Annotated in this window: 88 protein-coding genes (1 of these 88 cut by a window edge); 42 read left to right on the top strand and 46 right to left on the bottom strand. The window is 64.0% G+C overall.

What is annotated here, in order from left to right; genetic code table 11:
• The 3 genes from metH to V6M61_RS16190 form a co-directional block, all read left to right on the top strand.
• Positions 1-271, top strand: partial view of a methionine synthase gene (gene metH, locus V6M61_RS16180; RefSeq protein WP_332777610.1) — the 3' end only. 2,600 nt of this gene lie to the left of the window's left edge; 271 of the gene's 2,871 nt are visible here — the last part of the coding sequence; its start codon lies beyond the left edge, outside the window; the stop codon is at positions 269-271.
• Between the two features lie 207 nt (positions 272-478).
• A complete protein-coding gene (locus V6M61_RS16185; protein ID WP_332777611.1) occupies positions 479-1,264 on the top strand; it encodes a glycine zipper 2TM domain-containing protein in 786 nt (261 codons plus the stop codon).
• Between the two features lie 197 nt (positions 1,265-1,461).
• The gene (locus tag V6M61_RS16190; RefSeq protein ID WP_332777612.1) at positions 1,462-2,670 is read left to right on the top strand and encodes a M23 family metallopeptidase; all 1,209 of its coding nucleotides are present in this window, start codon (positions 1,462-1,464) and stop codon (positions 2,668-2,670) included.
• A 17-nt stretch (positions 2,671-2,687) separates the two neighbouring features.
• On the opposite strand, the gene V6M61_RS16195 is transcribed toward V6M61_RS16190, so the two are convergent.
• A complete protein-coding gene (locus V6M61_RS16195; protein WP_332777613.1) occupies positions 2,688-4,223 on the bottom strand; it encodes a YifB family Mg chelatase-like AAA ATPase in 1,536 nt (511 codons plus the stop codon).
• Positions 4,224-4,423: 200 nt separating this feature from the next.
• Between V6M61_RS16195 and V6M61_RS16200 the strand changes: the two genes are divergently transcribed.
• The 6 genes from V6M61_RS16200 to glcF all read left to right on the top strand — a co-directional run bounded on the left by V6M61_RS16200 (position 4,424) and on the right by glcF (position 10,761).
• A complete protein-coding gene (locus V6M61_RS16200; RefSeq protein WP_332777614.1) occupies positions 4,424-5,224 on the top strand; it encodes a TorF family putative porin in 801 nt (266 codons plus the stop codon).
• A 67-nt stretch (positions 5,225-5,291) separates the two neighbouring features.
• A complete protein-coding gene (glnK, locus tag V6M61_RS16205) occupies positions 5,292-5,630 on the top strand; it encodes a P-II family nitrogen regulator (RefSeq protein ID WP_007873831.1) in 339 nt (112 codons plus the stop codon).
• 27 nt (positions 5,631-5,657) lie between these two features.
• Positions 5,658-7,214: an ammonium transporter gene (gene amt, locus V6M61_RS16210; protein ID WP_332777615.1), complete on the top strand. Its 1,557-nt coding sequence runs from the start codon at positions 5,658-5,660 to the stop codon at positions 7,212-7,214.
• Between the two features lie 170 nt (positions 7,215-7,384).
• A complete protein-coding gene (locus V6M61_RS16215) occupies positions 7,385-8,308 on the top strand; it encodes an SMP-30/gluconolactonase/LRE family protein (protein WP_332777616.1) in 924 nt (307 codons plus the stop codon).
• Between the two features lie 105 nt (positions 8,309-8,413).
• Positions 8,414-9,532, top strand: a complete 1,119-nt coding sequence (glcE, locus tag V6M61_RS16220; RefSeq protein ID WP_332777617.1) for a glycolate oxidase subunit GlcE — start codon at positions 8,414-8,416, stop codon at positions 9,530-9,532.
• 2 nt (positions 9,533-9,534) lie between these two features.
• On the top strand, positions 9,535-10,761 hold the full coding sequence (gene glcF, locus V6M61_RS16225) for a glycolate oxidase subunit GlcF (RefSeq protein WP_332777618.1): 1,227 nt from the start codon (positions 9,535-9,537) through the stop codon (positions 10,759-10,761).
• Here the strand turns inward: glcF and V6M61_RS16230 are convergent.
• From V6M61_RS16230 to V6M61_RS16265, 8 genes are all read right to left on the bottom strand, one after another.
• Positions 10,747-11,877, bottom strand: a complete 1,131-nt coding sequence (locus V6M61_RS16230) for an ABC transporter ATP-binding protein (protein ID WP_332777619.1) — start codon at positions 11,875-11,877, stop codon at positions 10,747-10,749. The two genes, glcF and V6M61_RS16230, sit on opposite strands and share 15 nt — an antisense overlap.
• Positions 11,878-11,907: 30 nt before the next feature.
• On the bottom strand, positions 11,908-12,933 hold the full coding sequence (locus V6M61_RS16235; RefSeq protein ID WP_332777620.1) for a Gfo/Idh/MocA family protein: 1,026 nt from the start codon (positions 12,931-12,933) through the stop codon (positions 11,908-11,910).
• Complete coding sequence (locus V6M61_RS16240) at positions 12,930-13,814, bottom strand: sugar phosphate isomerase/epimerase family protein (RefSeq protein WP_332777622.1); 885 nt, start codon at positions 13,812-13,814, stop codon at positions 12,930-12,932. Before V6M61_RS16240 ends, V6M61_RS16235 begins: the two co-directional genes overlap by 4 nt.
• Before the next feature lie 83 nt (positions 13,815-13,897).
• A complete protein-coding gene (locus V6M61_RS16245; RefSeq protein ID WP_332777623.1) occupies positions 13,898-14,737 on the bottom strand; it encodes a carbohydrate ABC transporter permease in 840 nt (279 codons plus the stop codon).
• The gene (locus tag V6M61_RS16250; RefSeq protein WP_332777624.1) at positions 14,737-15,618 is read right to left on the bottom strand and encodes a carbohydrate ABC transporter permease; all 882 of its coding nucleotides are present in this window, start codon (positions 15,616-15,618) and stop codon (positions 14,737-14,739) included. The genes V6M61_RS16245 and V6M61_RS16250 overlap by 1 nt, the downstream gene beginning before the upstream one ends.
• Before the next feature lie 127 nt (positions 15,619-15,745).
• Positions 15,746-16,981: an ABC transporter substrate-binding protein gene (locus V6M61_RS16255; protein WP_332777625.1), complete on the bottom strand. Its 1,236-nt coding sequence runs from the start codon at positions 16,979-16,981 to the stop codon at positions 15,746-15,748.
• A gap of 33 nt (positions 16,982-17,014) precedes the next feature.
• Entirely contained in the window at positions 17,015-18,655 is a 1,641-nt protein-coding gene (locus V6M61_RS16260) for an alpha/beta hydrolase fold domain-containing protein (protein WP_332777626.1), read from the bottom strand.
• Complete coding sequence (locus V6M61_RS16265; protein ID WP_332777627.1) at positions 18,594-19,040, bottom strand: hypothetical protein; 447 nt, start codon at positions 19,038-19,040, stop codon at positions 18,594-18,596. The genes V6M61_RS16260 and V6M61_RS16265 overlap by 62 nt, the downstream gene beginning before the upstream one ends.
• On the opposite strand from V6M61_RS16265, the gene V6M61_RS16270 reads away from it, so the two are divergent.
• From V6M61_RS16270 to V6M61_RS16290, 5 genes are all read left to right on the top strand, one after another.
• On the top strand, positions 18,990-20,126 hold the full coding sequence (locus tag V6M61_RS16270) for a mannitol dehydrogenase family protein (protein WP_442957794.1): 1,137 nt from the start codon (positions 18,990-18,992) through the stop codon (positions 20,124-20,126). The genes V6M61_RS16265 and V6M61_RS16270 overlap by 51 nt on opposite strands.
• Before the next feature lie 57 nt (positions 20,127-20,183).
• Positions 20,184-21,716 carry a UxaA family hydrolase gene (locus V6M61_RS16275; RefSeq protein WP_332777629.1) on the top strand — a complete coding sequence of 511 codons (1,533 nt, stop codon included), beginning with the start codon at positions 20,184-20,186 and terminating at the stop codon, positions 21,714-21,716.
• Positions 21,717-21,812: 96 nt separating this feature from the next.
• Positions 21,813-22,193, top strand: coding sequence for a VOC family protein (locus tag V6M61_RS16280; RefSeq protein ID WP_332777630.1), 381 nt, complete (start codon positions 21,813-21,815; stop codon positions 22,191-22,193).
• 8 nt (positions 22,194-22,201) lie between these two features.
• A complete protein-coding gene (locus tag V6M61_RS16285) occupies positions 22,202-22,651 on the top strand; it encodes an EVE domain-containing protein (RefSeq protein ID WP_332777631.1) in 450 nt (149 codons plus the stop codon).
• Positions 22,652-22,810: 159 nt separating this feature from the next.
• Positions 22,811-23,497, top strand: coding sequence for a helix-turn-helix transcriptional regulator (locus V6M61_RS16290; protein ID WP_332777632.1), 687 nt, complete (start codon positions 22,811-22,813; stop codon positions 23,495-23,497).
• Between the two features lie 90 nt (positions 23,498-23,587).
• Here V6M61_RS16290 and V6M61_RS16295 read toward each other — a convergent pair whose 3' ends face one another.
• Positions 23,588-24,451 carry a LytTR family DNA-binding domain-containing protein gene (locus V6M61_RS16295; protein WP_332777633.1) on the bottom strand — a complete coding sequence of 288 codons (864 nt, stop codon included), beginning with the start codon at positions 24,449-24,451 and terminating at the stop codon, positions 23,588-23,590.
• 148 nt (positions 24,452-24,599) lie between these two features.
• On the opposite strand from V6M61_RS16295, the gene V6M61_RS16300 reads away from it, so the two are divergent.
• Positions 24,600-25,823 (top strand): acyltransferase family protein, encoded by a 1,224-nt coding sequence (locus V6M61_RS16300; protein ID WP_332777634.1) that lies wholly within the window; start codon positions 24,600-24,602, stop codon positions 25,821-25,823.
• Here V6M61_RS16300 and V6M61_RS16305 read toward each other — a convergent pair.
• The 3 genes from V6M61_RS16305 to lplT form a co-directional block, all read right to left on the bottom strand.
• A complete protein-coding gene (locus V6M61_RS16305; protein ID WP_332777635.1) occupies positions 25,820-26,305 on the bottom strand; it encodes a glutathione peroxidase in 486 nt (161 codons plus the stop codon). The two genes, V6M61_RS16300 and V6M61_RS16305, sit on opposite strands and share 4 nt — an antisense overlap.
• 73 nt (positions 26,306-26,378) lie before the next feature.
• Entirely contained in the window at positions 26,379-27,263 is an 885-nt protein-coding gene (locus V6M61_RS16310) for a DMT family transporter (protein WP_332777698.1), read from the bottom strand.
• 214 nt (positions 27,264-27,477) lie between these two features.
• Positions 27,478-28,758 (bottom strand): lysophospholipid transporter LplT, encoded by a 1,281-nt coding sequence (lplT, locus tag V6M61_RS16315; RefSeq protein ID WP_332777636.1) that lies wholly within the window; start codon positions 28,756-28,758, stop codon positions 27,478-27,480.
• Positions 28,759-28,912: 154 nt separating this feature from the next.
• Here lplT and alr point away from each other — a divergent pair, with 154 nt between their 5' ends.
• Positions 28,913-30,010: an alanine racemase gene (alr, locus tag V6M61_RS16320; protein ID WP_332777637.1), complete on the top strand. Its 1,098-nt coding sequence runs from the start codon at positions 28,913-28,915 to the stop codon at positions 30,008-30,010.
• A 171-nt stretch (positions 30,011-30,181) separates the two neighbouring features.
• Here alr and V6M61_RS16325 read toward each other — a convergent pair whose 3' ends face one another.
• The 11 genes from V6M61_RS16325 to hpaR form a co-directional block, all read right to left on the bottom strand.
• Entirely contained in the window at positions 30,182-30,967 is a 786-nt protein-coding gene (locus V6M61_RS16325) for an aldo/keto reductase (RefSeq protein ID WP_332777638.1), read from the bottom strand.
• A 123-nt stretch (positions 30,968-31,090) separates the two neighbouring features.
• A complete protein-coding gene (locus V6M61_RS16330) occupies positions 31,091-32,116 on the bottom strand; it encodes a 2-dehydropantoate 2-reductase (RefSeq protein WP_332777639.1) in 1,026 nt (341 codons plus the stop codon).
• A 44-nt stretch (positions 32,117-32,160) separates the two neighbouring features.
• Positions 32,161-32,934: a class II aldolase/adducin family protein gene (locus V6M61_RS16335; protein ID WP_332777640.1), complete on the bottom strand. Its 774-nt coding sequence runs from the start codon at positions 32,932-32,934 to the stop codon at positions 32,161-32,163.
• A 24-nt stretch (positions 32,935-32,958) separates the two neighbouring features.
• Positions 32,959-33,780 (bottom strand): 4-hydroxy-2-oxoheptanedioate aldolase, encoded by an 822-nt coding sequence (gene hpaI / locus V6M61_RS16340; protein ID WP_332777641.1) that lies wholly within the window; start codon positions 33,778-33,780, stop codon positions 32,959-32,961.
• A 9-nt stretch (positions 33,781-33,789) separates the two neighbouring features.
• Positions 33,790-34,590, bottom strand: coding sequence for a 2-oxo-hept-4-ene-1,7-dioate hydratase (gene hpaH / locus V6M61_RS16345; protein ID WP_332777642.1), 801 nt, complete (start codon positions 34,588-34,590; stop codon positions 33,790-33,792).
• 70 nt (positions 34,591-34,660) lie between these two features.
• The gene (locus V6M61_RS16350; RefSeq protein ID WP_332777643.1) at positions 34,661-35,062 is read right to left on the bottom strand and encodes a 5-carboxymethyl-2-hydroxymuconate Delta-isomerase; all 402 of its coding nucleotides are present in this window, start codon (positions 35,060-35,062) and stop codon (positions 34,661-34,663) included.
• Position 35,063: 1 nt separating this feature from the next.
• Positions 35,064-35,936 carry a 3,4-dihydroxyphenylacetate 2,3-dioxygenase gene (gene hpaD, locus V6M61_RS16355; RefSeq protein WP_332777644.1) on the bottom strand — a complete coding sequence of 291 codons (873 nt, stop codon included), beginning with the start codon at positions 35,934-35,936 and terminating at the stop codon, positions 35,064-35,066.
• 1 nt (position 35,937) lies between these two features.
• Positions 35,938-37,395 carry a 5-carboxymethyl-2-hydroxymuconate semialdehyde dehydrogenase gene (gene hpaE, locus V6M61_RS16360; RefSeq protein ID WP_332777645.1) on the bottom strand — a complete coding sequence of 486 codons (1,458 nt, stop codon included), beginning with the start codon at positions 37,393-37,395 and terminating at the stop codon, positions 35,938-35,940.
• On the bottom strand, positions 37,392-38,147 hold the full coding sequence (locus V6M61_RS16365) for a fumarylacetoacetate hydrolase family protein (protein ID WP_332777646.1): 756 nt from the start codon (positions 38,145-38,147) through the stop codon (positions 37,392-37,394). The genes hpaE and V6M61_RS16365 overlap by 4 nt, the downstream gene beginning before the upstream one ends.
• Complete coding sequence (locus V6M61_RS16370; protein WP_332777647.1) at positions 38,144-38,809, bottom strand: fumarylacetoacetate hydrolase family protein; 666 nt, start codon at positions 38,807-38,809, stop codon at positions 38,144-38,146. The genes V6M61_RS16365 and V6M61_RS16370 overlap by 4 nt, the downstream gene beginning before the upstream one ends.
• On the bottom strand, positions 38,806-39,237 hold the full coding sequence (gene hpaR, locus V6M61_RS16375) for a homoprotocatechuate degradation operon regulator HpaR (protein WP_332777648.1): 432 nt from the start codon (positions 39,235-39,237) through the stop codon (positions 38,806-38,808). The genes V6M61_RS16370 and hpaR overlap by 4 nt, the downstream gene beginning before the upstream one ends.
• A gap of 154 nt (positions 39,238-39,391) precedes the next feature.
• Between hpaR and V6M61_RS16380 the strand changes: the two genes are divergently transcribed.
• The 6 genes from V6M61_RS16380 to waaF all read left to right on the top strand — a co-directional run bounded on the left by V6M61_RS16380 (position 39,392) and on the right by waaF (position 44,292).
• On the top strand, positions 39,392-39,853 hold the full coding sequence (locus V6M61_RS16380; protein ID WP_332777649.1) for a GNAT family N-acetyltransferase: 462 nt from the start codon (positions 39,392-39,394) through the stop codon (positions 39,851-39,853).
• Positions 39,854-40,017: 164 nt separating this feature from the next.
• The gene (gene radA, locus V6M61_RS16385; RefSeq protein ID WP_332777650.1) at positions 40,018-41,424 is read left to right on the top strand and encodes a DNA repair protein RadA; all 1,407 of its coding nucleotides are present in this window, start codon (positions 40,018-40,020) and stop codon (positions 41,422-41,424) included.
• A gap of 173 nt (positions 41,425-41,597) precedes the next feature.
• Positions 41,598-41,999 carry a glycerate kinase gene (locus tag V6M61_RS16390; RefSeq protein WP_332777651.1) on the top strand — a complete coding sequence of 134 codons (402 nt, stop codon included), beginning with the start codon at positions 41,598-41,600 and terminating at the stop codon, positions 41,997-41,999.
• Between the two features lie 38 nt (positions 42,000-42,037).
• Entirely contained in the window at positions 42,038-42,976 is a 939-nt protein-coding gene (locus V6M61_RS16395) for a branched-chain amino acid transaminase (protein WP_332777652.1), read from the top strand.
• A gap of 11 nt (positions 42,977-42,987) precedes the next feature.
• Positions 42,988-43,197, top strand: coding sequence for a zinc-finger domain-containing protein (locus tag V6M61_RS16400; RefSeq protein WP_332777653.1), 210 nt, complete (start codon positions 42,988-42,990; stop codon positions 43,195-43,197).
• A gap of 93 nt (positions 43,198-43,290) precedes the next feature.
• The gene (waaF, locus tag V6M61_RS16405) at positions 43,291-44,292 is read left to right on the top strand and encodes a lipopolysaccharide heptosyltransferase II (RefSeq protein WP_332777654.1); all 1,002 of its coding nucleotides are present in this window, start codon (positions 43,291-43,293) and stop codon (positions 44,290-44,292) included.
• A gap of 110 nt (positions 44,293-44,402) precedes the next feature.
• On the opposite strand, the gene V6M61_RS16410 is transcribed toward waaF, so the two are convergent.
• From V6M61_RS16410 to V6M61_RS16425, 4 genes are all read right to left on the bottom strand, one after another.
• Positions 44,403-45,443, bottom strand: a complete 1,041-nt coding sequence (locus V6M61_RS16410) for an NAD(P)H-dependent flavin oxidoreductase (protein WP_332777655.1) — start codon at positions 45,441-45,443, stop codon at positions 44,403-44,405.
• 276 nt (positions 45,444-45,719) lie between these two features.
• Complete coding sequence (locus V6M61_RS16415; RefSeq protein ID WP_332777656.1) at positions 45,720-47,024, bottom strand: sensor histidine kinase; 1,305 nt, start codon at positions 47,022-47,024, stop codon at positions 45,720-45,722.
• Between the two features lie 31 nt (positions 47,025-47,055).
• On the bottom strand, positions 47,056-47,784 hold the full coding sequence (locus V6M61_RS16420; protein ID WP_332777657.1) for a response regulator transcription factor: 729 nt from the start codon (positions 47,782-47,784) through the stop codon (positions 47,056-47,058).
• Between the two features lie 207 nt (positions 47,785-47,991).
• Complete coding sequence (locus V6M61_RS16425; protein WP_332777658.1) at positions 47,992-49,356, bottom strand: AmpG family muropeptide MFS transporter; 1,365 nt, start codon at positions 49,354-49,356, stop codon at positions 47,992-47,994.
• Positions 49,357-49,405: 49 nt separating this feature from the next.
• Here V6M61_RS16425 and V6M61_RS16430 point away from each other — a divergent pair, with 49 nt between their 5' ends.
• Positions 49,406-50,236: a M48 family metallopeptidase gene (locus V6M61_RS16430; RefSeq protein ID WP_332777659.1), complete on the top strand. Its 831-nt coding sequence runs from the start codon at positions 49,406-49,408 to the stop codon at positions 50,234-50,236.
• Between the two features lie 403 nt (positions 50,237-50,639).
• Here V6M61_RS16430 and V6M61_RS16435 read toward each other — a convergent pair whose 3' ends face one another.
• Genes V6M61_RS16435 through hutI form a run of 5 tightly spaced genes read right to left on the bottom strand, consistent with a single transcriptional unit; the run spans position 50,640 to position 56,609 of the window.
• Positions 50,640-51,254: a HutD/Ves family protein gene (locus V6M61_RS16435; protein ID WP_332777660.1), complete on the bottom strand. Its 615-nt coding sequence runs from the start codon at positions 51,252-51,254 to the stop codon at positions 50,640-50,642.
• Between the two features lie 3 nt (positions 51,255-51,257).
• Positions 51,258-52,949: a urocanate hydratase gene (hutU, locus tag V6M61_RS16440; RefSeq protein ID WP_332777661.1), complete on the bottom strand. Its 1,692-nt coding sequence runs from the start codon at positions 52,947-52,949 to the stop codon at positions 51,258-51,260.
• Between the two features lie 41 nt (positions 52,950-52,990).
• Positions 52,991-53,815 (bottom strand): N-formylglutamate deformylase, encoded by an 825-nt coding sequence (gene hutG / locus V6M61_RS16445; protein WP_332777662.1) that lies wholly within the window; start codon positions 53,813-53,815, stop codon positions 52,991-52,993.
• Positions 53,812-55,359 (bottom strand): histidine ammonia-lyase, encoded by a 1,548-nt coding sequence (gene hutH, locus V6M61_RS16450; protein WP_332777663.1) that lies wholly within the window; start codon positions 55,357-55,359, stop codon positions 53,812-53,814. Before hutH ends, hutG begins: the two co-directional genes overlap by 4 nt.
• Complete coding sequence (hutI, locus tag V6M61_RS16455; protein WP_332777664.1) at positions 55,356-56,609, bottom strand: imidazolonepropionase; 1,254 nt, start codon at positions 56,607-56,609, stop codon at positions 55,356-55,358. The genes hutH and hutI overlap by 4 nt, the downstream gene beginning before the upstream one ends.
• Positions 56,610-56,713: 104 nt before the next feature.
• Here hutI and V6M61_RS16460 point away from each other — a divergent pair, with 104 nt between their 5' ends.
• Both V6M61_RS16460 and hutC read left to right on the top strand, forming a co-directional pair.
• Positions 56,714-58,084, top strand: coding sequence for a formimidoylglutamate deiminase (locus V6M61_RS16460; protein ID WP_442957795.1), 1,371 nt, complete (start codon positions 56,714-56,716; stop codon positions 58,082-58,084).
• 44 nt (positions 58,085-58,128) lie between these two features.
• The gene (gene hutC, locus V6M61_RS16465; RefSeq protein ID WP_332777666.1) at positions 58,129-58,851 is read left to right on the top strand and encodes a histidine utilization repressor; all 723 of its coding nucleotides are present in this window, start codon (positions 58,129-58,131) and stop codon (positions 58,849-58,851) included.
• A 41-nt stretch (positions 58,852-58,892) separates the two neighbouring features.
• Here hutC and V6M61_RS16470 read toward each other — a convergent pair whose 3' ends face one another.
• From V6M61_RS16470 to V6M61_RS16485, 4 genes are all read right to left on the bottom strand, one after another.
• Positions 58,893-59,201 carry a c-type cytochrome gene (locus tag V6M61_RS16470; RefSeq protein ID WP_332777699.1) on the bottom strand — a complete coding sequence of 103 codons (309 nt, stop codon included), beginning with the start codon at positions 59,199-59,201 and terminating at the stop codon, positions 58,893-58,895.
• 97 nt (positions 59,202-59,298) lie between these two features.
• Positions 59,299-59,880, bottom strand: coding sequence for a ferritin-like domain-containing protein (locus V6M61_RS16475; RefSeq protein WP_332777667.1), 582 nt, complete (start codon positions 59,878-59,880; stop codon positions 59,299-59,301).
• A 112-nt stretch (positions 59,881-59,992) separates the two neighbouring features.
• The gene (locus V6M61_RS16480) at positions 59,993-60,691 is read right to left on the bottom strand and encodes an RNA polymerase sigma factor (protein WP_332777668.1); all 699 of its coding nucleotides are present in this window, start codon (positions 60,689-60,691) and stop codon (positions 59,993-59,995) included.
• Positions 60,692-60,778: 87 nt separating this feature from the next.
• Positions 60,779-61,198 (bottom strand): MarR family winged helix-turn-helix transcriptional regulator, encoded by a 420-nt coding sequence (locus V6M61_RS16485; RefSeq protein ID WP_332777669.1) that lies wholly within the window; start codon positions 61,196-61,198, stop codon positions 60,779-60,781.
• A gap of 97 nt (positions 61,199-61,295) precedes the next feature.
• On the opposite strand from V6M61_RS16485, the gene V6M61_RS16490 reads away from it, so the two are divergent.
• Positions 61,296-62,063 (top strand): metallophosphoesterase, encoded by a 768-nt coding sequence (locus tag V6M61_RS16490; protein WP_332777670.1) that lies wholly within the window; start codon positions 61,296-61,298, stop codon positions 62,061-62,063.
• 28 nt (positions 62,064-62,091) lie between these two features.
• The gene (locus V6M61_RS16495; protein WP_332777671.1) at positions 62,092-62,397 is read left to right on the top strand and encodes a hypothetical protein; all 306 of its coding nucleotides are present in this window, start codon (positions 62,092-62,094) and stop codon (positions 62,395-62,397) included.
• Between the two features lie 320 nt (positions 62,398-62,717).
• On the opposite strand, the gene V6M61_RS16500 is transcribed toward V6M61_RS16495, so the two are convergent.
• A complete protein-coding gene (locus V6M61_RS16500) occupies positions 62,718-65,891 on the bottom strand; it encodes an ATP-binding protein (RefSeq protein WP_332777672.1) in 3,174 nt (1,057 codons plus the stop codon).
• Between the two features lie 133 nt (positions 65,892-66,024).
• Here V6M61_RS16500 and V6M61_RS16505 point away from each other — a divergent pair, with 133 nt between their 5' ends.
• Complete coding sequence (locus V6M61_RS16505; protein WP_332777673.1) at positions 66,025-66,264, top strand: hypothetical protein; 240 nt, start codon at positions 66,025-66,027, stop codon at positions 66,262-66,264.
• Positions 66,265-66,277: 13 nt separating this feature from the next.
• Positions 66,278-66,643, top strand: a complete 366-nt coding sequence (locus V6M61_RS16510; protein WP_332777674.1) for a group I truncated hemoglobin — start codon at positions 66,278-66,280, stop codon at positions 66,641-66,643.
• A 192-nt stretch (positions 66,644-66,835) separates the two neighbouring features.
• Here V6M61_RS16510 and V6M61_RS16515 read toward each other — a convergent pair whose 3' ends face one another.
• On the bottom strand, positions 66,836-67,672 hold the full coding sequence (locus tag V6M61_RS16515) for an exodeoxyribonuclease III (protein ID WP_332777675.1): 837 nt from the start codon (positions 67,670-67,672) through the stop codon (positions 66,836-66,838).
• Positions 67,673-67,683: 11 nt separating this feature from the next.
• On the opposite strand from V6M61_RS16515, the gene pyrE reads away from it, so the two are divergent.
• Both pyrE and V6M61_RS16525 read left to right on the top strand, forming a co-directional pair.
• Entirely contained in the window at positions 67,684-68,424 is a 741-nt protein-coding gene (pyrE, locus tag V6M61_RS16520; protein WP_332777676.1) for an orotate phosphoribosyltransferase, read from the top strand.
• 9 nt (positions 68,425-68,433) lie between these two features.
• Positions 68,434-69,105: a DUF4124 domain-containing protein gene (locus V6M61_RS16525; RefSeq protein WP_332777677.1), complete on the top strand. Its 672-nt coding sequence runs from the start codon at positions 68,434-68,436 to the stop codon at positions 69,103-69,105.
• Positions 69,106-69,377: 272 nt separating this feature from the next.
• Here V6M61_RS16525 and gatB read toward each other — a convergent pair whose 3' ends face one another.
• Genes gatB through gatC form a run of 3 tightly spaced genes read right to left on the bottom strand, consistent with a single transcriptional unit; the run spans position 69,378 to position 72,666 of the window.
• Entirely contained in the window at positions 69,378-70,856 is a 1,479-nt protein-coding gene (gatB, locus tag V6M61_RS16530) for an Asp-tRNA(Asn)/Glu-tRNA(Gln) amidotransferase subunit GatB (protein ID WP_332777678.1), read from the bottom strand.
• A complete protein-coding gene (gene gatA / locus V6M61_RS16535) occupies positions 70,853-72,367 on the bottom strand; it encodes an Asp-tRNA(Asn)/Glu-tRNA(Gln) amidotransferase subunit GatA (RefSeq protein ID WP_332777679.1) in 1,515 nt (504 codons plus the stop codon). Before gatA ends, gatB begins: the two co-directional genes overlap by 4 nt.
• Positions 72,367-72,666: an Asp-tRNA(Asn)/Glu-tRNA(Gln) amidotransferase subunit GatC gene (gene gatC / locus V6M61_RS16540; protein ID WP_332777680.1), complete on the bottom strand. Its 300-nt coding sequence runs from the start codon at positions 72,664-72,666 to the stop codon at positions 72,367-72,369. Before gatC ends, gatA begins: the two co-directional genes overlap by 1 nt.
• A 250-nt stretch (positions 72,667-72,916) precedes the next feature.
• Between gatC and V6M61_RS16545 the strand changes: the two genes are divergently transcribed.
• The 4 genes from V6M61_RS16545 (at position 72,917) to mrdA (ending at position 77,658) form a co-directional block, all read left to right on the top strand.
• Entirely contained in the window at positions 72,917-73,960 is a 1,044-nt protein-coding gene (locus V6M61_RS16545) for a rod shape-determining protein (RefSeq protein ID WP_332777681.1), read from the top strand.
• A 50-nt stretch (positions 73,961-74,010) separates the two neighbouring features.
• Complete coding sequence (gene mreC / locus V6M61_RS16550) at positions 74,011-74,943, top strand: rod shape-determining protein MreC (RefSeq protein WP_332777682.1); 933 nt, start codon at positions 74,011-74,013, stop codon at positions 74,941-74,943.
• The gene (gene mreD / locus V6M61_RS16555; RefSeq protein WP_332777683.1) at positions 74,940-75,458 is read left to right on the top strand and encodes a rod shape-determining protein MreD; all 519 of its coding nucleotides are present in this window, start codon (positions 74,940-74,942) and stop codon (positions 75,456-75,458) included. The genes mreC and mreD overlap by 4 nt, the downstream gene beginning before the upstream one ends.
• A gap of 157 nt (positions 75,459-75,615) precedes the next feature.
• On the top strand, positions 75,616-77,658 hold the full coding sequence (gene mrdA, locus V6M61_RS16560) for a penicillin-binding protein 2 (RefSeq protein WP_332777684.1): 2,043 nt from the start codon (positions 75,616-75,618) through the stop codon (positions 77,656-77,658).
• Between the two features lie 437 nt (positions 77,659-78,095).
• Here the strand turns inward: mrdA and V6M61_RS16565 are convergent, their stop codons facing one another.
• Positions 78,096-79,091: a LacI family DNA-binding transcriptional regulator gene (locus V6M61_RS16565; RefSeq protein ID WP_332777685.1), complete on the bottom strand. Its 996-nt coding sequence runs from the start codon at positions 79,089-79,091 to the stop codon at positions 78,096-78,098.
• Between the two features lie 226 nt (positions 79,092-79,317).
• Here V6M61_RS16565 and gudD point away from each other — a divergent pair, with 226 nt between their 5' ends.
• From gudD to V6M61_RS16595, 6 genes are read left to right on the top strand one after another with little or no spacing between them, the layout of a single operon-like run.
• The gene (gene gudD, locus V6M61_RS16570) at positions 79,318-80,661 is read left to right on the top strand and encodes a glucarate dehydratase (RefSeq protein WP_332777686.1); all 1,344 of its coding nucleotides are present in this window, start codon (positions 79,318-79,320) and stop codon (positions 80,659-80,661) included.
• 54 nt (positions 80,662-80,715) lie between these two features.
• Entirely contained in the window at positions 80,716-82,017 is a 1,302-nt protein-coding gene (locus V6M61_RS16575; protein WP_332777687.1) for an ABC transporter substrate-binding protein, read from the top strand.
• A gap of 52 nt (positions 82,018-82,069) precedes the next feature.
• Entirely contained in the window at positions 82,070-83,059 is a 990-nt protein-coding gene (locus V6M61_RS16580) for a carbohydrate ABC transporter permease (protein WP_332777688.1), read from the top strand.
• A 10-nt stretch (positions 83,060-83,069) separates the two neighbouring features.
• Complete coding sequence (locus tag V6M61_RS16585) at positions 83,070-84,113, top strand: carbohydrate ABC transporter permease (RefSeq protein ID WP_332777689.1); 1,044 nt, start codon at positions 83,070-83,072, stop codon at positions 84,111-84,113.
• A gap of 28 nt (positions 84,114-84,141) precedes the next feature.
• A complete protein-coding gene (locus tag V6M61_RS16590; protein WP_332777690.1) occupies positions 84,142-85,143 on the top strand; it encodes an ABC transporter ATP-binding protein in 1,002 nt (333 codons plus the stop codon).
• A 55-nt stretch (positions 85,144-85,198) separates the two neighbouring features.
• Positions 85,199-87,322, top strand: coding sequence for a glycoside hydrolase family 31 protein (locus V6M61_RS16595; RefSeq protein ID WP_332777691.1), 2,124 nt, complete (start codon positions 85,199-85,201; stop codon positions 87,320-87,322).
• Between the two features lie 124 nt (positions 87,323-87,446).
• On the opposite strand, the gene V6M61_RS16600 is transcribed toward V6M61_RS16595, so the two are convergent.
• The 3 genes from V6M61_RS16600 to V6M61_RS16610 form a co-directional block, all read right to left on the bottom strand.
• A complete protein-coding gene (locus V6M61_RS16600; protein WP_332777692.1) occupies positions 87,447-88,205 on the bottom strand; it encodes a sulfite exporter TauE/SafE family protein in 759 nt (252 codons plus the stop codon).
• Positions 88,206-88,501: 296 nt separating this feature from the next.
• Positions 88,502-90,241: a GMC family oxidoreductase gene (locus V6M61_RS16605; protein ID WP_332777693.1), complete on the bottom strand. Its 1,740-nt coding sequence runs from the start codon at positions 90,239-90,241 to the stop codon at positions 88,502-88,504.
• 155 nt (positions 90,242-90,396) lie between these two features.
• Complete coding sequence (locus tag V6M61_RS16610) at positions 90,397-91,947, bottom strand: CoA-acylating methylmalonate-semialdehyde dehydrogenase (RefSeq protein ID WP_332777694.1); 1,551 nt, start codon at positions 91,945-91,947, stop codon at positions 90,397-90,399.
• A 117-nt stretch (positions 91,948-92,064) separates the two neighbouring features.
• Between V6M61_RS16610 and V6M61_RS16615 the strand changes: the two genes are divergently transcribed.
• A complete protein-coding gene (locus V6M61_RS16615) occupies positions 92,065-93,006 on the top strand; it encodes a LysR family transcriptional regulator (protein WP_332777695.1) in 942 nt (313 codons plus the stop codon).
• The last annotated feature ends 465 nt before the right edge of the window (positions 93,007-93,471 follow it).

Here is a 93,471-nt window from a genome sequence, read left to right on the forward strand (position 1 = left end):
CATACGCCCCGCCCCCGGCTACCCGGCCTGCCCCGACCACAGTGTGAAAAAAGACATGTTTGAGTTGCTTAAAGCCGACGAAGTGGGCATGGCGCTGACGGAGAGCCTGGCCATGACGCCGGCAGCCAGCGTCAGCGGTTTTTACCTGAGCCACCCGCAAAGCACTTATTTCAACGTGGGCAAGATTGGCGACGACCAGCTGCAGGACCTGGCCCAGCGGCGCGGGACCACGGCGGCGGAGTTGCAGCGCTTGCTGGCCCCCAACCTGTGAGGCCGGCTCCACGCGGCTTGATGCAGCTTTACGCCGCGTTTACCGTGAAGGGGTCGTATTTACAAAATGACACGCAGCCGGGATGCCCGCTGTGTACCTTTGACGCGACTCGGGCGTTTGATAACAATAAGCAGGTGCGATCCATGAGTTTGCCACCTGCGTGTTGCATCGTCTGCATCGCCATTTAAATCAGGAAGGGAACATGCCATGAATACAGCTACCGACAATCTCCAGCCCGGCCAGCAGAGCGCTCCGTCAGGCAACAAACCGTTGTGGGCCGCCGTCGGTATCCTCGGCGTGGCCGTGCTGGGCATGGGCGGCACCATGCTTTACAACCAGCAGCAAGCCCAGACGCCGGCTGCCAGTACCAGCACCGTGGCCGTGGCTGCACCGCAGACCGCCAAGCCCGCCGCAGCGCCCAGCGCGGCCGACGACCTGGTCGAAAAACCGGTGGCGGCGCCCGCCAAGCCGGCGCCTGAAGCGAGCAAGAAAGTGGTCAAGCCCGTGCCCAAGCCAGTGCCGACGCCAGCACCCGCCAATGCAGGCGCGGCACCCGCCCCTTCACCCCGTCCGGCGGTACAGGTCTGCCAGGTGTGCGGCTCGGTCGAGTCCGTGACCCCGATTGAACGCAGCGCACCCGCCAGTGGCGTTGGCGCCGTGGCCGGTGGCGTGCTGGGTGCGGTGGTGGGCAACCAGATTGGCAGCGGCAGTGGGCGCACGGCGGCCACCATTCTGGGCGCGGTGGGCGGCGGTTTTGCCGGCAACGCCGTCGAGAAACATGTGAAGAAAGAAACCGTCTACCAGGTCGGTGTGCGCATGGACGATGGCTCGCGCCGCGTGATCGAGGTGTCGCAAGCGCCCAGCGTTGGCAGCCAGGTCACCCTCGAGGGGGCCGGTTTTCGCACGAGCAGCGGTGTGAGCTACGGCCCCAAACCTGTCGCGGCGCCTGCCCCCACGCAGACGGCGGCGCCGGATGCGCACAGAAAGAACTGATGCCGCACACGCCGGGGCGCCAGGCAAAGCTGTAATCAGCCTTGCCTGGCGCCCTTTTCCTTTTCCATAGGCTGGGTGTTTTGGCCAGGGAAAACCGATTGCCGCACTGACAGTCGGTGCATCGGCCTGCGGCCCCTGAACTTGCCCTGCGACAAAGCCTGGGGCATGATGCCGCTACCCCAAAAGGAGGGAGTGGCATGCGACTCTTTCATATTGCGTTGATGATTCTTCTTGGCAGCCAGCAGGCCCTTGCCGCAGACCGCAAGGCCGACCTGGCCGGGCTGGCTTATGCCGGCGCCAATGACCAGGCCACGCCGGTGCTGCTGTCGGCGGCTTCGCGTCCTGTCCCGTTTCGCGGCGCCGATGGCTTGATTCACCTGGACTACGAGCTGCAGGTCACCAATGCGCGCCCCAATGCGGTCAGGCTGGCTTCGCTCGAGGTGCTCGATGGCGCGTCCGGCCGGGTGCTCGCGACGGTTTCGGGCGCCAACGTGAAGCCTGCGTTTTCACTGATCGGCGGGGCGGCGGCAGACAGCCTGGAGCCGGCGCAAGCCGGATTTTTCTGGATCGATGTGGTGATCAAACCGGGGCAAAAAATACCCAAAACCCTGTCCCACCGCGTGGTGACCGTCGCGCCTGAGGCCCGGCTCAACGCGCCCGGGGTCAGCAGTTCGGCCGCGCCGGTCGAGACCACGCAAACCGGCGGTGGCGCGACGGTGAGTGCCAAGCCGTCGGTGCTGATCGGCCCGCCCCTGGAGGGCCGGGGCTGGATCGCTTTCAATGGCTGCTGCACCGAAGCGCCACACCGGCGTGCCGGCATACCTGTGAACGGAACCCTGTTCGTGAGCCAGCGCTTTGCGATTGACTGGATCAGGATGGACGATCACCAGCAAATCAACAATGGTGACCCGACCAAGAACCAGAACTGGCCCACCTACGGGCTCAACGCCATTGCCGTCGCGGACGCCAAGGTGGCTTCCGTGCTCGACGGTTTGCCCGAGCGGGTGGCCAATGCCTTGCCGACCGACACCACCATGCAGAACGTGACCGGCAACCACGTCATTCTCCAGCTGGCGAATGGGCAATACGCGTTCTACGCGCACCTGCAGCCAGGCTCGCTGAAGGTGCGTGTGGGTGACCGCGTCAAGCGCGGCCAGGTGCTGGCGCTGCTGGGCAATTCCGGCAACACCACCGGTCCGCACCTGCATTTTCATGTGTCGGATGGCATGGGGCCTTTGTCTTCGCAGGGTCTGCCTTACGCCATTGATGCCTTCAAGGCCATCGGCGTGGCGCAGGATGTGACGGATCAGGGCAAGGTCGTTTTCACGCCGCTGCCCGCACCCGGTGAACGCCGCGCAGCCCTGCCGATGAACGGCTACATCGTCGATTTCCCGGCCCGCAAGTAAATGGCCGCTCATTCAGCTCAGTGCGTCGCCTTGAGCGCGCGGCGGTACTGCACGGCCTCAGCCACATGCGTGAGCTGCACCGTGGCGGCGCCGGCCAGGTCGGAAATGGTTCGCGCCACCTTCAGGCAGCGGTGAATGCTGCGGCCCGACCAGCCCAGGCGTGCGGCGGCGGTGTTCAGGAATTTGGCAGCGGCCTCATCGAGCTCGCACTGCGTGTCGATGTGCGGCCCTTCCAGGGCCTGGTTGGTGCTGCCCTGGCGGGCCATTGCGCGTTCGCGCGCCGTGACGACGCGGGCCCGGATGCTCGCGGTGCTCTCGCTTGGGGGCGTGCGCAGCAGCTCATCGGCGGCCAGGGCGCCGACCTCGACATGCAGGTCAATCCGGTCCAGCAGCGGGCCGCTGAGCTTGCCCTGGTAGCGCGACACCTGGTCGGGTGAGCAGCGGCAGGCCCGCAGGCTGGAGCCCAGGTAGCCGCAAGGGCAGGGGTTCATGGCGGCGACCAGCTGAAAGCGCGCCGGAAACTCCGCCCGGTGCGCCGCGCGCGAGATGGTGATGGTGCCTGACTCCAGCGGCTCCCGCAGGGCTTCCAGCGCGGCTCTCGGGAACTCGGGCAACTCATCCAGAAACAGGACCCCCCGGTGCGCGAGCGAGATTTCGCCGGGCCGCGGGGGTGAGCCGCCGCCGACCAGTGCGACGGCGCTGGCGGTATGGTGCGGGGCCCCGGTCGGCCGGATCGCCCAGTTGGCCAGCGAAAAACGTCCGCCCAGCGAAGCCACGGCCGCGCTTTCCAGCGCCTCCTGCGTGGTCATGGCGGGCAGCAGGCCCGCAAAACGCTGCGCCAGCATGGACTTGCCGGAGCCCGGCGGGCCCATCATCAGCACGCTGTGGCCTCCGGCGGCGGCAATCTCCAGGGCCCGCTTGGCGGCGGCCTGACCCTTCACGTCGGCCAGATCGGGGTAGTCAGGGTATTGAGGCCGCGCCGTGGGCGTGACCTGCGCCCAGCCGGCCATCGCTTCGGGCGCCGCGTCACCGGGCAGGAACTGCCGGACCACATCGAGCAGGTGGTGGGCGCGGTAAATCCGGGCATCGGGCACCAGTGCGGCTTCCTGGGCACTGCCTTCGGGCAATACCAGCCGGGGTTGGTGGCCTGCGGCGGCGTCCGCCAGCGCCAGGCTCATGGCCAGTGCGCCGCGAACCGGCCTCAGGTCGCCGCCCAGTGACAGCTCGCCGGCAAACTCATAGCCCTCCAGCTTGCGGGCGTCAATTTGCCCGCTGGCGGCCAGGATGCCCAGCGCAATCGGCAAATCAAAGCGGCCCGAGTCCTTGGGCAGGTCGGCCGGTGCGAGGTTGACCGTGATGCGCTTGTTCGCCGGAAACTCCAGCCCGGTGTTCTGAATGGCCGAGCGCACCCGCTCGCGGGCTTCCTTCACCTCGGTCTCGGCCAGCCCGACCAGCGTGAAGCTGGGCAGCCCGTTGGCCAGATGCACCTCGACACAGACCGGGTGGGCCTTGAGGCCCAGCAAGGCACGGCTATGCACCAAAGACAAGCTCATTGTGATCGCTCCCTGTTCAGGTGCATGCCTGTTCGGTGCATGGAAACGCACTGTTTTGGCGCATCTGGTTGTTTTTGCAGTGCTTATTTATACAGGGTAACGCGGCAGGCCGGGCTTGGGTGCACCTGAAGCCAATGGGGTGGCAAATTTGGCACGCTCCGTGCTTGAAGGCTTTGTCCATTCAACCACCCGGAGCTCATATGAAACGTATCCCCGTACAGGTTGCCATCGTTGGAGCACTCATCCTGTCTGGCAGCGCTTTTGCTCAGACGGCTGCACCGGCAGCGCCTGCCGCCGCAGAGGCTGCATCCCCGCTGTCCTTCAACATCTCCCTGACCAGCAACTACAAGTTCCGCGGCCAGGATCAGTACACCGCCAGCACATCGATGATCAAGCCCGCCCTGCAAGGCGGCGTGGACTATGCGCACGCCAGCGGGTTTTATGTGGGCAACTGGAACTCCACGGTGCGCTTTCTGGACCCCGCCGGCAAGAAAGCCCACCTGGAAGTCGATCTCTACGGCGGCTACAAGTTTTCCGCAGGGGATGTCGGCTTTGACCTGGGGGCCATTACCTACCTCTACCCGGGTGCGACCAAGGCCAACACCGCTGAGCTTTATGCGGGTGCAGGCTACGGCCCCTTTAGCGCGAAGTATTTCCACACGGTCTCCAAAGGCTACTTCGGTACGGGCTACACCACCTCTGACGGCCGTGGTACGGGCTACCTGAACCTGGCCTACGCCCAGGAAGTCATGCCCAAGCTCACGCTCAAGGCCTCGGTGGGCAAGACCATGTTCAAGAGCGCGGTCAATAACGCTGGAACCCCCGACTTCAGCGACTACAGCATAGGCGCGACCTACGATCTGGGCGATGGATTGGCCTTGACCGGTGCCATCCAGGGGGCCAGCAAGAAAAACAACGCCGCCTTCAATTACACCGTGGGCGACAAGACCCGCTCCCTGAACAAAAACGCGCTCCTGGTCACCCTGACAAAAACCCTGTAACTGTAATGCGGCAGGAGCGGCACACTGTGTCGTCCGCTCCCCTAACCATCCTTGGAGGAAACCTGAAATGAAACTCGTAACGGCCATCATCAAACCGTTCAAGCTGGACGAGGTGCGCGAAGCACTGTCCGGCATTGGCGTGCAAGGCATCACCGTGACCGAAGTCAAGGGCTTCGGGCGCCAGAAAGGCCATACCGAGCTGTACCGCGGCGCCGAGTACGTGGTGGACTTTCTGCCCAAGGTCAAGATCGAGGCCGCCGTGTCCGACGATCTGGTGGATCGCGTGATTGAAGCGGTGGAGGGCGCGGCCCGGACCGGCAAGATCGGCGACGGCAAGGTCTTTGTCTACAACCTGGAGCAAGTTGTGCGCATCCGCACCGGTGAAACCGGCAAGGAAGCGCTGTAAGGCATAACCCTAAAAGAGAATATTGACATGAAAAAAATCCTTGTTTCCCTGGCTCTGGGACTGAGCTTGTTGGGCACAGGCGCTGCCGTGCTGGCGCAAGCCCCTGCTGCGGCCCCGGCCGCGCCTGCCGTATCAGCCCCGGCCGAGGCCAAACCCGCCGAAGCGGCTGCACCAGCAGCGCCTGCTGCGGCCACGCCGGCCCCTGCGGCCGCCGCCGCGCCCGCTGCTGCCGCAGCGACGCCGGCGCCAGTTCCCAACAAGGGCGATACCGCCTGGATGCTGGTGTCGACCCTGCTCGTGATCCTGATGACGGTGCCGGGCCTGGCGCTGTTTTACGGCGGGCTGGTGCGCAGCAAAAACATGCTGTCGGTCCTGATGCAGGTCATGGTGACCTTCTCGATGATCGTGGTCCTGTGGTTCATCTACGGCTACAGCCTGGCCTTCACCGAAGGCAATGCCTATGTCGGCGGCTTTGACCGACTGTTCATGAAAGGCGTCTGGGACAACGCGGCCGGCACGTTTGCCAACGCTGCCACCTTCAGCAAGGGCGTGGTCATTCCTGAAATCGTCTTCGCGGCTTTCCAGGCGACGTTTGCCGCCATCACCTGCTGCCTGATCGTCGGCGCCTTCGCCGAGCGCATCAAGTTCGCCGCCGTGCTGATGTTCATGGTCATCTGGTTCACCTTCAGCTACGCCCCCATGGCCCACATGGTGTGGTTCTGGATGGGCCCGGACGCCTACACCTCCAAGGAAGTGGTCGATGCGATGACCGGCAAGGCCGGCCAGATCTGGCAGTGGGGCGCGCTTGACTTTGCGGGCGGCACCGTGGTGCACATCAACGCCGCCGTGGCCGGCCTGGTCGGCGCCTTCCTGGTTGGCAAGCGGATTGGCTACGGCAAGGAATCCATGGCGCCTCACAGCCTGCCCCTGACCATGGTCGGCGCCTCGCTGCTGTGGGTGGGCTGGTTTGGTTTCAATGCCGGCTCGGCCCTCGAAGCCAACGGTTTCGCCGCGCTCGCTTTCATCAACACGCTGGCCGCCACTGCTGCAGCCGTGCTGGCCTGGTGCGTGGGTGAAGCGCTGATGCGCGGCAAGGCGTCCATGCTGGGCGCTGCGTCGGGCGCCGTCGCCGGTCTGGTGGCGATCACGCCCGCTGCCGGCAACGTCGGTATCGGCGGCGGCCTGGTGATCGGCCTGGTCGCCGGGTTTGCCTGCCTCTGGGGCGTCAACGGCCTGAAGAAGCTGCTGGGTGCAGACGACTCGCTCGACGTGTTCGGCGTGCACGGCATCGGCGGTATCGTGGGGGCCTTGCTGACCGGTGTGTTCAACTCCCCCAGCCTGGGCGGCCCCGGCTATGTGGCGGACTGGGTCACGGCCAGCATGATCACGGCCGCAGACTATTCCATCGCCTCACAAGTTTGGGTGCAGGCCAAGGCCGTGCTGCTGACCATTGTCTGGTCCGGCGTGGTGTCCTTTATTGCCTACAAAGTGGTGGACCTGACGATAGGCCTGCGTGTGAGCGAAGAACACGAGCGCGAAGGCCTCGACATCACCTCCCATGGCGAGTCGGCCTACAGCCGCTAAGCGCTTTTAACGGATAACCAGCCCTTGATCGATCCATAGATAGATCGGGATAGCAAGGTTTCCTTTGGATGTTCAGCCTGCTGGCGCAAGTCAGCAGGCTGTTCTTTTTGTTTCTTGACGAGCCACCGGGCGGCGACAATCGGGTTGACGTACCACCATGAAAGCAGAGCATGTCCTGGCAGATTGTTTGTGACCAGCCCAGCGAGCTGGGTGAATCCCCGTTCTGGCATCCGCAGGAGCAGATGCTGTACTGGGTCGATATCCTGGGCCGGCAGATTCACCGGGCCAACGTCTTCATGGGCAGCGTCGAGCGCTGGGCCATGCCGCAGGAGGTTGGCTGTATCGCGCCGGTGGCGGGCGGCGGGCTGGTGGTGGCCTTGCGCGATGAAATTTTCCGCAGCCAGGCATGGCAAGGTGAGCTGCACAGCCTGGCGCACTTTGACTACGACGCCCGCACCACCCGCTTTAACGACGGCAAATGCGATCCTCTGGGGCGATTCTGGGCCGGCACCGTTTACGAGCCCAAGGATGCACCCAAAGCGGCGCTGTATTCGCTCGACTGCCGCAACCGTCGCGATGGCCGCCCGGCGCAGGTGGAGCTCAAGGCCGATGGTGCGCTGACGGCCAACGGCCTGGCCTGGTCGCCCGACCGCCGGACGGTTTACTGGGCCGATACCCCCAGGCACATCATTTACCAATGGGACTGGGATGCCCAGACCAATGCCATGGCGCACCAGCGCGTGTTCATGCAATTCCCGAGCAAGCCCGACGGCTGGCAATTTGGCCAGCCGGGCTACGGGGGCCGGCCCGACGGTGCGGCGGTGGATGCCCTGGGCAACTACTACGTGGCCATGTTCGAGGGCATGCGCGTCCTCAAGTTCAGCCCAACCGGGCAGTTGCTGGCCGATATCGCGGCCCCGGTGCCGTGCCCGACCATGGTCTGTTTTGGCGGCGATGACCTGCAAACGCTTTACCTGACGAGCGCCCGCCACAAGCGGCCGGCGCAGGAGCTGCAGACCTACCCACTGTCGGGCTGCGTGTTTTCCATGCGCGTGGACACGCCAGGCCTGCCGGTCAATTTTTTCAGCGATTGAACGTGGCCACCATGGCCCTGCAGCCGCGTGGTGGCGAAAAAATCGAACAGCGCTTGTGCAAAAAGATCAAAACGCAGGCCGTCCGGCGCCATTACCATGGTGGCTATGGAAACACTTCCTGACGGGATCAAGCAGATCAGCGAGCGCATCCGGGCCGCGGCGGCGGCCGGCACGCCGCTGCGCATCCGCGGCGGGGGCAGCAAGGATTTTTACGGCCAGACCCTGGTCGGCGAGCTGCTGGACACCACGCCGCTGCAGGGCATCACGGCCTACGAGCCCAGCGAGCTGGTCGTGACGGTGGCTGCGGGTACCCCGCTTGCCGAACTGGAAGCCCTGCTGGCTGGCAGCGGCCAGTGCCTGCCGTTTGAGCCGCCGCATTTCGGGGGCCATGCCACGGTTGGGGGCATGGTCGCTGCGGGCCTGAGCGGTCCGGCCCGCGCCAGCGCCGGGGCGGTGCGCGACTACATGTTGGGCGTGAAACTGCTCAACGGCAAAGGCGAGCTGCTGACCTTTGGCGGCCAGGTCATGAAAAACGTGGCGGGCTACGACGTGTCGCGCCTGATGGCGGGTGCTATGGGTACGCTGGGGCTGATCACCGAGGTCAGCCTCAAGGTGCTGCCGGTGGCGCCAGCCGAGGCCACGCTCAAGTTCGAGATGAGCCAGGCCGAGGCCCTGCAAAAGCTCAACGCCTGGGGTGGCCAGCCGCTGCCGCTGAACGCGAGCTGCTGGGTCGACGTCGATGGCACCCGCACGCTCTACTTGCGCCTGCGCGGGGCGGTGGCGGCCGTGGAGGCTGCGTGCCGCACGCTGGGCGGCGAGCGACAGGACAACGCGGCAGTGGCGCCCGACTGGACCCTGTGCCGCGACCAGCAGCTGCCGTGGTTTCTGGCGCGCGGGCAGAGCGGCAAGGGCGGCGACCTCTGGCGCCTGTCGGTGCCGCAAACCGCGCCGGTGCTGGACCTGCCCGAGCCGCCGCTGGTCGAATGGCATGGCGCGCAGCGCTGGGTTCGGGCCGACGCTTCAGACGCGCAGCGCCTGCGCCAGACAGTTGCATTAGTCGGCGGACACGCTACGCTTTTCATAGCTGATGACGCAAATTCCACGCCGGCTACAGCCCGATTTGATGCATTGAAGAGCCCGCTGGACCGCATTCACCGCGAGCTCAAGAAACAATTCGACCCTGCGGGCATCTTCAACCGCGGCCGGATGTACGCTGACTTCTGACCATGCAAACCCACCTCGCCCCCGAGTTCAAAAACACGCCCGAAGGCATCGAAGCCGAGGCCATCTTGCGCAAGTGCGTGCATTGCGGCTTTTGCACCGCCACCTGCCCGACCTACCAGTTGCTGGGCGACGAGCTCGACGGCCCGCGCGGCCGCATCTACCTGATGAAGCAGGTGCTCGAAGGCGAAACGCCGACACGCAAGACGCAGCTGCACCTGGACCGCTGCCTGACCTGCCGCAACTGCGAGACCACCTGTCCCAGTGGCGTGCAGTATGGCCACCTCGTCGACATCGGGCGCAAGATCGTTGACGAGAAAGTGCCGCGCCCCGCCGGCGAGAAGGCGTTGCGCTGGGCGCTTAAAGAGGGCCTGCCGTCTCCGCTGTTCGGCCCGGCCATGAAGCTGGGCCAGGCGGTGCGTGGCCTGCTGCCGGAAACACTGAAGAACAAGGTGCCGGCTCCCCAAGATGCCGGCATCTGGCCCACACGCGAACATGCGCGCAAGATGCTGATGCTCGCGGGCTGCGTGCAGCCGTCGATGATGCCCAACATCAACAGCGCCACGGCCCGCGTGCTCGATGCCGCGGGCATCCAGACCGTGGTTGCGCGCAACGCTGGCTGCTGCGGCGCGGTGAAGTTTCACCTGAACGATCACGAGGGTGGCAAGGCGCAGATGCGCGCCAACATCGACGCGTGGTGGCCCTACATCGAAGCGGGGGTGGAGGCCCTGGTCATGAATGCCTCGGGCTGCGGCGTCACGGTCAAGGAATACGGCCACATCCTGCGGGGCGACCCGGCCTACGCCGCCAAAGCCGCGCGCATCAGCGAGCTCACCAAAGACCTCAGCGAGCTGCTGCCCGAACTGTCAGAAAAACTGCGCGGCCAGGTGACGGCCCAGGCCGGGCAGGTGGCGCTGCACCCCCCCTGCACGCTGCAGCATGGCCAGCAACTGCGCGGCGGCATCGAGAAATACCTGGGTGAGCTGGGCTTTGAGATCCAGCTGGCCAGCAGTGAGGCCCATCTGTGCTGCGGCTCCGCCGGCACCTACTCGGTGCTCCACCCCCAGATCGCCTACGAGCTGCGCGACCGCAAGCTGGGGCATTTGCAGGCCATGCAGCCCGAGGTGATTGTCTCGGCCAATATTGGCTGCATCACGCACCTGCAAAGCGGCACCCGCACACCGGTCAAGCACTGGGTGGAGCTGCTTGATGAGGCGCTATTGAGCTGTTGAGTTGGCGGGCTGGCCGTGTATGAGTGCCTGACCCGTAGCCGGGTCGAAGAAATGCAGCGTTTTGGGGTTCAGCGCTACATTCAGGCGGCTACCTTGCACAGGTCGCAGATCGTTTTGGAAGCGTCCGATCAGGTCGTAGTCGCCCAGCGCCAGATGCACCACATTCTCGGCCCCCAGCGGCTCTACCAGCGTTACTTCCAGCGATAGCGTTTTCCATTGCGGATGGCTTGTCTCGCTAGTGCTCACCAGGTTTTCGGGTCGAATGCCAAAAACCACCGTATCGGAGGAGGTCTTGAGGCACAACGCGTCTTGCGCGGCGGCTAGCGGCAACTCCGTGCCGTCGGGCAGAACGACTGCGCAGTCGCCCTCTTTGCGGACGACTTTCACTTCGAACAGGTTCATCGGTGGTGAGCCGGTGAACTCTGCCACAAAGCGGTGTTTGGGCTGATGATAGATCTCGTCAGGCGTGCCGACCTGGATGATGCGTCCAGCCTGCAGTACCACAATGCGGTCTGCCAGTGTCATGGCCTCAACCTGGTCGTGCGTCACGTAGACCACCGTGCCCCCTTCGCGCTGGTGCAGCTTCTTGATTTCCGCGCGCACCTGGTTGCGTAGCAGCGCATCCAGGTTGGACAGCGGCTCGTCAAACAGGAATACCTTGGGTTTTCGCACCATGGCCCGGCCCATGGCCACGCGCTGGCGCTGCCCGCCCGACAAGGCCTTGGGGAGCCGATCCAGCAGGTGCGTGATCTGAAGGGTTTCTGCAGCTTGCGCAACACGTCGGCGGATATCCTCCAGCGGTGATTTTCGGATCCGCAGGCCGAAGGCCATGTTTTCAAAAACGCTCTTGTTGGGGTACAGCGCATAGTCCTGAAACACCATGGCAATGTCGCGGTCACGGGGTGGCAGGTCGTTGACGATCTTGCCACCGATCGAGACCTCGCCGTCGCTGATTTCCTCCAGACCGGCGATCATGCGCATGAGGGTGCTTTTGCCGCAGCCCGAGGGTCCAACAAACACCACAAACTCGCCACTGTTGATTTCCAGGTCGACACCGTGAATGATGGGGACGCTGCCATAATTTTTCTTGACTTGGCGCAGGCTTAGCTCAGACATGACCGTTCTCCTTTGAATGACAGCCCATGCTCAGCGAGCTGCCAGTGTGATGGTTTTGCCGGGGTTCTGGATGCCGCGCACGACGGCCTCCAGCACATGCATGGCCCGTACACCGTCGTCAATGGTGGGTAAGTCGCTGGCCTGGCCGTCCAGTGCCGCGAAAAATGCGCCGAACAGGGCGTTGTAGCCCTTGAAGTCTTCGTTGGCGGCGGCGGTGAAGTTGGGCTTCCAGGACAGCGTGTCCACGCCGTCGCTAAGACTGGCAGCCGGGTCATCCGCTTTGAAGGGTGGGTTTCGAAAGTAGTTGACTTCGATCACGCCATTGACTTCCACCCGGCGCTGGTCTCCCATGACCTGGATGCGTTCAACAGGCGTGCCGCGTGACTGCAGAGTGCCCATGACCACCGTGCCAATGGCGCCGTTTTCAAAGCCGAAATGTACATGCAACACCTGCTTGCCGGCCTCGATCTCGTTGCGAAACACGGTCACGCTGGTGACCGGCGCTACGTAGTAGCGCACCAGGTCCATGTAGTGCACGCAGTGGTGCAGGTAAAAACCGGTGTAATCGACGTTGCCGGTGAAATAGGTTGGCGCCGTCATGTACTCGCCGAAAAACGCAGCGACTCGTCCAAATTCCGGGGACTTGACCACGTTGTAGGCCATGCGATTGGCTGTGGAATAGCGCTTCATGAAGCCTACGGCGACGATCTTGCCGGCGGCATGCGCGGCAGCCTGAATGGCCTCGGCGTCTGCCGCGGAAGCTCCGCATGGTTTTTCCATGAACACATTGATATTGCGCTGCAGCGCGGCGATGGAGATGTCGCGGTGTTGGGCCGGGCCGGCAGCCATGCCGACCACATCAATGTTGGGCAGCGCGAGCAGCTCGTTGTAGTCAGTGGTCACATGCTGAACGCCATAGCGCCGGGCCACCACCTTGGCTGCTTCCGGGTTGATGTCACAGACGCCGACCAGCTCGATATCGTGGCGGGAAAGCTGCGGCAGCAGCATTTGTTCAGCGTGTCGGCCGCAGCCGACCCATACGACACGGCGCGTCATACGCGGCCTCCATTGAGTTTGATCAGGTTTTTAATGAATGAACACGCGGCGGCCAGCTCGCCTTGCTCGTCGTTCGAAGGTGCTTTCCATTGGGCAAACGGAATGCCAATGCGCTCATCCTTGCGGCGGAACGGCTCCAGGGAAATCGTGCCGGTGTAGTTGATGTCGGCCAGCGCACGTACCACGGGCGTCCATTCGATGTGGCCAGTCCCGAGGTAACCACGGTGGTTTTCGTTGGCCTGGAAATGGAGCAAATGCTTGCCGGCAGCGCGGATTGCGCCGGGAATGTCATCGTCTTCCATGTTCATGTGGAAGGTATCCAGAACCAATCCCACGGCTGAGTGGTCCACCAGCTGTGCCAGCGCGATGCCTTGACGAGTGGTGTTCAGAATATCGGTCTCAAATCGATTCAGCGGCTCGACACCAAAGCGTACTTTGGCTTTGGCGGCTAGGTCCCCAGCTTTTTTCAGGCCTTCAACAGCCCACTCGGTGCGTTGCTGGCGCAGGCTCTCGCTCACAGGGTGCGGAGCGCGGGCGGCAAATACCAAAGGGTTGCCATAAAGCGGTCCGCCGACCATCGAGGCACCCAGTTGACTGGCGGCCTCGACACAATAGGCGAGGTAGTCCAGGCCGGCCTGTCGCTTGCCGTTGTCGTCAGAACACAGGTTGCGGTCAAGATTGACGCGGGCGGCCAGCACGACGCCCAGGCCTTCGTCGGCCAGTGCGCGTCGGGCTAGTGCCAGGTCAATTTCACCGGCTTCAGGAACCAGCATTTCGACGAAGTCGAAGCCAGCCGTTTTCCATTTCGCCAGTTGGGGAAGTTCCTTCGCTGTGAAAGGACGTTGGTGTTGCATCGTAATGATGCCTATCGGGTTGCTCATGTTGCTTTCCTTGGTAAATGAGCCAGTGCGCGCTGGCGTGAGTAAATGGGTGCAGATCCTGTCGCGCCGTAGCCTGGCGTGCCTTAGCCCTTAACCGCGCCTTGCGTCATGCCGGAGATCAGCCGTTTCTGGATCAGCATGAAGAGCAGCGTGACCGGCAGCGCGCCCACCACGCCGCCCGCCGTCAGCAAACCCCAAGCGATTTCGTATTCGCCAATCAGGGTCTGCACCGCAACGGTGAGCGTGCGTACTTCCTGGCCAGCCAGTACCGATGCGTAGAGAAACTCGTTCCATGAAGTGATGAAGATGTAGATGCCCGTGGCAATGACGCCTGGCAGCGTCAGCGGCAAAACCACCCGTACCATGGCGCCCATCGCGCTGCAGCCGTCCACCATGGCGGCCTCGTCCAGGCTGCGTGGAATGGCGTTGAAGTAGCTGATCATCATCCAGGTAGCGAAGGGGACCGAGAAAGTTGAGTGCGCCAGAATCAGGGCCAGGTGGGTATCCAGCAAATTGAGTTTGCGCATGATGATGAACAGCGGGATGATCAGCAAGATCAGCGGAAACATGTTGATCAGCAGGAACTTCATCATCAGCAGGCGCCGGCCCGGAAAGCGAAAGCGCGAGAACGCGTAAGCGGCTGTCAGGCTTAGCGACAGGCCCAGAACCACCGTGCCCAGCGCCACGATCAGGCTGTGGCCGATGTTGGTTAGAAACGAGGTCTTGGTCAGCAGCCGCACATAGTTTTCGAGTGTGGCGGCGTGCGGCAGCAGGGTGCGCTGCGCGCTGAATAACTCGGATTCTGGCTTGACCGAGGTCAGCAGCATCCACAAGTAGGGGCCCAGTGCAAACAGCACGATCAGGGCCATGGGAAGATGCAGCGTCAAAAAACGGTGCAGCAGGGTGGTTTTGTGGCGTTGCATTATTCGAGGTCCTTACCCGCGCGGCGCAAATAGAGCACGATCAGGCCAAAAAGCAGGATCGAAAAGGTCACGGCGAGGGCCGTCCCGTAGCCGAAGTCCATGCTCGCGTAGGTGCGTTTGAATGCATAGAGCGGCAGCGTCTGCGAGGCATAGCCGGGGCCGCCGCCGGTCATCACATAAATCACGTCAATCGAGTTTGCCACCCAGATCAGGCGCAGCATCACGGCAGTTACCAGCACGCCCTTGAGGCCTGGCAGGGTGATCTCCCAAAATTTCTGCCAGGTGGTGGCGCCATCAATGGACGCAGCTTCGTACAGGTTGGCGGGGATGGTTTGCAGGCCGGCCAGAATCATGATGGCGAAAAACGGAAAGCCTTGCCAAATCAGCGCCACCATGATTGAGTACAGCGCCGTGTCCGGATTGGCCAGCCAGGGCACTGCCGCTTGCAGCAGGCCCAGCCGCAGCGCCAGGTCATTCAGTACGCCGGCCTGTGGGTGGTATATCCACGACCACATCAGGCCGATGATCACGCTGGGCAAGGCCCAGGGAATCAGGATCAGGCTGCGCGCAAGGCCTCGCCAGCGAAACTGCTGGTTGAGCAGCAGGGCGGTGCACAATCCGAGCAGCAGTTGTAGCGGCACCGTTATCCCGATCCACAGGACTGTGCGGCCCAGGGACGACCACGCGACCGGATCGTTCAGGATCGCCAAGTAGTTGTCCAGCCCGATGAAAGCCACATCGCGAGGCCTCCACAGCACGTTGCGATACAGGCTTGTGATGGCTGCCTGGAACATGGGATAGAACACCAGAACCAGCGTGGCGATAACGGCAGGGGACAGCAAAGCGTAGGGCAGTAAATGCCCCTTGAAGCGTCTTGGCATGGTGCTCTCAGGTAGGAACTATTGAAAACGTTGTCCGAGGTGGCTCGCCAGTCCGGCAAGGTCCAAGGAGAAGTGCAGCGTGAGATCCCGAGGATCTCGCGCTGCACTTCAGTGCGCTCACTCTCAGTTAGCGCGGGGCGAAGTGTTTGGCAATCGCACCCATCATCTGGGCTGACGTGATCTCTCCCGTCATGGCGCGCTGCATGTTCGTGGGCCAGACCGTCGAAACGAAATCGGCCGTTTCCGGAACGGCAGGTAAAGGTTTCGCAAATGGCAGGGAGTTGGCGGTTGCGGCAATGAAGCGCTGGGGCGCCTGGACCTTGCCCGCAGCGCTTTTGGTGATGGTCATCTGACCCGTGGCCTGCACGAATTTGGCATTGTTCTCGCCTTCGCTCAAGAACGCCATCCATTTCCAGGCTGCGTCCTTGACCTTGGAGGTCTTGAACAGCGCTGTGGATTCATCGCCGAAGTAGGTCCAGCGCTGGCCGCCACAGGCCGGTACCGGCACGGCGGACACTTTGTCGCCGAGCGTGGCAACCAGACTGTTGGCGGAGCCAAGGTGGTGCATCATCATCGCCGTCTGACCGGACTTGAATGAGCTGATGATCTCGTTGAAGCCGTCATTGGGGGCAGAAGGCGGGGACACTTTGTGCGTGCGGAACAGGTCCACATACCAGGAGTTGGCGGCAATGACCTTGGGTTTGGTGATGTCGGTGCCATTCAGTGCGCCTTGTGACAGCACGAAGGGCCCCCAGTTGTCCTGGCCTCCTTTGCCGCCGCGCATGCCGAAACCATACTGTGGCGTTCCATTATTGGCGGACGCGGGCACAGTCAGCTTTTTCGCGGCATCAAGAAACTGCTCGCAGGTCTCCGGCGGCGTGAGCTTGGCTTTGGCGAAAAGGTCTGCACGGTAGTAGAGGTAGACCACCACATACTGCAGTGGCAGGTAGTACTGCTTGCCGTTGGTGGCCTTGTTGATCTCGAACAGGTTGTTGGCCACGTCGGCCTTGCCGGCCCAGCTGTTGATCTGCCGGTCGATGGGCTCCAGCGCATCCATTTCGACCAGTTGGGGTTGCTGGGCAAGCTTGACCATGGCCACGTCGGGCGCTTTGCCGCCGATGACGGACGTGAACAACTTGTCGTAGTAACTATTCCAGGGAACGTTTTGTGCGTTGATCGTGATGCCGCTGTTCTTCGCTTCGAAGTCTTTGACCAGGCCATCCATGATTTTGGTTTGTTCGGGGTTGTCGAAGTGATACCAGAACACCACGTTCTGCTGGGCGTGCGCCATACCGCTGCCCAATGTCAATGCCATGGTGATGCTGCTGGCCAGCAGCAGGCGTCGTGTGCTTGTGAATCGCATTGCGTGTCTCCTTTGGTTGTTGCCCCGGGCGGGCTATCGTGGTTGGCGCCGTGCGCGCAGGAACGCAGCAGCATCTCGGAAAGCTTGAAGGGCTTGCGGTAGCTCGGAGCTCATTTGCATGAATCCGTGCAGCACGCCTTCATAGTTGTGGAACTCGAATGGGGTATTGGTTTTCGCGAGGCGCTGCACCAGGGCGGTCGTGTCGTCGTGCAGCGGGTCCAGTCCGGCCGCGTTGAGAAACAGCGGCGGCAGGTCAGCCAGGTCTCCCAGCAGCGGGGAAACCCGCGGATCGTCCGCATCCCTGCGCGTGCCCGAGAGGTACTGCCGGCGGTACCAGTCCATGCGCTCGCTGGACAGGCCGAAGTCGCCCTTGCCGCACAGGCGGTGCGATGGCGTGGTGTGGTCGGCGCAATAGACGCCGTAGAACAGCAGACCGGCGTCAGGCAGCGGTTCACCGACGTTGCGCAGGTCAAACATCATCGCCAGCGCAATGTTGGCGCCGGCCGAGTCGCCTGCGACATACCAGGGTCCCGTGTTGCCGGGCTGCATGCGCAGCCAGCGCCATGCCCAGGTGCAGTCGTTCAGTCCTGCCGGAAAGGGTGTGTCCGGTGCCAATCCGTAGTCCACCCCAATGACGGTGCAGTTGGTGAGCTCGGCCAGCCGTGCCATCGCGCCCAGATGGGTTTCGTTGTTGCCGAAGGTCCAGCCACCGCCGTGTACATGAAAGATGGTGCCGCATGCCGGGTTGTGGTTTTTGACGTGTTCGATGCGCAAGGCGTCAATGCCTTGTGCGGACCGGCCCGGCTGCGCAGCCGCAGGGATGTTGAAGCGTTCAATCCGGTAGTCGTTCTGGTTGATCTGGTTCCAGCGCATGTGGACGTGCCTGAACTGCGCCTTAGCCTCTTCACGTGCCAGGGTGGTGATATCCGGTAGATGCCCGTCTTCCGTTTGCAGCCGGTCAAAAATTGCCTGCTGCTCTGGTGCCATGCGCGGCGGCGCGGCGGTGACGGCGGGTGCTTGCACTTTGTCCATGCCGACCACGCTTTGAATGTGGTGGCGCAATACACGCTCTACTTCCGCCACATCCCTGGACTCCAGCGCATGCACGATGGCCCAGTGGCGCGAGGCGGTTTCCTGCAAGGTGCGGGGCGCGTTGACCAGCGAAATCTTGTTCCGGTGGTTGTAAAGCGAGCAGCGGATCAGCACTGGCACCAGAGCTGGCATGTTCGCCAGCTGAAACAGGGTGATGTGGAATTTCTGATCCAGCTCAAACAGCCCATATTCGTCGCCCTCTTCGGCCGCGGCCTCCATCTCGCGCACGATGCGTGACAGTGTTTCGATGTGCTCCGGGCGGATATTGGGTACCGAATACAGCACCGCCTGTGATTCGAGCTGTGCCCGCAGGTTCAGAAATGCCTGGGCCTCGTTGGCAGACAGCGGCGACACCACGCTTCCGCGGTAGCCTTGGCGCACGATCAGGCCTTCTTCCTGAAGTCTCAACAAGGCTTCACGGACCGTGCCCTGGCTGCACCCCATCGTGTTGGCAACCTCCAGTTCAATCACCGGCTGCCCGTCCTTGATGAAGGAAAGAACGATTTGCTTGCGCAGCCAGTTATAGACCTCTTCGCCCTTGCGGGGAGACTGCTGCGGTTTGGTCGTGGTCAGTTGATCCATGTGATCTCAATTTATCGATATCGATAATTTGGCACAACTGCTTAAAATTGGCATCAGGGTTTTCACGGGGTAATGCTGATGGGCTTTTGCCTCTTGTGTGTTCTGCTTGTTTTTTCGATAAGTTCATTGTTTTTAAATGATTATTCAGATATTTTGATCTGAAAATGGTGATTGTCTGAGCTGAAGCTTGGCTGCAAAAACGAGGATTTCGTGTCTGCTTGATCAGTTCTGAATTGACGCTTCTTCTGATTTGTATATCATTATCGATAATTAAATCGATAGATGAAGAGGCAGAACGGTGTTGCCGCACACCCAAGCCCGTCACAACGACACCATGATGACCCCCATTCTCCAGTTCGGAACCAGTCGCTTTTTGCAGGCTCATGTGGACCTGTTTGTTTCGGAAGCCTTGGCGCGCCAAGAGGCGATTGGTCATATCACCGTGGTGCAGACCACCGGCAACCCGGCCAGTGCCAGTCGCGTGGCGGCACTCGCCAGTGGCCGGGGTTACCAGGTGCGGGTGCGTGGGCTCCAGCATGGGCAGCCGGTCGACGAACTGCGCACCAGTCATTCCATCAAGGCGGCCTGGCATGCAGAAACGCAATGGGCGCTGGTGCGCACTGCGGTGGCCGAGCATGCCCAAATCATCGTCTCCAACACCGGTGACAGTGGTTACGCGCTCTACCCAGACGAGGGGCCGGAACTGATTGCCAATGCGCAGCAGGTGCCGCGAAGCTTTATCGCCAAGCTGCTCGTGCTGCTTCATCTGCGCTGGCAGCGCCAGCCTGAGGCGCCGCTGTCGCTCTACCCGTGCGAGCTGATCTCGCGCAACGGCGACACGCTGCGTGATCTGGTGGCGGGACTGGCGCGTGCCTGGAAACTGCCTGAAGCTTGCATCCGTTACCTCACGCAACACTGCCGATGGGCCAACACGCTGGTGGACCGCATCGTGCCGCAAGCGCTTGAGCCGGTAGGCGCCATCACAGAGCCCTATGCCCTCTGGGTCATTGAGCGGCAGGCCGGGCTGCTCTTGCCTTGCACGCATCCCGGCATGGTCCTGACAGACGAACTGACGCCTTTCGAGCAACGCAAACTCTATCTGCTCAACCTCGGTCATACCTATCTGGCTGAGCGTTGGCTGGTCGAGGGGCGGCCCGCGGATCAAACAGTCCTTCAGGCCATGAACGATCACGAACTTCGTGCCGATCTGGAAGCGGTGTGGAGCGAGGAAGTGCTGCCGGTGTTTGAGGCACTGGGACAGAAAACCGAAGCTGAAGACTACTTGGTGCAACTGCGTGATCGACTGCTAAATCCCTTCGTCGCGCATCGCATTGCCGACATCGCCCAAAACCACGTGGCCAAGAAGCAGCGCCGCATGGTGCCCGTGCTGGAGCTGGCGCGGCAGCACGGGCTGCGTGTGAAGCAGGCGAGACTGCAAGCTGCCGTTCAGCGTGACTCCCTGCCTGCATAGATATCGGGCGGGCACCAGCGCAGAGCTATCTCATTTCTTCAAGGGCACAAGACGTTCATGCTTACCTCATTGCTTAACCCCCTCATCCTGCTTGGCGCAAACGACAGCGTGGCTGTGGCTCGCGAAGATATTCCGGTGCACACCCTGCTGCAGGTCGGCTCGCGCCAACTGACCAGTGCACAGCCCATCGCCGCCGGCCACAAGATAGCGCTGCAGCGCATTGCAGCGGGTGAAGAGGTGCGCAAATACGGGCAGATCATTGGGGTTGCTACACAAGCCATCGCACCGGGCGAGCATGTGCATACCCATAACATGGCCATGAGCAGCGAGGGCCGCGCGCATGAGGTCGGCAGGCATTTCCAGCCTGTCATGCCGGCAGCCAGGCAAGCTACGTTCAAAGGCTATGTACGCCCTGGGGGGCGCGTAGGGACGCGAAACTACATCGGTGTGATTTCCAGCGTCAACTGTTCAGCTACCGTGTGTCGCTACATTGCAGATGCGTTCAGGGGCGATGCATTGAAAGCCTATCCCCATGTTGATGGCGTCGTGGCCATCACCCACGGCAGCGGCTGCGGCATGGGCGGAACAGGTGAGGGCCTGGAACTACTGCGACGGACATTGCGGGGCTATGCAGATCACCCCAACTTTGCCGGCGTTTTGGTCATTGGCCTGGGCTGCGAAGTGAACCAGATCGCGCCGCTGGTCGAGGCCCTGGCCGCACGGGAACCTGGCTTGTTTGCCGCCATGACGATCCAGGATGAAGGGGGCACTCGCGAAACTGTCGCGCAGGGCGTCGCCGTGGTGCAGAACATGCTGGCATTGGCGGACCAGGCTAGGCGCAGCACCGTCCCGGCGAGCTTTCTCACGGTCGGTTTACAGTGCGGCGGCTCCGATGGCTACTCCGGCATCAGCGCCAATCCGGCCTTGGGTGCGGCAGTCGACTTGGTGGTGCAGCATGGGGGTACCGCCATCTTGTCGGAAACGCCGGAAATCTACGGTGCCGAGCATCTGTTGACTGCCCGCGCCGCGTCGCCCGAAATTGCCGACAAACTGATGAAGCGCATGCACTGGTGGGAAAACTACACCCAGTTGCACGGTAGCGACATGAACAACAACCCATCCCCGGGCAATAAAGCCGGTGGTATCACCACGATTCTCGAAAAGTCGCTCGGCGCGGTCGCCAAGGGCGGCAGTACGGGCCTGATGGGGGTGTATGAATACGCTGAACCAGTGCAGGCTCGCGGGCTAGTGTTCATGGATACGCCTGGCTACGACCCCGTTTCAGCCACTGGGCAGGTTGCCGGCGGTGCCAATCTGATCTGCTTTACCACCGGACGCGGCTCTACTTACGGCTGCAAACCCACGCCATCGTTGAAGCTGGCAACCAACAGCCAGCTGTTCAGGCGCATGACCATGGACATGGACTTCAATTGCGGCGAGATCGTGGACGGTCGCATGGAGGTGGCCGAAGCCGGTCGCCGCTTGTTCGACCTGATGCTGGCAACTGCATCGGGCGCACCGACCCGCAGTGAAGAGCATGGCCTTGGGGACAACGAGTTCCTGCCATGGCAGCTCAGCGCCGTGATGTGAACGCGGCCATGCAGCCCGAGGAAAGCCTCCTGACATGACGTTGTCAGGAGGGGGTGTGCACCATCAGGGTTCTTCAACACTCTATGGATCATCACCATGCACAACGCCATCAACTGGTTTGAAATTCCCTGCAGCGACCTCGACCGCGCACAAGCGTTTTACGAAACCGTCCTGGGCCGCAGCTTGCGGCGCGAGGATTTCGGCGGCGGCACCATGGCCGTCTTTCCCCATGAAAAACCGGCCACAGGCGGTTGCCTGCTGAGGGGCGCCCCTGCCGTTTCCGCCGCCGCGGACCCTGGTCAGAGCGTTCGCATTTACCTGGACTGCATGCCCAGCATAGACGCGGTACTGGCGCGGGTGCCGGCGGCGGGCGGGCAGGTGGTGGCCCCCAAAATGGCCTTGCCCGCGGGCCTGGGCTTTATCGCCCAGCTGCGCGACACCGAAGGCAACCAGATCGGCCTGCACGCTGTGGCATGAGTGCTCGCATGGCCAAAAACTGGATGGCCGTCGCCAGCGCGGAGCACGCCCGCCGGGGCCGCGATGCGGCCGGGGTGGGCTACATGCAGGTCTGCCATGGGAAGCTGGGGCCAATCCGGCGGGTACAGCCCGGTGACCGCCTCGCTTACTATGCGCCGACCCTCACCATGGGCGGCAAGGACAAGTGCCAGTCCCTGATTTCCATCGGGATCGTGCAGGCCGGGGGACCTTACGCGTTTGACATGGGCGACGGCTTTGTGCCCTACCGTCGTCCCGTGCGCTACCTGCCTGCGCGCGAGGCCAGCATTGTGCCGCTGCTGGACCACTTCGATTTTGTCGAAGACCGCAGCCGCTGGGGCTACAAGCTTCGTTTCGGCCTGTTTGCGCTGAGCGACCATGACATGCGGCTGGTCGCCGGGGCCATGGACGTGGCGCCGGAGCTGCTACATTTTCAATAGCTGATTCAATAACTGATGCTTTTGCAGATTGCTTCAACGACCTGATGCCCTTCAGGTCTGAGATCACCCCAATTGGGGTGTTGATTTTCGCTATGATTTTTATAGCTGCCTGTGCAAATCCCTGCCGGGCTGCAGCCCCAAAATATACAAAACCTGACCATGCGCCGTGCTGACCGCCTGTTCCAGATCGTCCAGCTCATACGCGGGCGCCGGCTCAGCACGGCGGCTTACCTGGCGCGCCGGCTGGAAGTTTCCGAACGCACGATTTACCGTGACGTGGCCCAGCTGCAGCACCAGGGCGTGCCGATCGAGGGCGAGGCCGGCGTGGGCTACCGCCTGGGGGCGGGGTTTGAGCTGCCACCCCTGATGTTCACGCAGGACGAGGCCAAATCACTGGTGGCGTCAGTGCGGCTGGCGCAAGCCTGGCTGGACCCGGCATTGGCCCGCGAGGCCGAAAATGCCCTGGGGAAAATTCTGTCGGTGTTGCCCGACGCGGCACGCGCCGCTGCGGAGAGCCTGGCGATCTACGCGCCGGCTTTTGGCGTGGAGCCCGTCACCCGGCAACATCTGCAAACCCTGCGTGAAGCCGTGGGCGCGCGCCGCAAATTGCACATCGCCTACCGCGACCCGCAAGACAAAACCAGCCAGCGCACCATCTGGCCGCTGGGCTGCTTTTTCTGGGGCAAGGTCTGGACGCTGGTGGCCTGGTGCGAAACGCGGCAGGACTTTCGCAGCTTTCGTGTCGACCGCATTCAGAAACTCGAAGTGCTGGAGGCCGGATTTCGGCAGGAGGCCGGAAAAACGCTGGCCGATTTTTTGCGCCAAGTCGGCGCGCCCGCTTTGTAGCGTCAGTGCAATTTCGATTTGCTATTAAATTAATAGCTTATTGTGCCCGTATTTAAAGGGTTGGAGGCCAATTTGCTAGGATCGCGTGGCTTAGCCGCCGCCCAGGGCCTCGCGGTAGCGCCGGCTGCACGGCACCTGGCTGCCGTCCTTCATGCGCAGGCGGGCATCGCCGCTATCGAGTGGCTCGATTTCGGCCACGCGGTCCAGGTTGACGGCGTAGCTTCGGTGTACCTGCGCAAAGCGGGCCGGGTCAAGCTGGCCGAGGAAATCCGCCAGGGTCGAGCGCAGCAGGTAGTCGTGGCCGTTGACGTGCAGGCCGATGTAGTTGCCCTGGGCTTGCAGCCATTCGATGTCCGCCGCGCCGATCAGGAATTCCCTGCGCAGTTTGCGCACCAGGAAGCGCTCGGGCCGCACTGCCGGCCCGGCGGCAGGCGCAGCGCCGGCCGCAGGCTCGGGCGTATCGAGCACGCGTGCTTCTCCCTGCAAGCGCAGCAGCAGCAGCCGGTAGCCGAGCACCGCGGAAAGAATCAGCACATAGCTGCGCACATCCTTGAGGTACTCGTAGCCCAGCACAGTGGCCCAGCTGCCTATGTTGTAGGTGGCTCCCACAGACGCATAGGCTGCCTTGCGCATCGCCATCATCACCCCCACATGCACGCCGCAAAACATCAGTGTGCCGGCCAGGTGCCAGGGCAGGTTGCGGCGCAGCGTGTCCCAGCGCAGGGGGAAGCGCCGCTCGAAGGCGATCAGCACAGGAATCAGCAGGCCCACGGTGAGGTTGCTTGACAGTTCCCAGAGCAAGGGCTGGCCAAACGGCGCGGTCCGCAAATCGATCCAGGTCGTGATGCTGTTGAAGAGCGCCTGGACCGCCAGCACCCCGGCCCAGAAGCCGATTTCGGTTGGGCGCCGGTAGGGCTGGTAGCGCTCCAGCCAGGTCTTTGTGTTGTCTGACATGACCCAAGTCTAGGGGAATCGCCCCGTTTTTCGTCCCTGGCCGCCACCACTCGTCACAAAGAGCCCGTGACTAATCCCATTCACCCACCGGACCGATACCGGCCGCGCAAAAATCGCGGCCGTTTGTAGCTCATTTCAGGAGAAACCCATGAACCGCCGCCACGACATCGATGCCCTGCGCGCCCTGGCCTTCGGCCTGGTCATCCTCTACCACCTGGCCATGTATTACGTGGCTGATTGGCATTGGCACCTGAAGAGCCCACACGCAGCCGAGTGGCTGCAAATGCCGATGCGGGCGCTGAATTTATGGCGCATGGACCTGGTCTTCCTGATCTCGGGGCTGGTCCTGGGTTTCCTGCAGCGCGGCCACAGCGCCACCTCGGGGGGTACGGCGCTGCCGTTGGGGGCTCTGTTTCTCCAGCGCAGCTGGCGCCTGCTGCTGCCGCTGGTTTTTGGCATGGCCGTGGTCGTGCCCTTCCAGGCCTATGCCCAAGGCGTGGCCAATGGCAGCATCGATCCGGGTTTCGGCGCCTTCCTGCTGCGTTACGCCGGTGGCGGGCCCTGGCCGGCCGGCGCCTTCGATGGCTCGGACTTCGGCGTGACCTGGAACCACCTGTGGTACCTGCCCTACCTCTGGGCCTACACGGCCGGACTGCTGTTGCTGCTGCCCGCGCTCGAATCGGCCGCCGGCCAGCGGCTGCGCAAAGCCTTTGTCGGGCTGCGCGGCGCGGCGCTGCTGCTGGTGCCGGCGCTGCCGCTGATGCTGTACTCGCTGGCGCTGTGGCCGCACTTTCCGCCTACGCACGACCTGGTGCACGATGGCTGGCTGCACGCGGTGTATTTCACGCTGTTTCTCTACGGCTACTGGATCGGGTTGGACGAAGGTTTCTGGGCCGAGGCCACGCGGCTGCGCTGGCGCGCCCTGGGTGGGGCTGCCGTGCTGCTGGCGCTTTTTGCCGCACTGCGCGAGGTGCTGCCGGTGCAAACGCCCGGCCCCTCACGCCAGTTTCTGCGCCTGATCGGCGACCTGTACATGTGGACTGCGATTCTGGCCATTCTGGGCTGGGCGCACCACAAGCTCAACCGCCCCTGGCCCTGGCTGGCCTGGGCCAACGAGTCGGTCTATCCCTGGTACGTGCTGCACCAGACCGTGATCATCGTGGGGGTCTGGTGGTTGGCGCCGCTGCGGCTGGGGCCCGTGACGGAGCCTGCGTTGCTCGTGGCCGGCACGGTGCTGGGGTGCTGGGCGATGACCACGGTCGTTCGCCGCACGGCCTGGCTGCGGCCGCTGTTCGGGCTCGGCCGCCGCAGGGCCGCCCCAAGGCGGCTACGCCCCCTCTGGGGGCAGGGCGAAGCCCGTGGGGGAGCTTAGGCGGCCAACGCGGCTTCCACGTCCTTCGCCAGGTCAGCCGGCTTGTCCGTCGGCGCATAGCGTCTGATGACCTGGCCGTCCTTGCCAACCAGGAACTTGGTGAAGTTCCATTTGATGGCCTTGCTGCCCAGCAGGCCCGGGGCTTCGGTGGTCAGCCATTTGTACAGCGGGTGCGCCTGCGGGCCGTTGACGTCAATTTTTCCCATCATCGGAAAGCTCACGCCATAGTTGACCTGGCAGAACTCGGAAATTTCGTCCTCGCTGCCCGGGTCCTGCGAGCCGAACTGGTTGCACGGAAAACCCAGCACCACCAGGCCCTTGTCGCCATAGGTTTTGTGCAGGTCTTCCAGGCCGCCGAACTGGGGTGTGAAACCGCATTCGCTCGCGGTGTTCACAATCAGCAGGGCCTTGCCCTTGAACTGGGACAAGGCGACGTCCTTGCCATTGATCTGGCGGGCTTCAAAGTCGTAAATGCTGCTCATGGTCTGCTCCTGGTCGCGCAATCACAAAGAGTGCTTGCGCCAACTTCCAGCATAACTGCAAGCCCGGGCCAACTCAATGCATCGCGGTCTGGGCCTTTTTGGCGGCCCCCGGGGCCATGGCGGCCAGCACAGCCGCCAGCACGATCAGGCTGCCGCCGAGCAGGGTGCGTGCATCAAACTGCGCCGCGCCCAAGGCGGTGGAGGAGAAGCTGGCAAACAGGATTTCGGTGAGCATGACGATGGCCGTGGTGCCGGCGGCGAGCCGCGCCGCACCGTACTGCAATGCCATGTTGCTGGCCAGAAAGGCCAGGCTCAGGGCCAGCGCGATGGCCCAGCCGGCCATCTGCAGGGTGGGGGCGGGAATCGTCAGCTGCGCCATGCCCAGCAGCGCCGTGCCACTGGCCATGAGGGCTCCGCCGCCAAACATCGCCAGCATGCGCGATTCGCTGGGCGTGTGCTTGAACTTGCGCAGCAGGGCATTGGTGAGCGCAAAACTGAGGCCGCCCATCAGGCTGAGCCAGTCAGCGGCGCTTTGCGGCACCGGCCAGGGCGACTCCGGGGCCTTGAGCACGATCAGCACCCCGGCCATGGCCAGCAGCAGGCGCAGCAATGAGCCGCGTGTGGGGCGCTCTCCCAGCAGGGCCCAGGCAATCAGCACCGACCAGGCGGGCATCAGGTAAAACAGCAGCACCACGCGCACCACGTCGCCTATGGTCACCGCCCAGTTGAAGCCGACGTTGGTCAGGCCCGATGCCATGGCCAGCAGCCACAGCGCGGGGTGCGCGAGAAAACCACGCCAGGCCTGGGGCCAGACGGTGAGCACGCAAATCAGCGAAAAGGCGTAAATCAGTGCCGTGGACCACAGCGGATGTAGGCCATAAGCGTGCAGTTCTCGCAACGGCCACCACGAGATGCCCCAGACAAACGCGTTGATGACCAGCGCTGCAATGGCCCCCACGCTTGTCGCTTCGCGTACTGCGCTGGACGTGCCACCGCGAGACGCGGCGGCTCTTCCGCCCGTCCAAGCCTGCGCAGGCAGGCTTGGAGCCGCGGGCGTCAGCCCCGAGGGGGCTAATTTTCCTTGGGGCGGCCCGGCGGAAAATTGCTTGGTGCCACGGTCGCTCACTGCGTGCCCGTTCGTCCTGAGGTGTCGAAGGATGCGCTGGCCCGCATCAGTGGGTGTGGTCGCTGCGGGCGATTTTCTGCAAATGTTCGATCTGGTCTTTGTATCTGATGCAGTTGTTTTTGTGCCAGCGCTGGATCAGCCACATGAAGCCCGCCACCACCACGCCGAAAGCCGTGATGGCGCCAAAGGCCGACATCCCCATGCCGGTGGACAGGCTGTAAAAAGCGCCCAGACTCAAAATGCAGGCCTGTTCGTTGAAGTTCTGCACCGCAATCGAGCGGCCCGCCCCCATGAGGTTGTGGCCGCGGTGCTGCAGCAGGGCGTTCATGGGCACCACCAGAAAACCGCCCAGGCCGCCCAGCAGGATCAGGAACGGAGCCGCGATCCAGACATTGCCGATGAAGTTCATCAGGATCACCAGCAGGCCCATGGCAATGCCCAGCGGCATCACGCTGGTGGCCTGGTCCAGCCGCATGCGCATGGAGGCCATGATGGCGCCGATCGCCGTGCCGATCGCCACCACGCCCACCAGGCTGGAAGCCTGGGTGGTGCTGTAGCCCAGCGCCGCGGCGCTCCAGGCCAGCACGATGTAGCGCAGGTTGCCCGAGACACCCCAGAACAGCGTGGTGGTGGCCAGCGATATCTGGCCCAGCTTGTCGCGCCAGAGGATGGCGTTGCAGCTCCAGAAATCGGGCAGCAGCTCGAGCTTGTTGCGCGGCATGGGGCGCATTTCGACGCCGGTGTGGGGAATGCGCGTGTTGAACCACGCGGCGATGGCGTACAGGACGATCAGGGCCGCGATGGCCGCCTCGGGCGCGCTGTCGATGCCGGTGTCCAGGAGGGGGAAGTTAAACGACAGCAGCTGGCTGGAGACCGCGTGGCCGACCAGCTGGCCGCCCAGCAGCACGCCCAGGATGATGGAGGCGATGGTCAGGCCTTCGATCCAGCCGTTGGCCTTGACCAGCTGCGAGGCGGGCAGCAGCTCGGTCAGGATGCCGTATTTGGCCGGTGAATAGGCGGCGGCGCCCAGGCCCACAATCGCGTAGGACAGCAGCGGGTGCATGCCAAACAGCATCATCAGGCAGCCCGCCACCTTGATGGCGTTGCTGACGAACATCACCTTGCCTTTGGGTTGCGCGTCGGCAAAAGCGCCCACAAACGGCGCCAGCACGACATAAAACAGCGCAAACATGGGCACCAGCGCGGCGGGTTGCCATTTGGGGGCTCCCCCGCTGCGGAGCAGTTCAACGGCGGCTACAAACAGCGCGTTATCAGCCAGGGAGCTGAAAAACTGGGCTGCCATGATGGTGTAAAAACCGCGCTTCATTAAGTTGTCTTGATCACTGCAGCCATGGCATCAGCTGTTCTGATGCCGTCCGATAAACGTGAATGTCTCCATACGATGACGGTTTATAGCACGTGCCCGGATGTCAAAATCCACAAATCCTCCTGATAACACGGCTTTAACAGCTTTACTCACCATGCCACGTCCCATCCTTGCCACCATCCACACCGAAGCGCTCAGCCACAATCTGGCGCGCATGCGCGCGGCCGTCCCCGATGCGCGGGTCTGGGCGATTGTCAAGGCCAACGCCTATGGCCACGGCATAGAGCGCGTTTTTGAGAGCCTGCGCAGCGCCGACGGCTTTGCGCTGCTCGACCTGGAGGAGGCCCGGCGGCTGCGCTCGCTCGACTGGCGCGGCCCGATTCTCCTGCTCGAAGGCTGCTTTGACGCCCGCGATCTGGAGCTGTGTTCACGCCTGGGGCTATGGCACACCATCCACTGCAACGAGCAGATCGACATGCTGGCGGCGCATAAGACCCAGCTGCCGCACCGCGTGTTTCTCAAGATGAACACGGGCATGAACCGCCTGGGCTTCACGCCCGAGCGTTACCGGGCCGCCTGGACGCGCCTCAATGCGCTGCCGCAGGTGGACGAGATTTCGCTGATGACGCATTTCTCGGACGCCGACGGCCCCAAGGGCATTGAGCAGCAGCTGCAGGCGTTTGAAGCCGTGACCCAGGACCTGCCCGGCGAGCGCACGCTGTGCAACAGCGCGGCGACCCTGCGCCATGCCGACACGGCAGGCGCTCGCTCGGACTGGATCCGGCCCGGCATCGCCGTCTACGGCAGCGCCCCCGACTTTCCCGAGCGCAGCGCCGCCGACTGGGGCCTGCAGCCCACCATGACGCTGACCTCCAAAATCATAGGGATACAACACCTGGTGGCCGGCGACACGGTGGGCTACGGTTCCAGCTTCAGCGCCGAGGGCCCGCTGCGCATCGGCGTCGTCGCCTGCGGCTATGCCGATGGCTATCCGCGGCACTGCGACACCGGCACGCCGGTGCTGGTGGGCGGCGTGCGCTGTCGCATGGTCGGCCGCGTCAGCATGGACATGATCACGGTGGACCTCACGCCGGTGCCCGAGGCCGGCATGGGCAGCGAGGTGACCTTGTGGGGGCGCTCTGCCGGCGGCGCGGTGCTGCCGATTGACGAGGTGGCGCAGGCCGGCGGCACCGTGGGCTACGAGCTGATGTGTGCGCTGGCGCTGCGGGTGCCGGTGGTGGTTGTTGAGTGAAGAGCCTGTCGAACTGGCGCTCGGTTCGCGTGCTGGAAAGCCGCCTGGATACGCTGGATGGGGCGGCAGACGTGCTGCTCAATGCGATATAAAAGCTCAGCGTAGGTTTAGCGTTACCTCAGCATGCTCGTCATACCCACGAGCAATCAGGGCCCGTCAAAAATCCCCATGCTATCCGCATGTCACGTCACTCCGTGCTTCGGCAAAGGCCTGCGCGTTTTGGATCAAGTGCATGGGTTTGCTGGTGCCAGTGAGCACTACTCCTTGCCCCATGTGGCGCAGCACGTGAGCGTAAGCCTGTCGTGCCGCGTTACCGTCGTCATTTCCAACCAACGCACCCATGGCAAAGGGGCGGTTGATGATCGTGGGAATGTGATGGCCGTTCGCATATTCCAGCACAGGAAGGAATATTTCATTGGCTTGTGAAAATGGGCACTGCAAAAAATCGTAATACCCGGATGCGAGTGCCATCATGCCGGTCGCCATATCGCTTACGCTTGCCCCGATACAGGCCACACCTTCAGAACGTGCGGCTGCTATTGCCCGCAAAACATCTTTGTGAAGCACTACTTCCGTGGTGGCTTTGTGTACTTGCAGAGCGTCAATCTTGCCAAGCATGCGTTGGCTACGAAAAAAACTGGACATCAGCGCTGAATTCGAGTGATCCGCATAGGTGCCACTGCCATCTGGCTTGGCATGCTCACCAAATTTAGTCAGTACCCGAATTTGCGCTCTGTCATCGGCAGACATCTGTTGCAGAGCCAGGCCCATGCGTGCCTCGCTGGAAAAATAAGCAGGAGCTGTATCCCAAATAGTGATGCCTAGCTGCACGGCTGTGCCGAGCAATTCCGATGCTTTATTTTCACTCGGGGCGGCCACTTGCTGAACACCCCATGTGCGACCGATAGATAAGCCACCCAGCCCAAGGGTTGGGGGAACATGCAGGAAATTCTTCACTAGATAGAGCCCTTGGAGGTGTGGAATTCAACTTGTTGGCGAACGGGCGCCAGCGAAAAGTCGCCGCAGGCTTGAATCACCTGAATTTGGCGGCCTCTGTCGTGGCGCAAGTGATGACCCGCCCTAATAAAGCCCTTTGACCCGTGCATGCAGCCGCGCCAGCCCCAGCAAGGCATCGGTAAACGGCGTCGGCACTGCGGTCAACGCGCCAAGCTCTTTCACCACGGTCACCAGCGCATCGAGCTCCACCGCCTTGCCGGCTTCCACGTCCTGCAGCATCGAGGTCTTGAAGGCGCCCAGCGTGAGCGTCACCGCATGCCGGTCTTCCGGCTGCTGGGCTATCGGGATGCCTATGCGCGCGCCTATCTCCTTGGCTTCCAGCATCACTGCCGAGATGAAGCCGCGCACCAGGTCGTCGCCGAGGAGCAGGTCGGTGGTGGCGCCGGTCATGGCGCTCACGGGGTTGACCGTCATGTTGCCCCAGAGCTTGTACCAGGCGTCTTTCTGGATCTGTTCGGAGATCGGTACTTCGTGGCCGGCCTTTTCGAGCAGCGCCGCGAGCTGCTGCACCCGCGCCGTCTTTTGGCCCGAGGGCTCGCCGATGATCAGCTTGTTGCCGAAGTGATGGCGAACGAAACCGGGGCCATTGAGCGAGCAGCTCGCATGCACCACGCAGCCGATGATGTGCCTGCCCGGGATGGCGCGCGCAATCGCGCCTTCGGGGTCCACGGCCTTCAGGCGCGTTCCCGCATAAACACCACCGAAGCCTTCAAAGAACCACCAGGGCACGCCGTTCATCGCGGTCAGCACGACTGTCTCCGGCCCGAGCAGCGGCGCAATGGCTTTCGCCACCTCGGCCATGGCCGGCGCCTTGACCGCGATGATCACCAGGTCCTGCACACCCAGCTCGGCCGGGTTCGCGCTGGCGCGTACGGGAACTGAATAAACCTCCGTTCGTACTGAGCTTGTCGAAGTACTCTGGGCATCGACAAGCTCAGCCCGAACGGTAGATTCCAGCCGCAGGCCGTGCTGTTGCAGCGCCTCAAGCGTTGCCCCGCGCGCCACCACGCTGAGCTCGCAACCGGCCTGCGCCAGTTTGACGCCCATCCAGCCGCCAATCGCGCCGGCTCCGTAAATGCAAATCTTCATGTTAAAAAAGGCCTCCAGTCCGCGTCAACATTGTGCAATTAGCTCTAATTTTGATAGCTGGTGTCAATCCGGTCGACCTGCCGCACCAGCGCATCGAACACGTCCTGGCCGGCGCCGAACTGGGCGTCGAACTGGAACGAGTCATGCGTGGTCTTCTTCGCCACCGCTTCGGGCACCGCGATCGCCGCGCCCATGGCGGCCTGCGCCATCTGGATTTCGCAGGCGCGCTGCAGGGTCCACAGCCGCACAAAGGCCAGCGGCAAGGTCGTGCCCCAGGCCAGCAGGCCGTGGTTGCGCAGGATCACCACTGGTTTGTCACCAATATTCTTCAGCAGGCGCGGCGCCTCGTCGGCATGGATGGTGATGCCCTCGAAGTCGTGGTAGGCCACCATGTCGTGCAGCTGCGCCGAGTAGAAGTTGTTCTGCGCCAGCCCGCCCTGGGTGCAGGCCACGGCCACGCCGGCCGTGGTGTGGGTGTGCATCACGCAGTGCGCATCGGCAATGCCGTCGTGGATGGCGGCATGCACGGTGAAGCCGGCCGGATTCACCGGCCAGGGGTTGTCGTCGAGTTTCTTGCCCTGCAGGTCTATCTTCAGCAGGTTGCTGGCCGTGACTTCGCTGTAGTGCAGGCCGAAGGGGTTGATCAGGAACTGCTTTTGCCCGCCAGTGATGCTGTCGGGCAGACGCACTGTGATGTGGTTGTAAATCATCTCGGTCCAGCCCAGCATCGCGAAGATGCGGTAGCAGGCGGCCAGCTCAATGCGCGCCGCGCGCTCGTCGGGGTGCATCGTGCCGGAGGGTTTGAGGATGGCATTCATGGCTGTCTCCGTTTCCGTTTCTGTTTAATAAGTCTTGCTGGCCGGTGCGGGGGCGGCGCCGGTCTTGAACTTCGCGGCCAGTGTGCTGGTGGCCCTGACCAGCAGGTTGGTGTCCAGGCCGACCGCGACAAAGGTGGCGCCGAGCTCAAGGTAGCGGCGCGCCTGCGCCTCGTCGGTTGTCAGGATGCCGGCGGCCTTGCCCGCCTTGACGATGCGCTGAATGGCATCCTCGATGGCGGCCTGCACCTCGGGATGGCCGGGGTTGGCCACATGGCCCAGCGAGGCCGAGAGGTCGGCCGGGCCGATGAACACGCCATCCACGCCTTCAGTGGCGGCAATCGCGTCCAGGTTGTCCAGCGCGTTGCGCGTTTCGGCCTGCACCAGCAGGCAGATCTGCGCGTTGGCCTCGTGCGCATAGTTGGGGTAGCGGCCCCAGCGCGAGGCGCGCGCGCCGGCCATGCCGCGGATGCCTCCCTTCCCGTCGTTCTGCGGGTAGCGCGTGGCGCGCACCAGTGCGGCAGCCTGCTCCGGCGTATCCACCATGGGCACCAGCAGGGTTTGTGCGCCGATGTCGAGGTACTGCTTGATCAGCGCCTCGCCCACATGGCCGTGGCCCATGGGCACGCGCGCAATCGGGTGCGAGCCCGGATAGCCCGCGATGACTTGCAGCTGGGCCAGGATGCTGTTGATGTCGTTGGGCGCATGTTCGCCGTCGATCAGCAGCCAGTCGAAGCCGGCGCCGGCGCAGATCTCGGTGGTGTAGGGGTTGGCCAGCCCGAGCCAGAGGCCGATCTGGGCCTGCTTGTTCTGCAGGGCTTGTTTGAATGCATTGATGGGGGTTTGCATGAGAGTCCTTCAGACAAAGCGAAATTCAAAGCGGCCCAGCGGCCCGTAGTCGGCATCGAACAGGTCGCCAACGCTGGCGGTCACAGGGCGGGTAAAGGAGCCTGCCAGGACAACTTCGCCGGCTTCCAGGCATTCACCCCAGGCGCTAAGTTTCATCGCCAGCCAGGCGACGCCGATGGCCGGATGGCCCTGCACGCCGGCGGCCAGGCCGGTTTCTTCCACCACGCCGTTCTGGCGCAGGATGGCGCCGCACCAGGGCAGGTCCACTTCGCGCGGCAACACCTTGCGCCCGCCGAGCACAATGCCGGCGTTGGCGGCGTTGTCGCTGATCGTGTCCTGCACCTTGCGCATGGCTTTGGTGTGGCGGTCAAACTGCTCGATGCGCGCGTCGATGATTTCGATGGCCGGCACCACATGGTCGGTGGCGTCCAGCACGTCGTCCACGCTGATGTGCGTGCCCTCCAGCCTGCGCTTGAGCACGAAGGCCAGCTCCACCTCCACACGCGGGGCGATGAAGCGGGCTGCCGGGATGTCGCCGGGTTCAAAAAACATGTCGTCCAGCAAGGAGCCGTAGTCGGGTTCGCTGATCTGGCTGGCCTGCTGCATGGCGCGTGAGGTCAGGCCGATCTTGTGGCCGCGGACGATGCGGCCTTCGGCGATTTTCATCTTCACCCACTCGCGCGAGACCGAGTAGCCGTCTTCTACCGTCATGCCGGGGAAACGTTTGGAAAAATGCTCGGTCTGCACGCGTGTCTTCTCGCTGTTGTGCAGTTCGGCGGCGAGGAGCTTGGTGAGTTGTTGATCAAACATAGAGGATGTCATCCCGGGTTCGACCCGGGATCCATGGATTGCGGCTCAAGGCCGCAATGACAAATCGTAGTCATTGCTTGAATAAGGAGTGCAGGTTGCTGTGTTTGGCGTCGTACACCTGCGCACCTTCGTCGATCTGCAGCGTGATGCCCATCAGCGTCGTGGAAAACAAGGACTCAAAATGGGCTTTTGTCCTTGCCAAAAGGGCGTCGCCAGCTACTTTTTTAATAGCGTCACTGCGCCCTGCCGCAATCCGCAGGTTCAGGTAGACAAAGGCGTAGTCCTGTTTGCCATCGGCCACCGCATGGTAGGGCGCGGGGTAGGCCAGTACGCGCGTGCCGCCTGTCGGAAACACGGGCTGGCCCTGTTCATTCTTGAGCTCCACCAGCACGCCCGCCAGGGCCTTGCACAGCGTGCCCATGTCGGCCTGCGCATCGATGTTGGCGGTGTATTCGATTTTGAGATGCGGCATGTCAGGCTTTCAAAGTGTCCAGCGGTGTGACGGGGAAAATGGCGTTGATCTGGCCCGTGCCCGAGCTGCCGAAGTAGGGCGTGATGATTTCTGCTGGCGCGCTGTACTGGTCCCAGCCCAAGAGGCCCAGCAGCATGGCCGTGTCGTGCATATCGCCCTCGCCCCAGCACTTGTCGGCATACATGGGCAGCATGTCGACGAAGGTCTTCCAGTCGCCCTTTTCCCAGAGCTCGACCACACGCCGGTCCACCTGCTCCAGAAAGGGGTCGTAGACCTTGTGCATGAACTCGGGCGCGCGGCCGTTGTCGGCAAAGTGGTGGCTGAGCGAGCCGCTGGCAAACACCGCGACTGTGCCATCGTATTTCTCTTCGATCGCCTTGCGCACCGCCAGGCCGAAGCGGCCGCTCTCCTGCAGGTCGTGCCAGTCGCACCAGCCGCTGACGCACACCACCTTGTAATGCTGGTCGCTGTTCATGTAGCGCATGGGCACCAGGGTGCCGTACTCCAGCTCCAGCGTGGTGTCCGAATGCGCGCGGCTTTTCACGCCCATTTCGTTGGCTGCATCGGCAATCATGTGGCCCAGCGGCGGGTTGCCCGGGTAGATGTAAGGCAGGTTCTTGATGAAGTGCGGCAGCTCGTTGCTGGTGTAGGTGCCGCCAAAGCTGGGCGCGCAGTTGATGTGGTATTCGCTGTTGACCAGCCAGTGCACGTCGAACACGACGAGGGTGTCCACGCCCAGTGCGCGGCAGCGCCTGTCGATTTCCCTGTGGCCGTTGATGGCGGCGTCGCGGCAGCCAAAGTTCGGTCCCGGAAATTCCGACAGGTACATCGAAGGAACGTGCGTGATTTTTGCGGCGAGTGCGAGCTTACCCATTTCAGACTCCCCAATGCGGGATGTGATGGCTGCCCAAAGAGACAGACACGTTCTTCGGTTCGCAGAACACCTCGTAGCTCCAGCTGCCGCCTTCGCGGCCCGTGCCGCTGGCCTTGGTGCCGCCAAACGGCTGGCGCAGGTCTCTTACGTTCTGGCTATTGACGAAGCACATGCCGGCCTCGACGGCGGCCGCCACGCGGTGCGCGCGGCCTATGTTCTCGGTCCACACATAGCTGGACAGGCCGTATTGAATGTCGTTGGCCAGGCAAATAGCGTCGGCTTCATCCTTGAACGGGATCAGGCAGGCCACCGGGCCGAAAATTTCTTCCTGCGCGATGCGCATGCGGTTGTCCACGTCGGCGAATACCGTGGGCGTCACGTAGTTGCCCTTCCTGACCCGCTCGGGAAGCTTGGGCGACTCGAGCCCACCGCACAGCAGCGTCGCGCCTTCCTGGGAGCCGAGTGCTATGTAGCTGCGCACCTTGGCCAGATGGGCTTGCGAAATCATCGGGCCGACGATGGTGCGCTCGTCGAGCGGGTCGCCGACCGTGATGCGTTGGGCGCGTTCGGCGAACTTCTGCGCGAAGTCGGCGTAGATCGACTGCTGCACCAGGATGCGGCTGCCCGCCGTGCAGCGCTCGCCGTTGTTGCTGAAGATCATGAACACCGCGGCGTCGAGCGCGCGCGCCAGGTCCGCGTCGTCAAAAATCACGAACGGACTTTTACCGCCCAGCTCCATGCTGAACTTTTTCAGACCCGCCGCCTGCACGATGCGGTTGCCGGTGGCGGTCGAGCCGGTAAACGAAATCGCCCGCACATCGGGGTGCTTGCACAGCGGTTCGCCCGCGTCCTTGCCGGTGCCGTGCACGAGGTTGAGCACGCCCGGCGGAATGCCGGCCTCCAGCGCCAGTTCACCCAGGCGCGCGGCCGTCATCGGCGACAGCTCGCTCATCTTGAGCACGGCCGTGTTGCCAAAGGCCAGGCAGGGCGCGACCTTCCAGGTGGCCGTCATGAAGGGCACGTTCCACGGGCTGATCAGCGCGCAGACGCCGACCGGGTGGAACAGTGTGTAGTTCAGGTGTGTCTCGGTCGGGTAGGTGTGGCCGTCAACCCGGGTGCACATTTCGGCGAAGTAATAGAAGTTGTCGGCCGCGCGCGGAATCAGCTGCTTGCCGGTCTGCGCAATCACCTGGCCGCAGTCCTTGGTCTCCAGCTGCGCGATCTCGGGCACATGGGCGGCGATCAGGTCGCCGAGCTTGCGGATGAGTTTGGCGCGCTGCGGCGCGGGCAGGGCGGCCCACTTCGGAAACGCTTCTTTGGCGGCGGCGACGGCGGCGTTGACTTCCGCCTCGCCGCCAGCGGCGACCTCGGCCAGCACCTCCTGCGTGGCCGGGTTGACGGTTTCAAAGTAACTGCTGCTGGCAACAGGCTTGCCGTTGATCAGGTGATCGACTCTCATGCGGGTCCTTGAATGGTGTTGAGCAGGGCGCCCAGGCCTTCGATCTCGGTCACCACCACGTCGCCCGGGCGGCAATCGACCACGCCGTCGGGCGTGCCGGTCAGGATCAGGTCGCCGGGCGACAGGGTCATGAAGCTGGAAAAATATTCGATCAGGAAAGACACATCAAAAATCATGTCGTGCGTGTTGCCCGATTGCGTGAGCCGGCCGTTGACGGTCGTTTGCAGCTTGAGGTTCATCGGGTTCGGGACATCGGTCGCGTCCACCAGCCAGGGCCCCAGCGGCGTGCAGGCGTCGCGGTTTTTCACGCGCAGATTCGGGCGGTACCAGTTTTCCAGGTAGTCGCGGATCGCGTAGTCGTTGGCGACGGAGTAGCCTGCGATGAAGTCGTAGGCGTCGTCCCGCCTGACCTTTTTCGCCGTCTTGCCTATCACCACCGCGAGCTCGCATTCGTAGTGCATGAACTGCACGCCGGCCGGACGGCGCGTGAACTGTCTATGCCCGGTCAACGTGTTTTCGCCCTTGATGAACACCAGCGGCTCCTCGGGCGCCTTGAACGCAAGCTCCTTGGCGTGGTCGGCGTAGTTCAGGCCCAGCGCGAGGATGGTGCGGGGGCGCGGCGTGGGTGCCAGCGGGGGAAGCCAGGTCACGGCGTCCTGTGAAACGAGGCGGCCATCGGCCAGCAGCAACTGGCCGTCGCGCTCGCTCGCATCTTGAACAATGCCGTCATAAATGACCCGTGCGTGCTTCATGCCGTTTCCGCGACCAAGGTGTTGGACAAGGTGCCGAAGCCCGGCGCGCTGATGTCGATACGGTCGCCGACTCGGGCCAGCGGCCGGTCCCCCTCTTTCAAGGTATCGCAGCCCAGCATCAGCACATCGCCCGCGCGCAGCGTCATGAACTCGCCAACGTCGGCCAGCAGCTGCGAGGCGTTGCGCACCAGGTTCTCGAAATCCACCGTCTGTTTCACCTCGCCATTGATGCGAACTTCCAGCGTGAAGCGCGAGGGGTCACCGGCTTCGCTGGCGGGCAGGGCATGCGCGCCTATGCCGAGAAATCCGTCCAGGCATTTGAACTTGACCGGCGGCCGGAAGAAGCTGGCGTGCGGAATCGACAGGTCGTTCATCAGCACAAAGTTTGCTATTGATTCAATAGCTGATTGCGAAGGATCGGCGAGGGAGACGGCCGAAATAATCATGGCAATGGTGGCCCCCACCTCGACCTCAGGGACGCGGGCCGGCACGGCAATGCGGGCGCCGTGCGCGCTCCAGGTGTTGGCCGGTTTCACATAGAGCACCGGGGCCTTGGGCGCGGCCTTGTAGGGCGGCTGGCTCATTTGCGGCGCCAGTGCTTGCATTTCGCCGCGAAAGTTCAGCAGCACGCCGTAGACGGTCCCGGTAGGCAAAAAACTCATGGCTGCTCCAGTTCGATCAGTTCATCGAGCAGTGCGTAAAGCTGGGTCAGCTTCTGCTTGCCCAGGGATTTCTCCATCCATGCGTAGTGCGCCTCGATCGTGCGCGAGAGTTTCTCCACGAGCTTCAGGCCCTGGACCGTGGCCTCGACCACGGTGCGGCGCTGGTCGGCCGGATCGCGTTCGCGCCGGATCAAGCCGTCGCGTTCCATCCGCGCCAGCACGCCGGTCAGGCTGGGGCCGAGGATGAAGGCCTCACGCGCCACTCGGCCCGTTTCGACAACGCCGTGCTCGCCCAGCACGCGCAGCACGCGCCACTGCTGGTCGCTCAGGGCGTGCTCGCGCAGGCTGGGCCGGGTGTGCGCCATCACCGACTCGCGCGCCTGCAGCAGCAGGCGGGGCAGATTGCGGTGAATAAACGGAGTGCTCATGGTTTGCTTTGAAATTATTTAACATGTTAAATGAATTGCGAGTTTCTGCAAGATGGGCGTGACCGGGGTTAACCCGTACTGCAAATAATTACAGCCGTCCCGCTAAAGTGGGGCTATCCCTATTTCCTGTTCGCTTCAACTACAAGGATGCGCCATGACCGAAGAAATCACGATACGACCCGTGCTTAGAGAAGATTTCCCTGCCTGGAAGGTGCTTTGGGACGGCTACAACGCCTTCTATGGTCGGGAAGGCAAGACCGCGCTGCCTGCCGAAATCACCCAGATGACGTGGGCACGCTTTTTTGACGCCTATGAGCCCGTGCACGCCCTGGTTGCGGAGAGCGCCGGCAAATTGCTGGGCCTGACGCACTTTCTCTTTCATCGCAGCACGATCGAGCTTGGCCCCGCTTGCTATTTGCAAGACCTGTTCACTGTGGATGCCGCGCGAGGCAAGGGTGTTGGCCGCGCACTCATTGGTGCGGTGTACGAACGCGCGGCGATGGCGGGCTCGAAACGCGTCTATTGGCAGACCCATGAGACGAACGCTGTTGCCATGCGGCTGTACGACAAGGTGGCCGAGAAATCAGGATTCGTTGTCTATCGCAAAGCGATGTGACCAGGCTTGCAGGGCGGCTGCTTGCATCGCCTTCAAGCGGCACCCGGTGGTCCACGCCGCCATGGCCCGGCCGGGGTATCGCGTTGGGTGCTGGCGGCTTAAGTCCGTTCGCGTTGAGCCTGTCGAAACGCCTTCTCTATCCGGCATTCGGGGATACTTGGCCCATGGCCAAAGAAAAAACGATTTACATCTGCACCGAATGCGGCGGCACCAGCCCCAAGTGGCTGGGCAAATGTCCGCATTGCGAGGCATGGAACACATTGATTGAATCCATCGCTGAAAGTACGGCCGGCAAAAACCGCTACGGCAGCCAGCGCCAAGGGCTGGCCAAGGCCTCGGAAGTCACCCTGCTGGCCGACATTGAAGCCACCGACATGGCGCGCACGCCCACCGGGCATGAAGAGCTGGACCGGGTGCTGGGCGGCGGTATTGTCGAAGGCGGCGTGGTGCTGATAGGCGGCGACCCCGGCATCGGCAAATCCACCCTGCTGCTGCAGGCGCTGGATTCTTTGCAGCATGCCGGCCTGAGCACGCTGTACGTCACCGGCGAGGAAAGCGGGGCGCAGGTCGCGCTGCGTTCGCGCCGGCTCGGGCTGAATGGCTCGCGAGTCTTGGTGCTGGCCGAAATCCAGCTCGAAAAAATCCTCGCCACGCTGGAGGCCACCCGGCCGGCGATTGCCGTGATCGACTCGATCCAGACGGTGTATTCCGATCAGCTGACCTCGGCGCCCGGCTCGGTGGCGCAGGTGCGCGAATGCGCGGCGCATCTGACGCGCTATGCCAAGGCCAGCGGACAGTCAGATGGTGCCGCCCGTGGCCGGGCAACGTGCATCGTGCTGGTCGGCCATGTCACCAAGGATGGCGCACTGGCCGGCCCGCGCGTGCTGGAGCACATGGTCGACACCGTGCTGTACTTTGAAGGCGACACGCATTCAAGCTTTCGTCTGGTGCGCGCCATTAAAAACCGTTTTGGCGCGGTCAACGAGATTGGCGTGTTCGCCATGACCGAAAAAGGCCTCAAGGGCGTGACCAATCCGAGCGCGATCTTTTTGAGCCAGCACAGCGAGCCGGTGCCCGGCAGCTGCGTGCTGGTCACGCTCGAAGGCACGCGGCCCATGCTGGTCGAAATCCAGGCGCTGGTGGACGGCGGCGGCCCGAGCCCGCGGCGTTTGTCCGTGGGCCTGGACCGCGACCGGCTGGCCATGCTGCTGGCCGTGCTGCACCGCCATGCCGGCGTGGCCTGCATGGACCAGGATGTGTTTGTGAATGCGGTGGGCGGCGTGCGCATCAGCGAGCCCGCCGCCGACCTGAGCGTGATGCTCGCCATCACCTCCAGCCTGCGCGGCAAGCCGCTGCCCAAGGGCTTCATTGCCTTTGGCGAGGTCGGGTTGGCCGGCGAGGTGCGGCCCGCGCCGCGCGGCCAGGAGCGCTTGAGAGAAGCGGCCAAGCTGGGGTTTAGCGTGGCGGTGGTGCCCAAGGCCAATGCACCGAAAAAATCGATTGAAGGGTTGACCATTCACGCAGTGGAGCGGGTGGAACAGGCCATGGAAGTGGTGCGCAGCCTGGGTTGAACGCACGGGCCGCCGCGTTGCGGGTTGGGTAGGCGGTTTTTGCTATCCATTTTGTAGCTGTTTGCGTAATATTCATAAGGGCTGGAGCCTTGAAAAGCCTGCAGTTCTCGCCCGGAAAACGACTACGCACTCCCCACAGCGCCAGCACGCGCCGCCGCTGCGAAAATAAGGCCATGAACTTCCAGAAAATCCTTGTTCCCGTCGCCGGCGTTGCCGTGGTGGCGCTGGCTTACCGGTTCTACGGCTGGGCCGGCATGGCGCTCGCCGTGGGGGGCGTCGTGATGTGGCTGCTGCTGCACTTCACCCGCACAATGCAGGTGCTCAAGCGCGCCGCCAACCGGCCGATCGGCTATGTGGACAGCGCGGTCATGCTCAATGCCAAGCTCAAGCCCGGCGTGACGCTGCTGCATGTGGTGGCCATGACCCGGTCGCTGGGCGAGCTCCAGTCGCCCAAGGACGAGCAGCCTGAGGTCTTTCGCTGGACGGATGGAAGCGGGTCCTGCGTGACCTGCACCTTTGCCGGCGGCAAACTGGCCCACCACGAGCTTTTCCGGCCCGATCAACCCAGCTCGTAAAATCAGTCTTTCTTCAAAATCACCACAGGAACAGCATCATGTCCCCAGTAGCACCCTCCATGGCAGACCGCGACGGCAAAATCTGGATGGATGGCCAGATGGTTGACTGGCGCGATGCCAAAATCCATGTGCTCACGCACACCCTGCACTACGGCTGCGGCGCTTTTGAAGGCGTGCGCGCCTACAACACGGTGAACGGCACCGCGATTTTCCGGCTCGAAGAGCACACCGACCGCCTGTTCAACAGCGCCAAAATCCTGCGCATGAAGCTTCCTTTCAGCAAGGAAGAGGTCAACGACGCGCAAAAAGCCGTGGTGCGCGCCAACAAGCTGGAGAGCTGCTACCTGCGCCCGCTGACCTGGATCGGCTCGCAAAAACTGGGCGTCAGCCCCAAGGGCAACCAGATTCACCTGATGGTCGCGGCCTGGGCCTGGGGCGCCTACCTGGGCGAAGAGGGCATGAAGCGCGGCATCCGCGTCAAGACCTCCAGCTACACACGGCATCACGTCAACATCACCATGACGCAGGCCAAGGCCGTCAGCAACTACACCAACTCCATCCTGGCCAACATGGAGGCGCTGGACGACGGCTACGACGAGGCGCTGCTGCTCGATGCCGCCGGTTTTGTCAGCGAAGGCGCGGGCGAAAACGTGTTTGTCATCAAAGGTGGCGTGGTTTACACGCCCGACCTGTCGGCCGGTGCGCTCAACGGCATCACCCGCAACACCGTCCTGCACATCTGCAAAGACCTGGGGCTGGAGCTCGTGCAAAAGCGCATCACGCGCGACGAGATGTATATCTCCGACGAAGCTTTCTTCACCGGCACCGCGGCCGAGGTCACGCCGATCCGCGAGCTCGATCGCGTCGAGATCGGCGCGGGCTCGCGCGGCCCCATCACCGAGAAAATCCAGACGGCGTTTTTTGACATCGTCAACGGGCGCAATCCGAAATACGCCCACTGGCTGGCCAAAGTCTAAGTAAGTCGAACATGAGCACATCATTCACCGTTGAACTGTTGGCCACCGACCTCAATGCGCAGGGCGGCGTCTACTGCCCCAGCCCCAAGGCCGACATGAGGCTGTGGAACGGCCACCCCAAGGTCTACCTGGACGTGGCGCGCACCGGCGAGGCCAAGTGCCCCTATTGCGGCACCGTCTACAAACTCAAAGAGGGCGAGCACTTTGGTGCAAGCCACTGACGGTTCGTGCCTGGATTGTCATTCCGGGCTTGACCCGCAATCCACGGTTCGCGCGCCCAAATGGATACCGGATCGAGTCCGGCATGACCAGCCTTGAGCAAATCACTGATCATTGCCCCCCAGTGGATAGGCGACGCGGTGATGACCGAGCCGCTGCTGCGGCGCCTGCACGCGCGCGGTGAGCAGCTCACGGTCGGGGCTCTGCCCTGGGTGGCGCCGGTGTATCGGGCCATGCCGCAGGTGGCCGAGGTCATTGAATTTCCGTTTGCCCATGGCGGCCTGCAGTTCAAGGCGCGCCGCATGCTGGCCAAGCGCATGGCCGGCCAGTTCGACACCGCTTACGTTTGCCCCAACTCGCTGAAAAGCGCCTTGCTGCCTTTTCTGGCCAGCATTCCCAAACGCGTGGGCTACCTTGGCGAAGCGCGCGTCGGTTTGCTGACGCACCGCCTGAAAAACCCGCCGAAAAACCAGCGCCCGCCCATGGTGGCGTTTTATTCGGCGCTCAGTGGCGAGGTGAATCTGGACGCGGACCGGCCTCAGCTGCAGATGCCTGCGGCCGAGGTGGACCGCGCGCTGGCGGAACTCGGGCTTGAGCGTGGCGGCTACTACGTGTTTGCGCCCGGCGCCGAGTACGGCCCGGCCAAGCGCTGGCCCGCGCGGCATTTTTCAGAGCTCGCGCAAACGCTGGACCGGCCGGTGCTGCTGCTCGGTTCGGGCAAAGAAGCCGCGCTGTGTGAAGAGATTGCCGCGCCGGTCAACGCCGTGCAGGCCGGCAAATGCCTGAACCTGGCGGGCAAAACCACGCTGGTGCAGGCTTTGTGCGCCATCGCCGCCGCCCACAGCGTCGTCAGCAACGACTCGGGCCTGATGCATGTGGCGGCCGCCCTGGGCGTGCCCCAGGTGGCCATTTTTGGGTCATCGAGTCCGCTGCACACGCCGCCGCTCAGCGACAAGGCCCGCGTGCTGTGGCTCAAGAACGACCCCAGCTACCAGCCGCCGCTGGACTGCTCGCCGTGTTTTGCGCGCGAGTGCCCGCTGGGCCATACGCGCTGCCTGAACGACCTCACGGCGGCTCAGGTGCTGCAAAATTTATAGCTGTTCGCGCCCGTTGTTGTTGGGCTAGTAGTGCAGCGAAGGGCCGCCCCGAGCAAGCGGCGGCCCCCTCGGGGGGCAGGGAGTTACACGCAGTGAACGACCGTGGGGGCCTAGAAGCCCGTTTTGCTCAAGACCTCGGCGGCGTCGGTGCTCATGCGGGCGATCACCTCGGCGGCTGGCGCCAGGTTGCCAATCAGGCCGACCGCCTCACCCACGGTGGCATGGGCCCGGGAGAAATCACCGGCCTTGACGCCTTCGTCATAGTCGGCGCGGGCGGCGGCCGGGTCCGCCCGCAGGGCGTCGATGCGCGCCTCCCACTGGCGGTGCAGGTCGTTGCGGATGGCGCGGAAGTCGTAGGGTTCGGGCCAGTTCTTGCGCCGCAGAATGTCGAACACACTGCTGCGTGCCGTGCCATCCCCGGTGGTGACCAGCGCCTGGGCCTTGGCACCCTGGGCGGCCAGGCTTTCATGCGTGGCCCACAGCCGCGAGCCCACCAGCGCGCCGTCGGCGCCCAGCACCAGCGCAGCGGCCAGCGTGCGCCCGTCGGCAATGCCGCCGGCGGCCAGCAGCAGCGTGTCGGGGGCGTGGACGGTCAGCCAGTCGGCCAGTTCGGGCACAAAGGTGATGGTGGCGCGGCTGTTGAGGGAATTCATGCCGTGGCCGCCGGCTTCACCGCCCTGGGCCACGATGATACGGGCGCCGGCTTCGAGCGCCAGCGGCACCTGCTCCATGCGCTGCACCTGGCAAATCAGGGCCGCACCGGCGGCGGCGATGCGGGCCGCATAGGGTCGCGGGTCGCCAAACGACAGCATGATGGCGTGCGGTTTTTCGGCGGCCGGATGCGCCAGCACCCAGTCCAGTGCACTGGCGTCTTCGTCGAGCTTCCAGGTGATGAAGCCGCAGCCCAGGCGCGCGCGGGCGCCGTCGGAGCCGGTGTTTTGCAGTGCGAGCTGGTACTGCGCTTGAGTCCAGGCCAGATCGCCATAGCCGCCGCCGACCAGTCCGAGCGTGCCAGCCTGGGCGCAGGCGGCGGCCAGTGCGCCGCCCGAGGCCAGCGCCATGGGGGCCAGCACCAGCGGCGTCTGAAGGCCAAACTGGCGGGTCAAGCGGGTTTGCAGGCTGGGGTGTGCGGGGGTGCTGGCATCGTTCATGGGCTCATTATGCTGAAAACGACCAAAAAAAAGCTGCCGTGAGGCAGCTTTTGAAAATCCTCCGGAAAGAGGATGTCGTTGGGAGACCGGAAAATCCATTCGCCGACGTTTCAGGGCTCTGGCCCCTTGAATTGCTCTTGTGCTCTTGTTGTGACAGCAACCCCTGAACTATGACAAAGGAAAATGGCTTTGACCATCCTCCAAATGGAGGAGGGGCAGGGGTTTTGAAGCGACTTTTGCAACAAAGCGTGACCGGGGGGCGCACGGCCCCAGGCGTCAGCCGCCCGGCAATACCGGCAGCTCCACCACAAAGCTGGCGCCACCGCCAGTGCGGGCCTCGCAGCGCACCGTGCCACCATGGCGCTGGCTGATGGACTTGACCAGGGCCAGGCCCAAGCCCACGCTGCCTTCACGCTCGCTGGCGCCGGGCAGGCGGTAAAACGGTTCAAAAATGCGCTCGCGCTGGGCGGCCGGCACGCCCGGGCCGCGGTCGTTGACCCGGATCACCGCCTGCTGGTGCGTGCCGCTGCCGCGGTGCGTCAGCTCCAGGCTGATTTCCCCCAGGCTGTAACGCCTGGCGTTTTCCAGCAGGTTGCGTATCAGGCGGCGCAGCAGTCGCGGCGAGCCCTGCACAGTCACGCTGTGCTCGGCGTCAGTGCCATCGGGTCCGGTGTACAGCTCGGCATTGACGCGGGCGCACTCTTCCGCGGCCAGCCCGGTCAGGTCCAGCATTTCAAAGGGCTCGGCGTCGGCCTGCCGCGCATCGAGCCGGCTGGCCAGCAGGATTTCGTCAATCAACTGGTCCAGTTCGTTGATGCTGCGAGAGATTTCCTCTTTAGGCGTGGGCGAGCGTTTGAGCGTCGAATTTTCCGCCGGGCCGCCCCCAGGGAAATTAGCCCCAACTTCAGAGGACAGGGGCAGCGCAACGCCGGAGGCACGCGAAGCGACAAGCGTGGGGGCTCTGTTTTCCATCAGTTCCAGTCCCATTCTTATACGGGCGAGAGGCGAGCGCAGTTCGTGCGAGGCATTGGCCAGCAGGGATTTGTGCGACTCCATGAGGGTTTCAATCCGCTCGGCGGCGTGGTTGAAACGTTCGGCCAGGAAAGCCACCTCGTCATGGCCATCGGCATTGACACGCGCAGACAGGTCGCCCGCGCCCCAGCGCTCCACGCCACGCTGCAGGGCTTCAAGCCGCAGCGTCAGGCGCCGGATGATGGGGTAGGCGCCCAGCGCCACGGCGAGCCCGACCAGGACCAGCATCCAGCCAAAACCAAAAGGCGGCCGGTTCCAGGGGTTGCCGGGCGGGCGCTTGGGCCTGGGCAGCAGCAGGTTCAGGGTCTGGCCGTCCTTGGTGACGACATCAAACTCCAGGTCGTCGCCCAGCTTGCGGCCCGGCCTGGTTTGCGCCGTACCGATGACGTCGCCCGCCTTGTTGTGGACCAGGACTTCACGGATGGGCAGTTGAGGCGGGTCTGTGCTCAGCCGCCACGCCGCGCCCACCAGAAAAGTCAGGACCATCACGGTCGCCACCACGGCCATCCAGATGCGCACATACAGGTGCGAGGTAAAACGTGACCACATGGTGGGGCTCGTGCGGGTTGGGGCGGGGCTGTCAGTCTTGCTGCTTGGCGAATACATAGCCGACCCCGCGCACCGTGAGAATGCGTTTCGGGTCCTTGGCGTCCAGTTCGATGGCGCTGCGGATGCGGCCCATGTGCACGTCGATGGAGCGGTCGAAGGCTTCCAGTTCGCGGCCGCGCACGGCTTCCATGATCTGGTCGCGGCTGAGCACGCGGCCCGCGCGCTCGGCCAGCGTCACCAGCAGGTCAAACTGGTAGGAGGTCAGCTCGGCCGGATGGCCCGAGACCGTCACGGTGCGTGCATCGCGGTCGATCTCGAGCGAACCAAAGCGCATGGCCTTGTGGGCGCCACCGGACGGCCCGGCGGCGCCTACCTCGGCGCCCCGGCGCAACACCGCGCGAATGCGCGCCAGCAGCTCGCGCGGCTCAAAGGGCTTGGGCAGGTAGTCGTCGGCGCCGATCTCCAGCCCCACGATGCGGTCCATCGGATCGCCCTTGGCCGTCAGCATCAGCACGGCCACGCTGGCCATTTCGCTGTTGTTGCCCCCCAGGCTCTTGATGCGGCGGCAGACTTCCAGGCCATCCATGTCGGGCAGCATCAGGTCCAGGATCACCAGGTCGGGGGTGGCTGCCTCCAGCGCGGCCAGGCCGCTGGCGCCGTCCGCCGCATGGGTGAAGCCGTAGCCGGACTGGCGCAGGTATTCACCCACCATGGCCGCCAGGCGGGTGTCGTCCTCGATCATCAGGAGTTGTTGTGTCATGGGCTAAATCTCGGCTGCAGGGAAAGACCTTTTGCTGAGCAGGTCGCGGCCGCAACAGGCCCCATGCTGCACGCGCTGCGACAAGAGCGCTTGAAGCCCTCGTAAAGATACGGTAAACCGTTACGACGTGCCTGCAACATAAGCTTGAGGGGTGGCTGGTCCGGTCGGTTATTTGCTATCGAATCAGTAGCTGTTGGCGCACATCCATCAAGGGCTGGAAGGTGTTTTTGCCTTTGAAGCGAGCCAGACCAGCAGTAGCACCGGCAGGCCGAGCAGGGCGGTGGCCGTGAAAAAATGGCTGTAGCCAAAGGCATCGACGTACTTGCCGGAGTAGCCCGCCAGAAACTTGGGCGCCAGCAGCATCATGGAGCTGAACAGCGCGTACTGCGTGGCCGAATAATTGACGTTGGTCAGGCTGGACAGGTAGGCAATGAAGGCGGCCGAGGCGATGCCGCTGGAGAGGTTGTCGGCCGAGATCACAACAATCAGCGCGGTGACATCGTGCCCGCGCGTGCCCAGCCAGGCGAACAGCAGGTTACTGGCCGCGCTCAGGACGGCGCCCAGCATCAGCACGCGCATCACGCCCAAGCGCATGGCCAGCGCGCCGCCCACAAAAGCACCGGCCAGCGTCATGATCACGCCGTAGATTTTGGTGACCGCGGCGACTTCGTCCTTGGTGTAGCCCATGTCCACGTAAAACGGGTTGGCCATGATGCCCATGACCACGTCACTGATGCGGTAGATGGCGATCAGCGCCAGGATCAGGAGGGCCTGCTTGCCATAGCGGCGCAGAAAATCAGCAAACGGCTCGACCAGGGCGCTTTTCAGCCACTCGGCGACATTGCGCGAGGGCGCCAGCACGCGCGGGGCCGGTTCGGGCGAGAACAGCACGGTGGCCACGCCCAGCAGCATGGACGCGGCCATCACCAGGTAAGCCGTTTGCCAGGCCGTGTGCTGGTAGTTCGCCACGCTGGCCACTTCGGCGCGGGCGGCAATCCACAGCACGCCGGCGCCGGCCCAGATCATGGCGATGCGGTAGCCGGTCTGGTAGGACGCTGCCAGCGCGGCCTGGCGCTTGGCGTCGGCCGACTCGATCCGGAAGGCATCGAGCGCGATGTCCTGGGTGGCCGACGCAAAGGCCACGGCCAGCGCGCCCCAGACCATGGGCTGCAGGGCCAGCTGGGGGTCGGTCAGGGCCATGTTCACCAGCGCGGCCATGATGACCGCCTGCGACAGCAGCAACCAGCTGCGCCGGCGCCCCAGCAGGCGCGTCAGCAGTGGAATCGGCAGGCGGTCCACCAGCGGCGCCCAGACCCATTTGAAGGCGTAGGCCAGACCGACCCAGCTCAGGAAACCGATGGTGGTGCGGTCTATGCCCGCTTCGCGCAGCCAAAAGCTCAGCGTGCCAAACACCAGCAACAGCGGCAGCCCGGCCGAAAACCCCAGCAGCAGCATGCGCAAGGTCGGCGCTTCCAGGTAGACCCGCAAGGTGTCGGCCCAGCTGACCGAGGCGGCGTTGTTAGGGAGCGCCGTGTCTGGAGCCCGGGGCTGGTCGGGTAGGGTCTTTTGCATGCGGGAATAATACGCTTTGAACATACGCTGCCTCAATCGGAAGATCGTGATGAACGTGACGCTACGCTGGACTTCGCTGCTGTTATCGGCCACCTTGCTGGCCAGCCCCGGGGCCCTGGCCCAGCGCGAAGGCGTAGAGGTGGGCAAAAACTCCGGCTTTGCCAGACTGGTGCCGGCCAGTGAGGTCGAAGCCGGGGCGGCCCAGCAGTACGGCGACATGCTCCGGGACGCCGCCGGCAAGAAAGCGCTGGCCCCGGCCAACCACCCGCAGGTGATGCGCCTGCGGCGCATCGCGCAGCGCATCATTCCCTACAGCTACGACTGGAACCCGCGCGCCCGGGACTGGAAATGGGAGGTCAACCTGATCGGCAGCAAGCAGATCAATGCCTTTTGCATGCCCGGCGGCAAGATTATCTTTTACACCGGCATCCTCGAGCAGCTGCAGTTGACCGACGATGAAGTGGCGCAAGTGATGGGCCACGAAATTGCCCATGCCCTGCGCGAGCATGCGCGCGAGCGCATCGGCAAAAATGCCGCAACCCAGGGCATGGCGCGCCTCGGCGGCGCGGTCGTCGCCGGCATCTTTGGCCTGGACCCGCGACTGACCGACAGCGTGGCACGGGGCGGCGCCAATTTGCTCACGCTCAAGTTCGGCCGCGAAGACGAGTCCGAAGCCGATCTGGTCGGGCTGGAGCTGGCGGCCCGTGCCGGTTTCGATCCGCAGGCCGGGATCACCCTGTGGCAAAAAATGGCCGCCAACGGCGGGGGCGCGCCGCCCGAATGGCTGAGCACCCACCCGGCGGGCAACACCCGGATTGCCGATATCGAGCGCAACCTGCCGCGTGTCATGCCTTTGTATGAGAAGGCCAAAAAGCGCTGATGGGGGTTTCGTATTTACTCAGCAGTCGTAACGAAGGCGACGCCAGCCATGTTGTCATTCTGAGCAACGCGAAGAATCTTGCCAGCATGCCGAGATCCTTCGCTGCGCTCAGGATGACAAAGCAGGTCGCACTACTTTCGGACTGCTGAGTAATTGCTACTTATTTGATAGCTGCTCACGCAATGCCCTCAAGGGCTACTGGCCTGAATGTTTCTATTGCTCCATCAACCAGGCTAGGTGCAATACAGCTCAGTTAGTCACCACACTCCGTTCAGGCTGAGCTTGGCCTGTCCTGAGCTTGTCGAAGGGTCGAAGCCCTGTTGACCTGCGACCAGCCCCTTCGACACGCTCAGGGTGAACGGCTTAACTGAACGGTATTGAGGCGAGTCGCTTGCCGCGATATTCATAAATCCCTGATCTGCACCCAGAACAGCGAGCAGCCTTGGGCGTCATCCGCCGCATGGCTGGCGACGGCCTGCAGGTCCCATGACACCGCACCAGGCTGTTCAACCCACAGGGCATCGCCGGGGCCGAGCTGCGCGCTGCCTTGCGGGGTCTGCACCTGCACGCTCCCCCGATGGCACACCAGCAAGGCGCTGCTGGCATAGCCGCTCAGCGTGGTTTTGCCGTGCAGTTGCAGCGGCGCCACCGAATGCTCAAAACGGTCGCGGCGCGTCATCACATTCAGATCGTGAACCGCCTCCTTGTCACGCACCAGCCGCGCGAAAGTTGCCACATCGGCCGCAAAGCGCAGAGGGGGTGAGCCGGGGGCCAGCGTGACGGCAGGCGCTTGCCCAATCGACAGCACCAGCCCTGCACCATCGAGCACGGCCAGGCTGCGGTCTACGCCGTCAAAGCGGGAGAACGCGCCGTCGCTGGCCACCCGCGCGCGGCTGACGCGCCAGCCAAAGTCATCCAGGCTCGCGCCCGGCGGGAAGACGGCGAGCTCGGTGGTCTCGCCGCCGCCGTTTTTCCAGGGCATGGCGCGGCATTCTGCCGCCCGGATCACGCGCAGCATGGTTTACAGAATGCCCGGCAGGTTCAAACCCTGCTCGCGTGCGCAAGCTAGGGCAATGTCGTAGCCGGCATCGGCATGGCGCATGACGCCGGTGGCCGGGTCGTTCCAGAGCACGCGCTCAATGCGCTTGGCCGCCGCGTCGCTGCCGTCGCAAACAATCACCACGCCGGAGTGCTGCGAATAACCCATGCCGACCCCGCCGCCGTGGTGCAGCGAAACCCAGGTGGCACCGCTGGCGGTGTTGAGCAGGGCGTTGAGCAGCGGCCAGTCGGACACGGCATCGCTGCCGTCGCGCATCGCTTCGGTTTCGCGGTTGGGGCTGGCCACCGAGCCGGAGTCCAGGTGGTCGCGGCCGATCACGATGGGCGCCTTGAGCTCGCCGTTCTTGACCATCTCGTTGAAGGCCAGGCCGGCGCGCTGGCGCTCACCCAGTCCAATCCAGCAGATGCGGGCCGGCAAGCCCTGGAAGGCGATGCGCTCGCCCGCCATGTCCAGCCAGCGGTGCAGGTGGGCATCCTGCGGGAACAGCTCTTTCATCTTGGCGTCGGTCTTGCGGATGTCTTCCGGATCGCCGCTCAAGGCGACCCAGCGGAACGGGCCCTTGCCGCGGCAAAACAGCGGCCGGATATAGGCGGGCACGAAGCCGGGGAAGTCGAAGGCGTTTTTCACACCCTGGTCGAGTGCCACCTGGCGGATGTTGTTGCCGTAATCCACCGTCGGCACGCCCATCGCCTGGAAGGCCAGCATGGCCTGCACGTGCACGGCGCAGCTCCTGGCCGCCGCATCGCGCAGCGCGGCATGCCGGCTTGAGTCGGCCTGTGCGGCCTGCCAGTCATGGACGCTCCAGCCGGCCGGCAGGTAGCCGTTCACCAGGTCATGCGCGGAGGTCTGGTCGGTCACCAGGTCGGGCCGGATGCCGCCCGCCTTGGCCCGCTTGACCAGCTCCGGCAAAATCTCGGCCGCATTGCCGAGCAAGCCGATGGACACGGCCTTTTTCTCGCGGGTGTACCTGGCGATGCGTGCCAGCGCGTCGTCGAGGTCCGTCGCCTGCTCGTCCAGGTAGCGCGAGCGCAGCCGGAAGTCGATGCGGCTTTGCTGGCATTCGATATTGAGCGACGAGGCGCCGGCAAAGCTCGCCGCCAGCGGCTGGGCGCCGCCCATGCCGCCCAGGCCGGCCGTGAGAATCCAGCGGCCCGCCAGGTTACCGCCGAAGTGCTGACGCCCTGCTTCGACGAAGGTCTCGTAGGTGCCTTGCACGATGCCCTGGCTGCCGATGTAAATCCACGAGCCCGCGGTCATCTGGCCGTACATCATCAGGCCCTTGCGGTCGAGTTCGTCGAAATGCTCCCACGTGGCCCATTTCGGAACCAGGTTGGAGTTCGCAATCAGCACCCGCGGTGCATCGGCATGGGTGCGGAACACGCCCACCGGCTTGCCCGACTGGATCAGCAGGGTCTGGTCGTCTTCCAATGTTGTCAGGGCCTGCACGATCTGGTCGTAGGATTTCCAGTCGCGCGCGGCGCGGCCGATGCCGCCGTACACCACCAGATCGCCCGGCCGCTCGGCCACCTCCGGGTCAAGGTTGTTCATCAGCATGCGCAGGGGCGCTTCGGTCAGCCAGCTCTTGGCGGACAGCTGGCTGCCTCGGGCCGCGCGGATCACACGGGAATTGTCGGTGCGTGAAAGCTTGGTCATGAAAGTCTCCTGGGAAATTGGGCGTAATGAGGGGAAATGAATCAGAGGGTGGCGCGCGCCCAGTCAAGCGCTGCCTGCAGGACCTGGCGCAGGGTGTCCCGGGTGCGGCTGGCGGCAACCGGATCGAAGGCCGTGGGCCAGTTGTTCTGCGTGGGCGGGCCCTCGGGCTCCGGCATGTAGGCACGGCAGGCCATTTCCATCTGCAGGGCATGAAGGCCTTGCGCCGGCTGCCCGTGGCTGCGGGTGATCCAGCCGCCGCGAAAGCGGCCGTTGACCACATGGCTCTGGCCGCTGCCCTGCAGCACCTCCTGCACCTGCGCCGTGAGCTGGGCATCGGCACTGGCGCCGCTGTTGGTGCCCAGGTTGAACACCGGCAACACGCCGTCGAACAACCGGGGGATCACCGAGCGGATCGAGTGGCAGTCGTACAGCACGACACGTGGGTGCTGGGCGCGCAGGCGCGCCAGCTCGGTGTTCAAGGCCGCATGGTAGGGGTCAAAAAACTCACCGCGGCGGGCCTCGATGTCCGCATCCGTCGGTTCGTTGCCAGGCGGGTACAGCGCCTCGCCATCAAAGGTGGTGCTGGGGCACAAGCCCGTGGTGGCCTGGCCCGGGTAGAGCGACTGCCCCGACGGATCGCGGTTGACGTCGATCACGGAGCGGGAAATCCGGGTGCGCACCACGGTGACGCCCAGTTCGGCGGCAAAGCTGTAAACCTCGGGAATCCACCAGTCCGTATCGCGACGTGCCAGCCAGGGCGACACGAAGCGGGATTCCAGCCCGGCCAGCTCCGTCCCGGCGTGCGGCATGCTCAGCAGCAGTGGCGCGTCGCCGCGCACGACGCTCAGCCAGGCGGGCAGCGTCATGCCAGCGCTCCGGCAATGTCGGGCAGGGCCACCTGGGATGCGGCTTGCGCGATGGCGCCGCTGCGGACCAGGGCAATGGCCTTTTCCAGGTCCGGATGGAAGTGGCGGTCGTCTTCGAGGTGGGGAACCTCGTTGCGCAGCAGCTGGCGCACCGATTCCAGCGCCTTGCTCGACACCAGGGGCAGGTGAAAATCGCAACCCTGCGCCGCGGCCAGCAGCTCGATGCCAATCACCGCGGTGGCATTTTCCACCATGGGCATGAGGCGGCGTGCGCCGTGGGCGGCCATGGAGACATGGTCTTCCTGGTTGGCCGAGGTGGGGATGGAGTCGACGCTGGCCGGGTAGGCGCGCTGCTTGTTTTCGGAGACCAGGGCTGCCGCCGTGACCTGGGGGATCATGAAGCCCGAGTTGAGTCCGGGGCGCGGCGTGAGGAAGGCCGGCAGGCCCGACAGGGCCGGGTCCACCAGCATCGCGATGCGGCGCTCGGCCAGCGAGCCTATCTCGCACACCGCCAGCGCAATGATGTCGGCGGCAAAGGCCACCGGCTCCGCATGGAAGTTGCCGCCCGACAAGGCCTCGCCTTCGGCCGTGAAGATCAGGGGGTTGTCGGAGACGCCGTTGGCTTCGGTCTCGAGCACGCCGGCGGCCTGGCGCAGGATGTCCAGGCAAGCGCCCATGACTTGCGGCTGGCAGCGCAGGCAGTAAGGGTCTTGCACGCGTTCATCGCCGCTCAGGTGCGAAGCGCGGATCGGGCTGCCGGACAGCAGGCCGCGCAGGGCGTTGGCGGTTTCAATCTGGCCCTGGTGGCGGCGCAGCTGGTGGATGCGTGCATCGAAAGGTGCGTCCGAACCACGCGCCGCGTCGGTCGACAGGGCGCCTGTCACGAGCGCCGAGCGCAGGAGCACCTCGGCCTCAAACAAACCGGCCAGCGCATTTGCCGTGGAAAACTGCGTGCCATTGAGCAGGGCCAGACCTTCCTTGGGTCCCAGCACGACCGGTGCCAAGCCGGCTTGCGCCAAGGCCTCGGTGGCGGGCAGGCGGCCGGCAGCCGTGAAGGCCTCACCGACGCCGATCATGACGGCCGTCATGTGCGACAGCGGCGCGAGGTCGCCCGAGGCGCCCACTGAACCCTGTGCCGGCACCACCGGAATCACGCCGCGCGCCAGCATGGCTTCCAGCAGGGCCAGCGTGGCCGGCTGTATGCCCGAGGCGCCTTGCGCGAGGCTGGCGAGTTTGAGTGCCATCATGAGCCGGGTGACGGCCAGGGGCATGGGCTCGCCCACGCCGGCCGCATGCGACAGCACGATGTTGCGCTGCAGCCGCTCCAGATCGGCGGACTCGATGCGCACGCTGGCCAGCTTGCCAAACCCGGTGTTGATGCCATACACCGGCTCGCCGCGCGCCACGATGCGGGCGACGGTGTCGGCGCTGGCCTGCACCCTGGGGCGGCAGGCCTCGTCGAGCTGCAGCATGGCGCCGCGGTAGATGGCGCGCCACTGCGCCAGCGGCGTGGCACCAGGGGTGATGGTGATGGGTGGGGTCATTGTCCTCTCCAGATACGTTGGTAAAGCGGGTTAAAGCCCATGCGGTAGACGAGCTCGGCCGGGGTGTCGATGTTCCAGATCGCCAGATCGGCCCATTTGCCGGCTTGCAGCGTGCCGGTTTCCCCGAGCAGGCCCAGCGCCCGGGCCGCCTCGCGGGTGACACCGGCCAGGCATTCATCGACCGTCAGGCGAAACAGCGTGGCGGCCATGTTCATGGTCATCAGCAGCGAGGTCAGGGGGGAGGTCCCCGGATTGGCATCGGTGGAGACCGCCATGGGCACGCGGTGGCGGCGGAAAAGCTCCACGGGTGGTTGCTTGGTTTCGCGAATGAAGTAATAGGCCCCGGGCAAAATCACGGCGACGGTGCCGGCCGCGGCCATTGCCGCCACACCGGCTTCGTCGGTGTGTTCCAGGTGGTCTGCCGACAGGGCGCCAAACCGGGCGGCCAAAGCCGCGCCATGCAGGTTGGACAGCTGGTCGGCGTGCAATTTGACCGGCAGGCCCAGCGCGCGGGCCGCGCTGAATACCCGGGTCATCTCCTCCGGCGAAAAGCCTATGCCTTCACAAAAGCCATCGACCGCGTCCATCAGGCCTTCGGCGGCCAGTGCCGGCATCATCTCGTGCACCACGCGGGCTATGTAGGCGGATTTGTCCCCGGCCGCTTCGGGTGGCAGGGCATGCGCACCCAAAAAGGTGGTCCGGATGTTCACGGCCCGCTCTTGCCCGAGTCGCCGTGCCGCACGCAGGGCCTTGCGCTCATTGATCAAGTCCAGGCCGTAGCCCGATTTGATTTCGACCGTCGTGACCCCTTCTGCCAGCAGGGCGTCCAGCCGGGGGAGGGTTTCCTGCACCAGTGCCTCTTCAGTGGCAGCCCGCAAGGCCTTGACCGACGACACGATGCCGCCGCCAGCCCGCGCCAGTTCTTCGTAGCTGGCCCCGCGCAGGCGCAGCTCGAACTCGCGCGCGCGGTGGCCGGCATGCACCAGATGCGTGTGGCAATCGATCAGACCCGGTGTGATCCAGCGCCCGGCGCAATCGGTCACTTCCCCGGCGGAGGCGATGGCGGGCGGCATGGCGTCTTGCGGGCCGGCATAAACAATGCGGCCGCTGCGAACCGCCACGGCACCCTGCGTCACCACGCCCAGCCCATCGCCGGCCATGGTCAGCAGGTTCGCGTTGCGCCAGAGCCGGTCGCAGGGCTGGGTCAAGTCCTGCGTGGACGTGGGCTGGGAAAAATCAGGGGGCGACATGCAGATTGTGCTTTGAAATTCTTTCGATAGCTGTTAATGTATAGACATATAAAATTTTTTGCAAGCGACGCTCAAAATATCTTTGTTAAATCCGCATAAGGGTTATGGGTATGGACTTTATTTACGCCGACAACGCGCTCACCAGCCAGGGCTGGCAGACACGGGTGCGCCTGGGGCTGGAGCAGGGGCGCATTGCCACCCTGCAGACGGGTGTGGAGGCGGGCGCCGATGACGAGCGCCATGCCATCGTTCTGCCCGGCATGCCCAATCTGCACAGCCATGCGTTTCAGCGCGGCATGGCGGGTCTGGCGGAGGTGCGCGGGCCGGGGGCGGACAGTTTCTGGAGCTGGCGCGATCTTATGTACCGCTTCGCCTTGTCCATGACGCCTGACCAGTTGCAGGCCGTGGCTGCGCAGCTTTATGTCGAGATGCTGGAAGCCGGCTACACCCGTGTCGCTGAATTCCATTACCTGCACCATGACCCGCAAGGCAAGCCCTATGCCGACATCGCGGAAATGGCCGGGCGCATAGGCGCTGCGGCCGCTCATTCAGGCATCGGGTTGACGCTGCTGCCGGTGTTTTATGCACACGCCGGTTTTGGTGGCCAGGCGGCGAACCCGCAGCAGCGCCGCTTTGTCAACAGCGTGGACAGCTACGCCCGATTACACGAAGGCGCCGGGCAGGCCCTGCGCGCGCTGGAGGGGGCCGTCGTCGGCGTGGCGCCGCACAGTTTGCGGGCCGTCACGCCGCAGCAGTTGCAGGCGGTCACGGCACTTGCCGGGTCGAACCCGATTCATATTCATATAGCCGAGCAGCAAAAAGAGGTGGACGACTGCATCAGCTGGTCAGGGGCCCGGCCTGTGCAGTGGCTGCTGGACCATGCGGCGGTCGATGCGCGCTGGTGCCTGGTGCATGCCACGCACACCACGCCGCAGGAGCTGGTCGCCATGGCGGGCAGCCAGGCGGTGGCCGGTTTGTGCCTGGTGACCGAGGCCAATCTGGGTGACGGTATTTTTGATGCACCCAGCTTTGTTGAGGCGGGTGGGCGCTATGGCATTGGCACGGACTCCAACGTGCAGATTGGCGTGGCGGAGGAGTTGCGCCTGCTCGAGTACTCGCAGCGGCTGGCACGGCAGGCGCGCAATGTGATGGCCCGCGCAGGCAGCGAGACCGGCCAGAGCCTGTTCGAAGCGGCCCTGGCCGGCGGCTCGCAGGCGCTCGGCGTGGCCGCCGTCAATGGTGTCTATGGTTTGGCGCCGGGCGCCAGCGCCGACCTGGTGTCATTGAACGCCCGGCATCTGGCGCTGGATGGCTGCAGGCCCGAGCAGGTTTTGAGCGCCTGGATATTCACCGGTCATTCACTGGTGGACTGTGTGTGGGCGGGCGGGCGCAAACAGGTGGCTGGCGGACGCCACCTGCAGCGCGAAGCCATCGAGCAGCGCTTTCGGACGGCCATGAAAGCGTTGCGGGCCTGAGGCTCTCTAACCGTTTCGATCTGCGGGCATACTCTTCAAGCAAAATGGATAAGAACACGTCTACCTCGCTGCACCAGCGCATCCTGTCCGAGATCGAGCAACGCATCCTGTCCGGGAAATGGCCTTTGGGCCATCACATTCCGTCGGAGGTGGACCTGGCTGCCGAGTACCAATGCTCGCGGATGACCGTCAACAAGGTGCTGACCCAGCTGGCCCGTTCAGGCCTGATAGAACGGCGCCGCAAGGCGGGCAGCTTTGTGATGCGCTCGCAGTCGCGCTCGGCGGTGCTGGAGATCCAGGATATCCGGACCGAGGTGCAGGCGCTGGGCCTGCCCTACCATTACGAAATCACCCAGCGCGAGAAACGGCGCAGCCTGCGCGCCGACCGCGAGAGCCTGGTGCTGAACGAGGCCGGCCCAGTGCTGGAGCTGACCTGCCAGCATTACGCCGGCGAGCGCCCGTTCTGCCTGGAGGTGCGCCTGATCAACCTGCTGACCGTGCCGGAGGCCGTCCACGAAAGCTTTGCGGACGAGGCGCCGGGGGCCTGGCTGGTAGGCCGGGTGCCCTGGACTTCGGCGGAACACCGCATTCGTGCCGAAGGCGCCAGCGACGCGACGGCCAAGGCGCTGAAGGTGCGCAAAGGCAGCGCCTGCCTGGTGATCGAACGGCGCACCTGGAGCAGCGAGCAGCCGGTGACGCATGTGCGCCTGATTTATCCCGGTGAAGGCCGGGAACTGGTGGCCCGCTTTTCGCCCTCGCAAAGCTGATACCCCGGAGTCCGCTTTGCCGCAAGTGGAGCGGCGCCCCTTCACGGACAGCTTTTGCCGGGCCGGGTGGCCTGCTTCAAGTAGGCCATCAGGTCCGCGCGCTCCTGCGGATCGGCCACACCCGAATAGCCCATGGAGGTTCCCGGCACGGTCTTGTCAGGGTTGGCAATGAAGCGGTCCAGTGTTTTCTCATCCCATACCAGGCCGGAGTTCTTTAGGGCGGTGGAATACACAAAGCCGGCGAGCGTGCCGGCCTTGCGGCCGAACAGCCCGCAGTGCCGCGGGCCGGCCCGGTCATATTCCAGTGCATGGCAGGCAAAGCAGCGGCTGTAAATCTGCTCGCCGGCCACGGCATTGCCCTTGACCGGCGCCGCATGGGCCGCCCCGCTGAGGGTGGCCGCGCAAAAGAAAAGCACCCAGGTACAGCGACGCACTGCATCACCGCCTTCACGACATGAAGGCTACAGGCACCGGGTCCTCACCCAGGGCGTTGCGCAGAATCGCCCAGTGCATGGCCTCGTCGCCCAGAATGCTGGCCGCTGCCTTGGCCAGATCGCGATCGCCAAACACCGGCACGGCGCCGAGGTAGGCGCTCACCGCGCCTTTTTCCAGCATGGCCGCAAAGCGCAGAACATCGGCCTGGCTTTTGAGTTTGTCGACCGGAAACTCGTACCTGGCTTTGGCCGTGACGGGCTTGCCGCCGAGCTTGCTGACAACCGACGCCAGCAGGGTGGCATGCTCTTTGTGGTGCCCCTGAAACTGCACCGCCAGATCCAGCACCGGTTTTTGCAGCAGGCCGCTTTCGGCGCTGACCTGGTAGGCCGCTATGGCCTCGAGTTCCGCGCCCAGCGCCGTGTTCAGGATGCCGACATCTTTTTCGGGCGATTTGGTTTTGTGGCTGGTGGCCAGGCTGTCGCGGCCGGCCAGCATGGCGATGGCCGCGCCCGACAGGATGAGCCCCGAGCCCTGGATGAGGCTGCGACGGTTGGTCAGGATGTCTTCACCGTGACGAATAAAACTGAATGACATGATGTGCTCCAAAGCGTTGAGAAAATCGGAAAAGCGCAGAGCAAAGGCGTCCCGCAAGTCATCTGCGCTGAACATGACTTGAGGAAAAAAGGGGGAAAAGGAAATGGGCCGGTCAGGGTCCTGGTGTGTCACGCAGGGTCTGCATGACGCGGTGAACAATGCGGTCGCAGCGGGCCCCTTCGAAGGCAAAGGCGTCCTGCAGGCCCGCCTTGACGTCCCGCAGCAGGGACAGCCGCAGCATCTGGCGGGCGCGGAAGAAACGGGTTTTGACCGAAGCGGGTGAGATCTCCAGGCACAGCGAGGTTTCTTCCACGCTCAGCTCTTCGAGGGCGCGCAGCACAAACACCGTGCGGTAGTCGTCGGGCAGGTGGTCTATCCGGGTTTCGAGCAGTTGCCTGAGCTGTCCGCGCATGGCCAGGTCCTCCGGCGTTTCCGAGAGCAGGGATTCGATGGCGTTGAAAGCGGCCTGGTTGTCCATGTCAAAAGCCGTGTCCCCTTCCAGACGCTGACCCGCGCCGCGCTGCCGGCGTTTGCGGCCCAGCGCCTCATTGATGACGATGCGCGTCAGCCAGGTGGACAGTTGCGCCGTGCCGCGGTAAGTTTTCAGGGCGACAAAAGCGCGCAGATAGGCTTCCTGCAAGGCGTCCTCGGCATCACTGTCCACGTGCAAAATGCTGCGGGCCACCCGGAACAGGCGACGGTTGTGCGTGCGCATCAGGCGTTCGAAAGCCTGCAGATTGCCCGCGGCAAGCTGTGTGATCAGTGCCTCCGGCTCAGTGCTCACCGGATCGGCGGTTCCTGGGTTCTCCACGCAAATCACCTGGTTGGTTGGTCATATTGCATTAGATGGCTGGCCGCGCCAGAAGGTTACAGATGGTTTTCAGGTATCGGGCCGGCATTACTCCGGGCTGAACGCCTTGAGGTCAGGCATGAAAAATTCGCCTTGCAGTGACTGCAGCTCGGCCTGGTGCAGGCTGGCCAGTTGCGTCAGGCACTGGTTCCCTTTCCGGGTCAGCGTCACTTCCACGCGCCGTTTGTCCTCGCTGCTGCTGGTGCGTTTGACCAGGCCCGCGGCTTCACAGCGCGAGACCAGCGACACGACACCGTGCTGCTGCGCCTGCAGGCGCTCGGCGAGTTCGCCCACGGTGGCCCAGTCCCGGCCCGGAAAGCCCTTAATCTGCAGCATCAGCTGGTACTGCAAGGCCGTGATGCCATGGCTGCGGGTGACTTCTTCGCTAAAACGCAGAAAGCGCCGCAGCTGATAGCGGAAATGGGCCAGCCGCTCGAAGTCGGCTTTGGACATGTTGGGCGTAGGCATTTAACGGTGGTTTCTTGACGCTTCATATATATCACAATATGATGTAATTATTCAACCAGGGACAAACCAGCGCACCGACTGTTTTAGAGCCGCGTTCATGAAACTCAACATCCTGTCTGACCTGCACTTGAGCCGCGGCAGCCTGGAGATTCCCCAGAATGACGCCGATGCCGTGATCCTCGCCGGAGACATCGCTCGCCCGCTGGAAGCCGTTTCATGGGCGTTCGGCTTTGGCAAGCCGGTGCTCTATGTGCCCGGCAACCATGAGTTCTATGGCGGCTGCATGGCAGAAACCGTGGATGAGCTCAAGCAGCTGTGCGAAGGAACCAGCATTCGCGTGCTGGACAAGGATGAAACCATTCTCAACGGAGTGCGCTTTCTGGGCGCCACGCTGTGGACCGACTTCAGTTTGCCTGGCGACGCCGCGCAGCAGGCCGCGGCGAAACAACAGGCGCTCGCCTTCATGCGCGATTTCAAGCTCATCCGTGCGGACGAGGCGCCGGACCGGACCTTGACCCCTGACGACACCGTGGCATTGTTCAAGCAGCATGCGGCCTGGCTCGAAAACCGTCTGAGCCGGCCGCATGATGGGCCCACCGTCGTGATCACCCACCACGCGCCATCGCGCCAGAGCATTCACCCGAGGTTTGCAGGCTCGCCGCTGAATGCTTGCTTTGTCTCCGACCTGGAGCGCCTGATGGACGGGCAGCGCGTGCAGCTCTGGGTTCACGGCCATACCCACGACAGCTTTGACTATGTGCTCAAGGGCACGCGGGTGGTGTGCAACCCACGCGGCTACGCCAAGGACGGGGTCAACGAAAACCCCTTGTTTGATAGCAATTTCCTGGTTGAACTGGACGCGTGACAGCGCGTCCAAACCTTGGGCCAAGTTCATGAACACCTGGTTTTCAAAATCGTTGGGGGATGCGATCTGGGCCTTCACCCAGACCGGACAGATTGAAACCCTGTTTCCGCCGCTGTTTGCGGCGGCGGGCGGCCCGGTCGGGATGGCGGTGTTTACGCGGTATGAATCGGAAGGGCGACTTCAGTGCGAAGTCCTTGCCTATTTTTCGCCGGCAGCCGCTGAGCTCGCACACCGCGTTGGTGCGCAGCCTTGTCAAAAGCCTTCCCGTCAGGCCCTGGACCTGCTGGCCGGGGCGCCAGGCTGCTGGGCCGTGCTGTTCCCCGGTTCTGAATAAAAATGGCTCTAGGTAGTGTCGATATTGTGCAGGTAGCTATGTTTTCAATAGCTATTGAGACTGCCATAAATCATGACAGGCAACTTACTCCCGTTCGCCCTGCGCTTGGTCGTTGGGCTTCGACAGGCTCAGCCTGAACGGTGTGGTGTCATGAATTACGAAAACATCAATAGGTTCAACTCAACGAAGCGACGCGATCGGACCCAGCTGCCTGCAAGGGCTCGAACGGCCCGCAGGCTCCTGGGTTATCCGATATGAATCTCGAAATGTCGAAATACGGCGGTCCAACGGGGTGCGCGCACCACCGACCACGACGCACCTCAATCTGCCTCTCTGGCCAACTGCTCGCAACGCGCCACGTCCAGCGGCTGGCCCGCTTCACGAAAGCGCGCCGCTGCCGCGGTGAACCTGCTGGCGGCAGCCACACGCCCGGACCCGCTCGCGGCTTCGATGTGACCGAGCACTTCATCGTGGGCCGCATACCAGGCTGGCAGACGCATCACCACGTTGGCCAGGTAAGCACATTGCTCCTCATGCTTGTGCGCCAGTTCAAGTTCACCGGCACGCGCAGCGGCTATGGCTGCCGGCACGGCAAAGGTGATGCGGCATCCCGGGCAGGTCTCCAGCGGTCCGCGCACCGAAGCACAGGCGTCCTCCATCACATGCAAGGCCGCGCCTGGGTCGTGGGCATACAGGTTGATGCGCGTGCCGTAAATGCGGTCGAGCAGATGAAAGCCGATGTCGGTCTGGCGAGCGATGTCCAGCGCTTCATCAATCAATGCGCGTGCCTCGTCGCGCTGTCCTTCGTGCAGCGCGACCTCGGCCAGCCGTTGCAGTGACAAGGCCTCGCCGACGGGGCCGCTGATGGCCCGATGCAGCCGGGCGCCCTCGCGCAGGTGGCGTTTCGCCGACGCCAGATCGCCGGCCAGCCACTCGGCCTCGCCCCGCAGCGTGGTGCCGAAGGCGTGTCCACGAGCAGCACCCAGCCGGCGTGCCTCGGTGGCAATGGCATCGGCAAAGGCAATGACTTCCCCATAGGGGCGCGCGCCGTAGAGGAAACGCTGGGTGATGCAGAGGTGCCCGTCGAACACGCGCACGGCCAGGTGCGGAGCGTGGCTGGTTTCCTGCAGGTCGGCCCAGACGCTGCGATGCAGGTCGCCCCGCGCGTGGGCCGCCGCGGCCTGCGCCCAGGACGCGATCACCAGCGAGGTGGTGTCACCGGATTCGAGCGCCAGCCGCCTGGCCACGGCCGATTTCTCGGTGCCCACGGCCGGGTCGGCCACGCCCAGTGCCGCGGCACCGCTCCAGGCCAGCGCCTCGCAGAGCCGACCCTCCACCGAGGTCGGGTGTACGCCCTCCAGCGCCAGCAGCGCGCCCTTTGGATCGCCCAATTTCACCTGCGCCAGCGCCGCTTTGGCCCGCAGGTCGTGGCTGGTGGGCTCATCGGCGGCAGCTGCCGCCAACCGGTAGGCGAACAAGGCGGCCGGATCGCCCTGCGCGTCCAACGCCTCGGCCCTCAGACGCAGCGCCTCGGCATGGCCGGGTTCACGCTCTATCAACGGCGCCAACTGGTGCAAGGCGTCGGCAAAGGCCGCCAAGCGCATCGCCTCGCGCGCGCTTGCCAGCAACCAGGGCACAGCCTCGCGCGGTTGGCCGCCGGCCAACCAGTGTCGTGCGATGGCGCCCGGCGCGGCATCGCGCTCGGCCATGGCCGCAGCCACAAGCCGGTGCATCTTGAGCCGTCGGTGAGGAGGCACCTGGCCGATGAGCGCCTGGCGGACCAACTCGTGACGGAAGCGCAAACGACTGTCCGACACAACGAGCACACCCTCGGCCAGCGCGGCGTCGACGGCGGGAAAGACCGGCACCTGTGCCTGCTGGGCCAGGGCCTCCAGCGTGGCCGCGTCGAACTCATCGTCGCTGACGGCCAACCAGCGCAGCAGGTTCAGGGCGTGATCGGGCACGTCGCACAGCCGGGCGGTGATGGCATCGACCGCGCTCGCAGGCAGGTGCGACCTCCCTCCTGTAGCGGCACACCGCGCCAGCTCGATGGCGGCAAACGGATTGCCTTCGGCCATTGCGACAATGCGCATCAGTACGTCATCGGCGGTGGGTTCGGCCACCGTTCGCTCCACCAGGCGCCGTGCCTCCTCCATGGCCAGGGGCTCGACATCGACCAGCTGCAACACGTCGGCGCGCTGTAGCCGTGCCACGCCGCGCGCCAGGACCGACCCCTCGGGCAGCGGCCTTAGAGTCATCAGCAGGCAGACCGGGGGCCCGGCCATGGCCAGCTGCAGCAGTACATCGGCATCCGAGTCCTCCACCAGGTGCGCATCGTCGATCTGCAGCAGCAAGGCCGCGTCTTCGGCTGCGGCCAGCAGCAGGCGCCGGATCGCGCCCACCACCTGGTGTCGACTCAACGGGCCTGGCAACTGGCCGGCGGGCGCGGCCAAAGGGGTGAGCTCGGCAAGCACCGAGCGCGCCGGCGCACCGATGCGATCCATCCGCGCCCTGTCGTCCAGGATGAGGCGTTCGGCGATGGCGGCCACGAGTCCATAGGTCCGCCCGGCCTGGGTGGCATCGACACGAAGCGCCACCCAGCCTCGGCTGCGTGCCTGCGATTCGGCCTCGCGGCACAGCGCGCTCTTGCCGATGCCCGCTGGCCCGCGCAGCACGATGCCACCCGGCCGCTGCGAGGCAGGCATCTGCAGCCATCCCGCCAATTGCGCCAACTCGACCGCACGGCCCACGAAGGCCGGCCCCACCGAAGGCAGACCAGCGATGCAACGGTTGTACAGCGCCTGCGTCTGGGCATCGGGCCCCATTCCCAGCTCCTGCTGCAAGGCTTCGCGCAGGTGGGCGTACCAATGCAGGGCCGTGGCACGGTTACCCGCATCCAGCGCCTGGCGCATCAGCGCGCGGTGGGCTGCCTCGTCGGTGGGCTCCAGTTGCGCCAGGCGTTCCCACTGGGCGCTGGCGCGCAACAGCTCCAGGCACCGGGCCCGCAAGCGCTCCCGCGCTGACTCGGTCCAGGCCTCATACCGCGAGCCTGGCAACAGGTCGCCCGAGTAAAGGTCGATGGCATCGGCACAGGCGGCGGCATCTTGCTGTCGCAAGGACTGTACCGCCGAGTGCTCAAAGGTGTCGGCATCGACCTCTACGGTGCCGGCCGGCCACAACACCAGTTCGCCGTCCTGCAACGCGATCGCGTCGTGCCGGCCGAGGGCCTGCCGCGCGTGGTGCAAGGCCTTGCGCAGGTTTGCCGCGCCGGCGTCGGGTTCCAGTTGGGGCCACAAGGCGTCAATGACCAGATCGCGCGTAGCCCGCTTGCTCGGCTGCAGGCTCAGCAACTGCACCAGATGAGTGGCGCGCAAGCCGGGCCACCGGTCGGCAGGCAAGTCGACGCCGTCCACGGCCACCGCAAAACGGCCGAGCAAGTGCACGTCCAGCCGGGCAGGCGGATTGACGGCCAAGGCGGTCGAGGCGGCGTCCATGCGGGGCAGTATGTCACCCGCTGGGCATGGCGACAAGTATCAGTCGCCCCGGGAACGTTTCAGGAACACCCGACCGCGATACTTGGCTTCCCACAGGTCCATACCGGCCTGCAACCCACGCAAGGAGCACCCCATGGCCACCCAACTGCTGATCTTTTCCCTGCCCACCCAGGGACAAGCCGTCCTGAGCTTGTCCGAGCCGTTGACCCGCGAGTCGCTGCCGGGCCTGGAGTTGGTGCTAGCCCAGGCAATTGAAAAGCTGCGCCGCGAGGTGTGCGACGTGGCGGCCGCACCGGGTGAGCTCGAGTACGCGTCTTGGACGCCGCTGCAACGGCATTGCAACCAGCCCCACCACCCTCTCAATGACGCCTGAAGGACCACAGACCATGAATACCACCACCTTGTACGACCGCCTGGGCGGGCACGAAGGCATCGCTCGGATCACCCGCGAGTTGATGAAGAACCACTTGGCCAATCCGCTGGTGAAGACCCGCTACGAGCACAGCGAAGACCTGGCGCGCGTCGAAAAGCGCGCGGTCGAATTCTTCTGTGCGGGCGCCGGCGGGCCAGAGACCTACAGCGGCCAGGACATGCTGACCACGCACCGCGGCATGAACATCAGCGAACAAGAGTTCATCACCGTCATCGACGATGCCATGGACGCGCTGGAAACGTGCGGCATCGACGCGCCGACCCGCAACGAGGTACTGGCCATCCTCTGGTCGCTCAAGGGTGAGGTCATCCGCGTTTGAGGCGCAGCCCTGTCAAAAGCCTTCCTGTCAGGCCCTGGACCTGCTGGCCGGGGCGCCAGGCTGCTGGGCCGTTCTGTTTCCCGATTCTGAGTAAATAAGGGCTATGGCCTTTGTAAATATTGCGCAGACAGCTATGTTTTTAATAGCGAATTTCGGCTTCCTGGGGCCAGCGTCGGACAGCTCTTGCCCGGGTCACAGCGCAAATTCGTAGTCCACGCTCATGGGCGCGTGGTCTGAAAAGCGCTGCGCCTTGTAAATATGCTCCCTGCGCGCCAGCGCCGCAAAGGCGGGCGTGGCCAGGTGGTAGTCCAGCCGCCAGCCCACGTTCTTGGCATAGGCCTGGCCGCGGTTGCTCCACCAGGTGTAGGCCTCGTCGGTGGCCGTGGGTTGCAGTTGGCGGTACACGTCGATGAGTCCACCACCCGGGGCGGCAACGCCCGCGGCCGGCGCTCCATCGCGCAGCAGCTCGGTCATCCAGGCGCGTTCTTCGGGCAGGAAGCCGCTGTTCTTGCGGTTGCCCTTGAAGTTTTTCAGGTCGATCTCCTGGTGCGCGATGTTGATGTCGCCACACAGCACGAAGTCGCGCTGCGCCTTCAGGGCCGCTAGGTGCGGGTAAAACTCATCCAGGAAGCGGAACTTGGCGGCCTGCCGGTCCTCGCCCGACGAGCCGCTCGGGAAGTAGCAGCTGATGATGGACAGTTTGGGCGTGTGCTTGCGGCCCGGGCGGTCAAAACGCAGCTCCACGTAGCGGCCTTCGGCGTCAAATTCGGTCGAGCCGCAGCCCACGATGACGTCGCTGGGCTCGTGGCGCGTGTACACCGCCACGCCCGAGTAGCCTTTTTTCTCGGCAAAGTGAAAATGCCCCTTGAGGCCCGCCAGGCTTTCGAAGCGGCCGCTCACATCGGCGGCTTGCGCCTTGAGTTCCTGCACGCAAATACAATCAGGCAGGGACTGGGCAACCCAGTCTTCCAGGCCTTTGCTGGCGGCAGAGCGAATCCCGTTGAGGTTGAGGCTGGTTAATTTGAACAAGGACATCTCCAATGAGCACGGCAGGGCAGACAGACAACAAGGGCCAAACAGCGGCGGCAGAGACTGCGGACAGCGGCCTGGCCCAGGAATTCGTGCAGTTTGCCGTCGAATCGGGCGTGCTGCGTTTTGGCGAATTCAAGACCAAGGCCGGGCGCCTGAGCCCTTACTTTTTCAACGCCGGCCTGTTTGACGATGGCGCCAAGCTGGGCCGCCTCGCGCAATTCTATGCGCGCTGCCTGCTGGCCGAGGAAAAGCGCAGCGGCCTGCAGTTCGACATGATCTTCGGCCCCGCCTACAAGGGCATTCCGCTGGCCGCTGCGGTGGCCATCGAGCTGGCGCGCCTGGGCCGCAACGTGCCCTTTGCCTACAACCGCAAGGAGGCCAAGGACCATGGCGAGGGCGGCACGCTGGTGGGTGCGCCGGTCAAGGGGCGCGTGCTGATTGTGGATGACGTGATGTCGGCCGGCACGGCGGCGCGCGAGTCGATTGCCATCATCAAGGCCGCCGGGGCCGTGCCGCACGCCGTGGCCATTGCGCTGGACCGGCAGGAAAAAGCCACCGAAAACGGCCAGGATGTGGACTACAGTGCCGTGCAATATGTCACGCGGCAACTGGGCTTACAGGTGTGCGCGATTGCCCGGCTGACCGACTTGCTGCAGTATCTGGCCGAGGGGGATGCTTCACAAGCCGGTTCACTGAAGACGCATTACCAGCGCGTGCTGGCGTACCGACAACGTTACGGCGTTGATTGAGGATTCAAATTGCTGTTCAAACGATCCCTTGAGCTGAGTTTCGCCGCGGTGGCCTGCCTTTGCGGTGCGGCTGCGGCCCAGGGTATTTACAGCTGCACCGACGACAAAGGCCGGAAAATCACGTCCGATCGCCCGATCATGGAATGCCTGAACCGCAACCAGCAGGAATTGACGCCGACGGGCCGGGTCAAGCGCATCGTGGTGCCCACGCCCACCGCGCAGGAGCTCATCCTGCAGGAAGAAAAAGACAAAGCCGAGGCCGAGGCACGCGCCCGGCAGGCCGAAGAAAAACGCCGTGACCGCGCCCTGCTGCTGCGCTATCCAAGCAAGGCCGTGCACGACAAGGAGCGCGTGGAAGCCCTGGCGCAAATTGATGAGGTGATCAAGGCCTCGACCAAGCGCACCATCGAGCTGGCCGCGCAGCGCAAGGCGATTGAGCTGGAGTTCGAGTTTTACCAGGCCGACCCCGGCAAGGCGCCGCCAGCCCTGAAACGCCAGCGCGAAGAGAACGAGACCAGCGTGGGCGTGCAAAAGCGCTTCATTGCCGAGCAGGACCTGGAAAAGAAACGCGTCAACCTGCGGTTTGATGAAGAGCTGGTCAAACTCAAACAGCTTTGGGCCCTGGCGGCCCGGCCACCGGCCAGTGCGGCCAGCGCCGCCCCTGCGGCTGCCAAAAAGTAATTACCCAGCAGTCCGTAACGAAGGCGGCGCTGGCCATGCTGTCATTCTGAGCAACGCGAAGAATCTTGCCTGCATACCGGGATCCTTCGCGGAGCCTGTCCTGAGCGCGGGCTAAGGGCTCAGGATGACAATGTATGTCGCACTACTTTCAGATTACTGAGTAAACAAGCAATCAAATCAAAAAACAGTGCTGGCCCTTGCTGGTATTGCGAAACCAGCTATCTCTTTGATAGCTGGTTGCGCGAAGGCGCGGGCCGCACCTTCGCCCAGGCTCAGCCCAGTTGCTTCCTGAGCAGCTCGTTGACCTGCGCCGGGTTGGCCTTGCCCTTGGTGGCTTTCATGGCTTGGCCGACCAAGGCGTTGAAGGCCTTGGCATTGCCGGCTTTCACCTCTTCGACGTTTTTGGCATTGGCCGCCAGCACCTCGGCGATGATTCTTTCCAGCTCGCCGGTGTCGCTCATCTGCTTGAGGCCTTTGGCCTCGATCAGGGCGTCCACCTCGCTGTCTTCGCCGGTCCACAGGGCGTCAAACACCTGCCGGGCCGCGTTGTTTGAAATCGTGCCATCGGCAATTCGGCTGATCAGCTGGCCCAGCTGCAATGCGCTGACGCTGGACGCCGCGATGCCTTTGTCCTCGGCATTGAGGCGGCGCGAGAGCTCGCCCATGACCCAGTTGCTGGCCAGTTTGGGCTGTTGGCAGGCTTTGACGGTGGCTTCAAAGTAAGCGGCCACGGCCTTGCTTTGGGTCAGCTGGCCGGCGTCGTACTCGGGCAGTCCATAGTCGGCCACAAAACGCGCGGCCATCACGCGCGGCAACTCGGACATGGCGGCTTTGACTTCTTCCACCCACTGGCGTGAAACCACCAGCGGCGGCAAATCGGGATCGGGGAAGTAGCGGTAGTCGGCAGCGTCTTCCTTGGTCCGCATGGCCCGTGTCTCGCCGGTGTCGGGGTCAAACAGCACGGTGGCCTGCTCGATGGCGTGGCCGTCCTCTATCTGCTCGATCTGCCAGCGCACTTCAAAGTCAATCGCCTGCTGCATGAACTTGAAGCTGTTCAGGTTCTTGATCTCGCGGCGCGTGCCCAGCGGGGCGCCGGGTTTGCGCACCGAGACGTTGGCATCGCAGCGGAAACTGCCTTCCTGCATGTTGCCGTCGCAAATGCCGATCCAGGTGACGATTTTGTGCAGCTCCTTGGCGTAGGCCACGGCTTCGGCGGACGAGCGCATGTCGGGCTCGGTGACGATCTCCAGCAGCGGTGTGCCGGCACGGTTCAGGTCGATGCCGGACTGGCCGATGAAGTCTTCGTGCAATGACTTGCCGGCATCTTCTTCCAGGTGCGCGCGCACCAGCCGCACCGATTTTTTCTCGCCGTCCAGAAAAAACTCCACGGTGCCGCCCTGCACCACCGGAATCTCGTACTGGCTGATCTGGTAGCCCTTGGGCAGGTCCGGGTAGAAGTAGTTCTTGCGCGCGAACACGCTGCTTTCGGCAATGTGGGCGTTCACCGCCAGGCCGAACTCGATGGCGCGCTGCACGGCCCCCTTGTTCATCACCGGCAGGGCGCCGGGCAGGGCAAAGTCCACCGCAGAAGCTTGCGTGTTGGGCTCGGCCCCAAAGGCGGTGGAGGCGCGGCTGAAAATCTTCGATTGCGTGGTCAGCTGGGCGTGGGTCTCAAAGCCGATGACGACTTCGTAGCCATTTACCAATTTGTCCAGCAGGGGTCGGGTTTCCTGGTTCATGTTGTTGCTCATGCTGCACCTCCGGCCAGGCCCGGCTTGCGCTGGTGCCAGTCGGTGACGAGCTGGAACTGGTGGGCCGCGCCCAGCAGCTGGGCTTCCTTGAAGTAGTTGCCGACCAGCTGCAGGCCCACGGGCATGCCGCCTTCGCCAAAACCGGCGGGCACACTCATGCCGGGCAAGCCGGCCAGGCTGGTGGACAGGGTGTAAATGTCGGCCAGGTAGCTGGCCACCGGGTCGTCGGATTTTTCGCCGATCTTCCACGCCACGGTGGGCGAGACCGGTCCGGCGATCACGTCGCACTGCTGGAAGGCTTTCTGGAAGTCTTCGGCAATCAGGCGGCGGATTTTCTGCGCCTTGAGGTAGTAGGCGTCGTAGTAGCCGTGCGAGAGTACATAGGTGCCGATCATGATGCGGCGCGTCACCTCATCGCCAAACCCTTCGGAGCGCGACTTTTTGTACATGTCCTGCAGGTCGCTGTAGGTGGCTGCTCTGTGGCCGTAGCGCACGCCGTCAAAGCGGCTCAGGTTGCTGCTGGCCTCGGCCGGGGCGATCACGTAATAAACCGGAATCGACAGCTCGGTCAGCGGCAGGTTCACGTCGACCAGCGTGGCGCCCAGTTTTTCAAACTCGGCCAGCGCGCCGCGCACGGCCTTGAGCACATCGGGCGAGCAGCCGGCGCCAAAAAACTGCGTGGGCAGCCCGATTCGCAAGCCTTTTAGGGGTGTAGTCCCCGTATTTTGTGCGCCTGCAGCTATCAAATCAGTAGCGTAATTGGTCGCCGGCAGGTCTAGCGAGGTCGAGTCGCGGTCGAGGTCGGGGCCGGCCATGGCGGACAGCAGCAGGGCGCAGTCGGCGGCCGAGCGCGCCATCGGGCCGGCCTGGTCCAGGCTGGAGGCAAAGGCCACCATGCCATAGCGCGAGCAGCGGCCATAGGTCGGCTTGATGCCGGTGATGCCGGTCAGCGCGGCGGGCTGGCGGATCGAGCCGCCGGTGTCGGTGCCGGTCGCGGCGGGTACCAGGCGCGCCGCCACCGCGGCGGCGGAGCCGCCCGAGGAGCCGCCCGGGATGCGGCTTAAGTCCCAGGGGTTGTGCACCGGCTTGTAGGCGCTGTTGTCATTGCCCGAGCCCATGGCGAATTCGTCGCAGTTGAGCTTGCCCAGCGTGACCATGCCGGCCCCCCCGGCGGCAACCCCCAGCTTGCTGACCACGGTGGCGTCAAACGGGCTGCGGTAGTTGGCCAGCATTTTCGAGCCGGCCGTGGTGGGGAAGTCGCGCGTGACAAACACATCCTTGTGCGCCAGCGGCACGCCCAGCAGCGGCGTGCGTTCGCCGGCGGCCAGCCGCGCGTCGGCGGCCCGCGCCTGGGCCAGCGACACGTCGGCATCGGTGGCCAGAAAAGCGCCCAGACTGTCTTGTTGCCGGATGCGGGCCAGGAAGTGCTGCGTGAGCTCCACGCTGGAGACTTCGCGGGCGGCGAGTTTGGCGGCCAGCTGGGCCACGCTCAGGTCGTGCAAATCACTCATTATTCGATCACCTTCGGCACGAGGAACAGGCCGCGCTCCACCGCCGGCGCGCTGACCTGGCTGGCTTCGCGCTGGTTGGGCTCGCTGGCCACGTCGTCGCGCAGGCGCAAGGCCACTTCGCCAATCACCGCAGCGGGGTGGGCCAGCGGCTCCACGCCGTCGGTATTGACGGCTTTCATCTGCTCCACCAGGGCGAAAAAGCCGTTGATCTGGCTCAGGGTGCGTTCGGTTTCGTCGGGGCGCAGCTCAAGCCTGGCCAGATGGGCCACGCGTGCAATGTCTTGGGGTGTCAATGCCATGGGTAAATTTGAGGGAAAAACAGAAGCTGAAACCAGGTGTAAAGGTGAAAAAACGGCCAGTCAAGGGCCAATGATTCACAGGGGATGCGGTATTATCCCGCCTTTGGTGTGAAATCAGGACCCATTGCACGCTTTAGGCGCTTTTTAAACACTTGAATCAAGACTTTGGATCGATCTCGACCCCTATCGACAATCATAAAAGGCGATGGAACAACGAAGTGTGTTCCGTGCCCCAACTGGACTCCTGACTATGTTTGAATCTTTCCGCCGGTACTTTTCCACCGACCTGGCGATTGACCTTGGTACTGCCAACACCCTGATTTTTGTACGTGACCGCGGCATTGTGCTGGATGAGCCTTCCGTTGTCGCCATCCGCCACGAAGGCGGCCCCCAGGGCAAAAAAACCATCCAGGCCGTGGGCCATGAGGCCAAGGCCATGCTGGGCAAGGTGCCCGGCAACATCGAGGCCATCCGCCCGATGAAAGACGGCGTGATTGCCGATTTCACCGTGACCGAGCAGATGCTCAAGCAGTTCATCAAGATGGTGCACCCGCGCAGCCTGTTCAAGCCCAGCCCCCGCATCATCATTTGCGTGCCTTGCGGCTCCACCCAGGTCGAGCGCCGCGCGATTCGTGAAAGCGCCCTGGGCGCCGGCGCCAGCGATGTCTACCTGATCGAGGAACCCATGGCCGCAGCGATCGGCGCCGGTTTGCCCGTCAGCGAAGCCAGCGGCTCCATGGTGGTCGACATCGGCGGCGGCACCACCGAGGTCGGCGTGATCTCGCTTGGCGGCATGGTCTACAAGGGCAGCGTGCGTGTCGGCGGCGACCGTTTTGACGACGCCATCATCAACTACATCCGCCGCAACTACGGCATGCTGATCGGCGAGCCGACGGCCGAGGCCATCAAGAAAAACATCGGCTCGGCCTTTCCCGGCTCCGAGGTCAAGGAAATGGAAGTCAAGGGCCGCAACCTGTCCGAAGGCGTGCCGCGCAGCTTCACGATCTCGAGCAATGAAATCCTCGAGGCCCTGACCGACCCGCTCAACAACATTGTGTCGGCCGTGAAAAACGCGCTGGAGCAGACGCCGCCCGAGCTGGGCGCCGACATTGCCGACCGCGGCATGATGCTGACCGGTGGCGGCGCGCTGCTGCGCGACCTGGACCGCCTGCTGGCCGAAGAAACCGGCCTGCCGGTGCTGGTGGCCGAAGACCCGCTGACCTGCGTGGTGCGCGGCTGCGGAATTGCGCTGGAGCGCATGGACCGTCTGGGCTCCATCTTCACCTCGGAATAACCACCCCCCTGTGCAGGCCCCGTTCCGCGGGGCCCGCGTGACGGCGAACCATGCCCTTAGGAACACTCGACAGATCCCCGCCGCCCATCTTCAAACAGGGGCCGTCGGCGCTGTCCAAGCTGATGTTTTTCAGTGCGCTGGCACTGTTCCTGATGGTGGCCGACACCCGCTTTCGCATCACCCAGCCGATCCGCTCGGCGTTGGCCACGGTGCTGTACCCGGCGCAATGGCTGGCCCTGTTGCCGGTGCGCGCGGTGCAAAACAGCGGCGAGTATTTCACCACCCTGAACCAGGCCAAGATCAACAACGACGAAGCCCGCAGAAAGCTCGCCCTGCAATCGATGCGGGCCGGCCAGGTCGAGCAGCTGACGCTGGAAAACAGCCGCCTGCGCAAGCTCCTGGAACTGCGCGAGCAGCTGGCCACTGCGCTCATGGCGGCCGAAGTGCTGTATGACACGGCCGATCCCTACACGCGCAAGGTCATCATCGACAAAGGACAGACGCACGGCGTGGACCTGGGTTCGCCGGTGATCGACGAGTCCGGGGTGCTGGGGCAGGTGACGCGTGTCCATCCCCTGGCCAGCGAGGTGACGCTGGTGATTGACCGCGATCTGGCGATCCCCGTGCTCAATGTGCGCACCGGCGCGCGCAGCGTGGCCTATGGCGACGCCAGCCTGTCGGGCGGCGGGCTGGAGCTGCGCTTCATGGGCAGCAACGCCGACGTGCAGCAGGGCGACTTGCTGACCACCAGCGGCGTGGACGGTGTCTACCCGCCGGGCCTGCCCGTGGCCCGGGTGGACCGGATCGAGCGCCGCGCCGAGTCGGCCTTCGCCCGGATTTACTGCAGCCCCAAGGCGCTGGTGGAGGGGGCCCGGCATGTGATGGTGGTCAAGCCGCTGTCGGGACAGATTCCCCCGAACCCGGAAGAAACGCCGGCCAACACGCCGGCCAGCCGCCCGGTCAAGAAAGGAGCGCAGAAATGATCATGCCTTCAGGCCAGCAGCTGCTGCTGCCCGCCAACCCGGTGTTTATCTGGTGCAGCCTGATCGTGGCGCTGCTGCTGGACATGCTGCCGCTGGGGCGCGTGCTCTGGATGCCCGATTTTCTGATGCTGGTGCTGGTGTTCTGGAATGTGCACCAGCCGCTGCGCATCGGGATTGGAGTGGCCTTCATGTTCGGCCTGGGCGTGGATGTGCACCAGTCGGCACTGCTGGGCCAGCATGCCCTGGCCTACACGACGCTGAGCTTTCTTGCCACCATGATCCACCGCCGTTTGCTCTGGTTTTCGGTGCCCTCCCAGGCGCTGCAGGTGCTGCCTTTGTTTCTGGTGGCGCATGGCGTCGAGCTGATCATCCGCATGATGGGCGGTGCTGCGTTCCCGGGCTGGACCATGCTGCTCGCGCCTCTGGTCGAAACCCTGCTCTGGCCGGTGGTCAGCGTGATTTTGCTGGTGCCCCAGCGCCGGGCGCCCAACCCGGATGCGGACAGGCCTCTATGAAGCCCCCACGGTCGCTCGCTTCGCGTAGCTCCCTGCCCCCCGGGGGGGGCGCTGCGCCTGCGGCCCGGCTAAGCCGGTTCCGCGGCCCCTGCTGGTCTGGGGATTCGGCGCGCTTTGCAAACGGGGCGCTTATCGTGCGGCGCCGGGTCCGATTGGCATGACTGAGCTCAGAAACGTCGAAGCCGATCTTTCGCGCTTTCGTGCCCGGGTGCTGGTCGCCAGCGTGGTTGTGCTTTGCTGTTTTGTGCTGCTGGCCTTGCGGCTGGCGTACCTGCAGGTGATTCGCCATGACGACCTTAACGGGCAGGCCGAAAGCAACCGCACCGCCATTGTTCCCATCGTGCCCAACCGCGGCCTGATCCTGGACCGCAACGGGGTGGTGCTGGCAACCAACTACTCGGCCTACACCCTGGAAATCACGCCGGCCAAGGTCGACAACGTCGACGCCACCATTGAAGCGCTGGCGCGCCTGGTCGACATCCAGCCGCGTGACAAGCGGCGCTTCAAGAAGCTGCGCGAAGAGACCAAGAATTTTGAATCGCTGCCCATCCGTACCCGCCTGACCGATGAAGAGGTGGCGAAATTTGCCGCCCAGCGTTTCCGTTTCCCCGGCGTGGACATCAAGGCACGGCTGTTTCGCAGCTACCCCCACGGCGAGCTGGGCAGCCATGTGATCGGCTACATCGGGCGCATCAACCAGGCTGAAAAATCCACCATGGAAGACTGGCCCGATGATGAGCAGGCCAACTACAAGGGCACTGACTACATCGGCAAGCTCGGGGTGGAGCAGAGCGTTGAAAAGCAGCTGCACGGCCATACCGGTGTCGAGCAGGTGGAGACCTCGGCCGGTGGCCGCGCCGTGCGCAAGCTGGCCAGCAGCCCGGCCACGCCGGGCAATACCGTGATGCTGTCGCTGGACATCGGCCTGCAAAAACTCGTCGAAGACATGTTTGGCGAGCGGCGTGGTGCGCTGGTGGCGCTGGATCCGAAAACCGGCGACGTGCTCGCCTTTGTGAGCAAGCCCACGTTCGACCCCAACCTGTTTGTGGACGGCATAGACACCGAGAGCTGGCAGGCGCTCAATGAGTCGATCGACAAGCCCTTGCTGAACCGTGCGCTGCGCGGCACTTACCCGCCGGGCTCCACCTACAAGCCTTTCATGGCGCTGGCCGCCCTGCAGACGGGCGCCCGTTCGCCCACCGCCCTGATCAACGACCCCGGTTTCTACATGTTTGGCGGCCGCCGCTTTGGCAGCCCCGAAAACGAGAAAGGCGGCATCATGGACATGAACCGCGCCATCGTGGAATCCAGCAACGTGTATTTCTACTCACTGGCCAACGAGATGGGTGTGGATGCCATGCACGACTTCATGAAACCTCTGGGTTTTGGCCAGATCACCGGCATCGACATCAACGGCGAAGTGCGCGGGGTGCTGCCCAGCCAGGCCTGGAAACGCGGCTATTTCAAAAAAACCGAGCAACAAAAATGGTTTGCGGGCGAGACCATCTCACTGGGTATCGGGCAGGGCTACAACAACTTCACCATGCTGCAGCTGGCGCAGGCCACCGCCGTGCTGGCCAACAACGGCATCAAGCGCAAGCCGCGGCTGGTCATCGGCACGCAGGACTCGGTCACGCGCGTGATGCATTCGCTGCCGCTCGCTCCGGCTGAAGATCTGGGCTACAAGCCCGAGAACGTGGCCATTGTGCGCAAGGCCCTGGTGGGCGTTGCGCAGGGAGGAACTTCGGCCAGGGTATTTGCCGGGGCGGGCTATCTGAGTGGGGGGAAAACCGGTACGGCCCAGGCCGTGAGCATAGCCGCGAAAGGAAAATACAACAGTGCCAAGATGGAAGAGCACCAGCGTGACCACGCCCTGTACATTGCCCTGGCGCCTGCTGACGATCCCAAAATCGCGCTGGCCGTGATTGTGGAAAATGCTGGCTGGGGCGCCGGTTCGGCCGCGCCTATTGCCCGCAGGGCATTTGATTACATGCTGATGGGCCAGTACCCCAGCGAGGAAGACATGGCCGCCGTGCAAAAAGGGCTGGCCGGTGCGCCCATTGGCAAGCCCCGCAAGGCGGCCGACGTGCCGGGTCTGCCTGGCACTCCAGCGCCGGCGGCCTCGGCCCCTGCCGCCCCTCCAGTCTCTGTCGCCAGCCGTCCGCTGGCGACAGAGACTGGGGATAAAAAGAGGTTTTGACGCAGTCTGGTCATGCGCTGACAGCTATCTTTAAACCTAGAAACCGCAGTTGACCGCTCATTTTCCGCTGGCCGGGCCGCATGAAGACACACTTATTCGCTCACGCACGAGTTCGCCTTTTGGGTGGCAGCGCTACGCACCCGATTGAGCCGCCCTGGCGCGCGCTGGCCGCGTTGCTCCTCCTTGCGGACAGCAGTCCGCAGCGTCGTGCGCAGCGAAGGGCCGCCCCCGAGCAAGCACAACCCCCTCGGGGGGGGCAGCGCAGTACGCGAAGCGACAAGCGTGGGGGCTCCCGCACGCCTTGCCAGCCCACCCCATGACGGCCCACTCGGGCGCGTCCAACTGCGGTTTCTAGGTTAAAAATAACATGGCGATTTTTTTTGGGGGCTGAGGCCATGCCCTCTGCAGCCGACACCGCCTGTCGGGCTCCCGGGGCCTCAGGCCGTGGCCCGTTCCACGATGGAGAAACCGATGTCGACAATGGGCTGCGCAACGGTGCGGCCATCGGCTCGGTCGACGATGTACTGCGCGGCCGTCTGGCCGATGCGGGTGCCATCGATGCGTACCGTGGTCAAGGCCGGCTGCAGGCTGGCGGCAAACTCCATGTCGCCCAAGCCCACGATGGCCAGCTGCTGGGGCACCGCCAGTCCACGCGTCTGGGCCTCGATAAGCACGCCCAGGGCCAGCATGTCGGAGCTGCAGAACACCGAATCGATGCCGGCCGGATGGTTCAGCAGTTGCGCCAGCCCAGCCCGCCCGGAGCCCAAAGTAGTGGGGGCCGGGGCCAGGTAGGTCGGCAGGTCGGCCTCCAGGCCCAACGTACGGCCCATGCGCCGAAAGCCATCGGTGCGGCGCCGCGCGCGCTCGTCGTCGCCGCAGAGCAGCGCCGGCCGGCGGTAACCTCGCTGGTGCAGGTAAGCGCACACTGAGGCGCCAATGTCCTCATTCGAGAAGCCCACCAGCATGTCGATGGGCGTGGGTGTCAGGTCCCAGGTTTCCACCACCGGGATGCCCGAGGCGAGCAACTGACGCCGACCGGCCGGGGAATGCATGATGCCGGTGAGCACGATGCCGTCGGGCCGGCGACGGATGATGGCATCGAGCAGCGCGTCCTCGCGCAAGGCGTCGTAGCCGCTCTGGCCGATCATCAGTTGGTAGCCCTTGGCGTCAAGCGCCTGGTTGAGGGCCTGGATGGTTTCCTGGAACACTGGCCCGACCAAGGTGGGTAGTACCGCAGCAACCAGGCGCGCACGCGATGAACGCAGGCCACCGGCCATGCCGTTGGGCACAAAACCCGTGCGCCGCACCACTTCCTGTACCTTGGCACGCATCGCGGGCGACACCCGTTCTGGGTGGTTCAGGGCGCGCGACACCGTCATGGCGGACACCCCCGCCAGCCGAGCGACATCATGGACAGTAAAGGCTTGCGACATAGAAAAAATTGTGTACCCAAAACCTCATCGTACAACACTATTGGTACGGATAACAAAGCGAGTGCCATGTGATCAGATGGATCTGCTTACCGGTTGTGAATACTTGTGAATACGCAAGTATTAAGGGTAATCCCCCTATTTTTGAATGCTTCTCGACGTTAATCTTTATCACAGATTGTTATCGATAACAAATCCAGATTTGGCTCCCACTTTTCTCCTTCGCACCATGCTGAACGCGCCTTCTCACTCCACTCCCCGCATCGCCGCGCTGCAGGTGATTCCTGTTGCCGGGCATGACGCCATGCTGATGAACCTCAGTGGCGCGCACGCCCCATTCTTCACCCGCAACCTGTTGCTATTGACCGACAGCGCGGGCCGCACCGGTGTGGGCGAGGTGCCCGGTGGCGAAGCCATTCGCCAAACGCTGGAAGACGCGCGCGCGCTGCTGGTGGGGCAATCCATCGGCACCTACCAGCAACTGCTGAGCCGTGCGCGCCAGACCTTTGCCGGACGTGATACCGGCGGGCGGGGCAACCAGACCTTCGACTTGCGCATTGCCATCCACGCCGTGACCGCCCTGGAAGCCGCGTTGCTGGACCTGCTGGGCCAGCACCTGGGTGTACCCGTGGCGCAACTGCTGGGCGAAGGCCGGCAGCGCGAGTCGGTCGCCATGCTGGGCTACCTGTTTTATGTGGGCGACCGCCAAGCCACCGACCTGCCGTACCGCAGCGAGGCTGGTGCCAACAACGAGTGGTTTCGCCTGCGCAACGAAAAAACCATGGATGCCCAAGCCGTGGTGCGCCTGGCCGAAGCCGCGCACGCGCGCTATGGCTTTAACGACTTCAAGCTCAAGGGCGGCGTGTTGCGCGGCGAGGAAGAGGTCGAAGCCATCCACGCGCTGCACGCACGCTTTCCGCAGGCCCGCATCACCCTCGACCCCAACGGCGGCTGGCTGCTCAAGGATGCGGTACGCCTGTGCCGCGACCTGCATGGCGTGCTCGCCTATGCCGAGGACCCATGCGGCGCCGAAGACGGCTACAGCGCGCGCGAGGTGATGGCGGAGTTCCGCCGCGCCACCGGCCTGCCCACTGCCACCAACATGGTGGCTACAGACTGGCGTGAGATGGGCCATGCGATCCAGCTGCACGCGGTCGACATCCCTCTGGCTGATCCGCATTTCTGGACCATGCAGGGCTCGGTCCGGGTGGCGCAGATGTGCCATGAGTGGGGCCTGACCTGGGGCTCACATTCCAACAACCACTTCGATGTGTCGCTGGCCATGTTCACCCACGTCGCCGCCGCTGCGCCGGGCCGTATCACCGCGATTGACACGCACTGGATCTGGCAGGACGGCCAGCGTCTGACGCAAGCGCCGCTGCAGATCGTGCAGGGCCAAGTGGCGGTGCCCACCACGCCGGGCCTGGGCGTACAACTCGACATGGCCGAGGTTGAACGCGCGCACCAGCTCTACCTGCAGCACGGCCTGGGCGCGCGCGACGACGCCATCGCCATGCAGTTCCTTATTCCGGGCTGGCGCTTCGACGCCAAGGGCCCGTGCATGGTCCGTTGAACAGTTAAACAGTTGAACCCGTTGACCCCCTCACCACCACCGCGAAAGAAGACTATGAAACTCCAATCTCTATCCTCCATGCCGCGTTTCAGCAAAGCCGCCTTGGGCGCGGGCCTGCTGGGCCTGGCCGCCGCTGCGCTGCCTGTCGCGGCGCACGCCGAAATCCGTGTGATGTGTTACCAGGATGGCAACGAGTGCGACGTCACGGCCGCACTGGCAAAACGTTTTGAGGCCCAAAACGCCGGCACCAAGGTGATTCTTGACGTCGTCCCGTTCAAGACGATTCTGGAGCAGCTGCCGGTGCAACTGGCTGCGGGACAGGGGCCGGACATCGCCCGCCTCACCGACCTGGGCGGGCTGTCGAAGTACTATCTGGACATCAGCCCCTACGTGAAGGACCGCAACTATTGGGAGGCGAACTTCGGTGCCACCCTGCCCTGGCTGCGGCCCAGCGCCAGTGACAAGGGCATCTACGGCTTCATGTCGCAGTTGACGATGACCGGCCCGTTTGTCAACAAGACGCTGTTCGAACAGGCCAAGATTGCCATGCCCGGGCCGAAAGCGACCTGGGAAGAGTGGGTCGACGCGTCACGCAAGGTGGCCAAGGCCACGCAGACGCCGGCCGCCATGGCCTGGGACCGCTCGGGCCACCGCTTCGCAGGCCCGGCCATCAGCTATGGCGCCAAGATATTCGACGCCAAGGGCAACCTGGCGTTGGACGACGGCTACAAGACCACCGTGCGCAAGTTTGTCGACTGGCACAAGGACGGCACCATGCTGAAGGACGCGTGGGGCGGCTCAGGCGGCTCCAGCTATGCCGATACCGTGGGTGAGTTCAAGAACGGCCGTCTGGTGATGATTTTGTCGGGTTCCTGGCAGATCAACCGCATGCAAAAGGAAATCGGCAACGCGTTCGACTGGGTCGCCGTGCCGAATCCCTGCGGCCCGGCTGCCTGCACCGGCATGCCCGGCGGTGCCGCCTGGGCGGCGCTGAAAACGACCAAGTCGCCGAAGGAAGTGGGCCAGTTCCTCGACTTCATGGCGCAAGAAGCCAACGTCGCCGAATTCGCCTCAAAGACCAACAATATCCCGGCCCATGCTGGCGTGGCCAAGAAGGGCGTGAGCTACCCGAGCGCCGGCCCCGCGGCCCAGGCCGCACTCGGCGTCTTCACCAGCGGCACCGCGACGTTGGCGCCGCCTGCCTACGCGCTGCAGGGCTACAAGTACAACCGCGCCCTGATGCTGCCGACCGTGACCCGCGTCACGCAGGCCATCGTTGGCGAGATCAGCGTGGACGAAGCCGTCACCAAGATCAGCGCCGACATGACAGAAGCGGTCAAGCAGGCGGGGAAGTAACAGGAAGACAGGTCCGGCGGGCGTGAGCCCGCTGGCTTGATGGAGCGTTCGTATGTCGGTGTTTTCCCGCCTTCTGGGCTTTTGCTTCAACCTGTTCGAGCCGGTGTTCCGGCTCGGCCAGAAATGGCTCGGCGCCTCGCGCATCGGCTGGCTCTTTGTCGGGCCGAATCTGCTGGTGATCGGCCTGTTCACGCTCCTGCCGATCGTGATCAATCTGGCGTATGCGGTGACCGGCGGTGTGAACCTTCTGCCCACGCAGCGGCCCTTCACCGGGATGGAGAACTTCGTCACCCTGCTGGAATGCCGCGATTACACGGACCTGCAGAGCTGCCGCACGGACATCTTCCTGCGCTCGATCTTCAGCACGGTCAAGTTCAGCCTGATCCAGGTCGTGCTGATGCTGTTCTTCTCATTGGCCACGGCCCTCGTGCTGAACCGCAAGATCATCGGGCGTGGCTTCTGGCGCGGCGTGTTCTTCTACCCCGTGCTGCTGTCGCCGGTGGTGGTGGCGCTGATCTGGAAATGGCTGCTGCAAAGCCAGGGCGTGCTCAACGCCGGCCTGGTGGGCGTGGGCGCCGAGCCCATCAACTGGCTGCTGGACAGGCACTGGGCCTTCTTCTGGGTGGTGGTGGTGTCTATCTGGGCCCACATGGGTTTCTACACCCTGATCCTGCTGGCGGGCTTGCAGGCCATCCCGAAAGACGTGTATGAGGCCGCCGAGATGGATGCCGCACCGCCGTGGCGCGTGTTGTCGCGCATCACGCTGCCGCTGCTCATGCCCAACCTGATCGTGGTGCTGGTGCTGCTGATGATCCGCGCGGTGCAGATCTTCGACGAGGTGTTCGTGCTCACCGGCGGTGGCCCGGGATCGGCCACCACCTTCATCGTGCAGTACATCTACCAGACCGGTTTTGCCGAGCAGATCCACTTGTACGGTCTGGCCGCAGCCGCCTCGTTGATCCTCGCTGTCGGCCTTATGGCGCTGACGCTGGCGCAGTTGCGGCTGTCCAGGGCCGATGAAGCCGGAAAAGCAAAGAAATAAGGACCGAGCGATGGCGAACTTCCTCACCCGTACCCGCGGCCGCAGCCGCTTGCACTGGACCGACTGGGTTTCCTACGGCTATCTTCTGCTCGGGCTGGTGGTCATGTTCGGGCCGGTGCTCTGGCTCGTCATGTCGTCCTTCAAGACCGAAAGCGCGCTGAGCCAGTTTCCTCCCAGCTTCCTGCCCTACAGCCAGAAGACGGCGGTGGTGCCCGGCCACGACCAACCCTTGCCGCTGTACCTGGTCAAGGACGAGCAAGGCAGCACGCGCGAGCTGGCTCAGGTACGTCGCATCGGCATCGTCGCCACCATGGTGGATCCGCAGCAGCCGCAAACCGAGGTCCGCGTCAACATCAATGAGCGCAAGCCGGTGAACGAACTGAGGTTCGCCGGCGGCAACTACACCGAGCTGTTCGGCAAGTTCGCCTTCGGCACCTACTTGTGGAACAGCGTGTTCATCACCGTGGCCGCCACCCTCATCACGCTGCTGATCAACTCCATGGCGGCGTTCGCCTTGTCCAAGTACCGGTTCACCGGCCAGAAGACCGTTTTTCTGCTCATCATCGCGACCTTGATGGTCCCGCCCACCATCATCCTGGTGCCGGCGTTCCTGGTGATCTCCAGCATGGGCTTGCTGAACAACCTGTGGGGCGTGATCCTGCCCGCGGTCGCCACGCCCACCGGCGTGTTCCTGCTGCGCCAGTACATGCTGACGATTCCCGACGAGCTGCTCGAGGCCGCGCGCATGGACAACGCCAGCGAATGGCGCATCTACTGGAAGATCATCCTGCCGCTGGCTGCGCCCGCCATGGCGGTGCTGGCCATCTTCTCGTTCATGTGGCGCTGGAACGACTTCCTGTGGCCGCTGATCGTGCTGTCGAAGTCGGAAAACTTCACGCTGCAACTGGCGCTCAACGCCTTCCAGGGCGAACTCAATACCCAATGGCACTACCTGCTGGCCATGACGGTCATCACCCTGATTCCGATCACCCTGGTTTTCACCTTCCTGCAGAAGTACATCGCCACCGGTATCGCCAGCGCCGGCGTCAAGTAAAGCCTGACATCAACACGGGAACATCTTCGTGGCCACTCTCCAACTCTCCAACATCGTCAAGACCTTTGACAAGATCACGACCATCCATGGCGTGGATCTCACGGTTTCCAGTGGTGAATTCGTCGTCTTCGTCGGCCCCTCGGGCTGCGGTAAATCCACGCTGCTGCGCATCATCTCCGGGCTGGAACCTGCCACCAACGGTGAGATCCGCATCGACGGCAAGGGCGTCAACGACGTTCCCGCTGCGCACCGGGGCTGCTCCATGGTGTTCCAGTCGTACGCGCTGTACCCGCACATGAGCGTCTACGACAACATGGCATTCGGCCTCGAAAACCTGGGCGTGGCCAAGTCGGTCATCGAGACCAAGGTCCAGGCGGCGGCCAGGATGCTGAAGCTCGAACAGCTGCTGCAGCGCAAGCCGACCCAGCTCTCCGGCGGGCAGCGCCAGCGCGTGGCCATTGGCCGATCGATCGTGCGCGAGCCCAAGCTCTTCCTGTTCGACGAGCCGCTGTCCAACCTCGATGCCGAACTGCGCGTGTCGATGCGGGCCGAGATCCGCGACCTGCACGCCCGCCTGGGTGCCACCATGATCTACGTGACGCACGACCAGGTCGAGGCCATGACCATGGCCGACAAGATCGTGGTGCTGCGCGCCGGCCGCATCGAGCAGATCGGCGCGCCGCTGGAGTTGTACAACCGGCCCTGCAATGAGTTCGTGGCTGGCTTCATCGGCAGCCCGCGCATGAACTTCGTGCCGGTGATGCACCTGCCCATGGCGAAGCCGGGCACCCACACCGTGGGCATCCGGCCCGAGCATGCACAGCTTTCCGACAGCGGTCCACTGAGCCTGGTCGTGTCGCAGGTCGAGCAGCTCGGTAGCACCAGCGTCCTGCGCGGCAACGTGGTGCCGGATGCGCCGTTCGAGATCATCCTGAACGGACAGACATCCATCCGGTGCGGCGACACCGTGAAGGTTTCCGTGCCGCCGGAGCACGTGCATTGCTTCGACCAGAACGGCCTGCGCTTGTAACCAAAACCCTGCCGGCATAACCGGTCCTGGGCAAATCATTCAACAGGAGAAACCAATGAAGACATTCGGACGCGCCCGCGTCACCCAAGCGCACGAACACGGCGTCGATCTGTCGCTCGAGGGCGGCGCTGGCTTTAGCATTCAGGTGCTGGAATCCGCCATGGTTCGCGTGCGCTACCAACCGGCGCCCGGCTACCGGGAGCCGCGCACCTGGGCCATCGCGCCGCAAGCCGGCGAAGACGTCGCCTGGACCGGACGCCAGCGCGACGACACCGGCGGATTCAGTCGCCCAGGCGCACAACTGATCGAGCAGCCCGGACAAGTGACTCTGCGCACCAGCGCGCTCTCGGTGACGCTGAAGGAAGATCCGCTGACCTTGTCGTGGCAGGACAGCCAGGGACGAGCGCTCTTCAGCGACCGGGCGACCTCGTCGTATTTCGCGAGTCAGCGCACCGGCGCCATCCGGCACTATTTGCAGCGCGACCGCGCCGAGCGCTACTACGGGCTGGGTGACAAGACTGGGCCGCTCGACCTGCAGGGCAGGCGCTTGCGCACGCTGGCGCTGGACTCTCTGGGCTACGACCCCAAAAACGGTGATCCGCTGTACAAACACTGGCCGTTTGTGCTGACGCGTGCCCCCAGCGGCCAGTGGTGGGGCATTTATTACGACACCTTGTCGGCGTGCACCTTCGACCTGGGCTGCGAACACGACAACTACCACGAGCTATTCCGCTATGTCGAAATCGATGACGGCGACCTGGACTACTACGTCATGGTGGGGGACACACCCGGCGAGGTGATCGCACAGTTTGTGCGCCTGATCGGCGGCACCCATTTGCCGCCGCGCTGGTCGCTGGGGTTTGCCCAAACGGCGATGGGGCTGACCGATGCGAGCGACGCGCAAAAGCAACTCGATGCCTTCATCACGCGCATTGAAGCCGAGGGCATCGCGTGCTCGTCGTTCCATTACGGCTCGGGTTACTCGTCGCGCGGAAAGCGCCGTTATGTGTTCACCTGGAATACCGACAAGTTCCCCGACCCGAAGTCGCTGAACGCCAGGTTCCATGGTGCCGGCATGCAGGTGGTGGCCAACATCAAGCCCTGCCTGCTCGATGACCACCCCGCCTATGGCGAGGTGCGCGCGCAGGGCGGCTTCATCCACGACGCCCAAAGCGGGCAACCCGTGGTGGAGCAATTCTGGGACGGCGTCGGTGCCCACCTCGACTTCACCCATCCCGCGGCCGTGGCCTGGTGGCAAAAAAACCTGCAGGCGCAGGTACTGGACTACGGCATCGATACCGGCTGGAACGACAACAACGAATACGCGATCATGGACGATGGCGCAGCGTGCCACGGTTTTGGCCAAGCCATCGCTATGCACCGCGCACGCCCCCTGCATCCCTTGCTGATGACGCGGGCAACCTTTGAGGCGCAGGCCGCGCACCGCCCCGACGAAGAGGTATTCACCGTCACGCGCGGCGGCTCTCCGGGGATCCAGCGCTACGCGCAAACCTGGACCGGCGACAACACCACCAGTTGGGAAACCTTGCGCTGGAACATCCGCACCGGCCTGCAAATGTCCCTGTCGGGCATGTTCAACATCGGCCATGACGTCGGCGGCTTCGCCGGCCCGACACCTGATCCTGAACTGTTTTTGCGCTGGGTGCAGGCGTGTAGCCTGAACCCGCGCATGGTGATGAACTCCTGGAAGGAGGATGGCACCGTCAACGTGCCCTGGCTGCACCCGGCGGTGACGGCGGATGTGGCTGCAGCGATCCGGCTGCGTTACACCCTGATGCCGTATCTGTGGTCGCTCTTCGAGCGCGCCCAGAGTCTGCACCAACCCATCATTCGACCGACTTTTTATGACTTTCCGGACGACGCGCAATGTTTCGCCGACAGCGACGACTTCATGCTCGGCGACGCCCTGCTGGTCGCGCCGGTCGTGCACGCTGGCGCCACGTCACGCAGTGTCTACCTGCCCAAAGGTCCCCAGGCGTGGTTCGACTTCCACACCGGTGCACGCTTCGAGGCCGGCCAAGTGCACACGGTCGCGGCGCCGCTGTCCACGCTGCCCTTGTTTGCCCGCTCCGGTGCGTCGATTCCGGTCGCGGCCGGCGTCGCAGACCGTCATCACCATGACGACCCAGTCAGCGGCGTGCGGAGTTTTTCGGGCTAGATGACGCTGGATGGCCCGCCGCCCGTGAAAGACAGCCGGGTTTTGCGAATCCCCTCGGTCGAGCAACGTGCATTGAGTTTTGCCTGCGCAACGCTGGTGCAGGAGACCGCTGCTGTAGCCTGGCTCAGCGCAAAAATGCGTCGTAGCCCGTTTTCATGATCAGGGCGCTGACCACCCCAATAAACACCACCCGCACAAAGCCCGCGCCGTGTTTGAGCGCCAGGCGCGTGCCCAGCAGGCTGCCCGCCACATTGGCCACAGCCATGGTGAGGGCGAAATGCCACCAGACATGGCCCTTGTAGGCAAACAGCGCCAGCGCGGCGAGGTTGGTGGCGGTGTTGAGCAGTTTGGCCGAGGCCGAGGCGTTCAAAAAGTCGTAGCCCAGCCAGCGAACAAACAGAAACACGAAAAAACTGCCGGTGCCGGGGCCGAAAAACCCATCGTAAAAACCCAGTACCAGACCAATGCAGCAAGCCACGGCCGTTTCGGCCCGGCCGGTAAAACGGGGCGTGTGGTGGCGGCCCAGGTCTTTTTTGACCAGCGTGTAGAGCAGCACCGCCAGCAGCACAAAGGGCAGGACCTTGCGCAAAAATCCGGGTGAAATCACCGTGACCAGCCAGGCCCCGCCCAGCGAACCGGCAAAACCGGCCAGCGCCGCCGGCAGCAGGGCGGCCCAGCGCATGTCGACGCGCCGGGCATATTGACGCGTTGCCACAGCCGTGCCCCAGACCGACGCACCTTTGTTGACGCCAAGCAGGGTGGCCGGGTGGGTGGTGGGGAACACGGCAAACAGGGCGGGCACCAGAATCAGGCCGCCGCCGCCCACAATGGCGTCCACAAAACCGGCCAGCAGGGAGGCGAGAGAGGCAATCAGCAATTCCATGGCCTGATTGTCGCATCCGCTTGCAAGCGGAAATTGCTATTAAATTAATAGCTACTTGTGCAATTGAGATAAGGGGTTGTGCCGCATTTGATGAATGTCATTCGGCCATGAAAAAAGCGCTGGGATCACCAGCGCTTTGTCAAAAAAACATCCTGTGGGACGCCCATTTGATCATTGTTGCTTTGTCATGTCTCCTCGGCTCCTCGCGTTGCGAGCAGCAAGGCTCGTCAGCAAGACCACCAATGTAGCCTGCGCCCTGAGATAGTGCATTGGGGGTTTCCCGCCCCTTGGGGCCCTCAATCCCCGGCCTGTATCCACTGCGCGGCTTTTTCCGCAATCATCAGCGTCGGCGAGTTGGTGTTGCCGCTGGTAATCAGGGGCATCACGCCGGCGTCAACCACGCGCAGGCCGGCAATGCCGCGCACGCGCAGGTGCGAATCGACGACCGCCATCGGGTCGCTGGCCTGGCCCATTTTGGTGGTGCCTACGGGGTGAAAGATGGTGGTGGCAATGTCGCCGGCCAGCCGCGCGAGTTCTTCGTCGGTCTGGAACTGCACGCCCGGCTTGAACTCTTCGGGCCGGTATTTGGCCAGCGCGCTCTGGCTGACAATGCGGCGCGTCACGCGCAGCGAGTCGGCGGCCACCTGGCGGTCTTCGGCGGTGCTCAGGTAGTTGGGCGCAATCGCGGGCGCCTCTTCAAAGCGATTGCTCTTGATCTGCACCGAGCCACGGCTGGTCGGGTTCAGGTTGCAGACGCTGGCGGTGAAGGCGTTGAAGTGGTGCAAGGGCTCGCCGAACGCGTCCAGGCTAAGCGGCTGCACGTGGTACTCGATATTGGGCCAGCGCTGGTCGGGCGAGCTGCGCGTGAAGGCGCCGAGCTGGGAAGGCGCCATGCTCATGGGGCCGCTCCGGTGCAAGACATATTCCAGGCCAATGCGCGCCTTGCCCCACCACGAGTCGGCCATGGTGTTGAGCGAGACGCCCCAGCGTTTGTCACTATGCACCTTGTAAACGGAACGGATCTGCAGGTGGTCCTGCAGGTTGGCGCCGACACCGGGCAGGTCTTGCAGCACCGGGATGCCGTGCTGGCGCAGCAGGGCCGCCGGGCCAATGCCCGAGAGCTGCAAAATCTGCGGCGAGCCGATGCTGCCGGCGCTCAGGATGACCTCGCCAATCCGGCCCTGCTCACGGCCCGAATCCCGGGTGGCAAGGGCGGTTACGCGTTCCTGGCCGGTCCAGACTTCCACGCCGGTGCAGCGCCGGCTGCCGTCGGCCTGGGCCTCGACGAGCAGCCGGCAGACCTGGGCGCTGGTCCACATTTCAAAATTCGGGCGGCCAAAACAGGCCGGGCGCAAGAAGGCCTTGGCCGTGTTCCAGCGCCAGCCGCTTTTCTGGTTGACCTGGAAATAGCCGACCCCTTCGTTGCTGCCGCGGTTGAAATCGGAGGTAGCCGGGATGCCGGCCTGCTGCGCCGCCTGCGCGAACGCGTCCAGCACGTCCCAGCGCAGGCGCTGTTTCTCCACGCGCCACTCGCCGCCCGCGTTGCGGCCGCGCAGCAGCTTGCGGTAGGGGTCTTGCGAATCATTCATCAGCTCGGGGGCGGTGCCGCGCGCACCGTGCATGGCGTCGGCGCCCAGGTAGTGATCTTCGTGCAGCTTGAAATAGGGCAGCGCGTTGTCCCAGGTCCAGGCGTCGTCACCGGTCAGTTCGGCCCATTGCTGGTAGTCGCGCGCCTGGCCGCGCATGTAGATCATGCCGTTGATGCTGGAGCAGCCGCCCAGCACCTTGCCGCGCGGGTAGCGCAGCGCCCGGCCGTTGAGGCCCGCGTCGGGCTCGGTGTTGTAGAGCCAGTCGGTGCGCGGGTTGCCGATGCAGTGCAGGTAGCCTACCGGGATGTGGATCCAGTGGTAGTCGTCCTTGCGGCCCGCTTCAATCAGCAGCACACGCTTGGAGGCGTCGGCGCTGAGGCGATTGGCGAGCAGGCAGCCTGCAGTTCCACCCCCGACAATGATGTAGTCAAAGATGTTTTCGTTCATGCGTCTTGTCCCGTCGTTCTTCTTGTGTTGTTTCTAAAGCTTGCTTCTACGCCGTTCAACCCGCCGGTATTCGCCAGTGCCATCGCGGACCCGGCTCTGCCGGTCCGCAGGTGGCGCCTCCTCGGGGGGAGACGGCCGAAGGCCGCGGGGGGTATTCACTTCGCCGTAGGCATTACAAACTCCGCACCTTTCGCGATGCTTTCAGGCCAGCGCTGCATGATGGACTTCTGCTTGGTGTAAAAACGCACGCCTTCCTCGCCGTAGGCATGCATGTCGCCAAACAGGCTTTTCTTCCAGCCGCCAAAGCCATGCCAGGCCATGGGCACGGGGATCGGCACGTTGATGCCGACCATGCCGACCTGGATGCGGCGGGCAAATTCACGCGCCACATGGCCGTCGCGCGTGAAGCAGCTCACGCCATTGCCGAACTCGTGGTCGTTGATGAGCTGCACGGCTTCGCCAAAGTCCTTGACGCGCACGCAGCCGAGCACCGGGCCAAAGATTTCCTCTTTATAAATACGCATGTCCGGTGTCACATGGTCAAACAGCGTGCCGCCCATCCAGAAGCCCTGCTCGCAGCCGCGGCCCGCGTCCGCGCCCGCGAAGCGGCGCCCGTCCACCAGCAACTGGGCGCCTTCCTTGACGCCCTGCTCGATGTAGCCCGTGATGCGGCTGTGCGCCGTGCGGGTGACGATGGGTCCCATTTCGGCATCCAGCTCGACGCCGTTCTTGATCTTGAGGGCCTGGGCGCGTTCGGCCAGCATGGGCACCAGCTTGTCCGCGACATTGCCGACCAGCACCGCGACCGAAATCGCCATGCAGCGCTCGCCGGCCGAGCCGTAGCCCGCGCCTATCAGCGCGTCGACGGCCTGCTCCAGGTCGGCGTCGGGCATCACCACCATGTGGTTCTTGGCGCCGCCCAGGGCCTGCACGCGTTTGCCGTGGCGGGCGCCGGTTTCGTAGATGTAGTTGGCGATCGGCGTGGAGCCGACAAAGCTCACGGCCTTGACATCGGGGTGCTCCAGCAGCGCGTCCACCGCGTCCTTGTCGCCCTGCACCACGCTGAACACGCCATCGGGCAGGCCGGCCTTCTTGAGCAGCCCGGCGATGAACAGGCTGGGCGTGGGGTCGATCGGGCTGGGCTTGAGCACGAAGCAGTTGCCCGCCGCAATCGCCACCGGGAACATCCACATCGGCACCATCACCGGGAAATTGAACGGCGTGATGCCAGCCACCACGCCCAGCGGCTGGCGCAGCGTCCAGTTGTCGATGCCGGTGGAGACCTGGTCGGTGAAGTCGCCCTTGAGCAGCTGCGGAATGCCGCAGGCAAACTCCACAATGTCGATGCCGCGCGAGACCTCGCCCTGTGCATCGGTGAAGACCTTGCCGTGCTCGGCCGTGATCATGCGGGCCAGGTCATCCTTGTGGGTGTTGAGCAGCTCCAGAAACTTGAACAGCACGCGCGCGCGGCGAATCGGCGGCGTGTCGGCCCAGGCCGGGAAGGCGGCCTGGGCGGCGGCCACGGCAGCGCCCACTTCGGCGTGGCTGGCCAGCGCCACCTGGCCGGTCACGGCGCCGGTGGCGGGGTTGAACACGTCGGCGTGCCGGCCGCTTTGACCCGGCACGACGCGGCCGGCGATCCAGTGTTCGATCGAAGCCACCGTGGCGGTTTGGGCAGATTGGGAGGTCAGGTCGGGCGCGTTCATGGCAATTCCTTGGGTGAGCTAGGGGGGGGGAAGGTTTGCAGTCTATGCCTCATGAGGGGCTTTGGAAATAGCGAAAACCTGATTACATTGTTCAATAGATTAAACAAAATACCCGCCATGACCACTCCCACCAGCCTCCCGGTGTTCTCCGACCTGCACTTGCTGACCGTGCTGGCCCAGACGCGCAGCTACACCCAGGCCGCGCGGCGCCTCGGCATCTCCAAGGCCTCGGTCAGCATGCGCATCGGCGAACTGGAGCGTGCCGCCGGTGTGCCGCTGGTGCGCCGCACCACACGCTCGGTCGGCCTGACCGAGGCCGGCCAGCAGCTGGTGGATGACACGCAAGCCTCGTTCACCCGCATCGAACAGAGCTTTGCCAGCGTGAAAGACCTGGCCGGCCAGCCGCGCGGGCTGGTGCGCGTGACGGCGCCGGTGGCGCTGGGCCGCCAGCACATTGCGCCCACGCTGCCGGCTTTCCTGCGCGCGCACGAAGAGATTCGCCTGGAGCTGGACCTGAGCGACCGTTTCGTCAACCTGGCGCAGGAAGGCTTCGACCTTGCGATCCGTCACGCCCATGCGCCGCCCGACACGCATGTGGCCTGGGTGCTGTGCCAGACGCGCTCGGTGCTGGTCGCGAGTCCCGACTACCTGCGCCGCCACGGCACGCCCGCGCACCCCTCCGATCTGGCCGCACACCGCTGCCTGCTGTACCTGCGCGACAGAGCCAGCCAGAGCTGGTCGTTTGAGCGGACCATGCCACGCAAGGCGACCGAGCAGGTCATCGTGACAGTGAACGGCCCGCTGCGCGCCAACAACAGCGAAGTGCTGCGCGAGGCCGTGCTCGGCGGACTGGGCATCGGCCTGCTGCCCGACTTCAGCGCGGCCGGCTACCTTGAGCCGCGCAAGCTGGTGCCGGTGCTGCCCCAATGGACGCCGCAGGGGTTTTTCGGCGAACGGCTGTACGCGATCCGCCCCTGGGCGCCCCAGGTGCCGCGCGCGGTGCAGTGCTTCGTGGATCATCTGCGCGAAAGCCTGGCGCCGGGCTTTCCGGTGGGCTAAGGAAACCCTTGGCATTCAAGACATGCAGGACATGGCAGGCAGGTTTTTGCGGAAAAATGTCGTAGTCACCGGGCCGGGTGCGGGATTAACATGGGCACTAGTGTGGTGTTGCACGCTATCCGGCACATAAAACCGTGTCTTTTCGTCCATGACGGCGTTGCAAATCCGCGCAATAGCGGGGCTATTGCTGTGGTTTGCGCCTTGTCCTGAACAAAAATCCATCGGTTTTATTTGTGCCGTCAAGCATGCAACACCACACTAGCGATGTTTACGTAACTCATGACGAACGGAAGGGACGGATTAGGGCCTGTTCACACTAATTCTGGAGGATGCGTTGCGAGTCAAAAAGGCCATGAGCAAGGCGCAAAACGCCGTCGGGGTAGGCCCCCGACAAGGCTTTGCAACGCCGCGCATGGCCTTTTTGATCGCAACCCGAAGGGAAGGGGTCCCATCGGGCGCAACTCG

The organism is Polaromonas sp. (genome assembly GCF_036676035.1).
Taxonomy (GTDB): domain Bacteria; phylum Pseudomonadota; class Gammaproteobacteria; order Burkholderiales; family Burkholderiaceae_C; genus Polaromonas.

Excerpts from the sequence above, each read along its gene's own strand:
- V6M61_RS16185 (WP_332777611.1), top strand. The coding sequence starts at position 479 with ATGAATACAGCTACCGACAATCTCCAGCCCGGCCAGCAGAGCGCTCCG.
- V6M61_RS16190 (WP_332777612.1), top strand. The coding sequence starts at position 1,462 with ATGCGACTCTTTCATATTGCGTTGATGATTCTTCTTGGCAGCCAGCAG.
- V6M61_RS16195 (WP_332777613.1), bottom strand. The coding sequence starts at position 4,223 with ATGAGCTTGTCTTTGGTGCATAGCCGTGCCTTGCTGGGCCTCAAGGCC.
- V6M61_RS16200 (WP_332777614.1), top strand. The coding sequence starts at position 4,424 with ATGAAACGTATCCCCGTACAGGTTGCCATCGTTGGAGCACTCATCCTG.
- glnK (WP_007873831.1), top strand. The coding sequence starts at position 5,292 with ATGAAACTCGTAACGGCCATCATCAAACCGTTCAAGCTGGACGAGGTG.
- amt (WP_332777615.1), top strand. The coding sequence starts at position 5,658 with ATGAAAAAAATCCTTGTTTCCCTGGCTCTGGGACTGAGCTTGTTGGGC.
- V6M61_RS16215 (WP_332777616.1), top strand. The coding sequence starts at position 7,385 with ATGTCCTGGCAGATTGTTTGTGACCAGCCCAGCGAGCTGGGTGAATCC.
- glcE (WP_332777617.1), top strand. The coding sequence starts at position 8,414 with ATGGAAACACTTCCTGACGGGATCAAGCAGATCAGCGAGCGCATCCGG.
- glcF (WP_332777618.1), top strand. The coding sequence starts at position 9,535 with ATGCAAACCCACCTCGCCCCCGAGTTCAAAAACACGCCCGAAGGCATC.
- V6M61_RS16230 (WP_332777619.1), bottom strand. The coding sequence starts at position 11,877 with ATGTCTGAGCTAAGCCTGCGCCAAGTCAAGAAAAATTATGGCAGCGTC.
- V6M61_RS16235 (WP_332777620.1), bottom strand. The coding sequence starts at position 12,933 with ATGACGCGCCGTGTCGTATGGGTCGGCTGCGGCCGACACGCTGAACAA.
- V6M61_RS16240 (WP_332777622.1), bottom strand. The coding sequence starts at position 13,814 with ATGAGCAACCCGATAGGCATCATTACGATGCAACACCAACGTCCTTTC.
- V6M61_RS16245 (WP_332777623.1), bottom strand. The coding sequence starts at position 14,737 with ATGCAACGCCACAAAACCACCCTGCTGCACCGTTTTTTGACGCTGCAT.
- V6M61_RS16250 (WP_332777624.1), bottom strand. The coding sequence starts at position 15,618 with ATGCCAAGACGCTTCAAGGGGCATTTACTGCCCTACGCTTTGCTGTCC.
- V6M61_RS16255 (WP_332777625.1), bottom strand. The coding sequence starts at position 16,981 with ATGCGATTCACAAGCACACGACGCCTGCTGCTGGCCAGCAGCATCACC.
- V6M61_RS16260 (WP_332777626.1), bottom strand. The coding sequence starts at position 18,655 with ATGGATCAACTGACCACGACCAAACCGCAGCAGTCTCCCCGCAAGGGC.
- V6M61_RS16270 (WP_442957794.1), top strand. The coding sequence starts at position 18,990 with ATGATGACCCCCATTCTCCAGTTCGGAACCAGTCGCTTTTTGCAGGCT.
- V6M61_RS16265 (WP_332777627.1), bottom strand. The coding sequence starts at position 19,040 with ATGAGCCTGCAAAAAGCGACTGGTTCCGAACTGGAGAATGGGGGTCAT.
- V6M61_RS16275 (WP_332777629.1), top strand. The coding sequence starts at position 20,184 with ATGCTTACCTCATTGCTTAACCCCCTCATCCTGCTTGGCGCAAACGAC.
- V6M61_RS16280 (WP_332777630.1), top strand. The coding sequence starts at position 21,813 with ATGCACAACGCCATCAACTGGTTTGAAATTCCCTGCAGCGACCTCGAC.
- V6M61_RS16285 (WP_332777631.1), top strand. The coding sequence starts at position 22,202 with ATGGCCAAAAACTGGATGGCCGTCGCCAGCGCGGAGCACGCCCGCCGG.
- V6M61_RS16290 (WP_332777632.1), top strand. The coding sequence starts at position 22,811 with ATGCGCCGTGCTGACCGCCTGTTCCAGATCGTCCAGCTCATACGCGGG.
- V6M61_RS16295 (WP_332777633.1), bottom strand. The coding sequence starts at position 24,451 with ATGTCAGACAACACAAAGACCTGGCTGGAGCGCTACCAGCCCTACCGG.
- V6M61_RS16300 (WP_332777634.1), top strand. The coding sequence starts at position 24,600 with ATGAACCGCCGCCACGACATCGATGCCCTGCGCGCCCTGGCCTTCGGC.
- V6M61_RS16305 (WP_332777635.1), bottom strand. The coding sequence starts at position 26,305 with ATGAGCAGCATTTACGACTTTGAAGCCCGCCAGATCAATGGCAAGGAC.
- lplT (WP_332777636.1), bottom strand. The coding sequence starts at position 28,758 with ATGAAGCGCGGTTTTTACACCATCATGGCAGCCCAGTTTTTCAGCTCC.
- alr (WP_332777637.1), top strand. The coding sequence starts at position 28,913 with ATGCCACGTCCCATCCTTGCCACCATCCACACCGAAGCGCTCAGCCAC.
- V6M61_RS16330 (WP_332777639.1), bottom strand. The coding sequence starts at position 32,116 with ATGAAGATTTGCATTTACGGAGCCGGCGCGATTGGCGGCTGGATGGGC.
- V6M61_RS16335 (WP_332777640.1), bottom strand. The coding sequence starts at position 32,934 with ATGAATGCCATCCTCAAACCCTCCGGCACGATGCACCCCGACGAGCGC.
- hpaI (WP_332777641.1), bottom strand. The coding sequence starts at position 33,780 with ATGCAAACCCCCATCAATGCATTCAAACAAGCCCTGCAGAACAAGCAG.
- hpaH (WP_332777642.1), bottom strand. The coding sequence starts at position 34,590 with ATGTTTGATCAACAACTCACCAAGCTCCTCGCCGCCGAACTGCACAAC.
- V6M61_RS16350 (WP_332777643.1), bottom strand. The coding sequence starts at position 35,062 with ATGCCGCATCTCAAAATCGAATACACCGCCAACATCGATGCGCAGGCC.
- hpaD (WP_332777644.1), bottom strand. The coding sequence starts at position 35,936 with ATGGGTAAGCTCGCACTCGCCGCAAAAATCACGCACGTTCCTTCGATG.
- hpaE (WP_332777645.1), bottom strand. The coding sequence starts at position 37,395 with ATGAGAGTCGATCACCTGATCAACGGCAAGCCTGTTGCCAGCAGCAGT.
- V6M61_RS16365 (WP_332777646.1), bottom strand. The coding sequence starts at position 38,147 with ATGAAGCACGCACGGGTCATTTATGACGGCATTGTTCAAGATGCGAGC.
- V6M61_RS16370 (WP_332777647.1), bottom strand. The coding sequence starts at position 38,809 with ATGAGTTTTTTGCCTACCGGGACCGTCTACGGCGTGCTGCTGAACTTT.
- hpaR (WP_332777648.1), bottom strand. The coding sequence starts at position 39,237 with ATGAGCACTCCGTTTATTCACCGCAATCTGCCCCGCCTGCTGCTGCAG.
- V6M61_RS16380 (WP_332777649.1), top strand. The coding sequence starts at position 39,392 with ATGACCGAAGAAATCACGATACGACCCGTGCTTAGAGAAGATTTCCCT.
- radA (WP_332777650.1), top strand. The coding sequence starts at position 40,018 with ATGGCCAAAGAAAAAACGATTTACATCTGCACCGAATGCGGCGGCACC.
- V6M61_RS16390 (WP_332777651.1), top strand. The coding sequence starts at position 41,598 with ATGAACTTCCAGAAAATCCTTGTTCCCGTCGCCGGCGTTGCCGTGGTG.
- V6M61_RS16395 (WP_332777652.1), top strand. The coding sequence starts at position 42,038 with ATGTCCCCAGTAGCACCCTCCATGGCAGACCGCGACGGCAAAATCTGG.
- V6M61_RS16400 (WP_332777653.1), top strand. The coding sequence starts at position 42,988 with ATGAGCACATCATTCACCGTTGAACTGTTGGCCACCGACCTCAATGCG.
- V6M61_RS16410 (WP_332777655.1), bottom strand. The coding sequence starts at position 45,443 with ATGAACGATGCCAGCACCCCCGCACACCCCAGCCTGCAAACCCGCTTG.
- V6M61_RS16415 (WP_332777656.1), bottom strand. The coding sequence starts at position 47,024 with ATGTGGTCACGTTTTACCTCGCACCTGTATGTGCGCATCTGGATGGCC.
- V6M61_RS16420 (WP_332777657.1), bottom strand. The coding sequence starts at position 47,784 with ATGACACAACAACTCCTGATGATCGAGGACGACACCCGCCTGGCGGCC.
- V6M61_RS16425 (WP_332777658.1), bottom strand. The coding sequence starts at position 49,356 with ATGCAAAAGACCCTACCCGACCAGCCCCGGGCTCCAGACACGGCGCTC.
- V6M61_RS16430 (WP_332777659.1), top strand. The coding sequence starts at position 49,406 with ATGAACGTGACGCTACGCTGGACTTCGCTGCTGTTATCGGCCACCTTG.
- V6M61_RS16435 (WP_332777660.1), bottom strand. The coding sequence starts at position 51,254 with ATGCTGCGCGTGATCCGGGCGGCAGAATGCCGCGCCATGCCCTGGAAA.
- hutU (WP_332777661.1), bottom strand. The coding sequence starts at position 52,949 with ATGACCAAGCTTTCACGCACCGACAATTCCCGTGTGATCCGCGCGGCC.
- hutG (WP_332777662.1), bottom strand. The coding sequence starts at position 53,815 with ATGACGCTGCCCGCCTGGCTGAGCGTCGTGCGCGGCGACGCGCCACTG.
- hutH (WP_332777663.1), bottom strand. The coding sequence starts at position 55,359 with ATGACCCCACCCATCACCATCACCCCTGGTGCCACGCCGCTGGCGCAG.
- hutI (WP_332777664.1), bottom strand. The coding sequence starts at position 56,609 with ATGTCGCCCCCTGATTTTTCCCAGCCCACGTCCACGCAGGACTTGACC.
- V6M61_RS16460 (WP_442957795.1), top strand. The coding sequence starts at position 56,714 with ATGGGTATGGACTTTATTTACGCCGACAACGCGCTCACCAGCCAGGGC.
- hutC (WP_332777666.1), top strand. The coding sequence starts at position 58,129 with ATGGATAAGAACACGTCTACCTCGCTGCACCAGCGCATCCTGTCCGAG.
- V6M61_RS16475 (WP_332777667.1), bottom strand. The coding sequence starts at position 59,880 with ATGTCATTCAGTTTTATTCGTCACGGTGAAGACATCCTGACCAACCGT.
- V6M61_RS16485 (WP_332777669.1), bottom strand. The coding sequence starts at position 61,198 with ATGCCTACGCCCAACATGTCCAAAGCCGACTTCGAGCGGCTGGCCCAT.
- V6M61_RS16490 (WP_332777670.1), top strand. The coding sequence starts at position 61,296 with ATGAAACTCAACATCCTGTCTGACCTGCACTTGAGCCGCGGCAGCCTG.
- V6M61_RS16495 (WP_332777671.1), top strand. The coding sequence starts at position 62,092 with ATGAACACCTGGTTTTCAAAATCGTTGGGGGATGCGATCTGGGCCTTC.
- V6M61_RS16500 (WP_332777672.1), bottom strand. The coding sequence starts at position 65,891 with ATGGACGCCGCCTCGACCGCCTTGGCCGTCAATCCGCCTGCCCGGCTG.
- V6M61_RS16505 (WP_332777673.1), top strand. The coding sequence starts at position 66,025 with ATGGCCACCCAACTGCTGATCTTTTCCCTGCCCACCCAGGGACAAGCC.
- V6M61_RS16510 (WP_332777674.1), top strand. The coding sequence starts at position 66,278 with ATGAATACCACCACCTTGTACGACCGCCTGGGCGGGCACGAAGGCATC.
- pyrE (WP_332777676.1), top strand. The coding sequence starts at position 67,684 with ATGAGCACGGCAGGGCAGACAGACAACAAGGGCCAAACAGCGGCGGCA.
- gatB (WP_332777678.1), bottom strand. The coding sequence starts at position 70,856 with ATGAGCAACAACATGAACCAGGAAACCCGACCCCTGCTGGACAAATTG.
- gatA (WP_332777679.1), bottom strand. The coding sequence starts at position 72,367 with ATGAGTGATTTGCACGACCTGAGCGTGGCCCAGCTGGCCGCCAAACTC.
- gatC (WP_332777680.1), bottom strand. The coding sequence starts at position 72,666 with ATGGCATTGACACCCCAAGACATTGCACGCGTGGCCCATCTGGCCAGG.
- V6M61_RS16545 (WP_332777681.1), top strand. The coding sequence starts at position 72,917 with ATGTTTGAATCTTTCCGCCGGTACTTTTCCACCGACCTGGCGATTGAC.
- mreC (WP_332777682.1), top strand. The coding sequence starts at position 74,011 with ATGCCCTTAGGAACACTCGACAGATCCCCGCCGCCCATCTTCAAACAG.
- mreD (WP_332777683.1), top strand. The coding sequence starts at position 74,940 with ATGATCATGCCTTCAGGCCAGCAGCTGCTGCTGCCCGCCAACCCGGTG.
- mrdA (WP_332777684.1), top strand. The coding sequence starts at position 75,616 with ATGACTGAGCTCAGAAACGTCGAAGCCGATCTTTCGCGCTTTCGTGCC.
- V6M61_RS16565 (WP_332777685.1), bottom strand. The coding sequence starts at position 79,091 with ATGTCGCAAGCCTTTACTGTCCATGATGTCGCTCGGCTGGCGGGGGTG.
- gudD (WP_332777686.1), top strand. The coding sequence starts at position 79,318 with ATGCTGAACGCGCCTTCTCACTCCACTCCCCGCATCGCCGCGCTGCAG.
- V6M61_RS16575 (WP_332777687.1), top strand. The coding sequence starts at position 80,716 with ATGAAACTCCAATCTCTATCCTCCATGCCGCGTTTCAGCAAAGCCGCC.
- V6M61_RS16580 (WP_332777688.1), top strand. The coding sequence starts at position 82,070 with ATGTCGGTGTTTTCCCGCCTTCTGGGCTTTTGCTTCAACCTGTTCGAG.
- V6M61_RS16585 (WP_332777689.1), top strand. The coding sequence starts at position 83,070 with ATGGCGAACTTCCTCACCCGTACCCGCGGCCGCAGCCGCTTGCACTGG.
- V6M61_RS16595 (WP_332777691.1), top strand. The coding sequence starts at position 85,199 with ATGAAGACATTCGGACGCGCCCGCGTCACCCAAGCGCACGAACACGGC.
- V6M61_RS16600 (WP_332777692.1), bottom strand. The coding sequence starts at position 88,205 with ATGGAATTGCTGATTGCCTCTCTCGCCTCCCTGCTGGCCGGTTTTGTG.
- V6M61_RS16605 (WP_332777693.1), bottom strand. The coding sequence starts at position 90,241 with ATGAACGAAAACATCTTTGACTACATCATTGTCGGGGGTGGAACTGCA.
- V6M61_RS16610 (WP_332777694.1), bottom strand. The coding sequence starts at position 91,947 with ATGAACGCGCCCGACCTGACCTCCCAATCTGCCCAAACCGCCACGGTG.
- V6M61_RS16615 (WP_332777695.1), top strand. The coding sequence starts at position 92,065 with ATGACCACTCCCACCAGCCTCCCGGTGTTCTCCGACCTGCACTTGCTG.